Origin of the sequence: Pacificoceanicola onchidii (assembly GCF_004804335.1) — a bacterium.
GTDB lineage: Bacteria > Pseudomonadota > Alphaproteobacteria > Rhodobacterales > Rhodobacteraceae > Pacificoceanicola > Pacificoceanicola onchidii.
Genome location: NZ_SRXY01000001.1, coordinates 561,995 through 673,757, shown reverse-complemented (window position 1 = coordinate 673,757; position 111,763 = coordinate 561,995). Strand labels below are relative to the sequence as shown.

Sequence of the window (111,763 nt, the reverse complement as noted above, 5' to 3'; positions counted from 1 at the left end):
GCGGCGTTTGCATTCAAAAGAGAGTCCCGCATGGTATCCGCAGTAGAGCAGATGGCCGCCAACACCAGTTGGTCGGCACTAGGCAAAGCCACAGACCTGCGCAACCGCATCCTCTTCACCCTTGGTCTTCTGGTCGTTTATCGCCTTGGCACGTTCATTCCGGTCCCCGGAATCGACGGCGCGGCGCTGCGCGAATTCATGGAGCAGGCCGGGCAGGGGATCGGCGGCATGGTGTCGATGTTCACCGGCGGGGCGCTCGGCCGTATGGGCATCTTTGCCCTCGGTATTATGCCCTACATCTCGGCCTCGATTATCGTTCAGCTTCTGACCAGCATGGTTCCGGCTCTGGAACAGCTGAAGAAAGAAGGCGAACAGGGCCGCAAGAAGATCAACCAATACACCCGCTACGGCACCGTCGCTCTGGCGCTGTTCCAGGCCTATGGCCTCGCAGCAAGCCTTGAGGCGGGTGATCTGGCCCACGATCCGGGCTGGTACTTCCGCGCCAGCGTGATCATCACGCTTGTGGGCGGCACCATGTTCCTGATGTGGCTCGGTGAGCAGATCACCGCACGTGGCATCGGCAACGGCATCTCGCTGATCATCTTTGTCGGTATCATCGCAGAAGTGCCCGCGGCTCTGGCGCAGTTCTTCGAAAGCGGTCGCTCCGGCGCCATCAGCCCGGCAGTTATCGTGGGTGTGATTGTGATGGTTATCGCCGTGATCGCCTTCGTGGTGTTCATGGAGCGCGCTTTGCGCAAGATCACCATTCAGTACCCGCGCCGTCAGGTCGGCATGAAGATGACCGAGGCGCAGAACAGCCACCTGCCGGTCAAGGTGAACCCGGCGGGTGTGATCCCGGCAATCTTTGCCTCTTCGCTGCTGCTTCTGCCTGTGACGATCAGCACCTTCTCGGGCTCCGACGCAGGGCCGATCATGTCGACGATCCTCGCCTACTTTGGCCCGGGTCAGCCGCTCTACCTGCTGTTCTTCGCCTTCATGATCGTCTTTTTCGCGTATTTCTACACGTTCAACGTGTCGTTCAAGCCGGATGATGTGGCGGACAATCTGAAGAACCAGAACGGCTTTGTGCCGGGCATTCGTCCGGGCAAGCGGACCTCCGAGTACCTGGAATGGGTTGTGAACCGCGTGTTGGTTCTCGGCTCCGGGTATCTGGCTGCTGTCTGCCTTCTGCCGGAAATCCTGCGCGGTCAGTTTGCCATTCCGTTCTACTTCGGCGGCACCTCCGTGCTGATTGTAGTAAGCGTGACCATGGACACGATCCAGCAGGCTCAAAGCCACCTTCTGGCGCATCAATACGAAAGTCTTATTCAGAAATCGCAGCTTCGCGGTAAGGGTAAGGCCCGCAAGAAAAAGGGACCCGCACGCCGATGAACATTATTCTTCTTGGACCGCCGGGGGCGGGCAAAGGCACTCAGGCTCAATTCCTCGTCGAGGATCGTGGCATGGTGCAACTTTCCACTGGCGACATGCTGCGCGAAGCGCGCACCAGCGGCACCGAGATGGGCAATCGCGTTGCGGAAGTCATGGACCGCGGAGACCTTGTCACCGACGAGATCGTGATCGGCCTGATCCGGGAAAAGCTCGAAACGGTCGATGCGCCGGGTTTCATCTTCGATGGGTTCCCGCGCACGCTGAAGCAGGCGGACGCTCTGGGTGAGCTACTGGAAGAAATGGGCAAGTCGCTCGATTTCGTGATCGAACTGCGTGTCGAGGATGAAGCTCTCGTCAAGCGCATCGTTGGCCGCGCGGAAGAAGCGGCAGCCGCCGGCAAGCCGGTGCGCGCGGATGACAACGAAGAGAGCCTGCGCACCCGTCTGACGGCGTACTACAAGATGACGTCGCCGCTGGTTGGCTACTACTACGCCAAGGGCCTCTACAGCCGTGTCGACGGTATGGCGGCGATGGAAGATGTGCGTGCCGAACTGGGTGCGCGCCTCGACGGCTAACCTAAACCAGGACGGTTGATTTGCGAAAGCCCGCGCCGATGCGCGGGCTTTTCAGTTTCCCAGTCCGTCACAACCCCAGCGCATCAGGCCTCAGCTGTCTTTGCTCTACCCGGGCAAGTCATAAAACTGCCCCCAATTCGCAGCGATGGGACGGCGTTGATCCGGGCTGATGTAGGGACGCGTCAATCGGATGAAGTGCGCGCGCTTGTCCTCAAGGCTGAAGTTGTCCTGCTCAGGGCCGAGGATCGGCGAGAAAGCTTTAGGGTTCACAGCGTCGGCATATCCCATGAGCCAGGACGAAAAACTGCGCTGCTTTGTCAGCATGACAGGTAAAACCACCATGTCCGTATGCCGAACGTCGCGTCTTATCCGGCCCATGGTTTCCACGGCGACATCGTGATGGCCTTCGAGCAGCTGGACGAAATGGTCTTCGGTTCGGAACAGGAAGCCGGTGATCTGGTTGTGGATGTTGTGGCGTCGCGCCGAGGCGAGTACGTCAAGATTGCCGCTGCTTTTGTATGCAATGCACGCGGTGCTGTAGTACAAAAACTGAGCCAGCATCGTGGACCTCCCCCGATTTTCGTTGAGTGTAATTGAATGTGGTGGCAAGTCCAGAAAGAGGCCTGATTTCGCGCGATTGGGCGCCCCACGCATGTGGTCGCTAGCGTTTGCAGGCTCGCTTCGGGCAAATGGTTCATGGGTCCCGTGAAGCCGTTGGTTTGACCGGGGTTGACGCGGCGCTCGAATTCTCCTACGCACCCGCATCTCTATACGAGAATCGTCTTTGCTTTCCGGACTTTTCGGATGGCAGATCACCTGATCAGCTTTGGCCCGGTGGCAGTATACGCCTCGGGCCTCATGTTGTGAAAAAAGGGCCTGGCATGACGGGCTCGCAACGAAAAGGAATATGACCCTTGGCACGTATTGCCGGCGTTAACATCCCGACCCACAAGCGGGTGCCGATCGCACTCACCTACATCACCGGTATCGGTCACACTTCCGCGAAAGCGATCTGTGACGCCGTGAACATCGACGCTGCGCGTCGTGTGAACGAGCTTTCCGACGCCGAAGTTCTCGCCATCCGTGAGCACATCGACGCCAACTACACTGTCGAAGGCGACCTGCGCCGCGACGTGCAGATGAACGTCAAGCGCCTGATGGATCTCGGCTGCTACCGCGGCCTGCGTCACCGCCGGAACCTGCCGGTTCGCGGTCAGCGTACCCACACCAACGCACGCACACGCAAAGGCCCGGCAAAGGCCATTGCAGGCAAGAAGAAGTAAGGGAGGTCTCCACCAATGGCACGTGATACCCGCCGTGGCGGCAAGAAAAAGGTCTCCAAGAACATCGCAGCTGGCGTTGCGCATGTGAACTCGACCTTCAACAACACCAAAATCCTGATCTCCGATGTTCAGGGCAACGCAATCTCCTGGTCCTCCGCTGGCACCATGGGCTTCAAAGGTTCGCGCAAGTCGACGCCTTACGCTGCTCAGCTCGCCGCAGAAGATGCAGGCAAGAAAGCACAGGAACACGGCGTCAAGACGCTGGAAGTCGAAGTGCAGGGGCCGGGTTCGGGCCGCGAGTCCGCGCTGCGTGCGCTGGCTGCTGCGGGCTTCAACATCACCTCGATCCGTGATGTGACCCCGATCGCGCACAACGGCTGCCGCCCGCCGAAGCGCCGCCGCGTCTAATAATTGCTACGATTATGCGAGGCCTGGTCCATTTGCGGACCCGGCCTCGCGTTTGTCTTTGATGAAACCTCGGGAGTCTGGGCCTATTGGACATGGGGCCCCGGCAGGAATGGAGGGACGCATGATCCACAAGAACTGGGCCGAACTGATCAAGCCGACACAGCTTGACATCAAGCCGGGCAACGATCCCGCGCGCAAGGCAACCGTGGTTGCTGAGCCGCTCGAGCGTGGCTTTGGTCTGACCATGGGCAACGCGCTGCGCCGCGTGCTCCTGTCCTCGCTGCAAGGCGCGGCCATCACATCCGTTCAGATCGACAACGTGCTGCACGAGTTCTCGAGCGTGGCCGGTGTTCGTGAAGATGTCACCGACATCGTTCTGAACCTCAAAGGCGTGAGCCTGCGCATGGAAGTCGAAGGGCCGAAGCGTCTGTCGATCTCCGCCAAGGGCCCGGGTGTTGTCACCGCCGGTGACATCTCCGAAAGCGCCGGCATCGAAGTGCTGAACCGCGATCACGTGATCTGTCACGTGGACGAAGGCGCCGAAGTGTACATGGAACTGACGGTGAACACCGGCAAAGGCTATGTCTCCGCTGACAAGAACAAGCCGGAAGATGCGCCCATCGGTCTGATCCCGATCGACGCGATCTACTCCCCGGTCAAGAAGGTCGCTTACGACGTTCAGCCGACCCGTGAGGGCCAGGTGCTGGACTATGACAAGCTGACCATGAAGATCGAAACCGACGGCTCCGTGACCCCGGAAGATGCCATCGCATTCGCGGCCCGCATCCTTCAGGATCAGCTGTCGATCTTCGTCAACTTCGACGAGCCGGAAAGCGCTTCGCGTCAGGACGACGACGATGGTCTCGAGTTCAACCCGCTCCTTCTCAAGAAGGTCGACGAGCTGGAACTGTCCGTGCGCTCCGCGAACTGCCTCAAGAACGACAACATCGTCTACATCGGCGATCTCATCCAGAAGACCGAAGCAGAAATGCTGCGCACGCCGAACTTCGGCCGCAAGTCTCTCAACGAGATCAAAGAAGTGCTGTCGGGCATGGGTCTGCACCTTGGCATGGATGTCGAGGACTGGCCGCCGGACAACATCGAAGACCTGGCCAAGAAGCTCGAAGACAACTTCTAAGGCCGGTCGTCGGATCGAACAGGCGGGGCGGCGCGAGAGCGTGGCCCCGTTTTTCTTTGGCCCCGAGGAACTGTGATGACGCAGGACATCCCCAACGCGCAGCTGGACATGGAGCAGTTGCACCAGCCAGATCGCGAAACGCTTTCGGCACCGCTCCGCTCAGAGCATAAGCCGCGCATTCTGTTGCTGCATGGATCGCTGCGCGCGCGCTCTTTTTCCCGGTTGGCCAACGAAGAGGCTGCGCGGATTCTGCATGCTTTGGGCTGCGAGACGCGGGTGTTCAATCCCTCCGGGCTGCCCTTGCCGGACGATGCCGAGGCCGATCATCCCAAGGTGCAGGAACTGCGCGATCTGGTGACTTGGTCCGAAGGCATGGTTTGGTGCTCGCCGGAACGGCATGGCTCCATGACCGGCATCATGAAGACCCAGATTGACTGGATCCCCCTATCGCTCGGCGCGGTGCGTCCGACGCAGGGAAAGACGCTGGCCTTGATGCAGGTTGCGGGTGGTTCTCAGAGTTTCAACGCAGTCAACCAGATGCGGGTTTTGGGGCGCTGGATGCGCTGTTTGACCATCCCGAACCAAAGCTCGATCGCCAAGGCCTGGCAGGAATTTGACGATGAGGGCGGCATGAAACCCTCTGCCTATTACCGGCGAATCGTTGATGTGATGGAAGAGTTGGTGAAGTTCACGCTGCTGACCCGTGACCTCAAGGATCACCTGACAGATCGCTACAGCGAACGCGTTGAAACGGCAGAGAAATTGATGGCGCGGGTCAATCAGCGTTCGATCTGATCGGGTCTTGCTCTTATCCGGAGATTCGGCTAACCACGCGCATCCGCGAAAGGGACCCCTTTTTTCGGTTGGGCCAACCGGCCCCAAGGAGAGCGGCCGACACGCAGCGGTTGCCAGACAAAGCAAAACCGCCCGTAGAGGGCACATTGGAGTAAGACACATGCGTCACGCAAAAGGCTACCGTCGCCTGAACCGTACCCACGAGCACCGTAAGGCGCTCTTCTCTAACATGGCTGGCTCGCTGATCGAGCACGAGCAGATCAAAACGACCCTGCCCAAAGCCAAAGAACTCAAGCGCGTCATCGACAAGCTGATCACCCTCGGCAAGCGCGGCGACATGCACGCCCGCCGTCAGGCCGCTGCACAGCTGAAAGAAGACAAGGACGTTGCCAAGCTGTTCGAAGTCCTCGGCCCGCGTTACGCCGAGCGTCAGGGCGGCTACTGCCGCGTTCTGAAGGCTGGCTTCCGCTACGGTGACATGGCCCCGATGGCCATCATCGAGCTGGTTGACCGCGACGTCGACGCCAAAGGCGCAGCCGACAAGGCGCGCGTTGCTGCCGAAGACGCGGCCGACGCGGAGTAATCCGACCTCTCGGATGACAGTTTCAGGCCCTGCCGATCCCGGCGGGGCCTTTTCTTTTGCGGGCCAAGCCGCGTGTCTGCTGAGTTTTGCATCACACGGGTCTTCTTAACGGATTTGCCGCAGCCTGCGGGGTCAATCTCACTTGCTCATTGACGGATTCAGGCCTACCGCGAAGACATCCAATCCGGGAGCCAGAGCATGTCCCTGCGCCTATCCATTTTCGACATTCAGGGCCTCGTCTTCGGCATTGTTGCGACCAGCCTGGGCGTTGTTTTCCTCAAGGCTGCGGGACTTGTGACCGGGCAAACTGCCGGGATCGCCCTGCTCTTGTCGTACGTGATGCCGCTGGAGTTCGGGCCGCTCTTCTTTGCAATCGGCGTGCCGTTCCTGATCCTTGGGTTTCTCAAACGCGGTGCTGATTTCGCCTTCCGGACCACCTTGGTCGTGGTGGGGATATCGGTTCTGTCGCAGTATCTTGGGCAGGTTGTTCTGTTTGAGCGGCTCGACACGTGGGTTGCCGCGTTGCTGGGGGGCATGTGTTCGGGAATGGGGCTGATCGCGATTTTTCGTCATAACGCCAGCGCTGGCGGCATGACGATTGTCGGGATCATTCTGGAGCAGAAAACAGGGTTCAAGGCTGGATGGTTCCAACTGGCCGTAGACGCATGCGTCTTCGCCGCTGCGGCGTTTGTCCTGTCGGGAGAGCAATTGCTCTACAGTTTGCTCGGCGCCCTGATCACCAACTTCGCGATTGTCTGGAACTTCGACGTGGCGCAAAGCCAGACCGGGCGGCCGGGGTACGGACGTGCGCAGCCCAAGGGTTAGACCAGTTGCCGGGCACGGCGGCGCAGGTGGCGCGCATAGATAATCCGGGCGAGAACGTGGGTATAGAACCCTGAAGCAATGGGCCGGATGATTGGCAAACGGCCAATCCGGGCCATCCACCGATAGCGCGGCATTTGTTCCCAAAGGATCAGGAACGCGTCAAAGCCGGCGTAGAGCTTTCCATCGTGGATCACGTGCAAAAGCCGCGCGGCCTGATCCTCGGTCACGCCCCACAGCGACAGGTCAACTGTGTTGAGATCATCGAAGGCCAGGGGAAGATCCTGATCCTGAGAATACTCCGCATAGTGACAAATCTCCGCGTTACAGACGGGGCAGTCCGCATTGTAGAGGGTGCGCGTTTGCATTTGATCAGATGGTTTGGTCATAACAAAGAGATAGGCGCGCCGGGGCCGCTTTCCAGCGGACAAGGCGTCGCAGAAAACGTGCAAGCCCTCGTGGCTGCGTGAGTTGCTCTGCGCACTTGCGTTCTCGCGCCCAGCGGCACATATCGAAAGGCACACCGTTCGGGAGCTTTGTCATGCGCCGCGCTATTTTCGCCCTCATTTGCCTGTGTCTGCCGCTGACCGCCGCCGCGCAAGAAGTCCCTCAATCGCAAACTCAAATCCAGCTCAGCTTTGCTCCTCTGGTCAAGGAAGCGGCGCCTGCGGTGGTCAACATCTACGCACGCCGCGTTGTCCAATCGCGCAGCCCTTTTGCGGAAGATCCGTTTTTCCGGAACTTCTTCGGGGATTTGCAACGTCGTCCGCGGGTGCAGAACTCGCTGGGGTCCGGTGTCATCCTGTCACAGGACGGCATCGTTGTGTCCAACTATCACGTTGTGGGGCAAGCAACCGACATCCGGGTTGTTCTGAACGATCGGCGGGAGTTTGACGCCAAGGTGCTGCTTGCTGACGAGCAAACCGACCTTGCCATTCTGCAATTGCAGGATGCGGCGGATGACATGCCGTTCCTGACCCTGCGCGACAGCGAGAGTGTCGAAGTGGGTGAATTGGTGCTGGCGATTGGCAACCCCTTTGGCGTGGGCCAGACGGTGAGCAGCGGGATCGTCAGCGGGCTGGCGCGGACCGGGACAGCCACCGGCAATGGCAGAGGCTATTTCATTCAAACGGACGCGCCGATCAATCCGGGCAACTCGGGCGGGGCGCTGATCGATGTTGCGGGCCGCCTGATCGGTGTGAACACCTCCATCCTGACCCGCTCCGGCGGCTCCAACGGGATCGGCTTTGCCATTCCTTCGGCGATGGTGCGGCAGTTCGTGATGCAGGCGCGGGCGGGCGAGACGCGGTTCCAGCGCCCCTGGGCCGGTATGACGGGGCAACCGGTGGATGCCGATATCTCGGACAGCCTTGGCCTGTCTTTGCCCGGCGGCGTTGTGGTTGTGCAGATGCATGAGGCCAGCCCCTTTGCCGCTTCCGGACTTGAGGTCGGGGATGTGATCCTGTCCGTGGATGACGCGCCGGTGAACACGCCGCCGGAGATGATCTACCGCATGTCAGTACGGGGGATCGGGGAAGAGGCCACCGTTTCGTACTTTCGGGACGGGTCCGAACAAACAACAACCGTGGTGATGATGCCGCCGCCGGACACGCCCCCGGCGGAGCGCACCACGCTGGATGACAGGTCAGTGCTGCCCGGGCTCAGCCTTGCGCGGGTGAACCCGGCTGTGAGCGCGGAGCTTGGTCTTGGGCCGCAGGCGGCGGGGGTGGTTGTGCTGGACCCCGGCCCGTTTGGCGCGCGCGCGGGGCTGCAAGCGGGAGACATCCTGCTCGCGATTGACGGCTTTGAGATCACCAGCCCCGGTGAAGTGAACCGGGCTCTGCGCCGCGCCGCGCCGCGCATTCAGATTGATGCGCAACGGGGCAACCGGCGATTGCTGCTGCGGTTCCGGGTGTAACGATTTGGCGGATCTGTTTGACACACCGGGCGCAGACGCCTCTGACAAAGCGCCTCGTCCGCTGGCGGACCGTTTGCGGCCGCAATCGCTTGGCGATGTGATCGGACAGGAGCAGGTGCTTGGCCCCGAGGCCCCGCTTGGCGTGATGCTGGAGGCAGGCACGCTTGGCTCGATCATTTTCTGGGGGCCGCCGGGCGTGGGAAAGACCACCATCGCTCGGCTTCTGGCCGACGCGACGGACCTGCATTTTGTCCAGATCAGCGCAATTTTCACCGGCGTGCCGGATCTGCGCAAAGTCTTCGAGGCGGCCAAGCTGCGGCGCAAGACGGGGCAGGGGACATTGCTCTTCGTCGACGAAATTCATCGCTTCAACAAGGCGCAGCAAGACGGGTTCCTGCCACATATGGAGGATGGGACGATTCTGCTTGTTGGCGCGACAACAGAGAACCCATCGTTTGAGCTGAACGCGGCGCTTTTGTCCCGGTCGCAGGTTCTGGTTCTGGAACGGCTCAGCCTCGCTGACCTGGAGCGTCTGGCACAGCGCGCGGAGAAAGACCTCGGGCGCGCCTTGCCGCTGGATGGCGCTGCGCGCGAAGCCCTGCTGGAGATGGCAGACGGTGATGGGCGCGCTTTGCTAAACCTCGTCGAACAGGTCATGAGCTGGACGGTGAAGGACAAGCTCAACACCGATGGCCTCACCAGCCGCCTGATGAAGCGCGCAGCCCAGTATGACAAGTCCGGGGATGGGCACTACAACCTGATTTCCGCCCTGCACAAATCGGTGCGCGGCTCTGATCCGGACGCGGCGCTCTACTGGTTTTCGCGGATGCTTGAAGCCGGTGAGGACCCGCGCTTTCTCGCTCGGCGCATGACGCGTATGGCGGTTGAAGACATCGGCCTTGCGGACCCGCAGGCGCAGGCGGTTTGCCTCGACAGCTGGAACACCTATGAGCGGCTCGGCAGCCCCGAAGGCGAATTGGCCCTGAGCCAAGCGCTTGTCTACCTCGCGCTCGCCCCGAAATCGAACGCCAACTATGTAGCCTATAAGGCCGCGCGAAAGGCGGCGAAGAAAACCGGCTCCCTGATGCCGCCCAAGCATATTCTCAACGCGCCGACCAAACTGATGGAAGAGCAGGGATACGGCGCGGGCTATGCCTATGATCATGATGCCGAGGACGGCTTCTCTGGTCAGAACTATTTCCCGGACGAGATGAAGCGCGAGCAGTTCTATGACCCCATAGAGCGGGGTTTCGAGCGCGATCTGAAAAAACGCGTCGACTACTTTGCCAAACTGCGCCGCGAGCGGAACAAGTCCTGACTGTCCGCGTCTTCTTGGCCCAAACGCCAGCATTCCAGCGGTGCGGCGCGCGCGATCCTTGACAATAGGGGCGTCACACGCGAAGGCACGCGCATGACACCGCTCCTGCAAGTTGCTCTCGGCGGCGCCCTAGGCGCCAGTGGCCGCTATCTGACCGGCCTTTGGGCCGCGCGTCTCCTTGGGAAGGATTTCCCATGGGGTACGTTGATCGTGAACGTGGCGGGTTCCTTTGCCATGGGCGTGATTGTTGTGGTGCTTTTGCACCTGACAGACAATCGGTATGCGCCGCTGTTGATGACCGGCGTGCTGGGAGGGTTCACCACCTTTTCGGCGTTCTCGCTGGACGCGGTCACGCTTTATGAGCGCGGTGCCGTTGCGGTTGCTGCGGGCTACGTGCTGGCCTCTGTCGTTCTATCCATCGGCGCATTGTTCGCCGGTCTTCTGTTTGCCCGGAGTATCGTCACATGAGCCGCGTTCAAACCGTCACTGTTGGCCCCGGCGATGGGGATCAGCGCCTTGATCGTTGGTTCAAGCGGCATTTCCCGCATGTCGGTCAGGGGCGCATCGAGAAGATGTGCCGCAAAGGTGAAGTCCGCGTAGATGGCGCCCGTGCCAAAGCTTCGACGCGTGTTGAGGTTGGCCAACAAATCCGCGTGCCGCCCTTGCCGGAACCCGCACAGGTGGCCGCCGAGCAGGCAGAGCGCGCCGCGGAGGCCAAGGCGACGGTGAGCAAGGCAGATGCCGCGATGATCCAATCATGCGTCATCTATCGCGACGATCATGTCATCGCGCTGAACAAGCCGCCGGGCTTGCCGACGCAGGGTGGCAGCAAGCAGACCAAACACGTGGACGGCCTCGCCGAGGCGCTGAAGTTCGGGTATGAGGAAAAGCCCAAGCTGGTCCACCGTCTGGACAAGGACACCTCGGGTGTTCTGCTGCTGGCGCGCACGCGTGAGGCGGCCCGTGGGCTGACAGCGGCGTTGCGGCACAAGGAAACGCGTAAGATTTACTGGGCGCTCGTCGCCGGCGTGCCCACGCCTTACCTTGGTGAAATCCGCTTTGGCCTTGTCAAAGCGCCCGGCCACGGGCGCTACGGCGAGGGCGAAAAGATGATTGCCGTGCATCCGCGCGACATGGACCATACGCCGGGGGCAAAACGGGCGCATACGCTTTATGCCACGCTGTATCGCGTCGCCAGCCGTGCCGCCTGGGTCGCGCTTGAGCCATTGACCGGGCGCACACATCAGCTTCGCGCGCATATGGCCGAGATTGGCCACCCAATCATCGGCGATGGTAAATATGGTGGCTCCGGTCAGGAAAACCTTGGCGACGGCTGGGGCGCGCAGCTTGGGGGCGTGATTTCCAAGAAGCTTCACCTACACGCACGCACAATGGGTTTCCAGCATCCGGTGACCAAGAAACCGATCGTGATCGACGCGCCGCTTCCGGAGCATATGAAACAGAGCTGGGACACGCTTGGCTGGGAAGAGAGTTTCGCCAACGAAGACCCCTTCGAGGCGCTGCATTGACCGATTTGAAGCTGGTGATATTCGATGTCGACGGCACGCTCGTCGACAGTCAGGCGGATATTCTGGCCTCAATGGAGGCGGCTTTTTCCGCCGAAGGATTGGAGACGCCCGGCCGGGACGCTGTTCTGGGGATTGTTGGTCTCTCGTTGGATCAAGCAATGGCCAAACTGGCTCCCGAGCAGGACGCGGAGACACTTGGTCGACTGGTCGAGGCCTACAAGGACCGCTATGCGGCGCTGCGTATGTCGGGCGGCGCTCAAAGCTCGCCGCTCTACCCGGGGCTGTTGGACCTGCTGCGGTCTCTCAATGCCAGAGATGACATCCTGCTCGGCGTCGCGACTGGCAAATCGCGTCGCGGGCTGAATGCCCTGATCGACAGCCTGGACTTGCGCGGGTTTTTCGTCACGACGCAGGTCGCGGATGATCACCCGTCGAAGCCGAACCCTTCGATGGTGCTGCAAGCTCTTACGGAAGCGGGCGTCGAGGCGACGAATGCCGTGATGATCGGCGATACCAGTTTTGACATGGACATGGCGCGCGCCGCGGGCGTGCGCGGAATCGCGGTTGGCTGGGGGTATCACCCGGACGAGGCGCTTGCGGGTGCGGACGTGCTGGTGCATGACGCCGCCGCGCTCGAACGCGCGATCCTGACTTTGCTTGGAGAATAAACGCATGGCGGAATGGGCCCCGAAACGCTTTTGGCAGAACGCGGGTGTCGCCACGACAGAGGGCGGCTGGACCATCACGTTGGATGGCCGCGGGGTGAAGACCCCTGCGAAAACAGCACTTGTCGTGCCGACGCAAGCTCTGGCCGAGGCGATTGCGGCGGAGTGGCAGGCTCAGGAAGACAAGGTTGATCCGGCAACGATGCCCTTTACCCGGACCGCCAACAGCGCGCTCGACAAGGTGGCGGTCCAACACGGCGAAGTGGCCGATATGCTCGCAGCGTATGGGGACAGCGATCTGCTGTGTTACCGCGCTGATGGTCCCGAAGGGCTGGTTCAGCGTCAGATTGAGGCATGGAATCCGCTGCTCGATTGGGCCGAAACGGCGCTGGGCGCGCGGCTTGAACCGCGTGTCGGGGTGATTCACGCGCCGCAGGATTCGACCGCTTTGGCCCGTCTTTCAGCTCAGGTTCACGCGCTTGATCCGTTTGGACTGGCGGCGTTCCACGATCTTGTGTCTTTGTCGGGTTCTCTCGTGCTTGGATTTGCCGTAGCGGAAGCTCACCTCAGGGCTGAAGACGCTTGGTTGCGTTCGCGCATCGACGAGACGTGGCAGGAAGAGCAATGGGGCGAAGATGAAGAGGCCAGTGCCCTTGCAGCCTATAAAAAAGGCGAGTTTCTTCACGCCGCCCGCTTCTTTGCCCTGACGCGTTGACTCGGCAACCAATTTGAAAAACGCTCTGCTTGCTTGACCGGCATCTGCTCACTTCTTTGGCGGTTTCCCCGGCAAGATGGCTTGACGTTCTGGCGGAAATTCGCCCACACTCACGCTCATAGGGCGCACACTCGCGCTCTAGACCGATAACTGTCCGACTTGTGGGCAGAAAGAAAACCGCCCAACGTGGCGGACAAAACAGGAAGAGGTAACTATGAAAAAAACCGTAATCCTTGGCGCACTGACCGTTGCCGGCCTGACCGCCACAGCAGCAGCCGCCGCGACGCTCGACGATGTCAAAGCGCGTGGCAAGCTGAACTGCGGTGTCACCACCGGCCTTGTAGGGTTTGCCGCGCCGGATGCGAATGGTGAATGGGATGGCTTCGACGTCGGCGTATGCCGCGCGGTTGCAGCCGCCGTTCTGGGTGATGCGTCGGCTGTTGAATTCGTTCCGACAACCGGCAAAACCCGCTTCACCGCGCTCGCATCGGGCGAGATCGACATGCTGGCCCGGAACACCACCTGGACCTTCAGCCGTGACGTCGACCTGAAGTTCGAATTCGTCGGCATCAACTACTACGATGGTCAGGGCTTCATGGTTCCGAAGGAACTGGGTGTGTCCTCCGCGAAGGAACTGGACGGCGCGACCGTCTGCATCCAGACCGGCACCACCACCGAGCTGAACCTCGCGGACTTCTTCCGCGCCAACAACATCAGCTACGAGCCGGTTCCGATCGAAACCAACGCCGAAGCGCAGCCGCTGTACCTCGAAGGTGCCTGCGACGTCTACACCACGGACGCCTCCGGCCTTGCAGCCACCCGTGCCGCCTTTGAAGATCCGTCGGCCCACGTGGTTCTGCCGGAAATCATCTCCAAAGAGCCGCTCGGCCCGCTGGTGCGCCATGGCGACCACGAGTGGGGCGACATCGTGCGCTGGACCCTCAACGCACTGATCGCGGCCGAGGAACTGGGTGTGACCGCTGCCAACATCGGCGAAATGTCCGGTGGCACCGACAACCCGGAAATCAACCGTCTGCTCGGCTCCGAGGGTAACCTCGGCGAGATGCTCGGCCTCGACGCTGACTGGGCGATGAAGGCGATTTCCGCTGGCGGCAACTATGCAGAGCTCTTTGAAGCCAACATCGGCGAGAGCACCGCAATTGGCCTGTCGCGCGGTCTGAACGCGCAATGGACCGACGGTGGCCTGCTTTACAGCCCGCCGTTCCGTTAAACGAACTGAGGGAGAGGGCGCGGACACACCGCGCCCTCTTTCCCTTTCGGCGTTGCAACGCACGCTTCCAAAATAAAGAGAAATCCCGCCGATCCCGAAGAGTGCGAAAAGCACCGAAAATGGGACGAGCGGTGAAAACAGGGATACCCTTATGTCGACGCTCTCCGACCCTCCGGTCGAGTCGTTTCGGCCTTCACAGCTGATCAACGACACGCGCTATCGGTCCTACACGTTTCAAGTTATCGCACTCATCTGCCTTGTTGGGCTCTTCGGCTATCTGTTGAGCAATCTGTTCCAGAACCTGGCCGATGCTGGTTTGAACATTTCCTACGAATTCCTCGCCGAACCTGCCGGGTATGACATCAACCAGCGCTTGATCGAATACCAAAGCCAATCCACGCATTTGCGCGCTTCCATTGTCGGGGTGCTCAACACGCTGTTGGTGGCGGTTGTCGGCTGTGTGCTGGCAACGATCATCGGCGTTGTCGTCGGCGTTCTGCGCCTGTCGAAGAACTGGCTGATCTCCAAGGTCATGTCGATCTACGTCGAGATCTTCCGCAACGTGCCGGTTCTGATCTGGATCCTGATCGTTATGGCGGTCTTCGTCGCGGTGCTGCCGCAGCCGAGAGACTTCCGGGGCGAGAACGCCGAAGCGTCCATGTTCCTTGATCTTTTCGCCTTTACAGGGCGCGGGTTTAACCTGCCGATGCCGTATTTCACGGCGGAATGGGCTTCGGGTGGCACCGGTTGGCTTGTGGTGATCGCGCTGATCGTCGCAGCGATTTTTGGCACACGCATGATTGGCACCCGCGCAACCGCGCAGCAGGAAGCCACCGGTGTACGCCCAAAGACCTGGCAGTTCACGCTGGGGATCTGGGTTGTTCCGATGCTGATCGCATTTGTGGTCATGGGCCTTGCCTGGGAAATCCCTGAACTCAAGGGGTTCAACTTCAAAGGCGGCATCTTTGCCCGGAACAGCTTCATCGCACTGACTTTGGCCTTGTCGATCTATACGGCGGCCTTCATCGCGGAGAACGTCCGTGCCGGTATCCTTGCCATCAGCAAAGGCCAGACCGAAGCGGCGGCCAGCCTCGGCCTTCGTCCGCGCCGGATCATGAACCTTGTGATCCTGCCGCAGGCCCTGCGCGTCATCATCCCGCCGCTGATCTCGCAGTATCTGAACCTGACCAAGAACTCCTCGCTCGCCATCGCGGTGGGCTACATGGACCTGACCGGCACGCTGGGCGGTATCACGCTGAACCAGACCGGTCGCGCCATCGAATGCGTGCTCTTGCTCATGCTGTTCTATCTGACGATCAGCCTCGCCATTTCGGGGATCATGAACGTCTACAACAATTCCGTGAAGCTGAAGGAGCGCTGATCCATGTCTGACCAACAGGCTCAATCCGTCGCTTTTGTCCGCGACACAATGCTCCCGCAGGAAGCGCCGCCGGCCTCTCAGACCGGTCCGGTGAAGTGGGTGCGGGACAACCTTTTCCCTGACGTCTTCAACGCGGTTCTGACTTTGATCGCGCTGTTCTTCATCTACAAAATCCTCGCCGGTTTCCTGCCGTGGCTCATGGGCGGTCTATGGACTACCGCGAGCCTCGCCGAATGCCGCGAGATCCTTGATGGCGCGACGGGCGGCTGTTTCTCGGTTCTGACCGAACGCTGGAACCAACTCCTCTTCGGCTTCAAGTACCCGCCGGATCAATACTGGCGTCCGACACTGGCCTTTGTGATGCTCTTCGTCGCTGCTGCGCCTCTACTCTTTGCCATGTATGTCCCGAGCAAGGTGCTCTACTTCACCGCGCTCTACCCGTTCATTGCCTTCTGGCTGATCTGGGGCGGGACCATCGTAGTACCGCTGGTGGCGTTGCTTGGCTTCATCGTTGGCTACATGGCCTTCAAGAAAGTGGAAGCCGCAAGCTTTGCCGGGGCGCTTGGCGCGGCCATCGTGTCTGCCGCCGTCGTCTGGTTTGTTGGCGGTTTCCTGAGTGATGCGATGTCCGGTGTTCTGGCTCTGCCAGAGGTGCCTTCGCGCGACATGGGCGGCTTCATGCTGAACTTCATCCTCGGGGTTGTCTGCGTGTCGCTCAGCCTGCCTATCGGCATTCTGTTGGCGCTGGGTCGTCAGTCGGACATGCCGATCATCAAGTGGATATGTGTTGTCTTCATCGAGTTCATCCGCGGCGTGCCGCTGATCACCTTGCTCTTCGTGGCAAACGTGGTTCTGGCCTACTTCCTGCCGCCAGGCACCACCTTCGATTTGATCCTGCGCGTGATCATCATGATCACCATGTTCTCCTCGGCCTATATCGCCGAAGTGATCCGGGGCGGCCTCGCTGCCCTGCCAAAGGGTCAGTACGAAGCGGCGGACAGCCTTGGGCTCGACTATGCGCAATCCATGCGGCTGATCATCATGCCGCAGGCGCTGAAGATCTCGATCCCCGGCATCGTCAACGTGGCGGTGGGCCTGTTCAAGGACACCACGCTGGTTTCGGTTATTTCGATGTTCGACCTTGTGGGCATGATCCGCGGGCCGATCCTCGCCTCGACTGAATGGAACGGCGTGTACTGGGAGCTTTGGGGTTTCGCGATCCTGATGTTCTTCCCCGTCTGCTACGGCATTTCGCAATATTCACAGTGGCTCGAGCGCAAGCTTGCCACCGATCATCGATAACGCGCTCAAGCAGCGAAAGCGGTAGCGCAAGAAAAGGAGTGGAAGATATGAGTGACGTTCTTCCCGAAACGCACAATGTTGAAATGACGGTCTCGGATGAGATCGCAATCACCATCGAAAACATGAACAAGTGGTATGGCACATTCCATGTGCTGCGCGACATCAATCTGACCGTTAATCGCGGTGAGCGGATTGTTATCGCGGGGCCGTCCGGCTCCGGTAAGTCCACGTTGATCCGCTGCATCAACGCGCTTGAAGAGCACCAAAAGGGCGCGATCACCGTTGATGGCACACTGCTGTCTTCGGACATCAAGAACATCGACAAGATCCGCTCCGAGGTCGGCATGTGCTTCCAGCACTTCAACCTCTTCCCGCATCTGACGATCCTTGAGAACTGCACTCTGGCGCCGATCTGGGTGCGCAAGATCCCGAAGAAGGAAGCTGAAGCCACGGCAATGCACTTCCTTGAGAAGGTGAAAATCCCGGATCAGGCGCTGAAGTACCCCGGTCAGCTGTCCGGTGGTCAGCAGCAGCGTGTGGCCATCGCCCGCTCGCTGTGCATGAAGCCGCGTATCATGCTCTTTGACGAGCCGACCTCGGCGCTTGACCCGGAGATGATCAAAGAGGTGCTCGACACCATGGTTGAACTCGCCGAGGAGGGCATGACGATGCTCTGCGTGACCCACGAGATGGGCTTTGCCCGTCAGGTGGCGAACCGCGTGATCTTCATGGACCAGGGCCAGATCGTTGAACAGAACGAGCCTGAGGAGTTCTTCAACAACCCTCAGAACGAGCGGACAAAGCTCTTCCTGAGCCAAATCCTCGGACACTGAAACAGAGAAAGCCCCCGAAGAACTTCGGGGGCTTTTATTATGGGCTGGCGTTATTCAACGAGATCGCGCGGCACGATGTAATCGGCCACCTTTCCGGACCCAAGTTGCAATTCCGTCCAGTGATCGATGTCAAAATCCACCACCAGTGTCGCGCCGGTTGGGCAGAAGTCGAACTTCGGATGGTTCGGCGGTGATTTGACGATGCTGCTCATCAGGATCCCGATCCCGGGGTTGTGCGCTAGCACCAGGACCGTGTCGCCCTTGGTCGTATCAAACAACAGATCGAGAATCGTTGCCGGAGCTGCGTTGTAGAGCGCGCTGAGGTAGTTCACGGGCGCGTCGAGCGCGCTTCGTTTGAGTGTTTCTTTTGTGCGTGCCGCATCCGAGCAAAGTACACGGTCCGGCGCGTAGCCTTTCTCGTGGAGCCAGTCTCCCAGAGCCTTGGCAGACCGTTGCCCACGGGCATTCAATGGGCGGGCGTGGTCCTCGAGATCGAAGGACCAGTCGGATTTGGCGTGGCGCATCAGGATCAGGCGTTTCATGGCGCTACTCTTCCAGAAAGGCCGCCATGTGAAAAGCCGATTGCGCAGGGTCCCGGCGGAAATTACGGGAGACGGGGCACGCGCGCCGCACCAGGCATCCCGAAACACATCCCGCCCCTTCCGCAGAGCGCATATGCGCCTTGCAGGCCGGGATGTCGTAGTCCTGATCCTGCCCCAGAGCGCCGGCAGGGCAGGCGGTGGTGCAGGGCGCCGGACAGTCTGTGCAAGGGGATTCCGAGAGTGTCCGCGGCTTCAGTTTGAAGGGCAATGCGACGGCCCCGCGATAGCTGACAAACAGCCCTGCCTCAGCCTGTACCAACAGTTGCACGGGCGACGACCACGCCTGTCCGCTGTCCAGCGCCCAGCGGAAAAAGGGTGGGTAGGGCGGACCATCAGAGGGGAAAAGCCCGACTCCACCCCATTCCGAGGCGAACTCTGTGATGATGCGTTTAGACCAGCGATCCAGCGGATCGGGTGCGTTGTCGGAGTACTCTGCAGACGTCGCAAAACGACGCCAGAACGCCGGCTCATCCGGTCCCAGAAGCACCACGGTCTCGGTGCCTTCTGGCACGCTGTCTCCGGATTTTGGAGCGGTCAGGCCCCGCACGCACAGGCCGAAGGCATGCGCGGCATTTTCGATCTGCTCCAGCGTGGTCAAGAGGCCCGCGGCGGCAAGTCTGGTTTGCGGATCAGCGAGCCGGAGCCATGCTCTGTAAAGAGTTCCAGCAAGCAGGCGTTCGATACGCGCCCGTCAATGATGACAACGCCGCGCACGCCTTCCTCGATGGCCTTGAGCGCAGTTTCCGTCTTTGGGATCATGCCGCCAGCGATTGTGCCTTCTTCCGTCATGCGGCGCACTTCGTCCGGGGTCAGTTCCGTAACAACTTCGCCGCCCGCGTTCTTGACGCCTTTGACGTCCGTCAAAAGCAGCAGGCGATCGGCCTTAAGCGCCCCCGCCAGCGCGCCCGCGGCTGTGTCGCCATTCACGTTGAAGGTCTCGTTTTCGTTGGTGCCAGTCGCGACCGGTGCGACGACCGGAATGATCCCGGCATCAAACAGATCGCGCAGAACTTGCACGTTCATCTCGACCGGCTTGCCGACAAAGCCCAGTTCCGGATCGTCCGCCTCGCAAACGATCAGATCATCATCCTTGCCGGACAGGCCAACCGCGCGTCCGCCCTGATCCATGATCGCCTGAACAATGCGTTTGTTCACAAGGCCGGTCAGAACCATCTCGACCACCTCCACCGTGGCCTGATCCGTCACGCGTTTGCCGCGCACAAACCGCGATTCGATGTTCAGACGCTTCAGCAGATCGTTGATCATCGGCCCGCCACCATGCACCACAACCGGGTTCACGCCAACCTGTCGCATCAGGACGATATCACGGGCGAACTCCGCCATCGCATCCGCATCGCCCATGGCATTGCCGCCAAATTTCACGACGACAATCGCGCCGGTGTAGCGTTGCAGGTAAGGAAGCGCCTCGGACAGCGTCCGGGCGGTGGCAATCCAGTCGTGGTTCATGTTCTGCTTTCTCATGGAGTATCCCTGCGAGGATCGGATCTGACTTTGCCCCGGTGAACGGCTCAGGGCAACCCGGCGATAATGCTACGCAAGGTCGGCAGGCCCCAACCTTTCTCACTGCTGGTCACGATCAGTTCCGGGAATGCTGCAGGGTGTTTTGAGAGCTTCTCGCGGATCTGGTCCAACACCTTACCGCGATCCTTCTCCTTCACCTTGTCTGCCTTGGTCACCACCACCTGAAACGTCACAGCGGCGCGATCGAGCAGGGTCATGATTTCATCGTCCACGGCTTTGACGCCATGGCGATGGTCAATCAGGACAAAGGCACGGCGCAGGTTGGCGCGCCCGGACAGGTATTGCTTGAGCAGGCGCTGCCATTTTTCGACAACCGCCACAGGCGCATTGGCGTAGCCATACCCGGGCAGGTCAACCAGGTAGCGTTCTTCCCCCAGAGTGAAGAAGTTGATTTCCTGGGTGCGGCCCGGTGTGTTGGACGCCCTAGCGAGCCCCTTGCGGCCGGCCAGCGCGTTGATCAAACTGGATTTTCCAACGTTGGACCGCCCGGCAAAACAAACCTCGATGCGATCATCGGGGGGCAGGTGCTGCATCCCGACGACACCTTTGAGGAAGTCGACTTCACCGGCAAAAAGCTTGCGCGCGGCCTCGACCTGTTGCGGCTCCGGCTCTTCGGCCAGTGGAAATGGAAGAGAGATCATAGCGGCGTTACCTTATCTCCGGGGCAGACACACCCGCCCTTGATCACTTCGGCCCGCACCGAGAAGTCCCGGTGTCCAAAACGATCCAGCGTGCCAAGAACATGCGCATCGCGCTGCCCCGTCTCAGGATTGTTGTGGGTGGCAAGACAGCGGTCCGTGCGTTCACGGACACGTAGAACAGCCTCACCGATTTGAACGTCGCGGTCGAGCCAATCGAATTCTTCCCAGGCTGTTTCGCCTTCGAACCAGATGTTTCCACGCCAGCGCTGGCGGGACAGCGTATGGCCTAATTTGTCTTCGACGGCCCGGTGTGAAGCAAGGTTGCACAGGGTTACGCTCTGAAAGTCGCTGTCCGAGAAAGCATCAGTCCGCGCCCGCACGACGCGTGCTGGTTGTGCGCGGTGTTCCGGAACCAGTCCCATGGTCCAGGCAATCAACTTGTCGCCTTCGGTGTCCGGGCTGAAGGTCAGGTCGTCCCGTTTGGGGTGCGAAAGCGTCACTTGGCTCGTGTTTTCGTCGAGCCGAGAGGATATCGCGCCGAGCTCCGCGGTTTTGGAACCGATCGAGAAATTCTGGCACGGCACCCAGGTTGCCCCATCGGCTTCGGACTTCTCATGCGCCACGGCCCATATCCGGTCCCATGGAAGCATTTTGCCTGCCTCAAGAAGTACCTGAGCCACGGATTCGCATCCGTGGCTCTTGATTGGGTACCGATACAGGTCGGTGACGGTGCGGGTCATTTCTTCTCGGGATCCTTCGGTTTGCCGGTGATATTCCCCAGAAGATCAGGTTTGTAGCCTTGGCTGCGCATGATCAGGTACTGCTGCGTGAAGGTGATCGTGTTGTTCGCGATCCAGTACACCACGAGGCCGGAGGCAAACCCGCCAAGCATGAACATGAAGACCCATGGCATCCAGGCAAAGATCATCTTCTGCGTCGGATCCGTCGGGGCGGGGTTCAGTTTTTGCTGTAGATACATGGAGATACCGAGCAGAAGCGGCAGAATACCGATGAAGATCAGCGCCATGATGGAGGTCGGCTCAGGTGCCGCCCAAGGCAACAGGCCGTAGAAGTTAAAGATACTTGTCGGGTCCGGAGCGCTCAGGTCCTGGAACGGGCCGAAGAACGGCGCATGGCGCAGCTCAAGCGTGACGAAGATCACCTTGTAGAGGCTGAAGAAAATCGGGATCTGCAGCAGGATCGGCAGACAGCCTGCGGCAGGGTTGACCTTCTCCTTTTTGTAGAGCGCCATCATCTCCTGTTGCAGTTTTTGCCGGTCTTCACCGGTGCGCTCCTTGATCTTTTCCATCTCCGGCTGCAGTTCCTTCATCTTCGCCATGGAGACGTAGGATTTGTAAGCCAGCGGGAAGAGCAGCGCCTTGATGAAGAGAGTCAGGCCGATGATCGCCCATCCCATGTTGCCGATAAACGCGTTCAGCCAGTGCAGGACGGCGAAGATCGGCTTGGTCAGGAAGAAGAACCAGCCCCAGTCGATGGAATCGATGAAGCCTTCAACGCCTGCGGTTTGGTATTCGCGAATGGTCTCCCATTCCTTTGCACCGGCGAATAGCTGCGTTGTAACCGATGTCGTTTCACCGGCACCGAGTTGTACGGTCGGGAGCACGGTTTCGGTCTGGTAGATGTCCCGGCGGTCGTCGTATTTCGCAACCTGTTTGAACGCCTGACCGGGGGCCGGGACAAGGATGGACATCCAGTAATGGTCGGTGAAGCCGATCCAGCCGTTTTCGGCAACCTGGGTCACCTCGGCTCGCGCGCCTTCGCTCGCAACAACCGAGAAATCCGTCATATCGCCGTAGTCGATTTCGGCAAGAGTGCCGTCGGCCATGCCAACCACGCCTTCATGGAGAATGAAGAAATTCTTGAGTTCGGCCGGTTCGCCGTGTCGAGCCAGGATCCCATAGGGCGCGAGCGAAACTGCATCACCACCCGCGTTTTCAACGGACTGCGTCACCGTGAACATGAAGTTCTCGTCGATGGCGATCGTTCTACGGAAAGTTAGGCCTGCAGGGCTTTCCCAAACAAGCGTGACCGGTGCATCAACCGAAAGGGTATCGCCGGATTCAACGCGCCATTCGGTGTTGGCTCCGGGCACATCGCCGAGGCCGAGGCCGGATCCGGGTGCCCACCCATAAAGCGCGTAGTAGGGCGCTTCGCTACCAACGGGGTCGAGCACCTGAACAATCGGTGCGCCGTCTTCGAGCGAAACGTGGTAGTCTTTAAGGCGCAGATCGTCGATGCGGCCGCCCGTGAGTGAAATAGAGCCCTCAAGACGTGTTGTGTCGAGCGGCAGACGCGGCGCATCCGGAGTTTCGGAAGCGGCAGCCTCGCTGCTGGCCGGCGGCGTTCCATCGGCAACTGTCGGCGCGCTGGCCACGTCGGAGGCAACGCTCTGCTCGGCAACTTCCGAAGCGACCGGAGCGTTGGGGTCTTCCAATGCCTGCTCAGGTGGCGGGAAGAGAAGAAACCAGACCAAAATCACCGCGAAGCTGAGCGCCGTGGCAAGGATGAGGTTCTTGTTCTGATCGTCCATGGAGCGGGCCGCCTTTGACTTTCCGAAATACTGGCGGGGTTCAACCGTTCCCGGGGCAAAAGGTCAAGCGGAATCGCGGGAAATGGCCTGATTCAAGCGTTTTCCCGCGTTCTTTGGAGCAAGGATTTCGTGATTAGCCGGACCGACGCCCGAGGCTTTGCGCTTCTGCGATTTTTTCGGAATACTCGCGGGCCCAAGAGACGATCTGGTCAGTGGGCATTGGCCGGGCTATGCCAAAACCTTGAACGTGGTCACAGCCTAGTTGTGACAAAAGCGCGTGCTCGCCGACGCTTTCCACGCCTTCAGCCAGGGTTTCCAAGCCCAGCCTGTCCGCCATGCCGAGAATGGCTGCGAGCATCCGGTGCTGATCCTCGTCTCGGTCAATGCGGCTCACGAAGCTGCGGTCGATTTTCAGCCTGTGCACCTTGAACCGGCGGAGCGCAGCAATCGAGGCATGACCCGTTCCAAAGTCGTCGAGATCGATGTGACACCCCAGATTGCCGAGCTCGACAATGTTCCGGGCGACGATTCCTTCTGGCGAACTGGCGATGACGGTTTCCAGAACCTCGATGCCGAGCCTGTGTGGGGTCAGCCCAAACCGGTCCATTTCCCACTGGATACGTTCCGCCAAACGCGGATCACGCAGTTCTGTTTCGGAAAAGTTCACGCTGACCCGGGGAATGTCCAACCCGGCCTGATCCCAGCTCCGCAAAGCCGTCATGCTGTGTTGCAGAATGACCTCGTTCAGGCGGTCCATCTTACCGGAATCTTCGAGGCATCGCAGAAACTGAGCAGGAGGGACGATTCCACGATCGGGATGAATCCAGCGAGCGAGCGCTTCGACTCCGCTGATCGCGCCGGTAGATGTGCACACCTGCGGCTGAAACCACGGTTGAATCTGACCATTGTCCAAAGCTTTGTCGACTTCGCTTTGAAGAGATTTTTGCGCGGTATGCGCTGCGCGCATGCTGTCGGACCAAGCCCTGATCGCGGATGGACCGTTCGCCAATGCCTCGGACAGGGCGATTTGGGCCGCCTCGATAAGCTCTTCGCCCTTGGCGCCGGGTTTGAGTCTGGGACTGCCGCAAAACCCGATGGAGGCGGAAAGGTAGCGCATGGCGTTGTCCACTGTGGCGGGTTCTTCGAGCGACGATTGAATCCGTGTTGCCAGTTGCAGCAAAGCTTCGAGATCAAGGCGAACGGACGGGGACAGAAGGGCCATGAAGCGGTTGTCGCTGATCCGAACCGCTCGGTCGTCGCGGCGCAACGTGTTCCGCAGTCTAGTAAGCGTCAGATCCCTTACGGTATCGATAGTATTCTTGCCGGACCGATCTGCAATTTCTTCCAAACCGTCAATTTCCACGAGAATACAAGCGGTTGCGAGGCGGGCTGTTTGTGCTGTCTGCAGTCCTTCGTTTGCCATAGCAACCGCGTCGGCACCGCTGACAAGGTCACGTTGTCCTTCGCTGGGGTTCGCAATACCGGGTGTCACGGGGAAACCGCCAGACAGAAAATAGAGGAGCGGAAGACCGAGTGCTGTGATCAACAACAACGGCTCCCCACCCAGCCAGAACGATGCCAAGGCAGCGGCGGGCAGAAAGGCGAGTGCCTGCGGGCCATAGAGGCTCCTGCGCAGGGCAATGCGCATATTGCTGACGTGTGCTTTCCACGCGGCCTTCATACGGTTTCCTTTCCAGTGCATTGGAACGGAAACTAGGTGAAATGAGTAACCCGGTTCTTAACGCCGCAGAAGGATTTACGGCAAATTCTTGTCTTTGCCGGATCGCATGAGGCCGGCAAAATCGAAAAGCTTGGGGTCAAGCATGTGAGACGGACGGATATTCATTAGCGAGCGGAACATCACCTGTCGCCGCCCTGGGCTATTTTTCTCCCATAAATCAAGGATTTGCTTGACCTGTTGCCTTTGCAATCCGTCCTGACTTCCGCACAGGTCACAAGGTATGATCGGGTAATTCATACCTGTGGCAAACCGCTCACAATCGGCTTCGGCCACATGCGCCAGCGGGCGATATACAAAGAGATCGCCCTCTTCATTGACCAGTTTCGGGGGCATCGTTGCCAGCCGCCCGCCATGAAAAAGGTTCATGAAAAAGGTCTCAAGAATATCGTCGCGATGATGGCCCAATACGACCGCACTACACCCTTCTTCCCGGGCGATTCGATACAGGTTGCCGCGGCGCAAGCGGGAGCAAAGCGCGCAAAACGTGCGCCCCTCCGGGACCTTATCCATGACAATGGAATAGGTGTCCTGATACTCGATCCGGTTGGGCACACCCATTTTTTCAAGAAACTCTGGCAGCACCGTCGCGGGAAAACCCGGCTGTCCCTGATCCAGGTTGCAGGCGAGCAGGTCAACCGGCAGCAATCCACGCCACTTCAACTCGTGGAGGATCGCCAGAAGCGTGTAGCTGTCCTTGCCGCCGGACAGGCACACAAGCCATTTGGGCGTGCTGCCGTCGCTGCGCGGCTCGACCATGCCGTATTGCTCGACCGCCTCGCGCACGTTCTGAACAAGCCGCTTGCGCAGTTTCTTGAACTCCGTGCTCTTGGGGGCTCCGTGGAACAGCGGGTGAATGTCGTCGGCGTCATCAAGCATGGGGCCGGGCATACAGTCAGGCTGTTTGTACGACAAGCGGCTTTGAGGTGGATCATGGGCAAGGCGGTCGCTTCACTGCAGGGTAAGGTGGAAAAAGAGGGAGCGGAAATGACCAGAAATGACAGTCCAAAAGACGAATCCCGGTTTCGGTTCATTTTGGAGACCCCGAAAGGTGAGGCGGGCGTTTACGTCGCTATTCCCTGGTTCGAAGGCCCGGCGGTCTGGGCGGCGGAACCGGCGTCTGTGCTGGGGCGGGACGTGGGCATGACGTTCTGGAAGGGCAAGGAACTGGGGCTGTTCGGGGATGTGTTGCCGCAGCAGGGCGGGAAGCCGCTCGCGGTTCTCTTCGTCCCGGAGGTTGGTTTCGACGAGGCGTCTCTGGGCAGCACCGGAAAGGTCAGGATGGCAAACGGCGCTTCCGGGACCTGGAAACTGGTCGGCAAGGAACGGTTCATCGAATCCTATTGGAAGCTGGAAAAGCGGGATTAGTCCGGTACGTTGTCGACGCCCGATCCGCCGAGAGGATGACACCGCAGAATGCGCCGAATGGCGAGGTAGCTGCCTTTGATCCCGCCGTGTTTTTCCAGCGCTTCCAAAGCATAGGCCGAACAGGTCGGCTGATATCGGCATCCGTGGCCGACCCAAGGCGAGAAAAACAGGCGGTACAGCCTGACCGGTACGGCGGCGATATGGGCGAGCGGACTCACTTGCGCGCTGCGTGGACACGGGCCAGGGCGTGGCGCAGGTCTTCTTGCATGGAATGGAAATCTCGCGTTGCTGTATGATCGGCGCGTCCGATCAGGACATAATCCCAACCCGGTTTGCCAAGGGTTGGCAGGACAAGACGGGCGATTTCGCGCAGGCGGCGCTTGGCGCGGTTGCGGGCGACGGCGTTGCCAACTTTCTTGGAGCAGGTGAAGCCGACACGTACACCATCCGCCTCGCCGGCGCGTCGTTGACGGGCCTGAAGCAGAAAAGCCGGGCAGGGGGCGCGGCCGGCGCGGGCCGCCTTGAGAAAATCACTGCGTTTCTGCAAGACTTGCAAAGGCAAAAGGGCCGCCTCGGATTTAACCGGGGCGGCCTTTTCATTGGTCGATCCACGCCCCGCCATCAGCGAAGCGGCCAAGCCTTAAGCGCTCAGCGACTTGCGGCCGCGAGCACGGCGCGCGTTCAGGATTTTGCGGCCGGCCTTGGTGGCCATACGCGCACGGAACCCGTGGCGGCGCTTGCGAACGAGGTTCGACGGCTGGAAGGTGCGTTTCATCGCGGCTACTCCGTATCGGTGGCCAAGACGATGGATTCGCAGGCCAGTGCATTCGAAGCCCGTGCTATAGGGGGCACTTGCTGACATGTCAAACGCAGATCGGGCGTGAAATGCAACATTTCCCGTTCCGAAGACCATGCAATTGTTACAGTCCTGTCGATTACCCCCTCTTTTCATCACGGGAGCGGGCAAACGGATCAAGCGGGCGTGAGAATCCTCACAACCGGCTGCGCTTAACCGCATGTTTAGGCCATGTTCGACAAAACAAGGCCCCAAACCCATGAGTGATATGACACAACCCACACCCGCCGCCGGATTAAAGCGCCACCTGCCTTTGCTGACCATTCTATCGGTGGCCGTTATCGGTTTTTTCACCTTGGGTGACTACCTGACCTTCGACACGTTGCGCGACAACCGCGAGGCGCTGCTGAACCTGCGCGACAGCCATTTTGCTCTGATGGCGCTTGGTTTTGTTGCCGTCTATATCGTGATCGTGGCCTTCTCGCTGCCCGGAGCGGCGGTGGCGTCTGTCACGGGCGGGTTCCTGTTTGGTCTTTGGGCCGGCACGCTCTTCAACGTTGTGGCGGCGACGATTGGTGCAGTGGCGATCTTCCTTGCGGCGCGGGCAGGGCTGGGACAGGCTCTGTCTGCCAAACTGGAAACCTCCGAAGGCACCGTCAAGAAGCTCAAGAATGGCCTCCAAGAGAATGAAGTCAGTGTTCTGTTTCTGCTGCGCCTTGTTCCCGTGGTGCCGTTCTTCGTGGCCAACCTGCTTCCGGCCCTTGTTGGCGTGAAGTTCCGCAACTTCCTGATGACCACGGCCCTTGGCATCATCCCTGGTGCGTTTGTCTTCACCTCTATCGGGGTTGGCCTTGGCGAAGTGTTTGACCGGGGCGAGACGCCGGACCTGTCGCTGCTTTGGGCGCCGCATGTGATCGGTCCCATCCTTGGCCTCGCGGCACTGGCGGCTCTGCCGATTGTAATCAAGGCCATTCGCGGCAAGAAGGAGATCTGAGCCATGGGTATGAAAACTCTCAAAACCGATCTTCTGGTGATTGGCGCAGGTTCCGGCGGGCTGTCCGTCGCGGCGGGGGCGTCCCAGATGGGCGCGAATGTGACCTTGCTTGAAGGGCACAAGATGGGCGGCGATTGCCTGAACTATGGCTGTGTCCCGTCAAAAGCCCTGATCGCCAGCGCCAAAACCGCCTATGCCATGGGCCACGCTGCACCCTACGGCGTTGCAGATACTCTGCCACAAGTCGACTATGCCGCCGCCAAGGATCATGTGGCTGATGTGATCGCGACCATCGAACCGGTCGACAGCCAGGAACGCTTTGAAGGGCTGGGCGTGCGGGTGATCCGCGAGTTCGGTGAGTTCATCTCTGAGACAGAAGTGCAGGCGGGCGACACGCGCATCACCGCGCGGCGCATTGTGATTGCGACGGGGTCCTCGCCCTTTGTGCCGCCGATCCAGGGTTTGGCCGATGTGCCTTACCTGACAAATGAATCGCTCTGGGAACTGCGCGAGCGGCCCGAACACCTGCTGGTTATCGGGGGCGGCCCCATCGGCATGGAAATGGCGCAGGCGCACCGGCGTTTGGGAAGCAAGGTGACCGTCATCGAGGGCGCGAAAGCGTTGGGCAAGGATGACCCGGAGATGGCTGCCGTTGTTCTGGATGCCCTGCGCGAAGAAGGCGTGGAGATCGTCGAAGAGGCACAGGCCACATCGATTTCTGGCACAGAAGGCGCGATTACAGTTGAGACCGGAAAAGGCAGTTTCACCGGTTCACATGTTCTGGTGGCTGTTGGCCGCCGTGCCAACATGGACCGGCTGAACCTCAAGGCAGCCGGGATCGAAACCACCCGCACGGGGATCAAGGTCGATGACAGCCTGAAGACCACGAACAAGCGCGTCTATGCCATTGGCGACGTGGCGGGCGGTCTGCAGTTCACCCATGTGGCCGGGTACCACGCGGGCATTGTCATCCGTTCCGCCCTGTTTGGTCTGCCCGCCAAGGCGCAAACCAAACACGTTCCCTGGGCGACCTACACCCAGCCCGAACTGGCACAGGTCGGTCTGACCGAGGCGCAGGCGCGCGAAACACATGGTGACAAGCTGGAGATCGCGCGCTTTGAGTTCTCGCACAACGACCGCGCCATAGCCGAGCGCAAAACACGTGGTCTGATCAAGGTGATGGTTGTCAAAGGTCGCCCCGTGGGCGTCTCGATTGCAGGCCATCAGGCCGGGGAGCTCATTAACCTGTGGTCGCTCGCGATTGCCAATAATCTCAAGATGAGCCAGGTTTCGGCGATGGTTTCTCCATATCCGACCATCGGAGAGGTTAACAAACGCGCTGCAGGCGCCTATTTCACTCCAAGGCTGTTCGAGAATGATACGGTCAAAAAAGTGGTGCGTCTGGTCCAGCGTTGGCTACCCTGATACGACAGAAACATGTTGAATTCGCTTTCCGGTAGATTCCTGATACTGACGACGATCTTCGTCATGCTGGCCGAGGTTTTGATCTTCGTCCCGTCGATTGCCCGCTTTCGTGAGGATTACCTGCTGGCCCGCCTTGAGCGGGCGCAGATTGCCTCTCTCGCGCTGCTGGCGGATGACATGATCAGCCCGGAGCTCGAAGAGGAACTTCTGGAGAATGCCGGTGTGTTCAATGTCGTGCTGCGTCGGGACGAGATGCGACAACTGGTCCTCTCATCGCCGGTACCCGGTGAAATCCACGACAGTTTTGACCTGCGGGATCCGCCAGCGACCGAGTTGATCATGGACGCGATGGGCCGGTTGACGGATCGTGAAAACCGCATGATCCGCGTTCTTGGCAACCCGTTCCGCGATGCCGGGCAGCAGATCGAAGTGACGATGGAAACTGTCGGTCTGCGGATGGCGATGATTGATTACGGCTTGCGGATCTTGCTGCTCTCCGCGGTCATTTCGATCTTTACCGCGGTTCTTCTCTTCCTTGCGGTCCGCAGTTTCCTTGTGAAGCCGATCAAGGGGGTTGTGGGGCATATGCAGACCTATGCCGCCGCACCGGAGGATGCCCGCCGGATCATCAAGCCGTCCGCCGGGGTCAAGGAACTGCGCGAGGCGGAAACTGCGCTTCAATCGCTGCAAACGCAACTGACTCAGGCTTTGAAGCAAAAGGAGCGGCTTGCTCAGCTTGGCGGCGCGGTGGCGCGAGTCAGCCACGACCTGCGCAATATCCTGACCTCCGCGCAGTTGTTCACGGATCGCATCGAGATGTCCGAGGACCCAACGGTCAAACGTATGGCGCCGAAGCTGGTGAACTCCATCACACGCGCGGTAAGCCTGTGCGAAGGCACGTTGGCCTTTGGCCGCGCCGAGGAACCCGCGCCGCGTTTGACTCTATTCAACCTTGCGGAACTGACCGGCGAAGTGCTTGAAGCCGAGCGGCTGGCCATTGGAGAGGCAGAAATCAGCCTGTCAGAAGATGTCCCTGCGGGGATGGTTGTGCGCGGCGATGCGGAACAGATCTACCGGGTTCTGTCCAATCTGGTCCGCAATGCACGACAAGCACTGGCGGCTACCGGAACCCCGGGAGAGATCAGCGTGGCTGCCCGTGCAGATGACAGCGATTGGCACATCACCGTGACCGACACCGGCCCCGGTTTGCCTGCCAAGGCGCGTGAACATCTGTTCCAGCCCTTCCAGGGTGGCGCGCGCAAGGGAGGCTCCGGTCTTGGCCTTGCGATTGCGGTCGAGCTCATCCGCGGCCACGGCGGTGATCTCGTCCTGAAATCCAGTGACGAAACCGGCACGTGCTTTGAAATCAGTTTGCCCATGGGGGATGTAGGGTAACACCCGCAGGGGTATTTCCACGCAATTGACGGCGGCATTGTCGGGGATGGTCGAACAGGAACCATTCCCCGATCCGCGTTTTGACGTGACGTTAATCTTTGGACGTTTGACGCAGTCTCTTATGGTTTTGAGATTGAACGGCCCATTCGACCCATTCCGTCCAAGGATTCCCATGAAACAATTCGCTTCGTTTATTGTTTTTTGCCTCCTTTATTTTTTGGAAGGCTCACCCGTGGCAGCGCTGATTCCTCAAACAAGCTGAACGACATACGCAGATGCACAATTGCCAAGTCGCGCTCAGCGAAAAGGTCACAGGATCAGAGCGTGAACTGGCACAAACCAAATCAAGTATTGGAGACATTTGACCTTGGCTACGAATTCCAAACTTTCCGCCATTCTTGCATGCACCGTTACGGCCGGGGTTTTCGCAACCAGTGCGCAGGCCGACTATGTATTTAACGACAGCCTTCTCGCCCGGGATGGGCTTTGCGCGGGGAGTGGGTGCACTGATCCGGAAACATATGGCGACGACGACCTCATCATCAAGGAAACCAACAACCGGCTTTTGTTTCTGGATACGTCCACGGCAAGCAATTACCCAAGCGCCGATTGGCGGTTGGTCGCCAACGATTCAGAAGACAACGGCGCCAACTATTTCGCGCTCGAAGATGTTGAAGAGAACAGGAAGGTTTTTGTGGTCGAAGACGACGCGCCCTCCAACGCTCTTTATGTTTCTTCCAGCGGCAGAATTGGGCTTGGTACCTCGCTGCCGACGAAACACATGCACTTTCTGAGCGGCAATGAACCGACAATCAGGTTGGAGCAGGATGCAACCGCAGGGTTTTCGCCTCAGACATGGGAACTGGCAGGGAATGAGGCCAGTTTTGTCATTCGGGACGCCACCAACGGTATCAGAAATATCCTGAAAGTTCGCCCCGGAGCCGATGCGGATTCGCTTGTCGTCAACGGGAACAGTAATGTTGGCGTCGGTCTCGCCAGCGCCAGCGCATCTTTGCACGTTTATCGCGACGACGGCACGGCGCAGGTGCGTGTTCAGGAGACCTCCAACATACGCACCGCGCGTGAGATGCTGCGTTTCGAGAACAATGGCGGCTCATGGATTACATTCCGGGACCAATCGAATGGGCGCGAATGGTACTTCACCCATGAGAACAACGCGCAGGGCCGCTTCTTCATCAATCACTCGGACGGTGGTTTGCAGATGGCCGTGACACGTGGTGGGGACCTGTCCGTGCTCGGAACGATCACCGCGGGCGGCACGGCGCTCAACGTTCCCGACTATGTCTTTGCCGACGACTACGATTTGCGCCCGCTCACCGAGGTTCAAGCCTTCATCGATGCCAACAGCCATCTGCCCGACGTGCCCTCTGCCGCCGAGATCAAGGCGGGGGGACTGGACATGACGAACATGCAAATGGCGCTCCTGAAGAAGGTCGAGGAACTGACATTGTATACGCTGGAACAGGACGCGCTTTTGGCCACGCAGCGCGCAGAAACGGAAACGTTGCATGCGCAGGTTCAGCAATTGACCGCGTTGGTCTCGCAAATGTCTGCAGAGCAACCTGTCGCAGAACGTCTCACAGAGTGAGACTGGGGCGTTAACGTTCTCAAACGTCCTTGTATTGACAAATAGGGGGAGCGACGGAACGTTTGCGCCATTCGCTATTTCTTAGGCGCAAACGTCTAGCATCCGTTTTTGAACACAAGAAATTCTATTGGAGATCCTTCATGTCTCTTACCAATCCTTTCAAACTGCAATCGTTGCTCACCTGCGCGGCAGCTCTCGGCGTGCTCTCTTTCGAGGCTCGCGCGGATCAGGTTGTACTGGACGATTTGCTGGCCAGAAGTCGGCTTTGCGTGGGCAATAACTGCGCGGACGGCATGAACTTCGGTCATGATACGCTTGTGCTTCAGACAAGCAATATCGGGTTGCTGTTCTCCGACACGTCGGTGAATACCTTTCCCACGGCGGATTGGCGGCTTGTCGCGAATGATCGAATGGACGGAGGGGAAGGCTACTTCGCTCTCGAAGATGTTGAACTCAGCCATCATGTGTTCGTCGTCGAGGATAGCATCCCCGAGAACTCCCTTTACGTGGCTGCAGGTGGTCGTGTCGGCCTCAAAACATCCAACCCGGACACGGAACTGCACCTTGTTGATGGTGACACGGCGACCATACGTCTTGAACAGGATGGATCGAGCGGGTTTTCGCCCTACGCATGGGATGTTGCCGCGAATGAGGTCAACTTCTTTGTCAGAGATGTGTCGAACAGCGCTTCAAAGCCTTTTCGTATTCGCGCGGGGGCGACTGATGACTCGTTGGTCATAGGGAGTGAAGGCGACATCGGCATTGGAGAATCCAGACCGGATGCTTCTCTGCATATCCGCCGCGTGGACGGCACTTCCCAACTTCTGATCCAGGAGGAATCAGGAACCCGGGCTGCCCGAGAGCTTATCCGCTTCGAGAACAATGGCGGGTCGTGGATCACCTTCGTTGACACGTCCAACGACCGCGAATGGTACTTCACCCATGAGAACAACCCGCAGGGCCGCTTCTTCATCAATCACTCGGACGGTGGATTGCAGATGGCTCTGACGCGCGGTGGTGATCTTTCGGTTCTCGGGACGATCACAGCGGGCGGGACGCAACTCAATGTGCCGGACTATGTTTTTGACGACGACTACGCCTTGCGACCACTCTCCGAGGTGCAGGCCTTCATTGATGCGAACAGTCATCTGCCGGAAGTGCCTTCCGCCGCCGAGATAACGGCGGGCGGGCTTGATATGACGAACATGCAGATGACCTTGCTCAAAAAAGTGGAGGAGCTGACGCTGTATACGCTGGGGCAGGAAGCTCGGTTGATCGAGCAGCAGACCCTGATCGAAGCGGAACGCTCGGAGAATCTCGCCTTGCAAGACAGCCTCGCGGCGCAACGTGGAGAAACCGAAGCGCTGCGGGAGCAGGTTCAGCAATTGACCGTGCTGGTGTCCCGTCTTTCTGACGCGGTTTCCCCGACGAAAAATGCGAGCGAAAATTGATTATTTACAGACTCTTAGGGATGGTGCTCCAAATAATTGATGGATCAAATGGAAGAAATCTCAAATACCCCCTTGCGCTCTTCTCGCAGCACAGCTAAATCCCGCCTCCACGGACCGATAGCTCAGCTGGATAGAGTACTTGACTACGAATCAAGGGGTCGGGGGTTCGAATCCTCCTCGGTCCGCCAGCATTCAAAAAGACCGCAGTGCTCCGCGCTGCGGTCTTTTTCATTCCAGACGACAGCACTGATGATTTATTCAGCAGCGTCCTGTAAACTACGCTGAGAGGCAAGAGAAAGAGACCGAGCAAAATGCCGGAAACCGCAGAGCAGATCGCAGCGCTTCCCATGCGCTGGGACAAAGATGGTGAACTCAAGATTCTCATGGTCACCTCGCGCGAGACGAAGCGTTGGGTGATGCCGAAGGGCTGGGAAATGGACGGCAAGAAGCCGTGGCGCGCCGCCGAGATCGAAGCGCTCGAAGAGGCCGGTGCACGCGGTTATATCGGCAAGGAGACGATCGGCACCTACAGCTATCTCAAGAAGCTGGGCGATGGCACGGCGTTGCCGTGCGAGGTGCGGGTGTATCCGATGATCGTGGAAAAACTGGAAAAGCGATGGAAAGAGCGCAAAGAGCGCAAACGCCATTGGTTCACCCCGCGTAGTGCAGCCCGCAAGGTGCATGAGCCGGAGTTGTCCGCTCTGTTGATGAGCCTCGTCAAGAAGCCGAAGAAAGACCCGACGATCAAGGCGCTTCTGAAGAAGGCCTCCTAAGGTCAGTCAACAGGAAGCCCGCTTGGTACCGCAGCTGGTACACCGAAGGGCAGGTCATTGACGCTGGTGCCTGTCAGCGCATTCAAAAACGCTTCCAGATCGGCGATTTCAGCATCGGTCAGGGAAACGGACGGCATATCGACAGCGGCAGTCTGACGGGCGATTTCGAGCCTGTCACTGGCAAGAATGAAGTCGATGTCGGCAAGCCAGGGGGCGTTCGGTAGCTGCGCCATTTCCGGCCGCCACAGCGCCCGTTCCGCCTTGGCGTTGGCCATATGCCGGATCATCGCCTTCAGCGTCGGGTAAGCCCCGTTGTGGCCGTAGGGCGCGGTCAGAGCGATGTTACGCAGCGAGGGTGTGCGGAACTTGTACGCATCGTCGACGAGATCAGTCGTACCCATCCGTCCCAGATCCCTGGGCAGCTTGTCATGCATTCGTGTCCGGCCCGGGCCGAACTGCGGCGTGCCCGTTGCGTGGAACCCCTGATCGGAAAACAGCGGCCCGTTGTGGCAGGCCGCACATTGCGCCTTGCCAAAGAACAACTGCCGCCCGCGTTCCGCATCGTCCGGGAGGGGTGCCCCGGTTTGAACATAGGCATCATAGGGGCTGTCGAAACTCTGAAACTCCGTCCCGATAAAGGCCGCCAGCGCATTGGCGATGTCGACAATCGTCACGTCCTCTGCCGTTTCGATGTGGGGCAGGGCGGATTGGAACATCTCGGCGTAGTCGGGAATACCGCGCACCCGTTTGGCAATGATGGGCCAGGCTTCGCTCACAAGCGGGCGGATCGCGCCGCTGATTTCATTTTCGCCGGCCTGCCCGGCCATCTCCGCATCGGATGTCATCGGAAACAGGGCCTGGGCGGCGAGGATGGAGTTCAATCCTTTCGGAAGGCGCTCGCCCGCGGGCGTATCGAATGTCCACATTCGGTAATCAACTTGCTGAACGCGGCCATCGTGGAACAGCACGCGCACATCCCGGTGACCGAGATTCCACAGGGCAGGGGCGTTGCGCGGGATGCGTTTCTTGATCCTGTCACCGCCTGAACCGGCGGTCCGTTCCGGTCCGAGCCCAACACCGCCTTCGCCGATTCCAAGGCTCAATCCATCCGCGGACCCGAGGCTGGGATGATGGCAGGTGGCGCAGCTGATATTCCTGTTGCCGGAGAGAATCTTGTCATAGAAAAGAAGTTGTCCGATCTTGGCCTGCGCTGGATCAAACGGCAGGAAATCGTCTTGTGACATGGTTTCCGAAGCCGCCGGACCGGCCAGCCAAACCAGCCCAAGGAGCGCCACAACATGCCTCTGTCCAAAACCTTCGCTGCGGCGCTTGTTGCGCTCGTGCTTGCTACGCCGCTTGGCGCTGGCATCAATATCGAAAAAGCGCGCGATCTGATGGAAGACGGCAAGTTTACCGAAGCCCGAGAAGCGATGCTGCCGCTCGCCAAGTCCGGCAACGCCGATGCCGAAGAGCTGATCGGCGTGATGTATGCGCTGGGGCTGGGTGTCGAGCAGGATCATATCCGCGCCTTTGACTGGTACCTGCGCAGCGCGATGAAGGGTCATGCGGGTGCGCAATCGGGTGTTGGCTGGTACTACGAACTTGGGCTCGGCATGCCCGCGCCTGATCTGGTCCGCGCCTATCTCTGGTATCGGCTTAGCACCATCGGAGGTGATCCCGACGCGGCACTTTCGGTCGAGGAAGTGGTCAAGAAGATGAGCAAAGCCGAGATTGAAAAGGCGCATGAGCTTGTCGATGACTACGAAGGGTGGATGTTTCCGTTTCAGTGAGTGTGCGGTCTGGGCGCGAGTCTGGCAAGGTCGGGCTTGTTTGACGCAGCCGTGGATCTCCTCATGAAAACGGCAGGTTAGAAAAAGGCCGCCGGATTGCTCGGGCGGCCTTTGCTGTTCTTGTCAGCGGGATCAGTTCAGGTCCGCTTCATAGGCCTTTGCGAGGTCTGCTTCTGCAGAAGAGACCGCGTCGGTCAAGGCGTTGAAGATCTTCTCGCCGCCGGTCACGTTCTGCTTGAACCAGTCGTAGACGGGCGCTGCAGCGTCACGGAAGGCTTCCTTTTCGGCCGGGGTCGGCACGTAGAGATCGCCGCCACCGGCAATGAAGTCGCTGTAGGCCTGGATCGACTTGCGCTTCGGCGAGGCAAAGGTGGCCTGCTGGAGTGCGGAGAAGCCATCAACCACAACGCGGCGCATGTCTTCGGGCATGCCAAGGAACTTCTCGTTGTTCATGACCCAGATTGCGCCCATGTAGGCGTGTCCGTCGAGGGTGACGTACTTCAGACCGGCTTCGGGGAACTTCATGTTCATGATGTCGGTGATGCCGTTCTTGGAGCCTTCAACCACACCGGTCTGGAACGAGGTAAACAGTTCCGGCCAGCTGATTGGGGTCGGGGAAGCGCCCAGCGATTTCACCAGTTCCTGCGGCAGATCGGCAACCACGGTGCGAATCTTCAGGCCAGCAAGGTCGCTCGGCATCTGCACGCGGCGCTGTGTGTTGGCGAAGTTGCGCCAGCCGCCGGTGTTGCCGATGGTCATGATGCGGATCGTGTCGCCGCTGTCCGCCAGAGCCATCTCGCGCATGGTGCGGGTAAAGTCACCGGCCAGAACGGTTTCGGCCACACGGTCGTCGGACATCAGGTAGGGCAGGTCCAGAACCTGCACATAGGGGAAGATGCCCGCCGCGCCGCCGGAGGTGGTCACGAAGACGTCAATCGTGCCGTCCGCGATGCCTTGCAGGCATTCCGCGCCGCCGGAGCAGAGCTGGGTGCCGATGAACAGCTCAACCGCGATGGCCCCGTTGGAGGCTTTTTCGACATAGTCCTTGAAGACCACCAGGCCGTCATAGTCTTCATCGTTCTCGTTGGAGTTCGCCGTCGCGCGAATGGTGATGTCCTGCGCCGCAACGCTCATGGCGCTTCCGGCCAGAAGCGCCGCTGTCATGGCGGCTTTGGTCAGATGTTTAATCATTGGTCTTCTCCCTGTTGTAGTCTCTTGTGAACGGCTTTAGCCGCGTCGTGTAACGGTCTTGTAGGCCGGGGCTCTGCCCCGGCCCCTAGTCGGCAAACCCCGTCAATCGGGGAACGGTCATGGATATTTCCGGAACAAAGGTGATCAGGAAGATCACCAACACCTCCACCAAAAGGAAGGGCAGGATCGCCTTGGCAATGGTTTCAACCTTCTCGCCAGACACCGAAGAGGCCACGAACAGAACAAGACCCATGGGTGGTGTTGCAAGGCCGACGGTCAGGTTGACACTCATGATGATGGCGAAGTGGATCGGATCAATCCCGAGATCGGTGAAGATCGGCGCAAGGATCGGCCCCAGAATGATGATCGCAGGTCCTGCATCAAGGAACATGCCGACGATGAACAGCAGCAGGTTGATCAGGAACAGCAGGATCAGCGGGTTCTCCGAAAGCGACAGGATAAAGGCCGCGAGGGTCTCCGGCGCATGGCTGAGCGAGACAACCGTTTTGAAGGCCATCGCCGCACCCACGAGCAGCAGCACCGTGGCGCTGGTCATGGCGGCGCGCATGAAAACATCGGGCAGGTCCGCGGGGCGCAGGGTGCGCAGGACGAACATGCCGATCACGATGGCATAGGCGACGGCGATCGCGGCCGCTTCGGTCGGTGTAAACACCCCGCCAAGGATACCGCCGAGAATGATCACCGGGGTCAGCAGCGGAAAGAACGCCTTGAGCGAGGCCTGCCCGCGTTCGCCCCAAGTGGCTTTCGAGCGGGAGGCCGGGAAGTTATAGCGGTCCGCCATGAGCTTGACGGCCAGCATCAGGCCCACGCCCACGAGAATGCCCGGCACAATGCCGGCTAGGAACAGCGCAGCCACGCTTTCCCCCATGACATAGGCGTAAATGATCATGATACCGGATGGCGGGATGATCGGGCCGATGACGGAGCTGGCCGCCGTGATCGCGGCTGCGAAACGCCGGGTGTACCCTTCTTTTTCCATCGCCGGGATCAACATGGAGCCAAGCGCGGACGTGTCTGCCACGGCAGAGCCGGACAGGCCCGCAAAAAGCATGGAAGACAGAATGTTCACATGGGCCAGCCCACCGCGCAGGTGCCCCATCAAAGCTTGAGAAAACTCAACAAGTCGGGTGGTGATCCCGCCCCGGTTCATCAGCTCGCCCGCGAGCATAAAAAAGGGGATCGCCATCAGCGGAAAGCTGTCCATGCCGTTGTAGACATTGCGGTAAAGCAGCGACAGGTCGCGCTCCTGTCCATTGAGCCAGAGCAATAAGCCGGGGGCCGCAAGCATGCCGAAGAAGACCGGCAGGCCGATCATCAGGAAGAGCAGAAAGAGGGGAAGAAACCAGACCAGCATTATTCCACCACCAAGTCTTCATCAATGAGAGGGCGCAGGCGGTCTTTGCCGCCGAACAGTTCGATGAGTGCGCGCAGCACCAGCTCGATATTGACCATGAGCAGCAGCCAGAGGCCCACGTAGAGGCTCATGTACATCCATGCGAGCTTGATCTTGAAACCCTTCTGGCCAATCAGTTCGAGCGGCAGGTAGAGCGTCGACGAGGCAAAGAGCCAACCGGAGTTGATGTGTTTGACCCCCAGTTGCAGGCCCATCACGAGAACCAGCCCGGAGAGCAGCAGCAGCAAAAGGCTCAACAGGGCCCCAACCGTCCGCGGCAACATCATCAAGAGCATGTCGATGGCCACAAATCCGCCGCGGCGGTAAGCGCTGGGCGCGATCAGGCCCGTCATCCAGAGCATGAGGAAACGCGCCGCTTCTTCCGGCCAGGGCAGCGCGTTGTTCAGCACGTAGCGGAAAAACACCTGCACAAGGATGCAGACAACCATCAGCCCGATGGCGATGGTCGCAATGGAGCGGCCGATCTTGAGCACAAGATCGTTCACCCATTGAAGCGGGCGCAAGAGCGCCAGCAATACGGCCATTGGCCTTTCCCTCCCATTGAGCCCCGCGCACGTTTGCCGCGTCTATAGGGGCGGTTTATGACGTCTTTTCAAAGCCTCCGTAGTCTCCCCCGAAGAAGAGCAGCGGCGCGCCGTCCCCGGTGGTGACACGCTCGACCCGTCCTACAACGATCGAATGATCGCCGCCGTCGTGGGTGGCGTGGGTCACGCATTCAAAGCGGGACAGGCAATTGTTCAGAATTGGCACCCCGTAGTCGTTGCGCTCCCAATCAAACTGGTCAAACGCATCGCCATCACGGGCAAAGGCAGAGCAGATCTCTGCGGTGTCCTGCGCGATCACGTGAATGGCAAAGCGCTGCGTTGCCATGAAAAACGGATAGCGCGATGAATTCTTGGCCGGGGCCCACATCACCAAAGGCGGATCAAGCGACAGGCTTGAGAAACTGTTGGCCGTGATCCCGAGCGGCCCGGTGCCAGTCTCACAGGTGATCACGGTGACACCGGTGCCGAAGCGACCGAGCGCTTCGCGAAACGCGCGGTTGTCGACCTGTGCAGGGTCAAAGGTTTTGGTCAATGCGTTCATGGCCTCACCGAAGCTGTGGCGTTACGGGACTTCATGGCCAAGCGCCTCGGTATACAGTTCATACCATGTTTCCCGGTCGATTTTCACCTTTGCAGCATCGCCAATCCGGGCGATCCTGTCGAGGTTGTTCGTTCCGAGAACAGGTAGGATGCGCGCCGGGTGTGCCAAGAGCCAAGCAACAGCCACTGCCGCATCATCTACGCCAAAACTATTGCCAATTTCCGAAAGCCTGGCGCGAAGTCCAGCGTTTGTGTCTTCGAACAATGCGCCGCCGCCCAGCGGGGACCATGCCATGATGGCGTTGTCCTGCATTTGATGGAATGCGACGTCGCCGTTGGTGAGCGGCGCGTGGTTCAGCAAACTGATTTCGATCTGGTTGGTGACCAGTTGCGTTTTCATTGCCGATTGCAGCAGTTTCCAGTCCCAGGGTCGGAAGTTGGACACGCCTACCGCACGCACCTTGCCGGAACTGACGAGATCATCCAACGCCGCACCGGTTTCGAGGTGATCCATCATCGGATCCGGACGGTGGATGAGCAGAAGGTCAATCCGGTCCGTCTTCATCAGGCGCAACGAATGCTCGACAGAGGCTTCGATATGGGCGCGAGACGTGTCGTAGTACTTCACCCGCTTGTCCGCGTAGCGGCCTGCGGGCGCAATGATATCGCACTTCGTGACTATCTCGATCTTGTCCCGCAAGGCTGGGGTCAGCGCGTTGCCGAGGATCTCCTCGGCTTCATAGCCGCCATAGATGTCGGCCTGATCCATGGTGGTGATGCCCTGATCAAGGCAGGCGTCGATCTTTGCCCGGACATGCTCTGGGGCGGTGTTTTCATCGTCGCCAATGCGCCACATGCCGTAGACAAGGCGGCTCATTTCAAGGGAATCGTTCAGGCGGATGCGCTGCATTACTTGCGGTCTCCTGCGCCAAGCGGCGTCATAGGTGTTTGAGCTGGCACGCGGCCGTAGGCTTCGGGCAGCGAGCAGGTTTTCATCTGGGGCAGAACGCGGCTGCCGAAATGCTTGCACTCGTCGATGTGCGGATAGCCGGACAGGATGAAGGCACGGATGCCCATCTTCTGATACTCCTCGAGCTTGGACAGCACCTGATCGGTGGAGCCAACAAGCGCCGCGCCGCAGCCAGAGCGCGCGCGTCCCACACCAGTCCAGAGGTTCGGCTCGATAAAGCCATCCATGTCCGCAAGTTCGCGGTTCTTGGCCTGATGGGACACGCCAAGCGAACCGGAATCGAGCGCACGCTCTCGGATCGCCTTGCCTTGTTCGTCATCGAGCTTCGAGACAATGTGCTGCGCCCATTCGCGGGCTTCGGCTTCTGTATCGCGCACGATGACATGAACGCGCAGGCCGTAATCGAGCGTCCGGTTATATCTTTCGGCCACGGCGTTTACGGCGGTCATGCGCTGGGCGAGCATGTCCTTGGTCTCGGGCCACATCAGGTAAACATCACAGTGTTGGCCGCAAAGCTCGAGAGCATCCGGAGAATAGCCGCCAAAATACAGCAAAGGCCCGCCTGTCTGATAAGGCACAGCCGGATCGGTGGTCAGCCCTTCGAAGTTGTAAACCTCACCCTGATGATTGATCTCGCCTTGGGTCCAGGCCTTTTTGAGAATCTCCACAACCTCGCGCGAGCGTTGATAGCGGAACGCGCTTTCGGCTTTTTCGCCGGGGAAGTCCGACGAAATGATGTTCACCGTCAGCCGCCCTTCGAGCATATGATCAAGCGTTGCGATGGTCCGGGCAAGCATGATCGGCTGCATCTCGCCGCAACGAACAGCGGCCAGCATGTTGATCTTGTCCGTAATGGGCGCGCAACCTGCGACAAAGCTCAGCGTGTCTTGCCCCACCTGGTAGGAAGACGGGCAGAGAATGTTGCGAAAACCCTGCGCTTCAGCCTCTTTCACGATGCCCGAGCAATGGGCAAAGGAAGAGCGCAGGCGGCCTTCCGGAACCCCGAGAAATTCATAGTCGTCCGAGCACAGCGAGGCGAACCAGGAAACCTCAGCTGCGTCGAGATCCGGGGAGGTGATGGGGACGACTGTCATAACATGCCTCTGCAATGCATTTTCTCTTGCGTAGCATCTGATTTGATGTAGATCAATGGTGTATCAATTTTTTGTTGAGCCCCCATGACCAACCGCCACGCCCTGCCGCTCTATGTCCAGATCAGCGAAATGCTGATCCGGGACATTCATGCCGGACGATTGGTGGACGGTGAACGTCTGCCGCCGGAACGCGAGATGGCCGAGCAATTGTCCACCAGTGTCGGCACTTTGCGTAAGGCCCTGAAAGATTTGACCGAAAAGGGAATGCTTGAGCGCGTTCAAGGGTCCGGGAACTATGTCCGCGCCCGGCGTGACGCGCCCGCAGTCTATGCGTTTTTTCGCGTGGAGCTGGTAGAGGGTGGCGGTCTTCCCACGGCAGAGCTCCTGTCAGTGGACCGGTTGCAAAAACCTGACGGACTGCCGTCCTTTGGAACATCAAGTGTAGGACACCGTATTCGGCGGCTGCGGCGGCTGAACGGCATTCCCGCGGTTCTTGAAGAGATCTGGCTCGACGGAAGTCATGCGGACTCTATTGCTGCAGAAGACCTTCGCGAGTCGCTTTATCTCTTCTATCGAGAAGCGCTCAACCTTTGGATCACGCGCGCAGAAGATGCGCTTGGGATGGCGCCCGTGCCGGAATGGGCGCCGACGGAATTCGGGGTTCAGCCCGGCACCAACACCTTGCAGGCCCAGCGGATCAGCTGGGGGCAGGATGGTGCGCGGGCGGAAGTCTCGCTCAACTGGATCAATACGGACGTCGCTCGGTACGTCTCGCGCCTCGCCTGAGGTGCAGGGCCTTGGGAGGGCCTTTTTATGGACATCATAAACTACGGTGTGATCGGGTGCGGCATGATGGGGCAGGAGCACCTGCGCAACATTGCCCTGCTGCCCGGTGCGCGAGTCTCGGCGATCTTTGAGCCGAACGAGCTGATGGCGAACGCGGCCAAGGCGATTGCGCCAAACGCGCGACTGTGCCGTTCCATCGCCGATTTGCTTTCCGATACGGATTTGCATTGTCTGCTGGTGGCAAGTCCGAACCATCTGCATGTCGCACAGCTGGCGGAAATTGCAGCTGTTCGGCCAATGCCCATTCTCATGGAAAAGCCGCTTTATACCAGTCCGGAGCAGGGTGAGGAGTTGGAGGCCCTCAAGGCGGAATACCCCGCGCCGATCTGGGTGGCGATGGAATACCGCTACATGCCCCCCGTCGCGACGTTCCTGGAGCAAATGGAGCGCGCGACCGGCGGTGTAACCATGTTCTCGATCCGCGAGCACCGGTTTCCGTTCCTGCCAAAGGTTGGCGACTGGAACCGTTTCAACCGCAACACCGGCGGGACGCTGGTTGAAAAGTGCTGTCACTTCTTTGATTTGATGCGGTTGGTGCTGCGCTCCGATCCGGTGCGGATCATGGCGAGCGCCGGGCAGGTGGTGAACCATCTGGACGAAACCTACGAAGGTGAGACCCCGGATATCTGGGACAGCGGTTACGTGATCGTCGATTTCGCCTCTGGCGCGCGCGCCATGCTGGAACTGTGCATGTACGCCGAAGGCGCGCGTTACCAGGAGGAGCTTTCGGCCGTGGGGCCTGCGGGCAAGATCGAAGCTTTTGTGCCGGGTCCGGGCCGGTTCTGGCCAACGCATCTCGGCGCGCCGCCGACCTCTCAGGTGATTGTCAGCCCGCGCCATCCCAAGGGGCCACAGGCAGTGGATATCCCCGTGGAAGCAGCGCTTCTGGAGGCGGGCGATCACAATGGATCGACGTTTTATCAGCATATGCGCTTTTTGGAGGTGGTCCGCGGAAACGGCAATCCAGAGGTGAGCCTTGATGATGGCGCCTGGGCGGTTCGAATGGGTTTGGCGGCGCAATTGTCCGCAATTTCCGGGCAGGCCGTAACCCTCTGATTGTGGACAGATTGTGGCAATTTTGCCCCAAAGTTGCCACATTCCAGCGCTCATCTAGTGGTAAATGCGGGAAAACACACCCGATTTTCCCAGGTCGTCAAATTCCTGCTAGCGAAATTGGCGGAAATGGGATAATCCGAGAAAAGAAAAATAAATGACGGCGATAAAAACCAGCCGTCGATAGGTAGAGCGGTGTAACAATGAACGCGATTGATTTCGTGATCCGTACGCGTACGGGTTCCTTGGAGCGTGGGTCTGTAGCAGGAGAAAATCAGGACTTCCTGATTGACGCAGGTTCAGGCAACGATATTTCCATCAACCTTCATCAGAGAGACCTGCGCGGGTATGACCGCGCGGCGGACGATCTGCTGATCACCCTGGCCGATGGCCGGGTTCTGGTGATCGAAGGGTACTTTGCCGACGGGGCGGACAACCGTCTTTTCCTGAGCTCACAAAGCACGCTCAACCAGGTGAGCTTTGTCGAAGCCGAAGGCGGCGCGCTCTATGCGCAGTACGGCCCGACCGAAACATGGGGCAAGTGGAGTCCGGCGGACGAGTTGATCTTTGTCGAAGAGCCGACGGTTGTCGCGGAGGCTGGTGCCTATGGCGATGAGCAGGTGTCCATGCTGGGTGCTGGCCTTCTTGGCGGTGCCGCTGGTCTGGGCACGCTTGGCGCAGCCGGGGCGGGCCTTGCCGGTCTTGGCCTGATTGGTCTTGCGGGAGATGGCGACGGAGACGGCGGTGGCGATGGTGGGGAAACCACACAGCCAGCAGCGCCCACGGTCGACGATCCGCAAGCCTCGCATCCGATTGGCGGCGGCGATGATCCGAAAGTCACCATAACCGGCACTGGCGAGCCGGGCGACAATGTCGAAGCCACGATCGACGGCACCACACTGACCACGGTCATTGATCCGACGGGCACCTGGGAACTGGTCTTCGAAGGCGATGATTTCCCCGCCGATGGGCTTTACGAGGACGTCTCCGTCACCGTCACGCACCCGGATGGAACCACGACGGTGCTGGACGGTCCGACCTTCGAGATCGACACCACACCGCCAATGATCGACGTCACCGACGGTACGGTTTCCATTGGTGATCTGATCAATGAAGAGACCTACAACAGCGAAGGCGTTGTGATCTCCGGTACAGGCGAGCCCGGCGCAACCCTCGTTGTGACCGCAGGCAGCTTCACCGAAACCGTTGTGATCGACGCCGGCGGCAGCTGGTCCTTCACCTTCGATGCGACAACCTTCCCCGCGGGCGAGTACACGACCGAGATCACGCTGACGGCCACTGACAGTTTTGGCAACACCACGGTTATCACCGATAATATTCAGGTGGATACGGTTGGTCTTGTCAGCCTCGACAACGCGCCGCTGACCGGCGACGATCTGATCAGCCAGGCGGAATATGCCGCTGGCGTTACACTGACCGGCACTTCGCAGGCCGGGTCGGTTGTCGAAGTGACCATTGAGGGTGTGACGCAGACGATCACCGCAAGCGCGGATGGGTCTTGGAGCGTGACCTTCGACAGCAGCAGTCTGCCTGGCGGTACCTACACCACCAGCGCAACGATTGTTGCAACCGATGCCGCTGGCAACGTGGCAACAACGACGCACAGCTTCGCGGTCGACACGGAAGTGTCGCTGACGATCAACACCGCCACTGTTGGCGGCGACGGCACAGTGAACGCCGGTGAACGTACGGTTGGTGTAGAACTGACCGGCACGGCGGAGGCAGGATCGACCGTTGAGGTCATGGTGTCCGGCACGTCCCTGACGGCAACGGTTGCCATTGACGGCAGCTGGACCGTGACCATCCCGGCTTCGCTGATCCCGGAAGGCGAGACAAGCCTTGCGGTCTCGGCCACCGCAACCGACGGCGCGGGCAACAGCACCACAACCTCCGGCAGCATTGCAATCGACACGGAAACCAGCGTGACGGTTCAAACCGCCGGTGTCGAAGGCGACGGCGTGGTCAACGCGGCCGAGCACAGCGATGGTGTGACCCTGACAGGCACCGCAGAACCGGGCGCATCCGTGATGGTCACGCTTGGCGCGGTCAGCAAAGCGGCCACAGTGGCTGCAGATGGCAGCTGGACGGTCAACTATTCGGCTTCTGAAATCCCGACGGGTGAGACAAACCTGCCAGTGACAGCGGTTTCGACCGATGCGGCGGGCAACAGCGCTACGGCCACAGGCGATCTCGATGTTGACACCTTGGTGCGTAACTTTGCGATGACCTCCACGCCGGGCGGCGCGGACGGCATTCTGAACGCCGAAGAGGCGGCTCAGGGGCTGACCCTCAGCGGCACGACCGAACCGGGCGCAAGCGTCATGGTAACACTCGACGGCGTGACGCTCCCGGCCACGGTGGCGGCTGATGGCTCCTGGACTGTGACCTACTCCGCGGGCCAGCTTCCTTCCGGTGAAGGCACCTATACGCTGACGGCGACGTCCACGGATGCTGCAGGCAACACGGACACGCTGACCCAAAGCGTGCAGGTCGACACAGAAGCCGGCATCCTGACAATCAGCCCGGCACCGGTCGAAGGCGACGATGTGGTCAACTTTGCCGAAGCCTCGGATGGTGTGGTGCTGACCGGAACCTCCAACCCGGGCGAGATGGTCACGGTTACGATGAACGGGGTGAGCCACACGGTGCAGACCGACGGCGCCGGTATCTGGACTGCACCCTTTGCGGCCCATGAAATCACCCCCGGCACCTACACCGCCGAGATCACAGCAACGATTACCGATAGCGCGGGCAACACGCTGACGCGGACAGATTCGGTGCGCGTGGATACGCAGGTGGACAACTTCGCCACGTCGACCGATCCGGTCGAAAGCGATGGTGTGATCAACGCCGCAGAAGCGGCGAACGGCGTGACCCTGACCGGCACGACAGAGCCGGGCGGGTCTGTGCAGCTTGTTTTTGAAGGCATGACCTACGCTGCCACGGTGGACGCGTCGGGCAGCTGGACCGTGGACCTTCCGGCGAGCGCGATGCTGTCAGGCGAGACCTCTGCTCCGGCGCAGGTGCTGACCACGGATCAGGCGGGCAATACCGACGAGACGCAGATCACCCTGACTTTCGACACCGAGGTGAACCTGCTGACGACCTCTGACGCGCCGATCACCCCCGATGGTGTGGTCAACGCGGCTGAGGCGGCTGAAGGAATTACCCTTGGCGGGCAGGTCGAAGCGGGCTCGACGGTCAATGTTACCTTTGGCGGTGTTGTGCATGTCGCTGTTGTCGACGCGGTCGGGAACTGGTCGGTTGATATTCCGCCGGACTCGATCCCGACCGGCACGCTCAATGCAACCGCGCTGATCGAGGCGACGGACCCGGCAGGCAACGTGGACAGCACGACGCAGACCATTGTCATCGATACCGAGGCACCGGACACGCTGGGCTGGGAAGGCTATGGCCGGAACCACGCAGGCGTGGACCAGATCCGAACCGAAATCACCGAGGATACGGTGGAAATCGGGATGGTCATCAATCCGGAAACTGCGCCCGAAGTGGTCGCTGTGCCGCTCGATGGCTCTTACGATGTTGATGGTCTGGGCGTTGCCTTCCACGACTTCACCGGTGAAGTGCCGGATGGGTCGCACCTCGTGGTGACAACAACCGATGATGCGGGCAACACCTCTGGCAACTACCTCGTGACGGACGATCCGTTGACCAACGAGGTCACCATGACCGATGCCCTGGCCAATGTCCTGTCGGAGTTCGAGATCGAAAGCATCGACCTCGACTTTGCAGAAGACAGCCATCTGACCATCACCGAAGCGCAGATCGTTGCTCTGTCGAGCAACTCCGACACGCTCATCGTGCATGGCGGCAGTGATGACAGCGTCACGATTGTTGGCGCAACGGCAACAGGCACCACGCAAGTAGAGGGCGAGACCTTCAACACCTTCACGCTGGGCGATGCGACGATCCTGATCGACGATGACATCACCAACGTGAACGGCCTTGTCTAAGTAAGTACCAGTAACGTCCGGAGGCCCGGCTGAACCGGGCCCCGGATCCCGAAAAACATAACGCGCCGATACGGGGGCACGACAATGAGAATGAGCAGGCGGAGCCTGGGCTGGATCATCGCGGTTGCGATGCTGCCCGGATGCACGAAAGATATGGGGGAAGGGACGGTCAGCCGATTCATCGGCGGGGCGCCCAAAGTCGCAACCCCTGAGGCCGTGGCTGAACCGGCTGCGCAGCCGCGAGAGGTCAAGGGCGCGGAAGGCTCGGCCATCATCGGCGCGCTGCAAGCCCGTCCGTCCGTCTTGTTGTCTGGCACACCCTACAGCCGCGTCGCCGACGCCGTGATTGCGTCGGACGCACGTGTCGCCGAAGCTGAGCTTCGCGTGGCGCAGATGCGGGCGCAGGCGGCCAAGTACAACTGGATGCCGCGCATCGGCCCGCGCGTCTCGCTCACCTCCCTTAGCGATTTCGTTGCCGATCTGGTCATCAACCAGGTGATTTTCGACAACGGCCGCAAGATTGCCGAACGGGATCTGGCCAAGGCGAATGTCGAGCTTGCCGCGGTGACGCTGGTCGAAGATGGCAATGAGCGGGTCTTCGATGCGCTTTCGCTCTATGTCAAAGCCGAGGAAAACAGGGCGCTTTCGGTCCATCTGGATAAGGCTCTGAAAGATATGGCTCATTTCGAGTGGGTCATGCAGGAACGCGTCAACGGTGGCGTGTCCGACATGTCGGACCTGAATGTCCTTCAGCAAAAACTGGCCTCCATGCGGGCGCGCTCTGGCGAAGCGTCGGAAGCCACCGCAACGGCCATGGCGGAGCTGAATGCCATGTCTGCGCGTCCCTTGACCGAGCTGCGCGGCATTGGCGGTTTGAAAGAAAGCGGTGCTGCCGAAGCGCTGGGCGTCATTCGCGCGCGGGCCGAGCGGGAGCGGACTTTGGCAGAGGCGCGGATCGCGCGGGCCTCGCACCTGCCGGGTCTGGCGGCCAACGCGGATTCAAATGGCAGCTACGGGTTGGAAGTCACAACAGACTCGCTCTTCTCTCTTGGAACCATGGCAGAATTCAAAGCCATTGAAGCGGTGCGCGAAACGGCAGACCGCAAAGTAGCGGAGGCGCGAGAGGTTGCAGACCGCCGCGTGCAGGCACAGAGCCGTCAGTCTGAGGCCTTCCGTCGGCAAGCTGCCGAGGCAAGCACGCTGACGACGCGGGCCAAGCAGAACCTCGATCTGTTCCGCGCCCAATACGAGGGCGGGCAGCGGCAGGTCATGGACGTGGTTGGCACCTACGAGACCTATGCGAAAGCGCTTGAGACGGAAATCGAGCTGAAGTTCAAAGCCGCCCGGGCGGAGCTTGAGCTCGCGCGCCTCAAAGGCGCCTTGGCAGAAGGCGGAAGCATTTGACAAGCTCGCCCGCAGACACACTCGCGGGCCGCGCCCGCGCCATGCTTCGCGCCGTGCCGTCCACGGCGAAGGCGGCCAACGTTGCGCGCCGCGCGCCGCGCCATTCGGACCGTGCGAAATCCCGTGCTGACCTGATTGCCGTTTATGCCGCACGTGTCGGGGTTGAGGCCAAAACGCCGGATATTCTGGAGGCTCTGGCGCAGAATGCGGGCTGTGATGACAGCTTTGACGCCTTTGCTCTGGCAGCTGGTGCGCAGGCCGCAGGGCTCATAGCCGAAACAAAACCCGTCAGCAGCCTGTCAGACGATCTCTGGCCGGCATTGGCGCTCATGCAGAACGGGCAGGCGGTTCTGGTTCTGTCACAGGAAGACGGGGCTCTGTCGATCTACGACCCCGAAGCGCCGGATCGCCGCAGCGAAGTCGCGCTCAGCGAGTTCCAACCCTATTTCACCGGTGACCTCATCTGCGCCGAGGCTCCGGTCAAAACCCTTTCAGAGACCCACGCAGACGCAAGCGACGGGAAACACTGGTTCTGGGGCGAATTCACCCGGTTCAAAAGGCATTTCCTCGAAGTGGCCTTGGGTTCCTTTGTGGCCAACCTTCTCGCCGTGTCCGTCGCGCTTTTCTCCTTGCAGGTCTATGACCGCGTGATCCCACACCAATCCGAAGCCACGCTTTGGGTGTTGGCAGCGGGCGCGGTGCTGGCACTTTTGCTCGAAGCCTTCCTCAAGGTCGCGCGCTCGCATCTGCTGGATGGCGCGGGGCGGCAGATCGAGATTGGCGTGCAGAAAACTCTGATGAGCCGCCTTCTGGGCATGCGCTCCGACACACCGGGCCGTTCGCCCTCGCAGCTTTTCTCTTCGATGCGCGAGTTCGGGTCGGTCCGGGAGTTCTTCACAGCCTCCACCGTTGGTGCGCTTGCCGACATCCCCTTCATCTTCGTCTTCCTGCTTTTGGTCTGGTCCATTGCGGGCAGCGTAGTCTGGGTGCTGATCGCGGGCGGCATTCTGATGGTTGTGCCAGGCTTCTTCCTGCAAAAGCGTATGATGCGTCTGACCCGCGAAATGCAGGGGGCGACGGCCAAACAATCGCGGCTCCTGCAGGAAACCGTGGTTGAACTCGACACCATCAAAACCCAACGCGCCGAGGATCGCTTTGTGCGTCTTTGGGACGAGTTGACCGCGGTGCAATCGCTGAAATCTTCGGAACAGAGGCGGTTGGCCTCGGTTCTGACCTTCTGGAGCCAAGGCGTTCAGCAAGGCACCTACATTTGCGCGGTGATCATGGGGGCCTATCTGGTCTTTGCCGGGGAGTTTACCGTTGGCTCGATCATCGCCACTGGCATCCTCACCTCCCGCACGCTTGCGCCGCTCACACAGTTGGCGGGCATTCTGGCCCGCTGGGGCAACGTCAAATCCGCTTTGGACGGGCTCGAAGGGCTGGCGCATACAGAGCAGGACCGCGACAACAACCGGCACTACCTGCGCCGTGAAAAGCTGGAAGGGCGGTTCGAGTTGCGTGATGCGGCCTATCACTACGATCCCGAGGCTTCGGCGCAGCTTGACCTCAAACAACTGGCGATCCAGCCGGGGCAGGTGGTGGCGGTTCTTGGGGCCAATGGCTCTGGCAAGTCGACCCTGCTCAAAATGCTTACCGGGCTTTATGCGCCGACCAAAGGCAAAGTGCTTATAGATGGCACTGAGATGAGCCAGATAGACCCGCGCGATCTGCGGCGCTCGATCGGCTATCTGGGGCAGGACGTGCGTCTGTTTCAGGGCACGCTCCGGGACAATTTGAACTTGTCGATGCTGGAACGCTCTGATGACCGTCTGTTCGAAGCCTTGGATTTTGCCGGGCTCGGCCAATACGTCAAGAGTCACCCCAAAGGGCTCGATCTCGACATCCGCGATGGCGGCGAAGGTCTTTCTGTCGGACAACGTCAGAGCATCGGCTGGGCGCGGCTTTGGTTGCAGGATCCGGATGTGTGCCTTCTGGATGAACCGACGGCGGCGCTGGATCAGACACTTGAAAAGACACTGATTTCCCGGCTTGAAAGCTGGCTTGAAGGGCGCACCGCCGTGATTGCCACACATCGTGTGCCGATCCTGTCGCTTGCCTCGCGGACGCTGATCCTTGCCAATGGGCGCATGGCGATTGACGGGCCAAAGGATCAGGTGCTCGACCATCTGCGCACAGCCGGGCAGGGGGCCGCCTGATATGTCCACAAACTCCACAAACCTCTCGGCGCAACTCGCCCAAGACCTCAAAGGGCCGTCGCTGACCATCTGGCTCTGCGCGGCCTCGGTCTGGGTGTTCATCATCTGGGCGAGCTACGCATGGGTCGATGAGATTGTGCGCGGCGAGGGAGAGATCATTTCCTCGTCCCGCCCGCAGATCATCCAAAACCTCGAAGGCGGCATTCTGGCCGAACTTCTGGTTAAGGAAGGTGACGAGGTGCTGCGCGGCGACGTGCTCGCCCGTCTGCATGGAACACAGTTCAAATCCTCGGTTGAGGATCTGCGCGATCAGATCACCGCTCTCGAGATCCGCCGCCTGCGGCTCGAGGCTGAACTGGCGGGGGCGTCGGGGTTCGATGTTCCCGCCTCTTTGGCGCGGCGGTCTCCCGATCTTGTGCAATCGGAGAAAGCGCTGCTCATGGCGCGCCAGTCCGATTATCTGAGCCGAAAAGACGGTGCGGAGCGTGTTCTCGCGCAGGCTCAGAGTGAGCTTGATCTGATGGAGAACCTGCTCGACAAAAAGGTTGTTGCGCTCATCGAAGTGACCCGCGCGCGCAAGGCCCATGCGGATGCCAAGAAAGCATTTGACGAGATCGTCACCCAGACGGAACTGGTCCGGGCAGAGGAATATTCGGAAACCTTGAAGGAACTGGCGACGCTCGAGCAAAACCTCAAAGCCTCTCAGGACCAGTTGAACCGGACCGTTCTGACGTCCCCGATGCACGGGATTGTCAACGCATTGTCTGTGACCACCATTGGCGGCGTCGTGCGGCCTGGCGAAGAGATTCTTCAGATCATCCCGGCGGACGAAGAGCTTTTTGTCGAAGCGCGGATCAAACCGCAGGACATCGCCAACATTCGGCGTGGGCAGGAAGCGACGATCAAGCTGACGGCATACGACTACACGATTTATGGCACGCTGAAAGGGCGCGTGGATGTGATCTCGGCGGATACCTTCAAGGACGAACGCCGACCAGAGACAGAACCGCACTACAAGGTGACCATCCGCGTGGACATGAATTCACTGACGGATCGTCAGGCGTCTATTGAGATCCGTCCGGGGATGCAGGCGCAGGCAGAATTGCACACCGGCGAGAAGACGGTCCTGCAGTACCTGCTGAAACCGCTCTACAAGAGCCGGGAGGCGCTGCGGGAGCGGTAATCCAACCGAGGTGTTAAGGATCGAAGATGCTTTGGCGCAGTGCAGTGGTGTTGACTTGTCTGGTTATGATGTCTTGTACGCCGTCCGGAGAGCCTGACCAGAGGTACCAGTCCCGGACCGCAAGCGCTGTATTGCAATCAACGTCGTGCAAGAGCGGTTCCTTGCCCGGTTCCCTAACTGGGTTCAAAATCCCCCGGTTCTTTAAAAAAGAAACAGAAGATAGAATAACGATAAACAAGCCGTATCAGCGTGCCGACAACGGCGGAGGATTCGAAGTCATCGTCCGCAGTGCGGGCGGTGGGCCGCGTTCGAGAGTGTGTCAGATCAAGATCTCAGCACGAGATGATCAGAAAATTGACGGCCTGTTTCGTTTGGATGGGGCAAGTCCCCTGATGACACGCGTTGAGGCTCTACGTGCGAAACTCGTTTCTGATGAAATCACAAGGTGCAGAGCGCTTTCAAAAAGCGAGGCGAAGAAACGCTACGCGTATTCCACGACCACGATGTTCGAGTTGTCCATGCTGAATGGGCACTCTGCCGGGGCCTTTGTCGGTTGCGAAAAAGTTGCTGCGCGACTGAGTACGAGTTTTCTAATTCGCGCGGCAGGCAAGGATGTCGGTGTTCTTGCCTATGGTGCGAAGGTGTACTTCGTCGATGGAGGAGCCCGCTAGGACGCAGCTTGGTGGCTTAAGCGGTATCCATCCAGATCGTCACCGGGCCATCGTTTGTCAGACTCACGGCCATGTCCGCGCCAAAACGGCCGTTGGCTGTGGTGATTCCCTGTGCTGCAACCTGCGACGTGAAGTACTCGTAGAGCCTTTCACCGTCAGCGGGGGATGCGGCGGTGGAAAAACCGGGGCGGTTGCCGCGGCTGGTGTCGGCGGCGAGTGTAAACTGGCTGACGATTAGCGCGGAGCCGCCCGTGTCCAGCAAGGAGCGGTTCATGCGTCCTTCGTCGTCTTTGAAGATGCGCAGCTTGGCGATCTTGGCGGCGAGTTTGTCTGCTTCGGCCTCGGTATCGCCCTGCATGGCGCAGATGAGGATTAGGACGCCCGGGCCGATTTCACTCACGGTCTGGTCATTGATATCGACCTTGGCCGCGCTGACGCGTTGGATCAGGGCTCTCACAACTCATGCTCCCAGGGCGGGTTGGCCCCGGCACGGCTGACGGTCACTGCGGCGGCACGCGCACCGAGGGACGCGGCTTGGCAGAGGGCGTCGAGGCTTGCCGTTTCAAGGGCGCTGCGGCTGAGCAGGCCAGCCTTGCGGACGCCTTCGAGGAACCCTGCGTTGAACGTATCGCCTGCGCCAACGGTGTCGACGACAGAGACCTTCTGGGCCGCCACGCGAGCGGTGCCGTTGCGGCAAAAGACCTCCACGCCTTCGGCGCCGCGGGTCATGAGGATGACTTTTGAATGCGCCAGCAGCGCCTCGGGAGAGGTGCCCAGCCATTCCATGTCTTCGTCGGAAATTTTCACCACATCCGCCCGGACGAGCATCTTGTCCAACCGCGCCCGGTAGCGCGCCTCATCGGTGATGAACCCCGGACGAATGTTCGGATCGATCATCACCGGCAGGTCGCCCGCGTTCATGCAGAGTGCGCAGTAGCTGTCTGCCTGTGGTTCGGATACGAGGCTGATCCCTCCGAAAAACAGCGCATCGGCTTCGCTTGAAACATCCGGTAGGTCGGCCTCGGAGAGCATGCGGCCCGCTGTGTTCTCATCGTAGAACGCATATTGCGCCTGTCCATTGGTCAGGGTGACAAAAGCCAGTGTTGTCGGTCTTGCGCTGCGCGGGCAAAGGCTGTGGCTCACATGCGACGCCTCCAGCGTCTCTTCGAGCAACGTGCCAAACAGGTCCGTGGACAGGCCACCGAAGTAGCCCGCCGGTGCCCCGAGACGCCCCAAGGCTATCGCCGTATTCATCACAGCGCCACCCGGGTATGGCGCGAAGCTCGGCTCGCCTTCCGCGCTTTCGCGCGGCAGCATATCGATCAGGGATTCCCCGCAACACAGGATCATCGGGAGCGCTCCTCCTGGAAAATGTTTGCGCTAACTATCCTCTGGAAGGGCATGCTGACAAGTCCTGTTTATTGGTTCATCGCGACGAAGTATCCGATTGTTCCAGCGACGATCAGTCCGACCAGCACTGCAAAGGCGATCTTCCATGCGGAGTAAGGACGCTCCCCTTGTACGCGCCCGGTGCGCCCGTTCACCACAAAACGATAGCTTTTGCCCTGGTATTTGTAGGCGGCGAGCCAGACCGGGAGCAGGACATGTTTGAAGGTGATGGCACTCACCTCCGTGTCCACGTGATGAATGCGTTGGCGATCGCCGCCAATGTCGAATTTCACGTCGCGGCGGATGACCTGATCCATATGGGCACGGGCCTCCTGAAAGCCTTCGTCCAGATCAACTTGATACCCCTCGGCCCGGAAACCGGCGAGGTATTCGGGCTGATAGGGCTCCATGGCTGCCAGATCCCAGGGCTCCAGCGCATCTGTGAACCGTTTCGGCAATGATTGGGAGGCGAGGACCAGAATGTCGTCAAAGAACCGGCTGACATGCCCGGATTTTGGTGACCACCGGATTTTCTGCACGCGCTGGGTTTCCATCTTGCCGTCGCGCATGACCTGACGGGTCTCGTAGTAGACGGTGCCGCGCTCCCCCCGGTAATCGCTCTCCGTCTGCGCATCGAACGTCCAATAGGGCACATAGATGCCCGTCATCTTGCGCCCCTTGCGGGCGTATTCCTGCAAGCCATTTGGTGCAAACCACAACCCGCCCAGCCATTCCGTCATGGCGTCACGGGCATTTCCCTCTTCCAATGCAAAAGGCAACAGGCCGCGCGGTTTGATATGCCGGTGTGCGCCGGTGTCGGTGACAAGAGGGGTTGCGCAAAAGGGGCATTCCACCGCGTGAACATCGGGATCAAACTCGATCTGGGCGGCGCAGTTCGGGCATTTGGAAACACGGGTTTCTTCAATGTCCTGCAAAGGCAGGAGATTGTTCATCGCAGCCTTGAAATCCAGTTCCTTGATGCTGCCTTTCCAGGGGCCGGTTTCCGCAACTTCCTGCGTATTGCCGCAGTGATCACAGACCAACATGCCGGCATCCGGGTCAAAACGAAAATCCGCGCCACATTGGTCGCAGGGGAAACGATGCTCTTCGGTCATACTGGGCCTCTTTGGCGTTCAGGAGCACCCTACCGCTTGGTTGGGCCATGCAAAAGAGGGGCGTTTTCGACTTGCGAAAAATACCCTACCCTGCGCGCATGAATCGCTTTTTTGCATGTCTTTTTGCGCTTTTGTCTGGCGCGCCGCTGGTGGCTGAACCCGTGACCTATCGCTTTCAATGGCAGGGAGCGGATGGGTACTCGATGACAGGAGCGATGTCGTTTGATCGCAGCCTGATAGCGGAACGCGTGATCCGTGAAGGCGATGTAGCCTGTTTTCACATCGACGGTTTTTTCGAAGGGCAACAGATCGGGCGCTGGGCGCTGACCATGCTGCATGAGCGCACATCCTGGCGGCTTCATTTTGTGCCGCGCGAAGAGGCGTTTGTTGTTGAGGGACGGGGCATTCCGATGCCTCAGGCCTGGAACATGAACGGGGCCGGGGATGACTGCGGCGAGGGCGGTTTCGGGTTCAATCTTGGTAATCTCGGCCAGGACTTCTGCCGCAACGATGAGCCGCTGTTTGCGTCCCGGATTGATCCGTTCACGCCGTTTCCGGCGATTCGCGATGATCAGTATGAGATGCCAGCCGACGCCTGTCCGGGGCCACCGGTGATTGGGCTTTTGGATTTGCCGCAAACGCATTCATGAAAAAGGGCGGGGTCAAACCCCGCCCTCCAGGCTGCCTCGCCTATTGATGTCTTAGTTGAGCAGACCCGCATGGCGCAGGCCCGCGTCGAGCAGGGCGCGCGTCGGCTCTGTGACCGGCATCAGCGGCAGCCGCGTTTCTTCCGCGCACAGGCCCAGCTTCGACATGGCGTATTTCGCGCCATTGAGACCCGGCTCGGTGAAGATCGCGCGGTGCAGCGGCATCAGGCGATCCTGAATGGTCAGGGCCTTGGCAAAATCGCCGTCGAGACAGGCCGTCTGCAGCTCCGAGCACAGGCGCGGTGCGACATTGGCCGTCACGGAAATGCAGCCGACTCCGCCCTGCGCGTTGAACCCGTGGGCGGTTGCATCCTCGCCAGAGACCTGGATGAAGTCCGTTCCGCAGGTGATCCGCTGGGCGCAGACGCGGGCGAGATCACCCGTGGCGTCCTTGACCCCGACAATGCGCGGCAGCTTCGCCAGCTCACCCATCGTTTCCGGTGTCATGTCCACCACGGACCGGCCCGGGATGTTGTAGATGACAATCGGAATCTCGGCGCAGTCATGCACAGCCTTGAAATGCGCATAAAGACCGGCCTGAGTCGGCTTGTTGTAATACGGCGTCACCACAAGAGCCCCATCAGCCCCGACTTTCGCGGCATATTGGGTAAAGCGCACGGCTTCTTCGGTGTTGTTGGACCCGGCCCCGGCAATCACCGGAATACGCCCGGCCACGGCCTTTACCACGCAGGCGATGACTTCTTCATGCTCCGCATGGGTCAGCGTGGGGCTCTCGCCTGTGGTGCCGACCGGGACAAGCCCGTGCGAGCCTTCGGCAATGTGCCATTCGACCAGCCGTTTGAGCGTGTCGAAATCCACTGCGCCGTCTTTCAACGGCGTGACCAGTGCAGGCATAGACCCTTTGAACATGACACGCTCTCCTATCTTGGTTTGTTGTTCAGTCGTCTTTCAGAGGATTTCCGCCGACCCAAAGCGATTGTGAGTTGAAGGGTCCTCCATGAAGGATATCCTTCACAAAAGCGGTACTCCCTGAGGGCCGTCTATCTCTGTTTGACAAGGAAATTGCAACCTCATGTCGCGCCTTCTGGCTATTCTGATTGTTCTGTTTATCCCTTTCTCCGCGATGGCTGACCGCAGCGGGCAGGCGCTTGCCCGTGCGATGGAGGCGATGCGTGACGGCAACTGGGCCAAGGCCCGAATCGAAGCACGCGGAGACGGGCAGGCGGCGGTGGATGTTGTGCTCTGGCATGCGCTGCGCGCCGGGCGCGGTGATCCGGTAGAAGTTCAGGACTTCATCGCGCGAAATCCGGATTGGCCGGGCATGGCTTATCTCAAGGAAAAAAGCGAAGTGGTGATGTCCGAGGCATCACTGAGTGAGATTCGCGCTTTCTTTGCCGATCATGTGCCGCAGACGGGAGCCGGGGCGCTGGCACTGGCCCGGGCGCATCAGGCAGAGGGCGAGGACGGCATCGCGGCGGCAGACATTGTTCTGGCTTGGCGTACTCTTTCCCTATCCGGAGACGAACGCCGCGCCTTTCTGAGCAACTGGAAGACGGTGTTGAAGGATCACCACACGGCGCGGCTCGACATGGCGCTTTGGAAGGGGTGGAGTTCCAATGCGGGGGCCATGGTGCCTCTCGTGGAAGACGGTTGGCGCAAGTTGGCCGAAGCGCGCTTGGCGCTGCGCAACAATGATGGCGGCGTGGATGGCAAGATCACGGCGGTGCCGACGGCTTTGGCCGATCATCCCGGCCTCGCCTTCGAGCGCTTCCTTTGGCGGGTGCGCAAGAACCGGGACAAGGATGCAATTGCGCTGCTTCTTGAGCGGTCGATCAGCGCCGAGGCCTTGGGCGAGCCCTGGGCCTGGGCCCGCGCGCGGCGAGATCTGGCGCGCGAGCGCATGCGCGATGGCGCGGTGCTCGAAGCCTACAGAATTGCGTCGACCCATTACCTTGTGGAAGGCTCCGACTTTGCCGATCTGGAATGGTTGTCCGGCTATCTGGCGTTGCGGTTCCTGGACCGGGCGGATCTGGCGGAGGTGCATTTCAAACGCTTCCGCGAAGCCATCTGGACGCCGATTTCCGTGGGCCGTGCAGGCTATTGGCAAGGGCGAGCGTTTGAGGCGCAGGGCAAGATGGCAGAAGCGGCAGCGGCCTATGCCGAAGGGGCGGAGTTTCAAACCTCGTTTTATGGCCTGCTTGCCGCTGAACGCGCCGGGATCGCCCCGAACCCAGCCTTGGCCGGAACCGAGGAATTTCCCGATTGGCGCCAGGCCGATTTTACCAAAACCGCAGTCTTTGATGCCGCCATTTTGTTGCTGGCGGCGGGTGAAACCTCGCTGGGGGAACGGTTTCTGACCCACATTGCCGAAGGTCTTGACCGGACGGGCATGGGGCAGATGGGCAAGATGCTCGAAGATCTCAACCGCCCGCACATCCAGGTTATGCTTGGCAAACGCGCCGCGAAGTTCGGGATCGAATTGCCGGGGCCTTATTACGCGCTGCATCCGAAAATTACCGGCCCGGAGTTTCCTGTCCCCAAAGAGCTTGTCCTGTCCATCGCGCGGCGCGAGTCTGAATTTGACCCGGTGGTGATCTCCGGTGCCGGTGCGCGCGGCTTCATGCAGTTGATGCCGGGCACGGCGCGTGATGTGTCGGGTTGGCTCGGCCTCGAATACAGTCTCGACAGGCTGCTGACTGATCCGTCTTACAACGCAACCCTTGGGGCGGCCTATCTTGCCAATCTTGCGGAGCGATTTGACGGCAATGCAGTGATGATGGCGGCAGGTTACAACGCGGGGCCGGGGCGCCCGATCAGGTGGATGGAGCGGTTCGGCGATCCGCGCAAAGGCGAAGTCGATGTGATCGACTGGATCGAGTTTATCCCTTTCGATGAGACGCGGAACTATGTGATGCGCGTCACCGAAAGCCTGCCGGTCTATCGGGCACGTCTGGGAAAATCCCCGCATCCCGTGCCGTTCAGCGAAGAACTCACCGGCAAGACCCTGCAGGCGAACTAACCTTCGGCCTGCCGTGCGCGCCACAAAGTGAATAGCCCTGCGGCGATGATCAGGGACACGCCAAAAGCCACATTCGTGCGTATCGTCTCGCCAAACACGAGGATTCCAAGGATGCTGGCAAAGACGAGTTGCAGGTAGGCGAAGGGCTGAACCGAACTGGCTTCGGCCACTTCGTAGGCTTTGATCAGCGTGAAATGCCCGGCAACTCCGGTGATGCACAGGCACAGCATCCAGCCCCAATCCGTCGTGCTCATGGGCACCCAGAACCAGATGCCGATCAGGCTAGACACCACCATGCCCACGGTGCCGGTATAGAAAAACGACGTCTCCGCGCTGTCGGTGCGAGCGACAAAGCGCGTGAGCAGTCCGTAGAGCGCAAACATCAATGCCGAGCCGAGCGGGATCACAGCGTAGGGCGAGAAAACTCCGCCCGATGGTTGCAGGATGATCACCACCCCGACAAAGCCCACGGCAATCGCCGTCCACCGCCGCCAACCAACGTTTTCGCCCAGCACAGGCCCGGAAAGGGCCGCCACCAGCAGCGGATAGCAGGCGAAAACAGCGTGGCTTTCAACAAGGCCCAGGAAGACAAAGCCGATCACCATCGTGTTGATTTCGACCACCAGCAAGGCTGCGCGAAAGATCTGGACCCAAGGCACGCCAGAGCGCGCCGCTTTTCGCAATCCGCCCGTTTGCCGCTTGGCAAGTGCAAGGACAAAGGCGGCAAAGAACCAATAGCGGATCATCACCACCATCATCGTGTTGTATTCGGCGGCCAAGTGTCGGGAGAGACCATCCTGCACGGCAAAAATGAAGGTGGTCAGCACCATCAGCCAGATGCCCAAAGTCTGGTTTTGCTGCGCCATGTTAGAGTTTCCGGGCTTGGGTCATATGCCGCTTGCGGCCGTAGCCAGGTGTGCGTGTCACGGTGAAACCGGCATCGGCCAATCCTCTACGCACATGGCCTGCTGCGGTGTATGTCGCCGCCGTGCCGCTTGGCGCCGTGTGATCAAACACCGCCTGCATAAGTTCGGGCGACCACAGTTCCGGGTTTTTGGCGGGGGAAAAACCATCGAGAAACCAGGCGTCTGCCGCGCCCTGCCAAAGCGGCAGCATCTCGCGCGCGTCCCCTTCGATCATCTCAAAGTGCAGGTCTGGCAGTGTGATCTGCCGTATATCCTCCATCCAGAAGGGAGCCAGATCTTTGGCAACTGCCGCGACTTCCGGGAACGCCGCCTGCGCGCGGATCATCTCTTCGCCGTACAGGGGGAAGGCTTCAAAGGTTGTGAACCGCAGCACGCCCTCCTGCCCTGTTTCCCGCCACAGGCTCAAGGCGGCCAGCAGGTTCATCCCTGTCCCGAACCCCAGTTCGGCGATATGAAAACCTCCCGAAAACCGCGCAGGCAGGTCGTTTCCGTCCAGAAACACATGCCGCGTTTCCGCCAGTCCGTTTTCCAGCGAATAATAGGGATCGTCAAAACGGGTCGAGACCGGAACCTCGCCACGCCAATCCAAAGCGCACTGGTCTGTCATGGGAAATCCTTTTAGGAGTTGCCCCGAGTTGTGCAGGCAGGGGACGGCAATGGCAAGCGTCGATGTAACGGTGCGCGGAGCGGGTGCTTTCGGTTTGTCCATCGCCTGGGCCTGCGTTTTGCGCGGCGCGCGGGTGCGCGTGGTGGATCCAAATGGGCCGGGTGCGGGGTCTTCGGGCGGCGTGGTTGGCGCTCTGGCCCCGCATGTGCCGGAGAACTGGAACCCCAAGAAAGCCTTTCAGCTCGAAAGCCTGCTCATGGCAGAGACCTTCTGGGCCGGTGTCGAATCTGCTGGCGGGGTGTCATCCGGTTATGGACGCCTTGGGCGGCTGCAATCTGTCATGGACGACAACGGCCTGACGCTGGCGCGGAGGCGCGGTGAGAACGCCAAAGACCTTTGGCAAGGCAAGGCGCACTGGAGTGTGATCAAGACCGAGGATGCTGGCCCGTTCGCGCCCTCAAGCCCGACCGGCCTGCTGATCCATGACACGCTTAGCGCCCGTCTGCATCCACGCCGGGCCTGTGATGCGCTGGTTGCCGCTTTGCGAACCAAGGGGGCACAGATCGTAACCGAAGCGCCTGATGAAGGGGCCGTTGTCTGGGCAACGGGCTGGCAGGGGCTGCTCGATCTGAATGCCGAATTTGGCCGCAAGATCGGCGATGGGGTCAAGGGGCAGGCTTTGCTGCTCGCGTTTGACACCAAAGACGCGCCGCAACTGTTCCCGGGCGGTTTGCATATTATTCCTCATGCGGATGGCACCGTGGCCATCGGCTCCACCTCCGAGCGGGAGTTCGATGACCCGCAGGCCACGGATGCCGCCTGCGATGATCTGCACGCACGCGCGATCGAAGCGCTGCCCATACTGGAAAAGGCACAGGTGCTGAGGCGCTGGGCAGGCGTGCGTCCGCGCGCGCGCAGCCGAGCACCGTTGCTTGGCCCTTGGATTGGACGAGAGGGACATTTCATCGCCAATGGCGGATTCAAGATCGGCTTCGGCATGGCCCCCAAAGCGGCTGAAGTTATGGCTGATCTTGTCCTTGAGGGGCGTGACGGCATCCCACAAGGCTTCCACACTGATGAACTCTTGAAAAAGCCTGATCAGCCTCTTTCGTGAAAGAAGGCATAGATCCGCTCCGCCAGCGACTCCGACACACCGTCCACGGCCTTGAGATCCGCAAGGTTGGCGCGGCTGACGGCTTTGGCGGAGCCGAAATGCGCCAGAAGTGAGCGTTTGCGGGCACCGCCGACCCCTGAGATTTCATCCAGCGGATTCTTCATGTTGGACTTGGCACGCTTCGCCCGATGCGTGCCGATGGCAAACCGGTGCGCTTCATCGCGCAAGCGCTGGACAAAGTAGAGCACCGGATCGTTGTGGCGCAATGCAAAGGGACGTTCACCGGTGCGGTAGAATTCTTCCTTCCCGGCGTCACGGTCGATCCCTTTTGCTACGCCGACAAACGGCAGATCGGCCACGCCGTGTTCGGCCATGATCTCTGCCACCGCTGAAACCTGCCCTGCGCCCCCATCAATCAGCATCAGGTCGGGCCACAGCCCTTTCGTACGATCCGGGTCTTCCTTCAACAGACGTTTCAACCGGCGGTTCAGCACCTCTTTCATCATGCCGAAGTCGTCCCCCGGAGTCAGGTCTTCACCGCGGATGTTGAACTTGCGGTATTGGTTCTTCATGAACCCATCCGGCCCCGCCACGATCATGCCGCCCACCGCGTTGGTGCCCTGAATGTGGCTGTTGTCGTAGACCTCGATCCGCTCCGGCGGCCCATCCAGACCAAAGGCTTCGGCCAATCCCCGCAGCAGTTTGGCCTGTGTCGCGCTTTCGGACATGCGCCGGGCGAGGCTTTCGCGGGCGTTCCGCAATGCCCCGTCCACAAGCTCGGATTTCTCGCCCCGTTGCGGAACCGTGATCTCGACCTTGCGCCCCAGCTTGCCGCTAAGCGCCTCACACATGAGGTCCGCGTCTTCGATCCCATGTGACAGAAGAAGCAAGCGCGGCGGCTCTTTTTGATCGTAGAACTGCCCGATAAAAGCTTCCATGACTTCGGCTGCATTTACGTCCGCGCCCACACGGGGGTAAAAATCCTGATTGCCCCAGTTCTGGTTCGCCCGGATAAAGAAAACCTGCACACAGGCCTGTCCATTCTCCATATGGAGCGCAATGATGTCCGCCTCGGCAACGGTCTGCGGATTGATGCCTTGCGCGGTCTGAACCTGCGTCAGCGCGCGGATGCGGTCACGCAGCGCGGCGGCGCGTTCGAACTCCATTGCCTCGGAGGCTTCAGCCATTTGCGTTGCGAGCGCCTCCTGAATCTCCGTCGACTTGCCAGAGAGGAAACGCTGGGAGTCTTTCACGGCCTTCGCATACTCGGCCTCGCTGATCTTGCCCACACAGGGGCCGGAGCAGCGCTTGATCTGGAACTGCAGGCAAGGCCGTGTGCGGGTCTCGAACATGGAGTCCGTGCAGTTGCGCAGTTGGAACCCTTTTTGAAGCTGGTTCAGCACCCGATTGACCGCGCCAGCGCTGGCAAAGGGGCCATAGTAGCTGCCGCCTTCCTTCTTCGCGCCGCGATGTTTCTTGATCATCGGAAAGGGGTGATCTGTAACAAGGATATTAGGGAAGCTCTTGTCGTCGCGCAGCAGCACGTTGAACTTCGGTTTGAGCTGTTTGATCAGGTTCTGTTCAAGCAGCAACGCCTCGGTTTCCGTCCGCGTCGTCAGAAACATCATCGACGCAGTCTCGGAAATCATGCGCTCGATTCGTCGGGAGTGCTGCGCCGAAGGGCGCGAATAGCTGCTCACCCGGTTGCGCAGATTGCGCGCCTTGCCGACGTATAGAATACGGGATTGCTCATCGAGCATCCGGTACACGCCGGGACTGCTGTCCAGCGTCTTGAGATAGTCCTGAATGACGGCATAGCCCTTTCGGACCGGGGGCGCGGAGTCTGCCATGGCTTCCTTTGCGTCAGCGTCTGATTCTTCGTCCCGTCTGCAATGACCGGGGGTTCTTATCAAGACTTATAACATCCACTGAAACTGTGGATAACTCTGTAGGTGAATTGTCGGCAGTGATGAATTTCCCTTGTTTTTAACGGGTTTCAAGCAATTGCCTAAAAAATGAGCAAACATTTAGGCGTTTGAAAATAAAGGAAAAAAAGTTAACGTTCTGCCAAGTCATTGAGAAAATTAATGTTTTTGTAACGCTTTTGTTAAGAATTCGTGACCGGTGCAAAACTTGCGCGAGCAATACCTATTCAACACCCAGCACGTCCGGCGTCTCCCAGGCCAGATGCTGCCCGCCATCCACGCACAACAGCTGCCCTGTGATCGCCGAAGCGTCGAGAAAATACCCCAGCGCTGCCGTGATATCCGCCGGATTGGCTCCCCGTTTGAGAACGGTTGCCGCGCGTTGGCGGGAAAACTGTTCGGCGGACTGGTTCTCGCCTTGCAAGGTCGGGCCGGGACCGATCGCGTTGACACGAACGCGCGGTGCGAACCCCTGCGCGGCGGTCTGAGTCAGCGCCCAGAGGCCCATCTTGGCAATTGTGTAACTGGCGAAGTGCGGGGTCAGTTTGCGGACCCTCTGGTCAATCATGTTCAGGATCAATCCCTGCGCCACCGGTTCCCCCAGATCATCCTGAACGGGATCCGGTACCTGTGCCTCGAATGCCTGCGACAGGACAAACGGAGCGCGCAGGTTGCTTTCCATATGCCGGTCCCAGCTTTCGCGGGTGCCATTGCGGTGTGTGTCATGTTCGAAAATTGATGCGTTGTTTATCAGCAGGGTGAGAGGCCCACCGAGCGCCTCGGCTGCGCGCTGGACAAGCGTTTGTGTTTCGCTTTCATTCAGCAGGTCCGCTTGCACAGTGATGGCTTGGCGGCCTTTGCGCCGGATGGCGTCAGCCGTGTCCTCCGCGTCGGAGGCCGATCCTACATAGTGAACAGCGACATCATACCCGCGATCTGCAGCATAGAGCGCCATGGCGCGACCCAGACGCTTGGCCCCGCCGGTGATCAGGGCACGTTTCGACTCTGGCATGTTTTCTCCTTACGCGATCAGCACAACTGACACGTAAAGGACATAGACCGCCGTGAGGCCAAGTCCCCACATTCTGTTCAAATCTTTGCCCAGATAGACGAAGGGGATCAGAACCAGCGACGCGGCCAGCATCACCCAAAGGTCAAAGCGCAGAAACGCCGGGTCAACTGGCATGGGTTTGATCATGGCAGCAACGCCGATGATCGCCAGGAGATTGAACAGGTTGGAGCCGATCACGTTGCCGATGGCCACGTCAGCCTGCCGCCGGATCGCGGCCATGACGGTTGTGGCCAGTTCCGGCAGAGAGGTCCCGATGGCCACCAGTGTCAGGCCGATCACGGTGTCGGAAACGCCGTACATCAGCGCGATCTCCCGCGCGCTATCGACCAGCAGGTTGGCCCCGAACGGCAGGCCGATCATGCCAAGCAGCAGGAAAACCGCGATTTTCCAGCCTGGCATGTCCGGATCAGCCCCCTCCGGCTCTTCCAGATCGTCAGGCTCACCGTTCTTGCGGTGTCGCAATCCGTCGCGGACAGCCATTGTCAGGAAGGCTGCGAGAACGACCAGGAGGATGAACGCGGCAAAGCGGTCAAAGACGCCTCGGCTGGCCAAAGCGATGAACAACGCGGTTGCGCCCATCATCTGGATATAGCTGCGGCGGCTGTCGCATTCGGATGTGTGCATCACGGCGATCAAGGCTGGAACACCCAGAACCAGCAGCACGTTAGCCGTGTTGGAGCCAACAACGTTGCCTAAGGCAATCCCGGGCACGCCCTCCAGTGCGGCATCAATCGAGATCAGCAACTCCGGAGCGGAGGTGCCGAAGGCAACAATGGTCAAACTGACGATCAAGGCCGGTATGCCGATGCGAAGGCTCAGGTTCACCGCGCCCTTGACCAAAGCGTCTCCTGCCAGGAGCAAGATCACCAACCCCAGTATCGCGTATGCAAAGACCATCTCAGCCCTTTTTTCCGGTTTTTCCTGCACCGCAGGAGCAGGGGCCTTTGCCAATGCGGAAGCGACCACATTTCTTGCAACGGGCATCTTGCAGCCTCTGCTGCCCCGGCACCCGCAGCTTGCCAAACATGGCAAGCACGGCGATGAACACCAGGAAGAGAGAGACCGCCTTGATCAGCATGTCAGAGGCCGAACCGCGCGAATTCGGCGCGCTCCTCGATCTCGTTCAGGGCGCCCTGCGCCATGGACAGGCCAATGCGCGGGAAAAGCGGTTTCTTCTGTGCCAGACGGCGGAACTTCACCTTGTCGCCAAACTGCTCTTTCATCTTGGGAACAAGATGGCCAACACCGTCAGCAAGCCCTTGCTCGACAGCGTGGCGCCCAATCCAGATTTCGCCGGTGAACAGGTCGGGGTTATCGACCAGTTTGTCACCGCGCGCCGATTTCACGTGTCCGATGAAGTTGTCATGCAATTGGCCGAGCAAACGGTTGAGCCGTGCAACGTCTTCTTCGGTTTCCGGCTTGAACGGGTCCATCATCGATTTGGATTTGCCGGCCGTGTGCACGCGGCGCTCAATGCCTTGGCGTTGCAGGAACACATGCGCGCCAAAACCCGACGAGATCACGCCAATCGAGCCGAGAATGGAGCTTTCGTCTGCCCAGATCTCATCCGCGGCAGACGCCAGCCAATACCCGCCAGACGCGGCCACGTCTTCGACGAAGGCATAAACCGGGACTTCGTTTTCCTTTGCCAGCCGCCGTATGCGCGCACCGATCAGCGAGCTTTGCACCGGCGAGCCGCCCGGAGAGTTGATCTCCAGCGCGACGGCCTTCGGCTTGCCTTTGGTAAAGGCTTTCTCCAGCAGGGAGGCCGTGTTGCGGTCGTTGAGAGAGCCACGCCCGCCCATGCCGATGGCACCCTGCAGGCGCACGACATTGACGACAGGCTTGGATGACAGGAAGGGGATCCAGCGTTTCATAGGCGGTGATGTAGAATGCCGAAGGCGTCGCTACAAGGCCACGGGCAAAAGAAGCTGCCGACGTGGCGCAGCGGCATGTGCGTGATTGCGTGAAAAGGCCCGCACAATCCTGGGCGGATCGACGGGCCTCAAAAGGGTTGGGCTGCGCTGAGGGCGCCTTGGGTTGGATCAGTCGAACTTGCGCGACGGCGCGAGAACCTTTGCTTCGCCGATCAGCACCTTCTTGCCATCAACGGCGCAATGGCAGTCCAGCGTCACCCGGCGCTTGGCGTGGTCGATGTCGACCACCTTGACCTCGGCATAGACCATGTCGCCGGGGCGCACGGGTGCGAGGAACTTCAGTGTTTGCCCCATGTAGACGGTGCCGTGGCCCGGAAGCTGTTCGCCGATGACGGCAGAGATCAGCCCGGCGGTCAGCATGCCGTGCGCGATGCGCCCCTCAAAGATCGTGTCCTGCGCATAGTCGTCATCAAGGTGCACCGGGTTGCGGTCGGTCGACACCTGCGCGAACATTTCAATGTCCTCATCCGTGACGATTTTGCGAAGATGACGAGACATGCCCATCTCGATATCTTCGATACAGATTGTTCCGCGTGGCAGGTTGTCCAACATACCGCCCTCCATGAGACTTCCGCAGGGTAATAAACGCGCGCATTGCAGCGCCTTTGGGAAATTTTATTACTTTGCGGCCGCAGCAAAATCAAGAGCTTTGTGTCTAGGACAGTGTCCCCATGGCAAAGCTCGGATTGATCATTTCCTTTGCAATGTAGTCCTTTAGCGCGTCTGCATCCGGACCCTGCGACGTTTTGGTCTCCGCCCGCGCAAGACCGCCGGTGATGAACAGAGAATCGATGTCCTCGCCCATGGCGCCCCGAATATCCGTTGCCGGACCATCCCCGATCGCCAAAATACCCGCATCAGGCACGCCTTTGCGGTGTTCTGACAGGCGGCGGCGGGCCAGATCGTAGATCGGCGGATGGGGTTTGCCGAAGTACAGGCTCTCCCCGCCCATTTCCGTGTAAAGCTGAGCAACCGCCCCGGCGCAGAACTCCCGCGTCTCGCCCCGGTCAACGACGATATCGGGGTTGGCGCAGAGCAGTTTCATGCCTTTTTGCTTGGCGAAGAGCAGTTGCGGTCGATACACATCCGGCTCTGCATGGGGATCTTCCGGTCCGCAACAGACGATGCCTTCGGCCTCTTCAAATGGCACGCGGGTAATCTCAGTCGGATTTTCGAGTATGTTCAGCGGTTCAAAAAACGGCAGATCGTGCTCTTGGCCCATGAACCAGACCTTTTCTCCAACAACGCCCCGGAACATCGCCGAGCGGGCGCTGTCGCCAGAAGAGGCGATGTCGTCGTATGCGTCCTTGGGGATTTCAAAGAACTCCAACTGTTTCGCAACACCATGCCGGGAGCGGGGAGAGTTGGTGACGAGGATCACGGCACCACCACGCTGTCGGTAGCTGACAAGGGCTTCGACAGCGGATGGAATGGCCTTCTTGCCGTTGTGCACACATCCCCAAAGATCGACAAACAACGCTTCATAGCGGTCCGAAATTTCGGAAAGTGCGGTGATGATCTGCGTCATGGTCCTGTCCTTACATATTTGGCGACGTTTGGAGCATATGGTGTGCAGAAAAGCCACCCGTGTTCCTTTCTGGACGGGCTGTGGGTGGTTGACGGGACGATACGTACCGGGAATGTTGCCAAACAACCGTGTGGGCTGTTATCAAATGCTGCACCTGCGAAAGATCTTTTAGATGACACACATCGCTCATATCGAACTGGATGACGGTGGCTTGCCTCCGCCGACCCCTGAAATCGAACAGGAACGCCGCGTGGCGATGTTCGATCTCATGGAGGAAAACTCGTTCTCGCTGCCTGTGCGGGACGATCGGGTGGTGCCCAAGGGGCCCTATAATCTCGGCCTGTCGATTCGCGAAAAACGTCTGGTCTTTGATGTCACGACAGAGAATAGTGAGAAGGCGGCAGAGTTTCACCTCTCGCTTTCGCCGTTCCGGCAAGTGGTCAAAGACTATTTCCAGATCTGCAAAAGCTACTTTGACGCCGTCAAGACATTGCCGCCGAGCCAGATCGAAACGATCGACATGGCGCGGCGTGGCATCCATAACGAAGGAGCGCGCATTTTGCAGGAACGTCTGGAGGGCAAGGCTGACATCGACGATGCAACCGCCCGCCGTCTGTTCACCCTGATTTGCGTGTTGCATTTCGGGGGCTGAGTTTGGCTGAGCTTCCTCAGTCGGTCCTGTTCTGCTGCGATCACAACGCGGTGCGCTCGCCGATGGCCGAGGGCATCATGAAAAAGCTTTTCGGAACGGACGCCTATGTGCAATCCGTGGGTGTGGTCAACGATCTGGAAATCGACGGTTTTGCCATCGCGGTTTGCGAAGAGATGGGCGTGGCCCTGTCGCGGCACCGCTCACGCAGCTTTGAAGAGCTTGAAGAGATGGGCGAGGCGCTCTCCGGGTTTGACCTGATCGTGACCCTGTCGCCGGCGTCGCAACGCCGCGCGTTGGAACTCACGCGGTATTATCATCTGAGCGTGGAATACTGGCCAATCATGGATCCGACCGGGATTGGCGAGACGCGTGAGCAGAAACTGTCGTCCTACCGACAGACCCGTGATCAGATCAAAACCAAGCTTGAATCCAAATGGGGCAGGGCATGAGCCGCAAAACGATCGAAACCTATTTCTCCGCATTCAATGGCGGCGACACGGACACCATGCTGGATTGCCTGACGGACGACGTGGCCCATCACGTCAACGAAGGTAACATCCGCGAGGGAAAGGCGCTCTTTGCCGATTTCTGTGCGCATATGAGCCGTTGCTACCGCGAAGAGCTGACCGACATGGTGATCTTTATCAGCGAAGACGGTTCGCGCGCCGCCGCCGAGTTCATCGTCAACGGCACTTATCTTGAGACCGATGAAGGGTTGCCGGAGGCAAAAGGGCAGACGTATCGCCTCGCCGCTGGCTCGTTCTTTTCGCTGAAGGGCGGCAAGATCAGCCGGGTCGTGACCTATTACAACCTCGCAGACTGGACACGTCAGGTTTCCTGATGCGGGTTGAGGTGCTGACGGGGGCATCTCTGGATGCGGCCCTTGATGACGTGGCGCAGCTGAGGATCTCGGTGTTTCGTGCCTTTCCGTATCTCTATGACGGCTCGCTCGCATACGAGCGGGACTACCTGCAGACCTATCGAGACAGCGAAACGGCGGTTCTGGTGGGGGCCTTTGATGGCGCACGTCTTGTTGGCGCGGCGACGGGCACGCCGATGGAAGACCATGCCGACGACTTCGCGGCCGCGTTTTCAATAACCGATCTGGACTTGAGCCAGATTTTCTACTGCGCTGAATCCGTGCTTTTGCCGGAGTATCGGGGGCTGGGGATCGGCCATCGGTTCTTTGATCTGCGAGAGGCGCATGGTCGCGCGCTTGGCCGCGCCTTTAGCGCGTTCTGCGTGGTTGTCCGCCCTGAGGATCATCCGCTTCGCCCCGCGGACTACGCCCCGCTCGATCCGTTCTGGCGCAAGCGCGGGTATCGCCCATTGGAGGGCGTGCAAGCCTCTTTCAACTGGAAAGACGTCGATCAGCCCGAGCCGACCGATCACACACTGCAGTTCTGGATCCGGTCCTTGACGGCTTAGCCGTTCTGGGTTCGCTCGACGTAGAGACGCATTTCTTCGGCTTCCTGACGGGCCTCGCGCAGACCATCCATCGCGGCGGTCAGCTCTGCCTCAGTCTGGGCCAGCTGGTTGGTCAGCTCCGCCTCACGTTGCTGCAGGTAGGTGATCGCCTGATCGCGGGTTTCTTCGGCCTCGTGCAGCTCCTGGCTCATGCGTTCAAGCTGATCCATGTCCGATTGGCTGACACGGCTGAACCGGTGGACCAGCCAGTTGGCAAACCAGCCGAGACAGAATGCCACGAACAGGATGATCGCGGTGGCAATGATGAATTCGGTTCTATTCATCCCCGGTTCCTTCTGCGGGCGCATCGGCCTGTGCCTCTGCGCCTTGTTCTTCTTCCACCTGCTCAAGGGTGGTTTGCACCTCTTCGATCGGCTCTGGCTTGAGCAGCTTGAACTCGATCCTGCGGTTGGCTTCGCGGCCGTCCTCGGTGCCATTATCTGCAATCGGCTGCGCCTCGCCATAGCCCTTTACGGTATAAGAGGCCACAGGAACAAGGCGACCTCGCAGCGCATCGAGCACCGATTGCGCACGCTTCTGGCTGAGTTCCTGGTTCATCGACTCCCGGCCTTGGCTGTCCGTATGTCCGCCGACCTCAATCGGAATGTCGCCGCATTTCTTCAGAAGGTCTGCCAGTTCATCGAGAATGTCCTTGGCGGAAGAATCAAGCGTCGCGCTGCTCGGCTCGAAGGTGATCTTGCGGTCACCAATGATTTCCACGATCTCCAGTTCGCACTCTTCGGGTGTGGGCAGGCCGAGTGAGGCGTCCAGTTTCTTGACGTATTCCACGTCGATGTCGAACGTCGCATCCTCGCCCAGTTTGTCGGTCAACAGGCGCGAGATTTCCGCGCTGGCCTCCGTGTTGCCGGTGTTGCCGACGACGATCAGCATATCCGGGGTTACGGTCACCGCTCCGTTCACCAGCTTCGACAGTGCCTCGATTCCGGCGAGCGTGCGAACCGGCCAGTCATTTGGCAGGTTCTCTGCGATTCGGGCCGCCGTGTAGACCTGATCAGAGCCAAACCTTGCGCGGGCAAAACTGTCCGCGGTTTGCCGGGCGATCTCGCTCGACAGGCGGCCTCGCAGTTGGACCGCGCCTTCTGGGCTCAGGGTGGCGACAAACTCAGGCGCTCCCTCTTCGCTCTGCTCTGGTGCCTTGGGAAGCGTGGCGCTCAGGGCGAAAACCTCCGGCAGGGCGGTTTCAAGCTCACCGACAATCCGATCAAACAGAACTTCGCTGGTGCCTTCGGCGGCGATCAGGCTGATGTCCGCGTTGGTGAAGGTGACAGAGCCATCCCCAAGCTCGGCCAGTTTGGAAATTGTCAGTTCAGCGGCGTCTGCCCAACGGCGCGACGGAACGCCGAGCCCCAGTGTGCAGTTGGCTTTGCCCTCGAGGCCAGCACGGGTCGCTGCCCTGAGGATCCGATCGCGGGCCTCGGCACTGTCGGCGGAGCAGGCGTCAAAATGCGCCTTTCCGCCCTCGATCACAAAACGCAGGCTGAATGGTGTGATCACCGGGCGCGGCGCGGTCAGATCCAGCGCGAGTTGCAGATCGTCCGGCTTGCGGCGCGACAGCGTGGTTTCAAGACGGCTCTTGGCCTCGCCGCTCTCTGTCATGGCCTTGATCGACACGCGATCCGCATCCACGGAAATCTGCGAGCGCGGCAAATCGCGCAGCGCGCCGACGGCAAAGCGCAGCGCTTCGTCCCAGCCCTCCGGGGATGGGTAGTCGGCCACATCCAGAAGGTCGGACACCTCGGCGTCTCCGGCGATGTCGCCAAACTGGCTCAACAGATCCTCGCGATCCGTGGCCTCCGGGATCAGGCCGATCACCGAAATGCCGGCATCATTGCGCAGAATTTCAGCCGAGAAATGCGGCGGCGCGAAGTCTTCGGGTTCCTCGACCAGCATCTGGTCGATCACCCGCGCCGCATCCACCACGCGGCCTGCCGTGCTCAGCGCCTGAAAGCGCTTGGCTTCATCCGGGGCGGTGCCGATCAGGTAGACTTGAAGGCCATTGGTGTCGACCTCGGCCCAGGTCAGCCCTGCGCGGTCCAACTCGCTCAGCACTTCGGATTTCGAAGCGGTTTCGATCATGCCCACGGAGAAGTAGGCAGAGACGAGGCTGACTGCTGCGGCGGCCGCGAAGGTCCCGGAGATCGTGAACAGCGAAGATAGGCGCATTGGCGCAGCTAATCCTTTGTTTTAGTGGCAACGTGATACGCAAGCCGTGCGGGTTACGCAATCACAGCAGGGCGGCAATGGCGAAAAACAGCACAGGGATCAAACCGGCATCCCGGTTTGCCCGGAACAATTCTAGCAGGCGGTCCGCATCATCCATCTTCAGACGGCGCAATTGCCAAAGCATGTGCCAGCCCATGGCCCAGGGTCCGATCAGCAAAATGACGAGTTTCAGGATGGCACCATCGGGCACCGCAAAGACAATCGCCATGCCCATCAGCGCGACGCTGATGACCATGAAACGGGCGAGCCATTTCGGCGTGTCCTGCCCGAACAGGCGCGCGGTGGATTTCACCCCGATCAGGGCATCATCTTCGGTGTCCTGATGCGCATAGATCGTGTCATAAAACAGTGTCCAGGAGATGCCGGACAGGTAGAGCAGAACCGCAGGCCAGCCCAGCGTTCCGCTGTGCGCGGTCCAGGCAAGCAGGGCCCCCCAGTTGAAGGCGATGCCGAGGAAAACCTGAGGCCACCACGTGAATCGCTTGGCGAACGGATAGACCACAACAGGAAGCAACGACAAAACGCCGAGCGCGATGGCCATTTGGGGAAAGGTTACGAGTATCCCGAATGCAATCAGGCATTGGATCACCGCCCAGGCTACCGCCTGTTTGGTTGTCACTTGCCCTGATGGGATCGGACGCGAGGCTGTGCGATCCACCGAGCCGTCGATATGACGATCCGTGATGTCGTTCCATGTGCAGCCCGCGCCGCGCATCAGGAACGCGCCTATGCCGCAGCCGATGAAAATCCACAGATCAAAGAGGCGCGCCTCGCCGTCTGCGACCATCGCCAACAAAAGCCCCCACCAGCACGGCAGCAACAAGAGCCATGTCCCAATCGGCCGATCCGCGCGGGACAGGCGCAGGTAGGGACGCGACCACGCCGGGGCCCGGTGGTCGACCCAATTGCCACGCACGGCGTCGCGAACCTGCCCTTCGGGCTCTGGCGTCTCCGGGGTGCCGGTCATATGTTGGCCTCATGACTGCAAAAATCCGCCTCTACGTACAGCAGCCCTTGGGGGAGGGACAACCTGTGTCGCTGCCGCAGGCACAGGCGCATTATCTTTTTGGCGTTATGCGGCTTAGGGCTGGGGATACCGTGGCCCTATTCAATGGTACCGACGGTGAATGGCAGGCCGAAGTGACAGAGGTCGGCAAAAAGGGAGGCACGCTGGTGTGCCGCCTGCAATCAGCGCCTTTGCAGATGCCACCAGACCTTTGGTTGCTTTTCGCGCCGATCAAGAAGGCCCGGACGGACTTCATCGTCGAAAAGGCCACCGAGATGGGCGCGCGCCGGATCATGCCCGTGGGAACCGATCACACCAATTCGGAGCGTATTCGGCAGGACCGTCTGCAGGCCCACGCCGTTGAGGCCGCTGAGCAATGTGGCGGAACCTACGTGCCCGAGGTGACGGACTTGCAGCGCTTGGACCGGCTGCTGTCCGATTGGCCTGAAGAGCGGCGATTGATGTTTTGTGACGAGGCAAAAGTCGGTGAGACGCTTGGCTTGCCGACCGAAACCAAGCCCGGCCCATGGGCTGTTCTCATTGGCCCGGAAGGGGGCTTCAGCCGCGCGGAACGGGAGCGCCTGCACGGGCTGGCGTTCACCCATCCCATTTCCCTTGGTCCGCGTATCCTGCGCGCAGACACCGCCGCGGTGGCGGCGTTGACACTTTGGCAGGAACACTTGGGAGACTGGACATGATCCGACAGGCCACCCCGGATGACGCAGGCGCCATCGCGGTTTTTCTTGAGCCGCATATCGAAACGTCGATGTTCCTGCTCGGCAATCTCGAGTTGCACGGCATCGGCAACACCACGCACCCGCACGGCACGACCTATTTCCTCCGCGAAACCGGGGATGGCATCACCGGTGTCTTTGGCTGCGCAAACGCCGGTTTCCTGATGTGCCAGCTTCCGGGGCTGACGACGACGGAGGCGCAGACATATGCACATCTGCTGCAGGGCTACACCTTGCGCGGGATGACCGGTGCCGCAGAGCAGGTTGACCTGATTCTGGAAGCCCTGCCGGTGGACCGGGAGGCGTTTTCCATCTTTCGCTCTGATCCGCTTTACTCGCTTGATCTGGCCGCCTTGCCAAAAACGGAGGCAGAGATTCGCCCGCCCCTTGAGAGTGACGCGGCGATGCTACGCGCGTGGATGGCGGATTACATGCGCGCCACTGGCATTGCTTTGGATCCAAAGGCCGACGCAATTGAAGAGCAGGTTCAAGCGGCTTTGACGACAGGACGTCACCGCCTTCTGATTGAAGACGGCGCGCCAACCGCGCTAACCGGCATCAATGCGCGCGCAGGCGGCGCCGTTCAGGTCGGCGGCGTTTTTGTTCCGGAAGAAAACCGGGGAAAAGGGCGTGCCGGGCGCGCGGTGTTGGCCCATCTGCAGGAGCTGAAACCCGGCGGCGTGACCCGGGCCATTCTTTTTGCCGCCGCTCCCGAAGCTGCCAAAGCCTATGAGCGCATCGGTTTCGAGCGCTGCGGGGATTACCGCGTTGCGCTTCTTGCGGAGCCAACACAGCTTGGCACGCCGCGATGATCCGACCCGAAGCCGCGCAAGCCCTGTCACGATTTCGCGAGATACTGATCGGTCTCGCGGTGCTTTTACTCGGGCTGTATTGGGCGTTTTTCACCGGCGGCGGACTCCTGCATTGGATCGGCTATGCGGTCGCGGTTCTGGGGATTGTTCTGATCGCAACCGGTCTGCAACGCCTGCGGTTTCCGTCAGGCAAGGGCGGACCCGGTGTTGTCGAGGTCACAGAACGGCAGATCACCTACCTTGCAGCGCAGGACGGTGGCACGGTGTCCATTGATGAATTGTCCCGCATAGACATGCTGAACACCGATGATGGCCCTTTGGCCTCGGACGTGTTCTGGGTCTTTACCGAGACAAGCGGCGCACGATTGGTAATCCCGACCGATGCTGAAAACAGCCGGGCCCTGTTTGACGCGGTCAACGTTCTGGAAGGGGTCGATTGGGCGGCGGTGACGGCTTCTGCGGCTGATACGACACCACAGGTTCGGACGATCTGGCGCAAGTCCACTGTGCAAAACCTCAGCCCGCGCGTGCATTGACACCCGCTGTTTTTGGGACCAAGGCTTGAAGCCCGAAACGATGGCCCAAACGCGGAGAATTTCATGTCCATTCCTCAATCCGGCGGCGGGCCGATCGAGCGTCACGAGCAGATGGTCGGCTATCTCTCGTCCGGTTGCAAACCCAAGGAAGATTGGCGCATCGGGACGGAGCATGAGAAATTCGGCTACTGCAAGGACAGCCTGAAACCGCTGCCCTACGACGGTGAGCGCTCCATTCGCGCGGTGCTTGAAGGGCTGCGTGACCGCCATGGTTGGTCCGAGGTGCGTGAAGGCGGGCATCTGATCGGGCTGGAAAAGGACGGGGCCAACGTCAGCCTTGAACCGGGCGGCGCGTTGGAGCTTTCCGGTGCTCCTTTGGAGACCATTCACCAAACCTGCGACGAGGTGAACGAACACCTGACCGAGGTGAAGGGTATCGCGGACGAGATTGGCGTTGGATTCATCGGCCTCGGCGCCGCGCCGATCTGGACCCATGAGCAAATGCCGCTCATGCCGAAAGGCCGCTACAAGCTGATGAACGATTACATGCAGACCGTCGGCACCATGGGCACCGCCATGATGCGCCGCACCTGCACCGTTCAGGTAAACCTCGATTTCGGCTCGGAAGCGGACATGGTGCAAAAAATGCGCGTGGCGCTGGCGCTTCAGCCCGTAGCCACTGCGCTCTTTGCCAACTCGCCTTTCTTCGAAGGCAAGGTCAACGATCACAAAAGCTGGCGTTCGCTGATCTGGCGCAATCTGGATGATGCGCGCACCGGCATGTTGCCCTTTGTCTTTGACGAAGGGTTCGGGTTCGAAGCGTGGACGGACTATGTGCTCGATGTGCCGATGTATTTTGTCTACCGCGACGGCAAATACATCAATGCGCTGGGTCAGTCCTTCCGAGATTTTCTCAAGGGCGAGTTGCCGGCTCTGCCCGGCGAGACCCCCACGCTCTCTGACTGGGCTGATCACTTGACCACGGTCTTCCCCGAGGCCCGCCTCAAGAAGTTCATTGAAATGCGCGGCGCTGATGGCGGCCCGTGGCGGCGGCTGTGTGCTCTGCCCGCGTTCTGGGTCGGCCTGACCTACGATCAAACGGCGCTGGATGCGGCATGGGATCTGGTGAAAGGCTGGGATGCGGAAACCCGCGAAGGGCTGCGTGTGGCAGCCTCTGTCGATGGGCTGCAAGCTGAGGTGAATGGCGTGAACATGCACGAGCTTGCGCGCCAGACGCTGGACATTGCGGAGGCCGGGCTGAAAGCGCGCGCCAAACCTGGCGCGGGCGGGTTGGTCCCCGACGAGACGCACTTCCTCAACGCTCTGAAAGAAAGCGTTGAGACGGGGATGGTCCCCTCGGACGAGTTGCTCGAGCGTTACAACGGCGACTGGAACGGTGATCTGACCCGGATTTACGGCGATTTCAGCTATTGACGTCAGGCACCCTGACCGAGCACGCGAGCGCGGTAGTAGTCTTTGATTTCGTTCCGACGCTGTTCGATCATGTCCGGCGTCGGCTCCGCTTCGCCGTTCACCAGATAGGCATAGCTCTGGAAGGCGTTGTGCGGCTTCTCCTGCTGACACTGGGCGGCAGCTTCGGCTGCGAATTCGCCCTGAGCCGGGCTGCGGGGCTTTGATCCGGCGAACGTATGCCGAGGCGGCTGTCCCCAAGGATTTTCTTCGGGATCAGACGGCATCGCCAGCATCACATGGGTCATGATGGGGCCGACGATCGGAACGAGATCCATAAACAACCACATCCCGGATCGGCGAACATCATGCAGCCTGCGCACACGCAGTGACAGGTAGGGTACGAAGGACAGCAAAAAGAGCCATGGTGTCAGGAAAGACGTGAACCCCAGGTCCGCGATGTCACGCGACATCACGGTGTAGGCGTCCATGATTATCGAAATGACCGCCGCGACCCCAAGTGCGAGGAATGCCCACCAGAATTCTGCGCGCGTGGCGCGGCCGCTAAAGTCCAGCGCCTTGAAGATAAACGATTCGAGTGCTGCGATGGGTCCAACCATGTCCCGGCTCTCCTGTTTGCCTTTTGTGAGGGTGTCAGGATTCCGGGGCCAAATTTTGGCGAGGCATGGGCAATGGCGGGGCGCGGGGTCGTCAGTATTTTGGCTTTCGCCGCGCTCCGAGTGGATACTTGGCGCTACAAACCCAGCGCACAGCCATCTTTACGCGGGTCAGACGCGCCTTCCAAAACGCCATTGTCATGTATCACAATCGATTGTGCCCCGCCCAAAGGCGTATCCGGCACTTCGAGGCGGTGGCCTTTTTCTTCCAGGGCGGCAGCCACCTCGGGCGCGTATCCGCGCTCCAGTTTCAAAACGCCGCCTTCGGCGAAGCTCCGAGGCGCGTCCAAGGCCTCCTGAGCATGCATTCCGAAATCTGTCATGTTGGTCACGACCCTTGCGTGACCGTTTGGCTGGTACTGGCCACCCATGACCCCAAACGGCATAGTGACCCGTCCGCCATCGCGCATCAACGCAGGAATGATGGTATGCATTGGACGCTTGCCGCCCTGCATCTCGTTGGGATGGCCTGCGGCCAAGGAGAACCCGGCGCCGCGGTTCTGGAACAGGACGCCGAATTTTTCCGACGCGATCCCGGAGCCAAAGCCGTGGAAAATCGAGTAGATCAGCGAAACAGCCATGTGGTCTCGGTCCACAACCGTGATGTAGATCGTGTCCTTGTGCACCGCCTCGGACACCTGCGTGGCCGAGGCCATGGCGCGGTTCGGATCGATCAGGGCCGCCAGATCAACGGCGGTCTGCATGCTGGTCAGATGATCGACATGCTGCATGGCATCGGCATCCGCCAGGAAACGGTTGCGGGCATCGTAGGCCAGTTTCGACGCTTCGGCCTCAATATGTGTGCGCTCCGTGCCAAACGGATCCATGCTGGCCAAATCGAATTGGGACAGGATGTTGAGCAAGAGTTGCGCGATGATGCCCTGTCCGTTTGGCGGGTGTTCCAACAACTCGCGGCCACGATAATCGCTGCCGACGGGCGCACCTATGGTGCATTGAACGGCCGCAAAGTCTTCCATCGTGTGCACACCGCCCAAGGTGTTCAACGCCGAGACCATATCCTCGGCGACTTCGCCTTCGTAGAAGGCCTTGCGCCCGTCTTTGGCAATGCGTCGAAGGGCTTCCGCCTGCGCGGGCAGGGCGATCTGGTCACCCGGATTCGGAATGCGACCGGGTTGGAAATGGTGAAGGGCGTTTGCCTGCAGAATGCCCGCATCCTTTGCCCAGTCGAAGGCAACGCGCGGGGCAATGGGCACGCCTGTTTCCATATAGTGGATGGCGGGAGCGAGAGTGTCCGCCAAACCCAACTTGCCCCACTTTTCCGACATGGTGCAGAATGCATCAACCGCGCCGGGGATCGTGACCGCATCTGGAGTGTTGAGCGGAACTGTTTTCAGGCCCTTGTCGCGCAGCGCCGCGGCAGAGGCCGCAGCGGGTGCCCGGCCGGACCCATTGACGGCTATGACCTCATCGTTGCCAGCAGGGGAGACCAGGGCAAAACAGTCCCCGCCGATGCCCGTCATTTGCGGCTCCGCCAAACCCAGAAGTACAGCGCCGGCAATCGCCGCGTCCATGGCGTTCCCGCCCCTGCGAAGAATATCAACGGCGACGCCAGCGGCCAGGGGGTGCGACGTGGCGCACATTCCGCCCGTTGCATAAACGGCCGAACGTCCGGGCATATGAAAATCGCGCATGAGACGGTGTCCTTCGAGAAGCTGTCGCAATGCACAATAGGCCCGGCTTGACGGAGGTCAACGTTGGCTATGCTTTCGGAGGAAGTGCCTCGACGCCGCGCACTGGGTGGGGGCTGATAACGCACAGCGCCGAGGGAAGCTATATGCAGCTACAGGATTTCTTATGATGCAAGATGCGGGCGGAATTGTGGTGCTCCAAGGGCAATAGAGAGACCTCACTGCGGGCAGGTTTCAAGCCTATTTGAAGGGGATCGGCACAACCCGTTTTGACCGAGCAACGGTATATGGTGCACGAGCAGGACAATTTGGAAATTTGGGAGAGTGCCTCGGCGCCACGCACTGGGTGGGGGCTGTTAATACGTGACGCCGAGGGAAGCTATATGCAGCTACAAGAGTGTTTTGACCCGGATTCCTGACATCAATGAGGCGTCAAAAGGACCTTTTGGAGATGGACTCTTTTATCCTTGTTCCGGGCCTGTTGGAGCTGCCGATGGGTCGCGACCAGGAGCAGAATCTGTGAATGGCGCCAGTTTGACACGGTCTCGATTCAGCACTTCGGGAAGAATTGGCTCGCTGGACGCTATCCCAGTTCAGATAGAGGAATGGTAAAGTCGAGAAAGTTCACGCCGTCTTTCCGGCGGTAGGTCAGTTCTTGTGTGATGCTGCGGATCATGAACCATCCAAAGCCGCCTTCCGGCAGATCCTCGACAGGGACATCAAGCGAAGCCAAGGCGCCTGTGGGCAGTTGTTCGTCAGGCATGGCGGTGCCGGAGTCTTCAATGCGGGCGGCGAGTTCTTGATCATTCAGTGTCAATTCAACCTTGATATGGCCTTCTCCGCTGTCGTTATAGGCATGTTCAACGATGTTGTTCAGCACTTCGGCCAGCACCAACTCACAAGTGCCAAAAGCACTTTCGTTAACCCCGCGTCCGATTAGAACCGTGCGGGCCTCAGCAAGCGTCTCCCGCACGGCCGACGGATTGCTTGGCAGCACAAATCGGAGAGCGTGATCGTCCTGACCTTGAGCAGAATGCATACCTGTCACTCCCATGACTCCCTTGGTCAGGCGGCATTCTGGACGGCGCTGTCCACATCACTGTGGATGGCGAAAATGGAATCCATCCGGGTCATGCGGAAAACCTTGTCCACGGTGGTCGTCAAACCGGCCAGTTCGAGCTTCTTGCCATCGGGCATCAGTTTCATGGCTGCGACAATGGCGCCCAATCCGCTGGAATCAATGAAGGCGACGTTTTCCAGGTTGAGAATGACGCGATCTCCGGTCTCGGCGACAGCTTCGCGCATCTGATCCTTGAACTGGATGGCCACGGCGGCATCGATGCGATCGGCGTCCACCGTGATGACTTCGATCGAGCCGTGGGTTTGCGTTAAAAAGTTCATGACAGCCTCAAAGATAATCATTCAACTGCACCCTAGACGCCAATCCTTACCATTCGGTATTCATGGTTCGAAATCTGGGAGAGACTGAATGAACGACGTTGTAATCACCGGTGCATCGCGCACGCCAATGGGGGGATTCCAGGGCGCATTGGAGCCAGTGCAAGCTGCAGATCTTGGCGGGGCTGCAATCGCGGCGGCGCTGGAACAGGCAGGACGGCCAGCGGTTGATGAACTGTTGATGGGCTGTGTTCTGCCCGCCGGTCAGGGACAAGCGCCCGCGCGGCAAGCCGGCTTTGCGGCGGGTCTGGGCGAGGCCGTTCCTGCGACAACGCTCAACAAGATGTGCGGCTCGGGCATGAAAGCGGCGATGATGGCCTATGACAGGCTCGCGCTTGGGGATGCGCAAACCATGGTCGCAGGCGGCATGGAGTCCATGACCAACGCGCCCTACCTTCTGCCGAAAATGCGCGGCGGCGCGCGGATCGGCCATGGGCAAGTGGTGGATCACATGTTCATGGACGGTTTGGAAGACGCCTATGACAAGGGCCGTCTCATGGGGACATTCGCGGAAGACTGTGCCGAGGCTTTTCAGTTCACGCGCGAGGCACAGGATCAATACGCGCTGGCGTCCTTGTCAAACGCGTTGGATGCGGAACGATCCGGGGCGTTTGACAATGAAATCGCCCCAGTAGCCGTGCATACCCGGCGCGGGGAAGAGGTCATAACCCGCGACGAGCAGCCGGGAAAAGCGCGCCCGGAGAAGATCCCGATGCTCAAGCCCGCCTTCCGCAAGGAGGGGACGGTGACTGCCGCTAACTCGTCCTCTATCTCCGACGGCGCGGCTGCTCTCGTGATGACCACGCTCGAGGCGGCAACTGCCAGCGGCGCCACGCCGAGAGCCCGCGTTCTGGGGCATGCAAGCCACGCTCATGCTCCAAAGGATTTCCCGACAGCGCCAGTGCCTGCGGCCAAGAAACTGCTGGAGCGGATCGGTTGGAAGACATCGGACGTTGATCTCTGGGAGGTCAACGAGGCATTCGCCGTTGTTCCGATGGCCTTCATGACGGAAATGGGACTGTCGCGTGACGTTGTGAACGTCAACGGCGGGGCCTGTGCTTTGGGTCATCCCATTGGCGCATCTGGTGCCCGGATCATCGTGACCTTGCTCAACGCGCTGGAAACGCGCGGGCTCAAGCGCGGTGTCGCGGCGATCTGTATCGGCGGCGGCGAAGGTACGGCCATCGCAATCGAGCGCCTCTGAAACCCGGCAGGATCCTCAACATGCGTGTGAACTATGAAACCCTCGCCCAGACCATTGCGGCGCTGAGCGAGGGTGAGACGGACAGCGTGGCGCTCATGGCCACGCTGGCCTGTGAAATCCACCACGCGGACGACCGCTTTGACTGGACCGGGTTCTATCGGGTCACGGAACCAGACGTGCTGAAGATCGGACCGTATCAAGGCGGGCATGGCTGCCTTGTCATTCCGTTTTCGCGTGGGGTCTGTGGGGCCTGCGCACGGACGGGAGATGCTCAGATTGTCGATGATGTAGAGGCTTTTCCGGGGCACATCGCCTGTTCCACCTCCACCCGCTCCGAACTGGTTCTGCCGGTTCGCAACGGGCGCGGTGACTTGCTGGGTGTGCTGGACATCGACAGCGACGCCCCCGGCGCGTTTGGTCAGGAAGACGCTGGCGCGCTACAGGCTATTCTCGACAAGACCTTCGCAGATAGCGATTAGACCCACTTGGCCATCGGGGGCAGGCTCATGAGCACAGCGTTTGCATCATGGCCGGTGGCCAATCCAAACTTTGTGCCGCGATCATAGACGAGATTGTACTCTGCATAGAGGCCACGGTGCACCAGTTGGGCGTCTTTCTCGGCGTCGCCAAACGCCATGCTGCGCCGCTTTTCCACCAGCGGGACAAAGGCGGGCAGGAAGGCCCGGCCAATATCCTGCGTCAGCGCAAAATCCGCCGCCCAGTCGCCGGAATTCTGGTCATCCATGAAGATCCCGCCGACCCCGCGCGCACGATTGCGGTGCGGGATGTAGAAATACTCGTCCGCCCATTCTTTGAGGCGTGGGTATTGCTCTGGACCATGCGGATCGAGATGCGTCTTCTGCACCGCGTGGAAATGCGCGGTGTCGTCGTCATACTCCAGGCAGGGGTTCAGGTCAGAGCCACCTCCGAACCACCACGCGCCCGGAGTCCAGAACATGCGGGTGTTCATGTGAACCGCCGGGCAATGCGGGTTCTGCATATGCGCAACGAGCGAAATGCCAGACGCCCAGAAACGCGGATCCGCTTCGATGCCGGGAACGCCGCGCGCAGCCATGGCTTTCTGTGCGGCGGTGCCGAGGGTGCCATAGACCGTCGAGACGTTCACGCCGACCTTCTCGAACACACGTCCACCGCGCATCACGCTCATCAGGCCGCCACCTGCGTCGCTGCCGTCGTCTGATTGGCGTTTGGTTTCGGTCACTTCGAACCGACCGGGCGCAGCCTGTGCGAAAGGCCCCTCCGAGTGACTGTCTTCCAACCCTTCAAATGCGGCGACGATGTCGTCCCGGAGCTGGCGGAACCATGCGCTGGCCTCGGCTTTCTGATCCAACATGGCGTCGGTCATGGTGTCCTCCCAATTGTTCTGAAGTCTTAGTGCGCCGGTGCGGCCACCGGGTCGAGCAAGGTGCGACCACCGTCCACGGTCATGATCTGGCCGGTGATGAAACCCGCGGCCTCGGACGCAAGGTATTGCACCGTCTCCGCCAGTTCGCTGGGCGCGGCGATGCGGCCAAGCGGCGTGTGGTCCTCGATGTCCTTGCGGTATTCGGAGTGCTCTTTGAGCGTATGTTTGAGGCTGTTCGACATGACAGAGCCGAAGGCCACGCCGTTGACCCGGATGCGTTGCGGCGCAAGGGCTACCGCAAGGCTGCGGGTCATCTGGTCCAGCGCTGCGCAGGCCACGGAATACCCCAAAAGCTCAGGGTGCGAATGGCGGGCGGCGATGGAGGAGAGGTTGATGATCGTGCCGACCGGCCCGTCTTCGTGCCCTTCCGCTTGCTTGATCATGCGTTTGGCGACCACCTGGCTGAGACGAAGCGAGGTAAAGAGGTTCTGGTTGATCATTTTCTCAACCGAGCCGTCGTCCAGATCCAGCGGGTTCGACACTTCCATCTGTCGCGATCCGTTGATCAGGATGTCAACGCGATCGAAGGAGTCGAGCGTCGCGGACAGCAGGTTCGCCATGGTTAAACGTTCGCGCAGATCGCCCACGAAGTACTGCATGCTGCCGTCGTCCGACGTCTTGCCGCATTCCTTGACCAGCCGGGTTTCATCCATGTCCGCAAACATCACGTTTGCGCCCTTGTCCACGAAATGGCGGGCGATTGCGAGGCCAACACCATTGGCGGCGCCTGTCACAATCGCGGTCTTTCCTTCGATGCTGAAACTCATGGAAAGGTCCTTATCTCAGGGCTTTCATCGCGGCTTTCGAACAGGCCGCGCGGCGTGCAGGATCTTGAATTTCGAGTTGCCGGCAATCTCGGCATGCTCACGGAACAGATTTTCTAGGGCCGTTTCATAGGGCAAATGACGGTTGGCGACCATCCACAATTGACCGTGCGGCGCAAGCGCGCGGGCTGCGGACTGAATGAAGGCTTGCCCCAGCTTGGGATCTGCTTTCCGGCCAACGTGAAACGGCGGGTTCATGACCACAGCGTCAAGCGCCTTGGCCGGTTTCCAGAGTGTTGCGTCGGCCCAATGGAACTCTGCGCGGGGATCGGCGGCGTTCACCCTCGCGCAATCGAGGGCCGCGCGTTCTGCTTCGACAAGGTGCAACGTTCGCACGCCTTCCCGCTTCAGGATCTCGCGCGACAGCCATCCCCAGCCCGCACCCAGATCAGCGACATGGCCTTTCAGCGTGGCGGGCAAAACCTCCGCCAAAGCGACAGAAGCCGGATCCGCGCCGTCAGCGGAGAAAATGCCCGGCGCGGTCATGTCACCTTCGGCGTTTTCGGACATGGCAGGGCGGGTCCAATCGGACAGCGCCTCACCCGCTTCGAACCAAAGGCATTTGCCGTGCGCTTTGGAGACCTGTCCCAGCAAGGTAACCTTGGACTTCAAGGCTTTTGCAATGGACTCGATGCCATCCGTCTTGGCCCCGTTCACCACGACAAGCCCGCCGTTTGCAGCCGCTTCTGCCTTGGCCAGCATGGCCTCGGCCAGATCCCGCGCGCGAGGCAGGGTGACGATCACTGATGCATAGGTCCCATCCGGCGTGGTGCGCACAGACACGCCTTGCCGCTCCCAGGCCGTGACTTCCGGCGCAAAGCTTTGAATGACTTCGCAGCGGGCTATGTCAATTGGCAAACCATCCTCGGCCCGCGCCCCGAACAACGCAATGACCCCGTCATCCGGCAAGGACAGGCTGCCTTTTTCAATGGCAAATCTAAGACGTTCAGCGCTCATGGCAGGCAGGGCAGGGCCCTATTCCTTTTCCATGGTGCATTGCAGCGGGTGTTGGTGGCGGCGAGCAAAGTCCATCACCTGACCAACCTTGGTTTCGGCGATTTCATGGCTAAAGACACCAACCACGGCCACGCCTTTCTTGTGAACCGTCAGCATCACTTCAAAGGCCTGCGCGTGGGTCATGCCAAAGAACCGCTCCAGTACGTGCACCACGAATTCCATTGGTGTGAAATCGTCGTTCAGAAGCAGCACCTTGTAGAGCGGCGGCTTTTTCGTCTTGGGGCGCGTATCAAGCGCAACGCCGACATCGCCACCCTCATCGCCGGGGCGGTCCGCGTTCCCCGCCATGGCGCGGGGTTGCATGTTCAAGGCCTGCTTCATTCGTCCGCCAAGCTTTTGCGTTTCCGTATCAGAGGTCTCTATATAACGTCTCGGCCCGCCGCGAAAAGGGGCCGCATACACGAGGGGACAGAATGGTGAAGAATTTGCAAACAATTGCCTTCGATGCGGATGATACCCTTTGGCACAACGAGCGCTTCTTCCATCTCACGCAGCAGCGATTCGCGGAACTGCTCGCGGATCACGCGGAGCGGGACACGCTGGATGCGCGCCTTCTGGAGGCCGAGCGGCGCAACATCGGGCACTATGGGTTCGGTGTAAAAGGCTTCACCCTGTCGATGATCGAAACAGCCATCGAAGTCACGGACGGGCGCGTGCCAGCCTCGGTGATCTCTGAACTGCTGCACGCGGGTCGGGACATGCTGGATCATCCGATGGAGTTGCTACCTCACGCGCGCGAGGCGGTTGAGGCGGTTGCGGGCACGCATCATGTGATGCTGATCACGAAGGGCGATCTGCTGCACCAGGAGCGCAAACTGGCGCAATCAGGTTTGGGCGAGTTGTTCGATGGAGTGGAAATTGTCTCCGACAAGGTTCCGCAAACCTACCAGCGGATTTTCTCGGAAACGCCCGGCGGAATCTGCGGTGCAATGATGGTGGGCAACTCGATGAAATCGGACGTTGTACCGCCGATCACGATTGGAGCCTGGGGGGTTTATGTTCCGCATGATCTGGCCTGGGGGCTCGAACATGCCGAAGCGCCGGAAGGGGCACGTTTTCGGGAGATATCGGATCTTTCCGGCCTGTCGGACCTGATTGGAAGTATCGGGTAGAGCGCCACATTCGTGCCACAATTCGCCCCATTCCCGTCACATTCGCCTCTCTTGGGGCGCAAAGAGGGGAAACCCCAAGATATGCTAACAGTTGGTTAACTAAAATCATGGTTAATCAACGGATTGAAGGGTTCTCTTGAAGTGCCTCTCATGCTATTGTCAGGTCAATCAATAAAACGTCCACCGGAAAAATCCGGGGACATGAGGCAGTAGATAGGCGAAACATGCAGACGGGACGTCGCAGGCAGTCAGGCCGTTTTGGCCTGTACTTGATCACATTGGTTTGGCTTGTTTTCCTTGTGCCGTTGAGCGCAATGGCGGCTCCTTATGCCGCAATGGTTATGGACGCGCGGTCGGGCAAGGTTTTGCATGCCCGCAACGCCGATACCCGCCTTCACCCCGCTTCGCTGACCAAGATGATGACGCTCTACATCGTCTTTGAAGCGGTGCAGAACGGCGAGATCAGCATGGACACCAAGGTGCGCGTGTCCCGCAATGCGGCGGCCGAACCGCCTTCGAAACTGGGGCTGCGCGAAGGGCAACGGATCAAGCTGCGCTATCTGGTGCGCGCGGCGGCTGTGAAGTCCGCCAATGATGCTTCTACCGCGATTGCCGAAGCGATTGCCGGATCCGAAGCGGGTTTTGCTCGTCGCATGAACCGCACGGCCAAGGCGCTTGGCATGACCCGGACCACGTTCAAAAACGCGCATGGATTGACGGAAAGCGGACACCAATCGACCGCGCGGGACATGACCATCCTCGGGCGGCACGTGATCTACGATTATCCGCAATACTACAACCTGTTCTCCCGCATCACGGCCGATGCCGGGGTGCGCACCGTTAGCCACACCAACCGCCGCCTGCTGCAGAGCTACAAAGGGGCGGATGGGATCAAGACCGGATATACCCGCGCGGCGGGGTTCAACCTTGTCGCCTCTGCGGAGCGGGGCAAGGAACGCGTCATCGCGACGGTTTTTGGGGGACGCTCGACCGCGTCGCGCAATGCGAAGGTGGCTGAGCTTCTGGACCTGGGTTTCCGCCGCACGTCGCCACACGCGCCGTTCCGCCGCCCCGGGAAGCCTCCGTATCTGGGTAAAACCAAAGATACCGTTGTTGCACAAAGCACGAATCCGGCGCCGGGAACCCGCGCCAAGACAATCCGCGTTGCGCGCGCTGCGGTGACGCGCAGTCTGCGTCCGCAGGCGCGGCCATTGCGTGTCTCTCCCGATGCCGTCGCGCCGCTGGTGGCGGGGGTTGAGGATGATATCGAAACCATGCTCAAGCAGGTCCAGACAGCGGAGGCCGCCGAGCAGGCCCCCGAAGCCCCAAAACCGGTGGTGACCGCCGGAATTGCACCGCGTGCTTCGGTCAAGCCAACGCCGCGCCCGACGGGTGTGCAACTTGCCGCCGCTGCGCCACGCGAAGTGGCCTCGCCTGCGCGCAAGGCTGAGGTCGTTACACGGCTAAGCACGTCTGGCGGGCGTCATTGGGGTGTGAACGTGGGCCGCTATACAAGCCGTTTTGCCGCTGAGAAGATGCTGCTGAAGACGGCGCTGACCGAAACGGCGGCGCTTGATGGCGCGCTGCGCAAGGTGAACAAGGGCAAACGCGGGTTTGACGCGAACTTTATGGGTTTGACACGGGATCAGGCGGATCTTGCTTGTCGCCGCCTGCAGGCCCGTCAGATTACCTGTTTCATGATTGGTCCAAGCTGATCGGGATCGCCTCGCTGGCGCGAGGCGACCGATGCTCGCTGCGCTCGCGGATTGGGGCGTTGCCCCGTCCCTTCGGGACTCCCCGGGATATTTGATGCACAAAGAAACCTTGGGACGGGCTTGTCAGCAATCGGGTGTCTGAAAATGACAAACCCCCGAAAGGCATCTGCCCCGGGGGTCGTCTGAGGAACCTTGTGGCCCCTGACTTCCGTTCATGAAGTCGATTTTAGCGGGCCTTAAAGGAGACCCTCGCGCTGAGCCTTCTTGCGTGCGAGTTTACGGGCGCGGCGGATTGCCTCGGCCTTCTCGCGTGCTTTCTTTTCCGACGGCTTTTCGAAGTGCTGACGCAGCTTCATCTCGCGGAAAACGCCTTCGCGCTGGAGCTTCTTCTTCAGGGCGCGGAGCGCCTGATCGACGTTGTTGTCACGAACACTGACCTGCATGTGGTTGTCACCACCTTTCTAGGTTTGAGTTGCAAAAGTTGCAGGAAGTGGCCGTATAGTCGGCTTCCCCTTATATGTCAAAGGGGGCGGGGCGAATTGTCTGCTTTTGCCGGTTTCGCGCCCCAGGTACTGTTTTGATAGCCACAGCTGCGAGGAATGCGCCATGTCCGATACGATGCAAGACACTCTGCTGGATGCAATCTTGATGCATGTGCCGTTTGACGGCTGGACCGAAACCAGTTTTCGCGCGGCGCTGGATGACACAGGCATCGATCCGGTTGTGGCGCGCAGCTTTCTGCCGCGGGGCGCTGCGGATCTCGCGGTGGCCTATCATCGGCGTGGGGACGCGTTGATGCTGGAACGTATTGCCAATGGGGAACTGTCCGAGATGCGGTTCCGCGACAAGGTTGCCTATGCGGTGCGGGCGCGGCTCGACGTGATCGAGGACAAGGAAGTTGTGCGCCGCGGCGCAACACTGTCCTCGCTGCCGATGCATGCGGCCGATGGGGCCAAGCTGATCTGGGGCACAGCGGATGCGATCTGGACAGCGCTTGGTGACACGTCCGAGGACGTAAATTGGTACACAAAGCGGGCGACCCTGTCCGGGGTCTACTCTTCGACCGTGCTCTATTGGCTCGGGGACGACTCACCGGATCATCAGGCAACCTGGGCTTTCCTGGATCGGCGAATCGAAGATGTCATGCGGTTTGAGAAGGCCAAGGCGCAGGTTCGAGGCAATCCGCTCTTGTCCAAACTCCTTGCCGGGCCGACGGCGCTGTTCAGTCACGTTCGCGCGCCGCAAGCGGCGCGGGACGTTCCGGGAACCACGCAGCCCCGGACGTGATCCTGGACCTCTTGCTCCCGACGCGGAGTTGGGTCACGGTCGCGGCAAAACGTTGAGGAAGACCCATGACCGAGATGATGCGTGCCGTTGAAATCACCGAAGCCGGCGGGCCGGAGGTGCTGCAAGTGTGTGAGCGCGCCGTGCCCGACGCAAAGCCCGGGCAGGTTGTCCTGAAGCTTGCATATTCAGGTGTGAACCGGCCTGACGCATTGCAGCGTGCCGGTCTTTACGCGCCGCCGCCGACGGCCTCGGATCTGCCGGGTCTTGAAGGCGCAGGAGAGGTTGTGGCGGTTGGTGCCGGTGTTGATGGCCTTGAGATCGGGGATCAGGTCTGCGCGTTGCTGCCCGGTGGTGGTTATGCCGAATACGTGGCGACACCGGCGGCGCACTGCCTGCCGGTTCCGAAAGGATTGGACCTCAAACAGGCGGCCTGTCTGCCGGAGACTTTCTTTACCGTTTGGTCGAACGTGTTCATGCGCGGCGGGTTGCAAGCCGGTGAGCGGTTCCTGGTGCACGGAGGCTCGTCCGGCATTGGAACAACGGCCATTCAATTGGCGGCGACTTTCGGAGCACGGGTGTTCGTCACCGCTGGCTCCGATGACAAATGCGAAGCGTGTCTCGCGCTCGGGGCTGAAAGGGCTATCAACTACCGAGAAGAGGATTTTGTTGACGAGCTCAAAGCCGAAGGCGGAGCCAATCTCATTCTCGATATGGTCGGTGGTCCTTACCTGCCACGCAATGTCAGGGCTTTGGCCAATGACGGGCGGCTTGTGCAAATCGCCTTCCTGCAAGGGCCAAAGGTGGAGTTGAACTTTGCGCAAGTCATGGCGCGCCGGTTGACCATCACGGGCAGCACACTGCGTCCGCAAAGTGATTTGGCCAAGGCGCGAATTGCGGATCAGTTGCGTGAGAAGGTTTGGCCGTTGCTGGATGCGGGGACCGTTAAACCTGTCATGGATTCGGAGTTTCCTTTGGAAGAGGCGCACATGGCGCATGCGCGTATGGAAAGCTCTGGCCATATCGGCAAAATCGTACTGAAGATTTCCTGACCGGGCGGCGGGGCAAAGCCCCGCCCTACGGACCGTCTCGCTGACGTCCAGTTTGTTTGAGTAGTGTTATCTCCGCCCCCAACGGGAGCGACGGCCCGGCGATGGCGCGTCCCGCGTTTGCTCGCGCAGGAAGACGAACAGGCCCGCCCCTACGATCAGGGCGCAGCCCGCCCAAGTCGCCGTCGTCGGCCGTTCGTCGAACATCAGCCACCCCCAGAACATGGCCATGGGCAGGCCAATGTACTCAAACGGCGCAATCGTCGCCGCGCTGGCCATGCGATAGGCGGCGCTCAGACAATAGCCGACGATGCCCGCACAAAAACCCAGACCAATAAACACGATCCAATCCCCGGGCTCGGGCCAGACCCATGGCCGCAGCAGAAAGATGAGGCTTTCGTTCTCGACCCCTTCGGCAAAGCGTCCGTCCCCGGCCACGACAAAGAATCCCATGGAGACAATCAGAAATGTCCCTTGAATATAGACAGCCATGGCGGAGGCACGCGTTGTCATGCCCAGGCGCCGGGTGAGCACCTGCATCAGGGCATAAAACAAGGCGGCCACGACGGGGAGCATCAGGACCCATCGCGCGGTCTCCTGTTCATCGGCCCAGGGCCGCTGCATGATGATGACGCCCAGAAGGCCTATCACAACAGCGCCAAGCCGCCATGGGCCGACCCGTTCGCCCAGTAGCGGAACGGATAACAAGGTGATGAACAGCGGGGCGACGAAGAACAGCGCCGTGGCTTGGCCAAGGGGCATAACCGCGACCGCTGCATAGAATGTCAGATTGGCGAAAACGACCAAACCTCCGCGCAAGGCATGCAGCCAGGGCCGCTCCGTGCGCAGAATGCGCGGCCCGCCTTCGGCCATGACAAATCCGAAGGTGAAGACGAGACCGATGGCAGAGCGCACAAACACCATTTGATGCAGCGGGTAGCCGCCGGACAACACCTTGATCAACAAGTCGTTTACAGAGATGGCGAGCACGCCCAGGCAAATAAGAAGGATGCCCAAAGTGGGTTTGTCAGTGTCAGTCATGCCATCTCCCTACGCCCCCAATTGCACGCTGTGCCATCCCGAAAACGACATGCCTGCAGATTGTGCATTCCTGCACATTTCCAAAGTGAACTGATTAGTCTATTTCACCGGAGGCGAACAGAAGGAAAACTCCATGGCCATGGTGGATATCCGCGATGCGCGGAAGACATATGACGGCGGATTCGAGGCATTGCGGGGTGTCGATCTGCAAATTCAGGAAGGCGAAATCCTTGCCTTGCTCGGACCCAACGGTGCCGGGAAAACAACCCTGATTTCGGCGATTTGTGGCATTACGCAGCCGACCGCCGGCCAGATCGAAGTGGGCGGCCATGATGTGGTTCGTGACTATCGTGAGGCACGCAAGTTGATTGGCCTCGTTCCGCAGGAAATCAACCTCGAACCGTTTGAGAAGGTCGCAAGCACGGTTGCCTTCTCGCGCGGGTTGTTTGGGTTGCCCAAAAACGATGCCTTGATCGAACAGATTCTGCGCAAACTGTCCCTTTGGGAAAAGCGGAACGACCGGGTCATGGCCCTTTCCGGGGGCATGAAGCGGCGCGTTCTCATCGCCAAGGCGCTCAGCCACGAACCCCGTGTTCTGTTCCTTGATGAACCAACGGCTGGCGTGGACGTCGAGTTGCGCCGCGATATGTGGCAGATCGTTGAAGAGCTGCGCCAGGATGGCGTGACGATCATTCTCACCACGCACTACATCGAAGAGGCCGAAGCCATCGCGGATCGTGTCGGGGTGATTAACAAGGGGCAGATCCTGCTGGTCGAAGACAAGGATAGCCTGATGACGCGTATGGGCAAAAAGGAGCTCACCGTCGAGCTCGACGCGCCCATTTCGGACATCCCGCAAAGCTTGTCTGATTTTGATCTGACGCTTGGCTCTGACGGCAAAACGCTTGTCTATGCCTATGACACTGCGGCGGAGCGAACCGGCATCGCGAGGCTTATGGCGGCTTTGTCGGAGGCGGGACTGGTGGTGCGGGACGTGTCCACCGCGCAGAACTCTCTTGAAGATATTTTTGTCGGGCTGGTGTCCGACGAGCAGGAGGCGGCACAATGAACTTTGGGGCCATAAAAGCCATCTACAGAAATGAAATGGCACGCTTTTTTAGAACTCTGGCGCAGAGCTTCATCTCGCCGGTGATCTCCACCTCTCTCTATTTCGTCGTGTTCGGCGCGGCCATCGGCAGCCGGATCGACGAGGTCGAAGGTGTCTCTTACGGCGCTTTCATCGTGCCGGGGCTGATCATGTTGAGCGTGATTACCCAAGCCATCTCAAATGCGTCCTTCGGCATCTATTTCCCGAAGTTCATCGGCACGATTTATGAACTGCTCTCTGCCCCGGTGAACTTCTTCGAGATCGTTATCGGCTATGTCGGGGCGGCGGCGACTAAAGCTTTGTTCATCGGTGTTGTGATCCTTGGCACGGCGTCGCTGTTCGTTGATCTGACGATCATGCATCCTTTTGCAATGCTCGCATTTCTTGTGCTCACCTGTATCAGTTTCGCCTTGCTTGGGTTCATCATCGGGATCTGGGCTGGCAACTTTGAGCAGTTGCAGTTGGTGCCGCTGCTGATCATTACACCCCTGATTTTCCTGGGTGGGTCGTTTTACTCTATCTCGATGCTTCCGCCGGTTTGGCAGACAATCACGCTCTTCAACCCGGTTGTGTATCTCATCTCGGGTTTCCGATGGGCGTTCTTCGGAATGGCGGATGTTCCGATCGGGCTTTCACTTCTGGCAATTGCCGTATTCACCGGTCTTTGCCTTGCCGTTGTCTGGTGGATATTCAAAACGGGCTGGCGCATCCGCACTTGAGCCCGCTATCGCCTATTGAGACTAACGCAGCCCACCGGTTCCCAGCGCAATCGGTGCGGCTCGTCGCTCAATGGCGGCTTGCATCAACGTCGTCAGGTCAAGCGGTAGAAGTAGATGCGCCTCATGCTTTCTGAGGCAGGGTCTGGCGGCGCTCATACTATTCAGCTTGTTCTGCTCAATCGCGGCATTCAGTCCAGCATCCGCCATCGGGCCAAAGCCATTCCGGCTTTCGTCTCCCGGCTGAAAACTCTCGCTGGCCAGGCCGTTTGCAAAGACGATTTCATGGCGTGCAAAGAGGAGATGCACATAGGACACTGATCCAGGCTGTTCGGCGCGTGTCACCAATGTTTCATCCACGAGGTGCTGTGCGCGGGCAAAGACCTCGGAGGTTCCGAAGTGCATTTCTATTTGCGGGCCTCGGAGCAGAATGCGGTGCTGCGGCGACACATGTGTATCCGCATAAGGGCCAAACCGGCTGGTGTTGAAGGTAATTGGTGTCGATGCACCATGCGCTTCACGGATGGATTGGCCCACCCAAACCACGGGCTGCGGTCCGTGGTCGAGCGTTTCAACAAGATCGCCCGGAGCGAGCGCTTCCACACTCTTTGGGCCGCGTGGCGTTTCGATCAAGGTTCCAGCCACAAAACAGGGGGTTGTGGTGAGTTTCACATTGGCCACGTCCGTATTGCCGAACTCGTCGGCAACGGTGTAGGTGAAGAAATCTTCCCCGACTTCGTCGCCAGCGCTGACAACGACAAAACCATTGGCCGTCAGTTCGATCTCCTGCCCGGTGGGCAAAGTGACCATGTCGCCGATGCTAACAGGATTGCCGTTGATCTCTGTAATGGTCAGCGCGCCGCCTTCTGAACTGGCATCATTCTCCAGAAGATCGAAGGATTGTTCGTTGCCAACCCGGATCTCGAGTTCATCATCCCCGGCCACGAGGGCGGTTTGCACGGAGTCGCCGGCGATCAGCAAATTGCTGTCGTAAGCGCCATCTCCGCCGTCAGCGATGCCGATCTTGATGGTGTTGACCTCGCCCGGATTGACAGGCGCTTTCAACGTCAACGTGACGGTGAAGCCATCCATCTCCGTATTATACAGGTCGTCCGTTTGGGCGTTGTCGACATAGAGGTTTTCATTGCTGGTGTCGTTGATGTTGTCGATCGAGATTTCGCCGTCGCCTACTGTCAGCTGGGCCTGAACACCGTTGACCCAGATCCCCACGGCGTCATTGAAGCCGGAATTGGCGTATTCGAGATATTCTTCGGAAGAGAAGACAATCTGCATTGTAAGCGTGCTGCCTTCGGGCACGAACTCTGCCTCGAGGATCGCCGCATCAAATGTGGTCTGTCCGGAGACGGCATTGAGTTCGGCATCGCCTGCCGTGCCATGGTTCGTGGACGTCCCGGCGGAAGTGTTGACGTCACCCGCGCTGTTGGTGATCGAGGTGGCCTGCCCGGTAGAGAGAATGACGCCGGTGTCTGATGGCGTAACCCCAGGGGCGACCGCGTCGCCATCGGAATAGGTCCCGGATGCACTCGCAGCGCCGGTATAGCTTGATGAGACGACGGTGATACCGTCACCAAACATTTCGTTGGCCATGTCCAGCGCTGTCGCGCCAGTGTTGACGGGGAGCTCGCTTGCTGTGGGCATGGTGATCTGCAAAAGCCTTTTGGGTAGGCCACTTGTTTTGCAGGCAAGCGTTTACAAAATCTGAATTGTACAGTGCTCTTTAGACCGGATTTTATCGGTATCCATCAGGTCAGACAGTTGCCGGTTGGCCGCGGCCTCCCAAGAGCCAATCCATGCTCATCCCGCCGATCCACATGCAAAACAGGGCAAGCCAGGCGGTTCCGGCAAAAATGCTGCCCCCGGTCACGCCCGCGCCGATGGCACATCCGCCGGCAAGCATGCCGCCAAAGCCCATCATCGCCGCACCGATCATCGCGTTGCGCATCGGTGTGGAGCCTTCGAAACCCTGGAATTTCAACTCCTTGTTGACCGCCGCCGCAAGGAAAGAGCCGATAACAACACCGGGCACCAGACCAATGTCAAACTCGAGGATGGAGTTGCGATCGAGAAAGAACATCAATGTGTTGGCCGACGGGCCGGTGAAGGTCAGGCTCTCGATCTGCACCGGTTCAAAGGCAACCTGCGCCAGTGCGTAAGTCAGCGCCCAGCCAAGCGCCGCTGCAAAGCCGACACCCGAAGCAAAGACCAGACGAGACCAGCCGATATTGTTGCGCCGCGACAGCTCTAGCGCGATCAGGGCTGTGACAAGGCCAATGACCAACCCGGACTGTTCGGGCAGATGGGCGGCGCTGAGCAGATCCATGTTTCGACCGCCAGATGTGATCCATTGCGCTGCGAGCCAATCGCGGATTGGCGCCAGCCAGCCGGTCAGGGACATCTGTGCGACCACGGCGAAAATGAGCCCGGAGACAACGCTGCGCAGGTTGCCTGTTGCCGCCAGAACCAGAAGCCGGCCTGAACATCCGCGCGCGAGGACCATGCCAGCGCCAAAGAGCAAACCACCGACGATCGCGCCGGACCAGCTGCCCGGGACGGCCATCATGCGGGCTTCGGAGGTGTCGATCAGGCCCAACAGCTGTGCCGCCTGTACCCAGACAACCGCGGTCGAGAAGGTCAAAAGCCAGACCGCAACCTTGTCTTTCATCATGCCCCTGGCGAACTCAACGGTTGCCGCGCGCAGGCAAAACCGGGAGCGTTGCGCGGCAATGCCAAAGGTTATCCCGGCGATGAGCCCGAACAGCGCCGCCGTCGGGGCTTCTCCGATCCGTTCGATCAGGGGAATAATGTCCATGTCGCGCTCCTTTTCCCAAGGTTGCGCTTGTATGAACCGCAGAAAACGCGTCCGCTTTGATTCAGATCAGCATATTTGAATGCGAACAGGGGGTGGAGTTGACCTGTGTGCGACGCAGGTGTTTGCCGCTTTTGCGTTCGGTTCCCTGAGTGCGGGACAACTGTGCGCAAATGCGGCGTAGATTCCCTCGCCAAGCGCTGAAAATGGGCGTAAGGGCGACGTCATGACCCAAGTGCCTCTTCATGAAGCGCAGACCTTGCCGGTCTGGCGCCGTCCGATCACCTTGCTGTTCCTGATGGCCGTGGCGATGCCGCTCAGCTTTGCGACATGGTCGGCGCTGCTCAACAACTTCGTGATCGAAGCGGCACAGTTTGACGGCTCCGACATCGGCTGGCTTCACACGGTTCGCGAGATCCCCGGTTTCTTCGCGATCGGTGTCATCCTCGTGCTGTGGGTGATGCGCGAGCAAACCCTTGCGTTGGTCTCGCTGGCGCTGCTCGGTGTCGCCACAGCGGTGACCGCATGGTTCCCGACCATCGGCGGGCTGATGATGGTCACGCTGATTTCTTCGATCGGGTTTCACTACTATGAGACAGTCAACCAGTCCCTGCAATTGCAATGGCTGCCCAAGGACCGCGCGCCTCAGATTCTGGGCTGGCTTCTGGCTGCGGGCTCCGCGGCAACGCTGGTCGCCTATGTCCTGATTGTCATGACTTGGCAGGCCTTCGATTTGTCTTACAACTTCGTCTATCTCGCCTCCGGTGGCGTGACGGTACTGATTGTCCTCTATTGCGCCCTGGCTTTCCCGCAGTTCGAAAGCCCGAACCCGCAGGTCAAGAAGTTCATTCTGCGCCGTCGCTACTGGCTCTATTATGCCCTGCAGTTCATGGCTGGCGCGCGGCGGCAGATATTTGTCGTGTTTGCAGGGTTCATGATGGTCGAGCGTTTTGGCTTTGACGTGCACCATGTGACTGGCCTCTACCTGATCAACCTTGTGGCCAACATGGCCATTGCGCCGGTCTTTGGCAAAGTGGTTGCCCGGTTTGGAGAGCGCAATGCGCTGGTGTTCGAATACGTCGGCCTCGTGACCGTCTTCCTGCTCTACGGCGGTATCTACTGGTTCGGCTGGGGCGTGCTGCTGGCCTCGGTGCTCTATGTTCTGGATCACATGTTCTTTGCGCTGGCGCTCGCGTTGAAGACCTACTTCCAGAAGATCGCCGATCCCGGCGACATCGCGCCAACAGCCGCTGTCGCCTTTACGATCAACCATATCGCGGCGGTCTTTCTGCCTGCACTGCTTGGGTATCTCTGGCTCATCTCGCCCGGAGCGGTCTTTGGTCTCGCGGCGGCCATGGCGGCGGGAAGCCTGGCGCTTGCTCTGATGATCCCGCGCAATCCGGAACCGGGCAACGAGACGGTGTTTTCTGCCTACTCACCGGCGCCTGCCGAATAAGCTGTTTCACACCGGGCGGAAACAGGCTATCGGAGCGGCAACAGCTTTTTCGGAGCCACAGCCATGCCGACAACCTACACCGCCTTTACCAAACTGCCGTCCAAGGATCAGGCCGAGGCGCTTGGGCTTGCTCTGGAGGATATGGACCCGGAACCCACGGGCATTGGCGTGTTCGAGATCGAGGACGGCTCCGGCACATGGGAAGTGGGCGGCTATTTCATCGATACGCCCAACGATGTGGAACTGGCGATCCTGGCGGCCGCCTACGGCGCGCAACCCTTCGTGGTGTCTGAAGTGCCCGATACCGATTGGGTCGACAAGGTACGCCGCGAGTTGACGCCCGTCGAAGCCGGACGGTTCTTTGTCTATGGCAGCCACGACGCAGACAAAGTGCCTGAGGGCAGCGTGCCGCTTTTGATCGAAGCGGCCATGGCCTTTGGAACCGGCCACCACGGGACCACGCAAGGGTGTCTGGAAGCGCTTGACCGTCTGGCAGAACAAGGTTTCGTCGGCGAAAGCGTTGCGGACATCGGTTGCGGCACGGCTGTGCTTGCCATGGGGGCGGCCAGCATCTGGCCAAATCCCGTCATGGCGTCCGATATCGACGAAGTTGCTGTCGAAGTCGCCGAAGCCAACGTTTCGGCCAACAATCTGTCCGGGAAAGTGACCTGCGTCGAGGCTGCGGGCTTTGGCAATGCAGCTCTGACCGAGGCGGCGCCTTATGATCTGATCTTTGCCAACATCCTCAAACAGCCGCTGATCGACCTCTCTCCGGATATGGCGGCGAACCTGCAATCCGGCGGTTATGCGATTCTGTCCGGGATTCTGACGCGTCAGGCTGATGAGGTTGTGGAGGTTTATGCACGCAATGGCATCAATCAGCTGCGCCGCGATGTGATTGGTGACTGGGTGACGCTGACCTTGCAAAAATCAGCCTGATTCCGGGTCGAATTTAGGGAAAACTTGCGGCGTCCGCCCAAGTTTTGCCGCATTTCGTGACTAATTATGGCAGACATCCGGTGGGGGCCGGACATATCTGAGGCTGCCATGGATAGCACGCTCCAAAGTTTCGAAAAGCGCCAGAAAGCGCTGCGCCGCAAACACAAACGCATGGCGCAGGGTTACGTTAACAAGCTCGATCGCGAAAGCGGCCTGATCGTGCAACGCCCCGACAACAAGGTTGGCGGTTATCTGACCCGCCTAATACTGCTCGTCGCCGCAGTCTTCATGGGTTTCAAGGTCTTCCTTCTCGCCGGGCTTGGCGAGGCAACCTACCTTTCGCATGTTGATGCGCTGCGGTCCGGCTCGGTGGTCGAGCAGGGGGCTGCCCTTGTCATGCAAATCGATCCGGTTAGCGCTTACCTTGCCCCGCTGCTGCAGCCCTTGCTGCAATAAGCGACTTACACGGTTTTACTCTCGCCCGAATTACGAGTTTCCAGGTTACGCTCACGAAAAAGGCCGCGTCCCGATACCGGGGCGCGGCCTTCTTTTTTCGGTGCGGAGCTTTTTCTCAGCCGCGACGGGCAACTTCGTCAATGTCGGCGCGGGTCAGGCCGATATCGTCCAGCTCGCGGTCCGACAGGCTGGCGAGGCTGTTGCGGGTCTGCCGGGCGTCATTCCATGCAGCAAACATGGAGATCGCACCAACAAGAAAATAGCCCAGACGGTTTGCAGAGTGGGCGGTGGAGTAGTGGCGGTTCACGTCATAGGTCGACATTTTGACACCTCAAAACAGGGAGGGGGGTTGGATTTTGATCTTTCTGCTTGCCAAATAGGCAGAAAGAAAACATCCAACAAGAGCGGAAATTGCATGGGTCCAATGCAATTTCTGCATAGCAGAAAGTGTGGTTAAGGTATTGTAAAGGCAACGTAAAAATACGTCACGCCGATGTCGCAAACAGACCTATTTCAGTCCGCGACCCCTGCGAAATGTCGCCTATTGACCAGTTGTGTCGCAATTCCTTCATGGCGGCTTTTTGCTTGGCCAATGTTCGCGTTTCGTGCTAACCGTGGCAGCAAAACAACAATGGCGAGCAGCATGCGGATAATTGGAATCGATCCGGGTCTTCGGAACCTCGGATGGGGCGTTATCGAGGGGGAGCGGGGCCGATTTCGGCATGTCGCGAACGGAACGATTCGCTCGGCCAGTGGTGAACTCGCCCCTCGGCTTCTGTCTCTCCACGAAAAACTGACAGAGGTGTTCGCCCGCTTTGCCCCGGACACGGCAGCTGTTGAGCAGACCTTTGTCAACAAGGACGCGGTGGCGACGCTGAAACTGGGTCAGGCACGGGCGATCGCGCTTCTGGTTCCGGCGCAGTTCGGCATCGAGATTGGCGAATACGCCCCAAACAAGGTCAAGAAGACGGTTGTGGGCGCAGGGCACGCGGACAAGGCGCAGATTCAGTACATGATCAAGCTGCAGCTCCCCTCCGCCACGCTCGACAGTCCGGATGCGGCGGACGCCCTCGCCATTGCGCTGTGCCACGGGCATTATCATGGGGCGCAGGAACTGAAGGTGCGGGCATGATCGGACGGATCGCAGGACGAATTGAGTACAAGAGCACCGACAGCGTGCTGATCGATGTGCGCGGTGTTGGGTATGTCGTCCACTGCTCGGACCGGACCCTCGCCAGCCTGCCGGGTGTTGGCGAGGCGGTGGCGCTGTGGACGGACCTGTTGGTGCGCGAAGATCTGCTGCAACTCTTCGGCTTCCCGACACTGGTCGAAAAGGAATGGCACCGGTTGCTGATGAGTGTTCAGGGCGTCGGGGCTAAGGCGTCTCTCGCGATCCTCGGAACACTTGGGGCGGATGGTGTCAGCCGGGCGATAGCCTTGGGCGACTGGAACGCGGTCAAGGCGGCGAAGGGCATTGGTCCAAAAACCGCGCAGCGCGTGGTGAACGAACTGAAGGACAAGGCGCCGGCGGTCATGGCCATGGGGGCTGTGGGCGAGGCGGCGCCAACCCCGGACGACGCTGTGATTGAAACTGCCGCCCCAGCCCCAAAACCTGCCGCCAAACCTGCGCCCAAAGCCAATGCCTCCGCCCAAGCCGAAGCGCTCTCAGCGCTTGGGAACCTCGGATATGCGCCGGGTGAGGCTGCCGGGGCCGTGGCGCAAGCTGCGGGTGAAGAGCCGGAGGCTGACACCTCGTCGCTGATCCGCGCCGCGCTCAAGCTGCTGGCTCCGAAAGGCTAAGCGATGCAGGAACCGGACCCGACACTGCGCCCCGAGGCCCAGCCGGAAGACTATGACCGCGCCCTGCGTCCGCAACTCCTTGAGGATTTTGTTGGGCAGGCCGAAGCACGGGCCAACCTGAGCGTCTTTATCCGATCGGCCAAGACGCGGGGCGAGGCGATGGATCATACGCTGTTCCATGGCCCGCCGGGACTCGGCAAGACGACATTGGCGCAGATCATGTCGCGCGAGCTTGGCGTCGGGTTTCGCATGACCTCCGGGCCGGTTCTGGCCAAGGCCGGGGATCTGGCGGCGATCCTGACCAATCTTGAGCGCAATGACGTGCTCTTCATCGACGAAATCCACCGCCTCAACCCGGCGGTTGAAGAGGTCCTTTATCCCGCAATGGAGGACTTCGAGCTTGATCTTGTGATTGGGGAAGGGCCGGCGGCGCGGACCGTGCGGATTGAGCTGCAGCCCTTTACGCTTGTGGGGGCCACGACGCGTCTGGGGCTTCTGACAACGCCGCTACGCGACCGGTTCGGCATTCCGACCCGGTTGAACTTCTACACGATCGAAGAGCTGGAGATCATCGTCTCCGGCAACGCCCGCAAGCTGGGCGTGACTGTGCAGGGCGATGGGGCACTGGAAATCGCGCGCCGCTCGCGCGGGACGCCGCGTATCGCAGGCCGCCTGCTGCGGCGGGTGGTGGACTTCGCGGTTGTCGAAGGCGGAGGCGTGGTGACGCAAGCGCTCGCCGATGGCGCATTGACGCGGCTGGGCGTGGACAGTCTCGGGCTCGATGGTGCGGACCGTCGGTATCTCAAACTGATTGCAGAGAACTACGCAGGCGGGCCTGTCGGGATCGAAACCCTCTCCGCCGCACTATCGGAAAGTCGGGATGCGCTGGAGGAAGTTGTGGAACCCTACCTGTTGCAGCAGGGGTTGATCCAAAGAACACCGCGCGGCCGCATGCTGGCGCAAAAGGCTTGGACACATCTGGGCATGGCAGCCCCCAAAGCGCCGGGGCAGGGCAGTCTGTTTGCAGACTGACACTGGTCTTTGGCCGGGGCGCTTGGCATAAGCAGCGCATCGTCTTGGGCAGACATGTTTGGGACCGGATCAAGACACGTCGACCAAGAAAAAAGGGAGCCCGCGCCATGAGCGAGAGCTTGTCCCCCGACCAGATCGAAGCGCTTTTCACCCGCAGCAATGGCGCGTTTACCTTCGCACGCTGGGGGCGCCCCATTGTGCCAATTGTCTTCGGCGTGGAGGACGACACGCTTTCGGTTCTCAAAGGTGCGTTCGAAGCTCTATGCGCACTCACAGGTCACAAGATGGCCGAAACGGATCCCGAGCTTGGTGCCAATGTCATGGTGTTCTTCTTTCGCGAGTGGGACGAGCTTTTGGGCGTGCCCGATCTGGACCGCATGGTTGATGGTCTGGACACCTTGGTGAAACGCCTGCAAGCGCAACAGGCCAATCAATACCGCGTTTTCCGTTTTGATGAGCAGGGCGCGATCAAGGCGAGCTTTGTCTTCCTGCGCATGGATGACGCGTTGATGCAGGTTCCCGCCACAACCCTGTGTCTCGGGCAGGTCGCGCAAACCATGGTTCTGTGGTCCGATACAGCCTTTTCAGATGCCTCCCCCCTTGGGCAGGTGGCCGATGGGCCTGTCATCCTGCGCCCGGATATTTCTGCTTTGCTTCGGGCCTCTTATGACCCAACTCTGCCCGCAACGTCACAAGACCCGAGCCTCGCGTATCGCCTGTTTGCGAGGATGCAGGGGCCGGTCCAATAGAGAAATATCGGGATTGTTGGGACCATCAGCGCAATGGGTCAAATTTGCCGTGGCTTTGACTCACCCTAGTTGAACACATATCGCGGAGCATCAGGGAGACCTGAAAAGCCATGCCATTAACTGTCGAGTCAAAGCCGGATCAAGGGACAATTGAGCTGACGATCCGGGGTGCGTTGGAGCTGCAGGACTATGTCGGTGCACTGCCATCCATGAGTGCGCTCGTCGCTCAATGCGGACAGATTGGTGTGCTGGAAATCGTCGAAAGCTTTTCCGGGCTGGTCGGGGATTTTCCCGAGGAAAACGACGAAGCGACGATGGCTTTGCTGTCCCGGATTTCGCGCGTTGCGCTGGTGTCCGATATCGGATGGTTTTGCCCTATTCTAAGCAACGCGCCACACGCCGCTGGCATGACGCTCAGGTCCTTCCCACTGTCAGAACTGGAAGCGGCCCGAAAATGGGTTGCAGAAGAGGCTGAGTGACGGAGGGGCCAAGGACAGGCCCCTCCAATTGGGTTACCGCACCATGCCGACAATTTCGTAGGTGCGTTTCACGACCGGCTCCGCGATGCTCCGCGCCCGTTCTGCTCCGCGCGCGAGGATCGCGTCAATCTCGTCCGGCGCTTCCATCAGGCGGGCCATTTCCGACGAAATCGGCGCGAGTTTTTCGACCGCGAGTTCCGACAGCATCGGCTTGAACTCCGAAAACTGCTTGCCACCCACATCCTTCAGGACAGCATCAACCGGCGTGTCGGACAGGGCCGCGAAGATGTTCACGAGGTTGCGCGCCTCTGGCCGATCTTCGAGCCCCTTGGCTTCGGACGGCAGCGCGTCCGGGTCCGTGCGGGCCTTGCGGATTTTCGAAGCAATCGCATCGGCGTTGTCGGTCATGTTGATCCGGCTCATGTCGGATGGGTCGGATTTCGACATCTTTTTGGAGCCATCGCGCAACGACATGACGCGGGTGGCCGTGCCTTCGATCACCGGTTCGGTCATCGGGAAGAAATCCACACCGAAGTCATGGTTGAACTTGGCCGCGATGTCGCGGGTCAGTTCGACGTGCTGCTTCTGATCCTCACCCACGGGGACATGTGTGGCGTGATAGACCAGAATGTCTGCCGCCATGAGCGCCGGATAGGCAAACAGACCCAGCGAAGCGTTTTGCTGGTTCTTGCCTGCCTTGTCCTTCCATTGGGTCATCCGCTGCATCCAGCCCATGCGGGCGACGCAGTTGAAAATCCAGGCCAGCTGCGTGTGTTCAGGCACCTGGCTTTGGTTGAAAAGGATGGAGTCCTCGGGGTTCAGGCCGGAGGCGATATACCCGGCGCACAATTCGCGCGTGGCGCGGCGCAGGTTTTCAGGGTCTTGCCAGACGGTGATCGCGTGCAAATCCACCATACAGTAGATGGTTTCGAACCCTTGCCCCTGCATCCCGGCAAAGCGCTTCATCGCACCGAGATAGTTGCCAAGGGTCAACCCGCCGGATGGCTGGATGCCCGAAAAGACGCGTTTGGTGAAGGCAGTTTGGACCTGTCCCTCTGACATGATGTTTCTCCGTCTGGAATTTTTGCTCCAGACCGCTTACCGAGGGGCCGTGACCTCGTCAAGGAACCAGCGATGACCCATCCCCATAACGAAAGCCCGGTCAATCCTCTGCCGCCTGTTGTCGTGGCGCTGGCGCTGGTGATCGTCGGCATCGAAGTGGTTTTCAACCTCGGTGCGCGTGGGTTGGCCGGTGGTCCTGCCGCCATTGGGTGGCGCGCCGATTGGATGGAGCGCTTTGCCTTCTCCGATCGTGTGTTTGAATGGATGTGGGAGACGGGTGCATGGCCGATCGAACATGTCATCCGCTTCCTGTCGTACCCGTTCCTGCACTGGACTTTCACGCAGGCGCTGTTTGCGGGCGTCATCCTGCTGGCCATGGGCAAGATCGTTGCCGAAGTCATGGGCAGCGTCCGTATGCTGACACTTTTCTTTGCGAGCAGCGTCGGCGGGGCATTGGCCTTTGCGTTGCTTTTGAACGATCCTACGCCGCTTGTCGGCGCGTTTCCGGGGGACTACGGGCTCATTGGCGGGTTCACCTATCTGCTCTGGCTGAGACTGGGTCAGGCGGGGGCCAATCAGGTGCGCGCCTTTTCGCTGATCGGTGTTCTGATGGCGCTTCAGCTTGTCTTTGGTCTGCTGTTCGGCGCGAGCAATTTCTGGGTCGCGGACCTTTTTGGATTTCTGACCGGGTTTACGTTATCGGTTCTGCTGATCCCGGGCGGGTTTCGGCGGCTGCTGGAACGACTGCGCCGTCAGTGAGCGCAGAAGTGGCGGCCTCGGTTCAGAACATCTCGTCCGGCAGGAAGGGCACCAGGCGGCTGAAGTCGCGACCGCCCTCCAAAGGGAATGGCAGGAGATAGCCCTCTCGCCCTTCTGGCGCGGTGTGCTGGGCCTTCTCCGCGCTTGCCCACCACGTTGCGGCCCGTTCCACAGAGCCGTCTTCGGCATCTTCTCCCATCCAATAAGTCCCCAGCCGCTGCAAAAGATCTCCAGTGAAATCGTGGTCGCGGATCAGGACCGAGGCTTCGCTGTCCCACCGCATGGAGCGGCCATTGAGGTTTGCCGAGCCGATGAGCGCGCAGGCGCTATCTACGATCGTGACTTTGGAATGCACATAAATCGGCCCGGCTCCGTCCAGTTTTGGGCCGTTGGCAGGAGCGCGTTGGGTTTGTGCTGGCGACAAGAGTGCGGTTCGGTCTCCAAAGGCTGCACGCAGCCTGTCCAGACTGCGGATCTGTAATGCATGCGCATGGCGCGCGTCCCAACCTTCGTCGCCTTCGAAAAGCACGGTATCCGGGGCGGCGGGCAGGATCATGATCAGTTGAAGATCCAGCGATGCGGTGCCTGCCGCAACCAACGCATCAACCAGGGCCGCGTGCCGCAGGTATTGCGTTTCGATGTAGATGCAGCGCTCGGCCTCGGCAAAGAGCTTGATCAGAGTGGTTTCATGATCGATTGCGACCGGTTCGGGGGCGAGGCGGAAAGCGCCGGAACAGGGTTTTGACATCGTGCGGATCAGTTTCAGATCGGCCCGGCTTTGTGGGCGCGACGTGGTGTCAATCGGTTCGGGTGTTTCTGCAAGAGAAGCTGCGCCACAATCGATGGCTGCGTTCCAGCAATCGGCAAAATGCCCGCGCAGTGCGCCGCAGAAATCGCGGTCTTCGAGGGCCACAGAGATGTCGTGCCATGTCTGTTCGGGGGCGCGGTCGTGCTCTGCATCGTCATAGGAGCGCTCATTGATATCCATCCCGCCGATCACGCATCGCGCGCCATCGGCTATGGCGAATTTCTGGTGGAGCGTGACCGGCCTCAGCACCGGTTTTGATGTCAGAACCGCCCGTTGAACCGGGGTCAGGCGTGTGCTGTCTTCGGACCGCAATGTCCGAACCGCATCGCGCAGCCGCTTGCGCATGAGAAACCGCCAGAACATCCCGGCCTGTTGACCATGAGGGGCGCAGAGGATTTGAGTTTTGCCGCCCACAACATCTGCGAAACCTGACGCAGAGGCCCAGGCTGTGCGGTGCAGGTTCGACGCAAAGACTGGATCAAAATCGGCCAGCAGGAGTCTCAGGCGCACGTTGCGCCGACTGACCCATGCAATCAAATCTCCCCAGGAGCGGAGCCCGCGTTCCTGCAACTCGGGTGCACGCAGACGGGTTTGCGGATCGATGTTTCGAAAAGACAGGCAAAGGTCCCGTTCGGCCCCAGCCACCAACCGCTCAAGTTCGGGAAACCCTTCGGCGGCGGTAATAAGGGCTGTGGCGCTCATGGGGCAGTCAATCCTTGCTCTTGCGGCGGCGCAAAAGAGCGCGCAATTCGGACAGGCTGAAAGCTCCCAGAGCCTGTCCCGCGAGCCCGTAAGCGACGATGCCAAGAGCGATCAAAAGCGTCAACGCCAGTCCTCTGATCCATGGCAGAGCAAGATAGGGCATGAGCACCGATTGCGCTGCCCACAGCACCGCGCCCATGACAACAGACGCGGCCACGATACGCCAAATCCGCCTGAAGAAGCGGGTGTCGAAGCGGGCGACATCGCCCATTTTGCGCGAGCCGAGGTAGAGCTGAAGCGCCATGCTCCAGCCTGCGACGGTGGTTGCAATCGCCGGGGCGATCCAGCCGAGGTACGGCGCGGCGCCGATGGCGATAACCGCATTCACGATCATGGACACAACCGCGTAGTTGAACGGTGTTTTTGTGTCTTCGCGGGCGAAGTAGAGCGGTTGCAGCACTTTTTGCAGAACGAATGACGGCAGACCAAGCCCGTAAATTGCCACGGCGATGGCAATGGCCGCGCTGTCCGATGCGCCGGTGGCCCCACGTTCGAAGAGGACCGAAACGAGGGGTAGCGGGATGACGACCAACGCGACAGAGGCCGGGATGGTCAGGGCAAGGGAAAGCTCGCCCGAGCGGGAAAACGCTTCGCGTCCGCCTTGATGATCCTGCGCTTTGAGCTTGCGCGACAAGTCCGGGAGCAACACAACCGTGACCGCAATGCCGACTACGCCCAAAGGCAGTTGGTAGAGCCGGTCCGCTGCGTAGAGCCAGCCCACGGCGTTGTCGAAGCCGCTGGCTACAAATTGACCCACGAGCAGGTTGATCTGCATAACGCCGCCTGCCAGCGCGGCGGGAATGGCCGTGCGGATCAGCCGCCGCATGTCCGGCGTGAGACGCGGGCGGGCCGGGCGAACGCGAATACCCGTGCGCTCTGCGGCAATCCAGACAACAGCGAGCTGTGCCGCTCCGGCAAACGGGATCGCCCAGATCAGCCATTGAATGGCTTCGCCCCCAACCACGCTGCCCAACAGCATGAACCCGATGACAAAGACGTTCAGCAAAACGGGCGCAGCAGCGGCGGCGGCGAAGTGACCGGTGGCATTGAGCGCGCCGGAGAAGAGCGCCGCCAATGAAATCAGCAGGATGTAGGGAAAGACGATACGCCCGTAGCCAACCGTCAGATCAAAGCGTTCGTCCCCTGCAAACCCGCCCGCAGTGGCGTAGACCATGGCAGGCATGAAGATCAGCGCCAGAGCGGTCAGGATCAGCAGGACAAAGGCCAGCCCGGCCAAGGCGTCGCGGGCGAAGATCAGCGGATCTTCCTCCCCTTCGTATTTCTTGGAGAACATCGGCACGAAGGCCGCGTTGAATGCGCCTTCGGCAAAAAAACGGCGGAACATGTTGGGCAGTCGGAAGGCCGCAACGAAGGCGTCCATCAAGGGGCCGGGGCCGATGAAGGCGAGGATCATCACCTCGCGCATCACTCCCAGCACCCGGCTCATGAGCGTCCAGAAACCGACGGTCATCACGCCGGAGATCAGTTTGATCGGTCTCATGCCTGCATCGTGCCCTTGTTTTTCTCTTGCTTAAAGCAAAGCAGGGCGGGACGGAATGCAGGTTTTCAGCACGATTGGCGCAGAGCTTACCCCTGCGCCCGTTCGGATCCCAAGGCTATGGCGTCGCGCAGTCTCTTTTCGATCTGGTCACGCTTTACCTTGGAATGCAGTTTCAGCCCGAACATGTCCTTGACGTAGAAAGTGTCTACCACCTGCTCGCCGTAGGTCGCGATCACGGCGGACGCGATATAGATGTTCTGGTGCGCAAGTGTTCTTGTCAGATCGAACAGCAGGCTGGGGCGGTCGCGCGTATCGACCTCGATGATGGTGAAAATCTCCGAGCCTTCGTTGTCGAAGGTGATATGCGTCGGGACTTTGAACGCTTTCTCGCGCTTCTTGAGCTTGTCTTTCGGTTTGATCGCTTCGACCGCCACCACCTCGCCCATCAGGGTTTTGCGGATCATGTCCCGAAGGCGCGGAATGCGGTTGTCCTCGTAAGGGTGGCCATCGGAATCCTGTATCCAGAAGGCCGCCGTGGCGTAGCCATCTTTTGTTGTGAAAGTCCGGGCATCCACAACGTTCGCTCCAACCAAGGCCAGCGCGCCGGAGAGCCGGGAGAAGATCCCCGGGTGGTCCTGCAGCGCAAAACAGGCGCGGGTTGCATCGCGATCCGGATCGGGATGAATGTCGATGCGAATCTCGCCCTCGGCAATGTCTTTCAGCAGATTGGCAAAGACGACATGGGCCGTGAAGTGCAGGCCTTGCCAATAGGGCGGATAATGGCGCCCGGTTTCCTGGCGAAGGTCCGTCGAGGACCAGGTCGAAAGCTTCTCTCGCAAAACTTTTTTGGCTTCTGTTCCGCGCAATTCGCGGTTCAGATCCTCCATGCCGCCTTCCAGCGCACGCCGGGTTTGGCGGTAGAGCGCACGCAGCAGAGCGGCCTTCCAGTTGTTCCACGTATCCGGGCCCACGCCGCGAATGTCGCAGACCGTCAACACGCACAGCAGATCAAGCCGCTCCTTGGTTTTCACTGCCTTGGCAAAGTCCCGCACCGTGCGCGGATCAGCGATATCCCGTTTCTGCGCCATGTCGGACATCAACAGATGATGGCGAACCAGCCACTCGACCGTTTCGGATTCTTTCTTCGACAGGCCCAGACGCGGGGCCACCTTGCGTGCGATTTTTGCCCCGAGGATCGAATGGTCTTCGTCCCGCCCCTTGCCGATGTCGTGCAGGAGAAGGGCCACGTAGATAACCCGCCGGTTCAGGCCTTCTTCGAGGATCGTAGAGGCAACGGGCAGTTCTTCTTCCAGTTTGCCGTTTTCGATCTCGGACAGGTGCCAGATGCACTGAATCGTATGCTCGTCGACGGTGTAGTGGTGATACATGTTGAACTGCATCATTGCGACGATCGGAGCGAACTCCGGGATGAACGCGGACAAAACGCCAAGCTCGTTCATTCGGCGCAGCGCGCGTTCCGGATTGCCATGCTTGAGCATCAGCCCCAAGAACAGCTTTTGCGCCTCCTTGCTGTCGCGCATCCCGTTATCGATGAGTTGCAGGTTGTCCTTCACAAGCCGCATGGCATCGGGGTGGATCAACAGACCTGTGCGCAGGGCTTCTTCAAAGAGACGCAGCAGATTGAGTGGTTCGTTCAGAAACTCGGTGTCGTCAGCGATAGCAAGACGGTTTCGAACCACCTTGTAGCCCGCCTTGACCCGGGGGCCGCGTTTGAAAATGCGTTCCAGAAGCGGCGCGCCCTTGGTATGCGTGGCCTCAAGCGAGGTCAGCAGGATACGGGTCAGATCGCCCACTTCCGTCGCATGACGGAAGTAGTCCTGCATGAACCATTCCACCGCGCGGCGTCCGCCCCGGTCGTTGTAGCCCATGCGGGAAGCCACCTCGACCTGCATGTCAAAACTCAGCAATTCGTTGGCGCGCCTCGCCGCAAGATGCAAGTGACTGCGGACAGCCCAAAGGAACCGCTCGGCCTTGCAGAAGCTTTCGTATTCGTGCTGCAGGAATATGCCTTGCTCCACCAGTTTGGACAGATCGTCCGTGTGGTGGACGTATTTCACGATCCAATAGAGTGATTGCAGATCCCGCAGGCCGCCTTTGCCTTCCTTGACATTGGGCTCCACCATGTAGCGCTGACCTTGCTTGAGGTGACGCGCTTCGCGTTCTTCAAGCTTGGCTTCCACGAATTCCCGCGCGGTTCCGTTGAACAAATCGGACCAGAGCTTGTCATCCAGTTCCTTGGCGAGTGGCGCGTGCCCGGCCAAATAGCGGTGCTCCAGCATGGCTGTGCGGATCGTGTAATCCTCGGCCCCGAGACGAAGGCAGTCCTTCACCGTTCGCGAGGAATGGCCAACCTTCAGCTTGAGATCCCAAAGGATGTACAGCATCGATTCAATGACGCTTTCCGCCCAAGGGGTGATTTTATATGGGGTCAGGAAGAGCAGATCGACGTCGGAAAACGGGGCCATCTCGCCGCGCCCGTAACCGCCCACGGCCATCACTGTCAGCCGCTCGCCCTCTGTCGGGTTGGGCAGCTGGTGTAGCACCTGCGAGGCCACTTCGAAGGTCAGACGGACCATGCCATCGGTCAGCCACGTGTAACTGCGGGTCGTGCGGCGCGCGCCGAAAGGTTCTGCTTCGAATGCGGCGGCAATGGCAGCGCGTCCGGCTTTTTGCGCGTCGGACAGCAGGCCAACCGTGATCTTGCGAACCTCGGGTTCTCCGGCGCCCTCTGGCAGCGCTGCGAAAAGCGCCTCGCGCATGGCCGGCAGATCAAAAATATCAGACGCCGGAGCGATCAGATCGTCCGGCATCTTGTCATTCGGGTGCTGGGGCTTGGGCTCAGAAGCCAGCGCCGCCGAAGCTGTTTGGGGCAGGGTCAAGGATTACCACCTGTTTGTCTTTGATCGTGGCAACCGCCAGCCCGCGCTGGTTCGTGCCGTCTTTCATCAGGCGGAATACACCACTT

Annotated in this window: 115 protein-coding genes and 1 tRNA gene (1 of these 116 only partly in view); 62 read left to right on the top strand and 54 right to left on the bottom strand. The window is 59.9% G+C overall.

The window, feature by feature from the left end; translation table 11 throughout:
• Positions 1-30 precede the first annotated feature (30 nt).
• Together secY and E4662_RS03230 are read left to right on the top strand one after the other, a co-directional pair.
• Positions 31-1,392 carry a preprotein translocase subunit SecY gene (secY, locus tag E4662_RS03235; RefSeq protein ID WP_136439814.1) on the top strand — a complete coding sequence of 454 codons (1,362 nt, stop codon included), beginning with the start codon at positions 31-33 and terminating at the stop codon, positions 1,390-1,392.
• Positions 1,389-1,967 (top strand): adenylate kinase, encoded by a 579-nt coding sequence (locus E4662_RS03230; RefSeq protein WP_136439813.1) that lies wholly within the window; start codon positions 1,389-1,391, stop codon positions 1,965-1,967. Before secY ends, E4662_RS03230 begins: the two co-directional genes overlap by 4 nt.
• Positions 1,968-2,072: 105 nt before the next feature.
• Here the strand turns inward: E4662_RS03230 and E4662_RS23990 are convergent, their stop codons facing one another.
• A complete protein-coding gene (locus E4662_RS23990; protein WP_168797877.1) occupies positions 2,073-2,528 on the bottom strand; it encodes a BLUF domain-containing protein in 456 nt (151 codons plus the stop codon).
• A gap of 353 nt (positions 2,529-2,881) precedes the next feature.
• On the opposite strand from E4662_RS23990, the gene rpsM reads away from it, so the two are divergent.
• The 6 genes from rpsM to E4662_RS03195 all read left to right on the top strand — a co-directional run bounded on the left by rpsM (position 2,882) and on the right by E4662_RS03195 (position 6,999).
• Positions 2,882-3,250, top strand: coding sequence for a 30S ribosomal protein S13 (gene rpsM / locus E4662_RS03220; RefSeq protein WP_136439811.1), 369 nt, complete (start codon positions 2,882-2,884; stop codon positions 3,248-3,250).
• Positions 3,251-3,265: 15 nt separating this feature from the next.
• On the top strand, positions 3,266-3,658 hold the full coding sequence (rpsK, locus tag E4662_RS03215; protein WP_136439810.1) for a 30S ribosomal protein S11: 393 nt from the start codon (positions 3,266-3,268) through the stop codon (positions 3,656-3,658).
• Positions 3,659-3,779: 121 nt separating this feature from the next.
• A complete protein-coding gene (locus E4662_RS03210) occupies positions 3,780-4,796 on the top strand; it encodes a DNA-directed RNA polymerase subunit alpha (RefSeq protein ID WP_136439809.1) in 1,017 nt (338 codons plus the stop codon).
• Positions 4,797-4,871: 75 nt separating this feature from the next.
• Complete coding sequence (gene arsH / locus E4662_RS03205) at positions 4,872-5,591, top strand: arsenical resistance protein ArsH (protein ID WP_136439808.1); 720 nt, start codon at positions 4,872-4,874, stop codon at positions 5,589-5,591.
• A 160-nt stretch (positions 5,592-5,751) separates the two neighbouring features.
• On the top strand, positions 5,752-6,174 hold the full coding sequence (gene rplQ, locus E4662_RS03200) for a 50S ribosomal protein L17 (protein ID WP_136439807.1): 423 nt from the start codon (positions 5,752-5,754) through the stop codon (positions 6,172-6,174).
• Positions 6,175-6,372: 198 nt separating this feature from the next.
• A complete protein-coding gene (locus tag E4662_RS03195; protein ID WP_136439806.1) occupies positions 6,373-6,999 on the top strand; it encodes a YitT family protein in 627 nt (208 codons plus the stop codon).
• Here E4662_RS03195 and E4662_RS03190 read toward each other — a convergent pair.
• Complete coding sequence (locus E4662_RS03190; RefSeq protein ID WP_240705103.1) at positions 6,996-7,364, bottom strand: thiol-disulfide oxidoreductase DCC family protein; 369 nt, start codon at positions 7,362-7,364, stop codon at positions 6,996-6,998. The two genes, E4662_RS03195 and E4662_RS03190, sit on opposite strands and share 4 nt — an antisense overlap.
• 173 nt (positions 7,365-7,537) lie before the next feature.
• Between E4662_RS03190 and E4662_RS03185 the strand changes: the two genes are divergently transcribed.
• The 10 genes from E4662_RS03185 to E4662_RS03140 all read left to right on the top strand — a co-directional run bounded on the left by E4662_RS03185 (position 7,538) and on the right by E4662_RS03140 (position 17,888).
• A complete protein-coding gene (locus E4662_RS03185) occupies positions 7,538-8,914 on the top strand; it encodes a trypsin-like peptidase domain-containing protein (RefSeq protein ID WP_136439804.1) in 1,377 nt (458 codons plus the stop codon).
• A gap of 4 nt (positions 8,915-8,918) precedes the next feature.
• Positions 8,919-10,232, top strand: coding sequence for a replication-associated recombination protein A (locus E4662_RS03180; RefSeq protein ID WP_136439803.1), 1,314 nt, complete (start codon positions 8,919-8,921; stop codon positions 10,230-10,232).
• 93 nt (positions 10,233-10,325) lie between these two features.
• On the top strand, positions 10,326-10,700 hold the full coding sequence (gene crcB, locus E4662_RS03175; protein WP_136439802.1) for a fluoride efflux transporter CrcB: 375 nt from the start codon (positions 10,326-10,328) through the stop codon (positions 10,698-10,700).
• The gene (locus E4662_RS03170) at positions 10,697-11,761 is read left to right on the top strand and encodes an RluA family pseudouridine synthase (RefSeq protein WP_136439801.1); all 1,065 of its coding nucleotides are present in this window, start codon (positions 10,697-10,699) and stop codon (positions 11,759-11,761) included. The genes crcB and E4662_RS03170 overlap by 4 nt, the downstream gene beginning before the upstream one ends.
• Entirely contained in the window at positions 11,758-12,429 is a 672-nt protein-coding gene (locus E4662_RS03165; RefSeq protein ID WP_136439800.1) for an HAD-IA family hydrolase, read from the top strand. The genes E4662_RS03170 and E4662_RS03165 overlap by 4 nt, the downstream gene beginning before the upstream one ends.
• A gap of 4 nt (positions 12,430-12,433) precedes the next feature.
• Positions 12,434-13,141, top strand: coding sequence for an ATP12 family chaperone protein (locus E4662_RS03160; protein ID WP_136439799.1), 708 nt, complete (start codon positions 12,434-12,436; stop codon positions 13,139-13,141).
• Positions 13,142-13,355: 214 nt separating this feature from the next.
• Positions 13,356-14,372, top strand: a complete 1,017-nt coding sequence (locus E4662_RS03155) for an amino acid ABC transporter substrate-binding protein (protein WP_136439798.1) — start codon at positions 13,356-13,358, stop codon at positions 14,370-14,372.
• A gap of 151 nt (positions 14,373-14,523) precedes the next feature.
• Positions 14,524-15,753 (top strand): amino acid ABC transporter permease, encoded by a 1,230-nt coding sequence (locus E4662_RS03150; RefSeq protein WP_136439797.1) that lies wholly within the window; start codon positions 14,524-14,526, stop codon positions 15,751-15,753.
• A 3-nt stretch (positions 15,754-15,756) separates the two neighbouring features.
• Positions 15,757-17,055 (top strand): amino acid ABC transporter permease, encoded by a 1,299-nt coding sequence (locus E4662_RS03145; RefSeq protein WP_136439796.1) that lies wholly within the window; start codon positions 15,757-15,759, stop codon positions 17,053-17,055.
• A gap of 83 nt (positions 17,056-17,138) precedes the next feature.
• The gene (locus E4662_RS03140) at positions 17,139-17,888 is read left to right on the top strand and encodes an amino acid ABC transporter ATP-binding protein (RefSeq protein ID WP_136440237.1); all 750 of its coding nucleotides are present in this window, start codon (positions 17,139-17,141) and stop codon (positions 17,886-17,888) included.
• A 50-nt stretch (positions 17,889-17,938) separates the two neighbouring features.
• Here the strand turns inward: E4662_RS03140 and E4662_RS03135 are convergent, their stop codons facing one another.
• The 8 genes from E4662_RS03135 to ttcA all read right to left on the bottom strand — a co-directional run bounded on the left by E4662_RS03135 (position 17,939) and on the right by ttcA (position 25,841).
• Complete coding sequence (locus E4662_RS03135; RefSeq protein ID WP_136439795.1) at positions 17,939-18,430, bottom strand: SixA phosphatase family protein; 492 nt, start codon at positions 18,428-18,430, stop codon at positions 17,939-17,941.
• A gap of 4 nt (positions 18,431-18,434) precedes the next feature.
• On the bottom strand, positions 18,435-19,088 hold the full coding sequence (locus tag E4662_RS03130; protein WP_240705102.1) for a ferredoxin: 654 nt from the start codon (positions 19,086-19,088) through the stop codon (positions 18,435-18,437).
• Positions 19,085-19,972, bottom strand: a complete 888-nt coding sequence (gene argB, locus E4662_RS03125; RefSeq protein ID WP_136439794.1) for an acetylglutamate kinase — start codon at positions 19,970-19,972, stop codon at positions 19,085-19,087. Before argB ends, E4662_RS03130 begins: the two co-directional genes overlap by 4 nt.
• A gap of 47 nt (positions 19,973-20,019) precedes the next feature.
• Positions 20,020-20,670, bottom strand: coding sequence for a ribosome biogenesis GTP-binding protein YihA/YsxC (gene yihA / locus E4662_RS03120; protein WP_136440233.1), 651 nt, complete (start codon positions 20,668-20,670; stop codon positions 20,020-20,022).
• Complete coding sequence (locus tag E4662_RS03115) at positions 20,670-21,413, bottom strand: MOSC domain-containing protein (protein WP_136439793.1); 744 nt, start codon at positions 21,411-21,413, stop codon at positions 20,670-20,672. The genes yihA and E4662_RS03115 overlap by 1 nt, the downstream gene beginning before the upstream one ends.
• A complete protein-coding gene (gene yidC / locus E4662_RS03110) occupies positions 21,410-23,224 on the bottom strand; it encodes a membrane protein insertase YidC (RefSeq protein WP_136439792.1) in 1,815 nt (604 codons plus the stop codon). Before yidC ends, E4662_RS03115 begins: the two co-directional genes overlap by 4 nt.
• Before the next feature lie 133 nt (positions 23,225-23,357).
• Positions 23,358-24,905 (bottom strand): putative bifunctional diguanylate cyclase/phosphodiesterase, encoded by a 1,548-nt coding sequence (locus tag E4662_RS03105; RefSeq protein ID WP_136439791.1) that lies wholly within the window; start codon positions 24,903-24,905, stop codon positions 23,358-23,360.
• A gap of 75 nt (positions 24,906-24,980) precedes the next feature.
• Positions 24,981-25,841, bottom strand: coding sequence for a tRNA 2-thiocytidine(32) synthetase TtcA (ttcA, locus tag E4662_RS03100; RefSeq protein WP_136439790.1), 861 nt, complete (start codon positions 25,839-25,841; stop codon positions 24,981-24,983).
• A gap of 108 nt (positions 25,842-25,949) precedes the next feature.
• Here ttcA and E4662_RS03095 point away from each other — a divergent pair, with 108 nt between their 5' ends.
• Positions 25,950-26,330 (top strand): hypothetical protein, encoded by a 381-nt coding sequence (locus E4662_RS03095; RefSeq protein ID WP_136439789.1) that lies wholly within the window; start codon positions 25,950-25,952, stop codon positions 26,328-26,330.
• On the opposite strand, the gene yidD is transcribed toward E4662_RS03095, so the two are convergent.
• From yidD to rpmH, 3 genes are read right to left on the bottom strand one after another with little or no spacing between them, the layout of a single operon-like run.
• Complete coding sequence (gene yidD / locus E4662_RS03090; protein ID WP_136439788.1) at positions 26,327-26,548, bottom strand: membrane protein insertion efficiency factor YidD; 222 nt, start codon at positions 26,546-26,548, stop codon at positions 26,327-26,329. The genes E4662_RS03095 and yidD overlap by 4 nt on opposite strands.
• On the bottom strand, positions 26,545-26,952 hold the full coding sequence (rnpA, locus tag E4662_RS03085; RefSeq protein ID WP_136439787.1) for a ribonuclease P protein component: 408 nt from the start codon (positions 26,950-26,952) through the stop codon (positions 26,545-26,547). Before rnpA ends, yidD begins: the two co-directional genes overlap by 4 nt.
• An 18-nt stretch (positions 26,953-26,970) precedes the next feature.
• Entirely contained in the window at positions 26,971-27,105 is a 135-nt protein-coding gene (gene rpmH / locus E4662_RS03080; RefSeq protein ID WP_012177012.1) for a 50S ribosomal protein L34, read from the bottom strand.
• A 280-nt stretch (positions 27,106-27,385) separates the two neighbouring features.
• Between rpmH and E4662_RS03075 the strand changes: the two genes are divergently transcribed.
• From E4662_RS03075 to E4662_RS03045, 7 genes are all read left to right on the top strand, one after another.
• On the top strand, positions 27,386-28,120 hold the full coding sequence (locus E4662_RS03075; RefSeq protein WP_136439786.1) for a TVP38/TMEM64 family protein: 735 nt from the start codon (positions 27,386-27,388) through the stop codon (positions 28,118-28,120).
• Between the two features lie 9 nt (positions 28,121-28,129).
• Positions 28,130-29,545 (top strand): dihydrolipoyl dehydrogenase family protein, encoded by a 1,416-nt coding sequence (locus E4662_RS03070; protein WP_136440231.1) that lies wholly within the window; start codon positions 28,130-28,132, stop codon positions 29,543-29,545.
• Positions 29,546-29,557: 12 nt separating this feature from the next.
• Positions 29,558-30,940: a sensor histidine kinase gene (locus E4662_RS03065; RefSeq protein ID WP_136439785.1), complete on the top strand. Its 1,383-nt coding sequence runs from the start codon at positions 29,558-29,560 to the stop codon at positions 30,938-30,940.
• Positions 30,941-31,307: 367 nt separating this feature from the next.
• The gene (locus E4662_RS03060) at positions 31,308-32,549 is read left to right on the top strand and encodes a hypothetical protein (RefSeq protein WP_136439784.1); all 1,242 of its coding nucleotides are present in this window, start codon (positions 31,308-31,310) and stop codon (positions 32,547-32,549) included.
• Positions 32,550-32,611: 62 nt separating this feature from the next.
• Positions 32,612-34,000, top strand: a complete 1,389-nt coding sequence (locus E4662_RS03055; RefSeq protein WP_136439783.1) for a hypothetical protein — start codon at positions 32,612-32,614, stop codon at positions 33,998-34,000.
• A gap of 111 nt (positions 34,001-34,111) precedes the next feature.
• A tRNA-Arg gene (locus tag E4662_RS03050) sits at positions 34,112-34,188 on the top strand.
• A gap of 123 nt (positions 34,189-34,311) precedes the next feature.
• Positions 34,312-34,773, top strand: a complete 462-nt coding sequence (locus E4662_RS03045; protein WP_136439782.1) for an NUDIX hydrolase — start codon at positions 34,312-34,314, stop codon at positions 34,771-34,773.
• Between the two features lie 2 nt (positions 34,774-34,775).
• Here E4662_RS03045 and E4662_RS03040 read toward each other — a convergent pair whose 3' ends face one another.
• Positions 34,776-36,068, bottom strand: coding sequence for a cytochrome-c peroxidase (locus E4662_RS03040; RefSeq protein ID WP_240705101.1), 1,293 nt, complete (start codon positions 36,066-36,068; stop codon positions 34,776-34,778).
• A gap of 3 nt (positions 36,069-36,071) precedes the next feature.
• Here E4662_RS03040 and E4662_RS03035 point away from each other — a divergent pair, with 3 nt between their 5' ends.
• A complete protein-coding gene (locus tag E4662_RS03035; protein WP_136439781.1) occupies positions 36,072-36,563 on the top strand; it encodes a tetratricopeptide repeat protein in 492 nt (163 codons plus the stop codon).
• Positions 36,564-36,695: 132 nt separating this feature from the next.
• On the opposite strand, the gene E4662_RS03030 is transcribed toward E4662_RS03035, so the two are convergent.
• The 6 genes from E4662_RS03030 to E4662_RS03005 form a co-directional block, all read right to left on the bottom strand.
• Positions 36,696-37,754 (bottom strand): TRAP transporter substrate-binding protein, encoded by a 1,059-nt coding sequence (locus E4662_RS03030; RefSeq protein ID WP_136439780.1) that lies wholly within the window; start codon positions 37,752-37,754, stop codon positions 36,696-36,698.
• A gap of 85 nt (positions 37,755-37,839) precedes the next feature.
• Entirely contained in the window at positions 37,840-39,129 is a 1,290-nt protein-coding gene (locus tag E4662_RS03025; protein WP_136439779.1) for a TRAP transporter large permease, read from the bottom strand.
• On the bottom strand, positions 39,129-39,713 hold the full coding sequence (locus tag E4662_RS03020) for a TRAP transporter small permease (protein WP_136439778.1): 585 nt from the start codon (positions 39,711-39,713) through the stop codon (positions 39,129-39,131). The genes E4662_RS03025 and E4662_RS03020 overlap by 1 nt, the downstream gene beginning before the upstream one ends.
• A 55-nt stretch (positions 39,714-39,768) precedes the next feature.
• Positions 39,769-40,275 carry a flavin reductase family protein gene (locus E4662_RS03015; protein ID WP_136439777.1) on the bottom strand — a complete coding sequence of 169 codons (507 nt, stop codon included), beginning with the start codon at positions 40,273-40,275 and terminating at the stop codon, positions 39,769-39,771.
• Between the two features lie 21 nt (positions 40,276-40,296).
• Positions 40,297-41,184: an aldo/keto reductase gene (locus tag E4662_RS03010; protein WP_136439776.1), complete on the bottom strand. Its 888-nt coding sequence runs from the start codon at positions 41,182-41,184 to the stop codon at positions 40,297-40,299.
• Positions 41,184-42,338, bottom strand: a complete 1,155-nt coding sequence (locus tag E4662_RS03005) for an LLM class flavin-dependent oxidoreductase (protein WP_136439775.1) — start codon at positions 42,336-42,338, stop codon at positions 41,184-41,186. The genes E4662_RS03010 and E4662_RS03005 overlap by 1 nt, the downstream gene beginning before the upstream one ends.
• Before the next feature lie 84 nt (positions 42,339-42,422).
• Between E4662_RS03005 and E4662_RS03000 the strand changes: the two genes are divergently transcribed.
• From E4662_RS03000 to E4662_RS02970, 7 genes are all read left to right on the top strand, one after another.
• The gene (locus E4662_RS03000) at positions 42,423-43,124 is read left to right on the top strand and encodes a GntR family transcriptional regulator (RefSeq protein WP_136439774.1); all 702 of its coding nucleotides are present in this window, start codon (positions 42,423-42,425) and stop codon (positions 43,122-43,124) included.
• 27 nt (positions 43,125-43,151) lie between these two features.
• Entirely contained in the window at positions 43,152-44,240 is a 1,089-nt protein-coding gene (locus E4662_RS02995; RefSeq protein WP_136439773.1) for a Gfo/Idh/MocA family protein, read from the top strand.
• Between the two features lie 200 nt (positions 44,241-44,440).
• On the top strand, positions 44,441-48,232 hold the full coding sequence (locus E4662_RS02990; RefSeq protein WP_136439772.1) for an Ig-like domain-containing protein: 3,792 nt from the start codon (positions 44,441-44,443) through the stop codon (positions 48,230-48,232).
• Between the two features lie 90 nt (positions 48,233-48,322).
• Positions 48,323-49,636 carry a TolC family protein gene (locus E4662_RS02985; protein ID WP_136439771.1) on the top strand — a complete coding sequence of 438 codons (1,314 nt, stop codon included), beginning with the start codon at positions 48,323-48,325 and terminating at the stop codon, positions 49,634-49,636.
• A gap of 41 nt (positions 49,637-49,677) precedes the next feature.
• Positions 49,678-51,852, top strand: a complete 2,175-nt coding sequence (locus E4662_RS02980; RefSeq protein ID WP_136440227.1) for a type I secretion system permease/ATPase — start codon at positions 49,678-49,680, stop codon at positions 51,850-51,852.
• A gap of 1 nt (position 51,853) precedes the next feature.
• Positions 51,854-53,035: an HlyD family type I secretion periplasmic adaptor subunit gene (locus E4662_RS02975; RefSeq protein ID WP_136439770.1), complete on the top strand. Its 1,182-nt coding sequence runs from the start codon at positions 51,854-51,856 to the stop codon at positions 53,033-53,035.
• A gap of 161 nt (positions 53,036-53,196) precedes the next feature.
• Positions 53,197-53,706 carry a hypothetical protein gene (locus tag E4662_RS02970; protein WP_136439769.1) on the top strand — a complete coding sequence of 170 codons (510 nt, stop codon included), beginning with the start codon at positions 53,197-53,199 and terminating at the stop codon, positions 53,704-53,706.
• 16 nt (positions 53,707-53,722) lie between these two features.
• Here E4662_RS02970 and dtd read toward each other — a convergent pair whose 3' ends face one another.
• The 3 genes from dtd to E4662_RS02955 all read right to left on the bottom strand — a co-directional run bounded on the left by dtd (position 53,723) and on the right by E4662_RS02955 (position 56,210).
• On the bottom strand, positions 53,723-54,163 hold the full coding sequence (dtd, locus tag E4662_RS02965; RefSeq protein ID WP_136439768.1) for a D-aminoacyl-tRNA deacylase: 441 nt from the start codon (positions 54,161-54,163) through the stop codon (positions 53,723-53,725).
• On the bottom strand, positions 54,160-55,056 hold the full coding sequence (locus E4662_RS02960; protein WP_136439767.1) for a carbohydrate kinase family protein: 897 nt from the start codon (positions 55,054-55,056) through the stop codon (positions 54,160-54,162). The genes dtd and E4662_RS02960 overlap by 4 nt, the downstream gene beginning before the upstream one ends.
• A 68-nt stretch (positions 55,057-55,124) precedes the next feature.
• Positions 55,125-56,210: a TFIIB-type zinc finger domain-containing protein gene (locus E4662_RS02955; RefSeq protein ID WP_136439766.1), complete on the bottom strand. Its 1,086-nt coding sequence runs from the start codon at positions 56,208-56,210 to the stop codon at positions 55,125-55,127.
• A gap of 149 nt (positions 56,211-56,359) precedes the next feature.
• On the opposite strand from E4662_RS02955, the gene E4662_RS02950 reads away from it, so the two are divergent.
• Positions 56,360-56,860 carry a hypothetical protein gene (locus E4662_RS02950; protein ID WP_240705100.1) on the top strand — a complete coding sequence of 167 codons (501 nt, stop codon included), beginning with the start codon at positions 56,360-56,362 and terminating at the stop codon, positions 56,858-56,860.
• A gap of 51 nt (positions 56,861-56,911) precedes the next feature.
• Here the strand turns inward: E4662_RS02950 and dapA are convergent, their stop codons facing one another.
• Positions 56,912-57,787 carry a 4-hydroxy-tetrahydrodipicolinate synthase gene (gene dapA / locus E4662_RS02945; RefSeq protein WP_136439764.1) on the bottom strand — a complete coding sequence of 292 codons (876 nt, stop codon included), beginning with the start codon at positions 57,785-57,787 and terminating at the stop codon, positions 56,912-56,914.
• A 163-nt stretch (positions 57,788-57,950) separates the two neighbouring features.
• Here dapA and E4662_RS02940 point away from each other — a divergent pair, with 163 nt between their 5' ends.
• Entirely contained in the window at positions 57,951-59,897 is a 1,947-nt protein-coding gene (locus tag E4662_RS02940) for a lytic transglycosylase domain-containing protein (protein WP_136439763.1), read from the top strand.
• Here E4662_RS02940 and E4662_RS02935 read toward each other — a convergent pair.
• Both E4662_RS02935 and mnmC2 read right to left on the bottom strand, forming a co-directional pair.
• Positions 59,894-60,763 (bottom strand): DMT family transporter, encoded by an 870-nt coding sequence (locus tag E4662_RS02935; RefSeq protein WP_136439762.1) that lies wholly within the window; start codon positions 60,761-60,763, stop codon positions 59,894-59,896. The two genes, E4662_RS02940 and E4662_RS02935, sit on opposite strands and share 4 nt — an antisense overlap.
• Position 60,764: 1 nt before the next feature.
• Entirely contained in the window at positions 60,765-61,430 is a 666-nt protein-coding gene (mnmC2, locus tag E4662_RS02930; protein ID WP_136439761.1) for a tRNA (5-methylaminomethyl-2-thiouridine)(34)-methyltransferase MnmC2, read from the bottom strand.
• A gap of 49 nt (positions 61,431-61,479) precedes the next feature.
• Between mnmC2 and E4662_RS02925 the strand changes: the two genes are divergently transcribed.
• Positions 61,480-62,544 (top strand): NAD(P)/FAD-dependent oxidoreductase, encoded by a 1,065-nt coding sequence (locus E4662_RS02925; protein ID WP_136439760.1) that lies wholly within the window; start codon positions 61,480-61,482, stop codon positions 62,542-62,544.
• Here the strand turns inward: E4662_RS02925 and uvrC are convergent.
• From uvrC to E4662_RS02890, 7 genes are all read right to left on the bottom strand, one after another.
• Positions 62,529-64,394: an excinuclease ABC subunit UvrC gene (gene uvrC, locus E4662_RS02920; RefSeq protein WP_136439759.1), complete on the bottom strand. Its 1,866-nt coding sequence runs from the start codon at positions 64,392-64,394 to the stop codon at positions 62,529-62,531. The genes E4662_RS02925 and uvrC overlap by 16 nt on opposite strands.
• 298 nt (positions 64,395-64,692) lie before the next feature.
• Complete coding sequence (locus tag E4662_RS02915; protein WP_136439758.1) at positions 64,693-65,481, bottom strand: SDR family oxidoreductase; 789 nt, start codon at positions 65,479-65,481, stop codon at positions 64,693-64,695.
• A 9-nt stretch (positions 65,482-65,490) separates the two neighbouring features.
• The gene (locus E4662_RS02910) at positions 65,491-66,438 is read right to left on the bottom strand and encodes a calcium/sodium antiporter (RefSeq protein ID WP_136439757.1); all 948 of its coding nucleotides are present in this window, start codon (positions 66,436-66,438) and stop codon (positions 65,491-65,493) included.
• A gap of 1 nt (position 66,439) precedes the next feature.
• A complete protein-coding gene (locus E4662_RS24280; protein ID WP_136439756.1) occupies positions 66,440-66,619 on the bottom strand; it encodes a hypothetical protein in 180 nt (59 codons plus the stop codon).
• A 1-nt stretch (position 66,620) separates the two neighbouring features.
• Positions 66,621-67,418: a S49 family peptidase gene (locus E4662_RS02900; protein ID WP_136439755.1), complete on the bottom strand. Its 798-nt coding sequence runs from the start codon at positions 67,416-67,418 to the stop codon at positions 66,621-66,623.
• A 168-nt stretch (positions 67,419-67,586) separates the two neighbouring features.
• Complete coding sequence (locus E4662_RS02895) at positions 67,587-68,030, bottom strand: MaoC family dehydratase (RefSeq protein WP_136439754.1); 444 nt, start codon at positions 68,028-68,030, stop codon at positions 67,587-67,589.
• Positions 68,031-68,133: 103 nt separating this feature from the next.
• Positions 68,134-69,006: a TIGR01459 family HAD-type hydrolase gene (locus tag E4662_RS02890; RefSeq protein ID WP_136439753.1), complete on the bottom strand. Its 873-nt coding sequence runs from the start codon at positions 69,004-69,006 to the stop codon at positions 68,134-68,136.
• A gap of 172 nt (positions 69,007-69,178) precedes the next feature.
• Here E4662_RS02890 and E4662_RS02885 point away from each other — a divergent pair, with 172 nt between their 5' ends.
• From E4662_RS02885 to E4662_RS02870, 4 genes are read left to right on the top strand one after another with little or no spacing between them, the layout of a single operon-like run.
• A complete protein-coding gene (locus tag E4662_RS02885) occupies positions 69,179-69,658 on the top strand; it encodes a UPF0262 family protein (protein ID WP_136439752.1) in 480 nt (159 codons plus the stop codon).
• 2 nt (positions 69,659-69,660) lie between these two features.
• Positions 69,661-70,107 carry an arsenate-mycothiol transferase ArsC gene (locus E4662_RS02880; RefSeq protein WP_136439751.1) on the top strand — a complete coding sequence of 149 codons (447 nt, stop codon included), beginning with the start codon at positions 69,661-69,663 and terminating at the stop codon, positions 70,105-70,107.
• A complete protein-coding gene (locus E4662_RS02875) occupies positions 70,104-70,499 on the top strand; it encodes a ketosteroid isomerase-related protein (protein WP_136439750.1) in 396 nt (131 codons plus the stop codon). The genes E4662_RS02880 and E4662_RS02875 overlap by 4 nt, the downstream gene beginning before the upstream one ends.
• On the top strand, positions 70,499-71,086 hold the full coding sequence (locus tag E4662_RS02870) for a GNAT family N-acetyltransferase (protein WP_136439749.1): 588 nt from the start codon (positions 70,499-70,501) through the stop codon (positions 71,084-71,086). The genes E4662_RS02875 and E4662_RS02870 overlap by 1 nt, the downstream gene beginning before the upstream one ends.
• Here the strand turns inward: E4662_RS02870 and E4662_RS02865 are convergent.
• The 3 genes from E4662_RS02865 to ubiA all read right to left on the bottom strand — a co-directional run bounded on the left by E4662_RS02865 (position 71,083) and on the right by ubiA (position 74,336).
• Positions 71,083-71,409: a hypothetical protein gene (locus E4662_RS02865; protein WP_136439748.1), complete on the bottom strand. Its 327-nt coding sequence runs from the start codon at positions 71,407-71,409 to the stop codon at positions 71,083-71,085. The two genes, E4662_RS02870 and E4662_RS02865, sit on opposite strands and share 4 nt — an antisense overlap.
• On the bottom strand, positions 71,402-73,309 hold the full coding sequence (locus E4662_RS02860; protein ID WP_136439747.1) for an OmpA family protein: 1,908 nt from the start codon (positions 73,307-73,309) through the stop codon (positions 71,402-71,404). Before E4662_RS02860 ends, E4662_RS02865 begins: the two co-directional genes overlap by 8 nt.
• A gap of 61 nt (positions 73,310-73,370) precedes the next feature.
• Positions 73,371-74,336, bottom strand: coding sequence for a 4-hydroxybenzoate octaprenyltransferase (ubiA, locus tag E4662_RS02855; protein WP_136439746.1), 966 nt, complete (start codon positions 74,334-74,336; stop codon positions 73,371-73,373).
• Positions 74,337-74,347: 11 nt separating this feature from the next.
• Between ubiA and E4662_RS02850 the strand changes: the two genes are divergently transcribed.
• The 4 genes from E4662_RS02850 (at position 74,348) to E4662_RS02835 (ending at position 77,891) form a co-directional block, all read left to right on the top strand.
• Positions 74,348-75,073, top strand: a complete 726-nt coding sequence (locus E4662_RS02850) for a 16S rRNA (uracil(1498)-N(3))-methyltransferase (RefSeq protein ID WP_136439745.1) — start codon at positions 74,348-74,350, stop codon at positions 75,071-75,073.
• Positions 75,070-75,921 carry a GNAT family N-acetyltransferase gene (locus E4662_RS02845; protein WP_136439744.1) on the top strand — a complete coding sequence of 284 codons (852 nt, stop codon included), beginning with the start codon at positions 75,070-75,072 and terminating at the stop codon, positions 75,919-75,921. The genes E4662_RS02850 and E4662_RS02845 overlap by 4 nt, the downstream gene beginning before the upstream one ends.
• Positions 75,918-76,457: a hypothetical protein gene (locus tag E4662_RS02840; protein WP_136439743.1), complete on the top strand. Its 540-nt coding sequence runs from the start codon at positions 75,918-75,920 to the stop codon at positions 76,455-76,457. The genes E4662_RS02845 and E4662_RS02840 overlap by 4 nt, the downstream gene beginning before the upstream one ends.
• A gap of 63 nt (positions 76,458-76,520) precedes the next feature.
• Positions 76,521-77,891, top strand: coding sequence for a glutamate--cysteine ligase (locus tag E4662_RS02835; protein ID WP_136439742.1), 1,371 nt, complete (start codon positions 76,521-76,523; stop codon positions 77,889-77,891).
• A 2-nt stretch (positions 77,892-77,893) separates the two neighbouring features.
• Here E4662_RS02835 and E4662_RS02830 read toward each other — a convergent pair whose 3' ends face one another.
• From E4662_RS02830 to E4662_RS02815, 4 genes are all read right to left on the bottom strand, one after another.
• Positions 77,894-78,487, bottom strand: a complete 594-nt coding sequence (locus E4662_RS02830) for a DUF805 domain-containing protein (protein WP_136439741.1) — start codon at positions 78,485-78,487, stop codon at positions 77,894-77,896.
• 134 nt (positions 78,488-78,621) lie between these two features.
• Positions 78,622-80,196 (bottom strand): gamma-glutamyltransferase family protein, encoded by a 1,575-nt coding sequence (locus E4662_RS02825; protein ID WP_136439740.1) that lies wholly within the window; start codon positions 80,194-80,196, stop codon positions 78,622-78,624.
• Positions 80,197-80,776: 580 nt separating this feature from the next.
• A complete protein-coding gene (locus E4662_RS02820; RefSeq protein WP_168797876.1) occupies positions 80,777-81,232 on the bottom strand; it encodes an ATP-binding protein in 456 nt (151 codons plus the stop codon).
• Positions 81,233-81,258: 26 nt separating this feature from the next.
• A complete protein-coding gene (locus tag E4662_RS02815) occupies positions 81,259-81,594 on the bottom strand; it encodes an STAS domain-containing protein (protein WP_136439738.1) in 336 nt (111 codons plus the stop codon).
• Positions 81,595-81,682: 88 nt separating this feature from the next.
• Between E4662_RS02815 and E4662_RS02810 the strand changes: the two genes are divergently transcribed.
• Together E4662_RS02810 and E4662_RS02805 are read left to right on the top strand one after the other, a co-directional pair.
• Positions 81,683-82,855: an acetyl-CoA C-acyltransferase gene (locus E4662_RS02810; RefSeq protein ID WP_136439737.1), complete on the top strand. Its 1,173-nt coding sequence runs from the start codon at positions 81,683-81,685 to the stop codon at positions 82,853-82,855.
• A gap of 20 nt (positions 82,856-82,875) precedes the next feature.
• A complete protein-coding gene (locus tag E4662_RS02805; RefSeq protein WP_136439736.1) occupies positions 82,876-83,334 on the top strand; it encodes a GAF domain-containing protein in 459 nt (152 codons plus the stop codon).
• Here the strand turns inward: E4662_RS02805 and hemF are convergent.
• Genes hemF through clpS form a run of 4 tightly spaced genes read right to left on the bottom strand, consistent with a single transcriptional unit; the run spans position 83,331 to position 86,410 of the window.
• Positions 83,331-84,221, bottom strand: coding sequence for an oxygen-dependent coproporphyrinogen oxidase (gene hemF, locus E4662_RS02800; protein WP_136439735.1), 891 nt, complete (start codon positions 84,219-84,221; stop codon positions 83,331-83,333). The two genes, E4662_RS02805 and hemF, sit on opposite strands and share 4 nt — an antisense overlap.
• A 26-nt stretch (positions 84,222-84,247) precedes the next feature.
• Positions 84,248-85,048, bottom strand: a complete 801-nt coding sequence (locus tag E4662_RS02795) for an SDR family NAD(P)-dependent oxidoreductase (RefSeq protein WP_136439734.1) — start codon at positions 85,046-85,048, stop codon at positions 84,248-84,250.
• Positions 85,049-85,072: 24 nt separating this feature from the next.
• Positions 85,073-86,062 (bottom strand): class I SAM-dependent methyltransferase, encoded by a 990-nt coding sequence (locus tag E4662_RS02790; protein WP_136439733.1) that lies wholly within the window; start codon positions 86,060-86,062, stop codon positions 85,073-85,075.
• 18 nt (positions 86,063-86,080) lie between these two features.
• Complete coding sequence (gene clpS, locus E4662_RS02785; RefSeq protein ID WP_136440225.1) at positions 86,081-86,410, bottom strand: ATP-dependent Clp protease adapter ClpS; 330 nt, start codon at positions 86,408-86,410, stop codon at positions 86,081-86,083.
• Between the two features lie 125 nt (positions 86,411-86,535).
• On the opposite strand from clpS, the gene E4662_RS02780 reads away from it, so the two are divergent.
• A complete protein-coding gene (locus E4662_RS02780) occupies positions 86,536-87,234 on the top strand; it encodes an HAD family hydrolase (protein ID WP_136439732.1) in 699 nt (232 codons plus the stop codon).
• 224 nt (positions 87,235-87,458) lie between these two features.
• The gene (locus tag E4662_RS02775) at positions 87,459-88,949 is read left to right on the top strand and encodes a D-alanyl-D-alanine carboxypeptidase family protein (protein WP_136439731.1); all 1,491 of its coding nucleotides are present in this window, start codon (positions 87,459-87,461) and stop codon (positions 88,947-88,949) included.
• Positions 88,950-89,185: 236 nt separating this feature from the next.
• Here the strand turns inward: E4662_RS02775 and rpsU are convergent, their stop codons facing one another.
• Positions 89,186-89,392: a 30S ribosomal protein S21 gene (gene rpsU / locus E4662_RS02770; RefSeq protein WP_007818122.1), complete on the bottom strand. Its 207-nt coding sequence runs from the start codon at positions 89,390-89,392 to the stop codon at positions 89,186-89,188.
• Between the two features lie 163 nt (positions 89,393-89,555).
• On the opposite strand from rpsU, the gene E4662_RS02765 reads away from it, so the two are divergent.
• Positions 89,556-90,236, top strand: coding sequence for a COQ9 family protein (locus E4662_RS02765; RefSeq protein ID WP_136439730.1), 681 nt, complete (start codon positions 89,556-89,558; stop codon positions 90,234-90,236).
• Positions 90,237-90,301: 65 nt separating this feature from the next.
• Positions 90,302-91,285 (top strand): NAD(P)H-quinone oxidoreductase, encoded by a 984-nt coding sequence (locus E4662_RS02760; protein WP_136439729.1) that lies wholly within the window; start codon positions 90,302-90,304, stop codon positions 91,283-91,285.
• 66 nt (positions 91,286-91,351) lie between these two features.
• On the opposite strand, the gene E4662_RS02755 is transcribed toward E4662_RS02760, so the two are convergent.
• The gene (locus E4662_RS02755; RefSeq protein WP_136439728.1) at positions 91,352-92,323 is read right to left on the bottom strand and encodes a DMT family transporter; all 972 of its coding nucleotides are present in this window, start codon (positions 92,321-92,323) and stop codon (positions 91,352-91,354) included.
• A 133-nt stretch (positions 92,324-92,456) separates the two neighbouring features.
• Between E4662_RS02755 and E4662_RS02750 the strand changes: the two genes are divergently transcribed.
• Positions 92,457-93,392, top strand: coding sequence for an ABC transporter ATP-binding protein (locus tag E4662_RS02750; RefSeq protein ID WP_136439727.1), 936 nt, complete (start codon positions 92,457-92,459; stop codon positions 93,390-93,392).
• Complete coding sequence (locus E4662_RS02745; protein ID WP_136439726.1) at positions 93,389-94,150, top strand: ABC transporter permease; 762 nt, start codon at positions 93,389-93,391, stop codon at positions 94,148-94,150. The genes E4662_RS02750 and E4662_RS02745 overlap by 4 nt, the downstream gene beginning before the upstream one ends.
• A 21-nt stretch (positions 94,151-94,171) precedes the next feature.
• On the opposite strand, the gene E4662_RS02740 is transcribed toward E4662_RS02745, so the two are convergent.
• Both E4662_RS02740 and E4662_RS02735 read right to left on the bottom strand, forming a co-directional pair.
• A complete protein-coding gene (locus tag E4662_RS02740) occupies positions 94,172-95,806 on the bottom strand; it encodes a choice-of-anchor L domain-containing protein (protein WP_136439725.1) in 1,635 nt (544 codons plus the stop codon).
• Positions 95,807-95,915: 109 nt separating this feature from the next.
• Entirely contained in the window at positions 95,916-96,977 is a 1,062-nt protein-coding gene (locus E4662_RS02735) for a YeeE/YedE family protein (protein WP_136439724.1), read from the bottom strand.
• A 223-nt stretch (positions 96,978-97,200) separates the two neighbouring features.
• On the opposite strand from E4662_RS02735, the gene E4662_RS02730 reads away from it, so the two are divergent.
• The 3 genes from E4662_RS02730 to E4662_RS02720 all read left to right on the top strand — a co-directional run bounded on the left by E4662_RS02730 (position 97,201) and on the right by E4662_RS02720 (position 99,825).
• On the top strand, positions 97,201-98,430 hold the full coding sequence (locus tag E4662_RS02730; protein ID WP_136439723.1) for an MFS transporter: 1,230 nt from the start codon (positions 97,201-97,203) through the stop codon (positions 98,428-98,430).
• Positions 98,431-98,493: 63 nt separating this feature from the next.
• Positions 98,494-99,369, top strand: coding sequence for a 50S ribosomal protein L11 methyltransferase (locus E4662_RS02725; protein ID WP_136439722.1), 876 nt, complete (start codon positions 98,494-98,496; stop codon positions 99,367-99,369).
• 108 nt (positions 99,370-99,477) lie between these two features.
• Positions 99,478-99,825 carry a hypothetical protein gene (locus E4662_RS02720; protein ID WP_136439721.1) on the top strand — a complete coding sequence of 116 codons (348 nt, stop codon included), beginning with the start codon at positions 99,478-99,480 and terminating at the stop codon, positions 99,823-99,825.
• Between the two features lie 115 nt (positions 99,826-99,940).
• On the opposite strand, the gene E4662_RS02715 is transcribed toward E4662_RS02720, so the two are convergent.
• The gene (locus E4662_RS02715; protein ID WP_136439720.1) at positions 99,941-100,147 is read right to left on the bottom strand and encodes a DUF1127 domain-containing protein; all 207 of its coding nucleotides are present in this window, start codon (positions 100,145-100,147) and stop codon (positions 99,941-99,943) included.
• 321 nt (positions 100,148-100,468) lie between these two features.
• Here E4662_RS02715 and ruvC point away from each other — a divergent pair, with 321 nt between their 5' ends.
• The 5 genes from ruvC to E4662_RS02690 all read left to right on the top strand — a co-directional run bounded on the left by ruvC (position 100,469) and on the right by E4662_RS02690 (position 103,885).
• Positions 100,469-100,957 (top strand): crossover junction endodeoxyribonuclease RuvC, encoded by a 489-nt coding sequence (gene ruvC, locus E4662_RS02710; protein WP_136439719.1) that lies wholly within the window; start codon positions 100,469-100,471, stop codon positions 100,955-100,957.
• Entirely contained in the window at positions 100,954-101,625 is a 672-nt protein-coding gene (ruvA, locus tag E4662_RS02705) for a Holliday junction branch migration protein RuvA (protein ID WP_136439718.1), read from the top strand. Before ruvC ends, ruvA begins: the two co-directional genes overlap by 4 nt.
• A 3-nt stretch (positions 101,626-101,628) precedes the next feature.
• Entirely contained in the window at positions 101,629-102,657 is a 1,029-nt protein-coding gene (gene ruvB, locus E4662_RS02700) for a Holliday junction branch migration DNA helicase RuvB (protein WP_136439717.1), read from the top strand.
• Positions 102,658-102,764: 107 nt separating this feature from the next.
• Positions 102,765-103,406 carry a hypothetical protein gene (locus E4662_RS02695; RefSeq protein ID WP_420819252.1) on the top strand — a complete coding sequence of 214 codons (642 nt, stop codon included), beginning with the start codon at positions 102,765-102,767 and terminating at the stop codon, positions 103,404-103,406.
• Between the two features lie 110 nt (positions 103,407-103,516).
• Positions 103,517-103,885: a SpoIIAA family protein gene (locus tag E4662_RS02690; RefSeq protein WP_136439716.1), complete on the top strand. Its 369-nt coding sequence runs from the start codon at positions 103,517-103,519 to the stop codon at positions 103,883-103,885.
• A gap of 33 nt (positions 103,886-103,918) precedes the next feature.
• On the opposite strand, the gene trpS is transcribed toward E4662_RS02690, so the two are convergent.
• The gene (gene trpS, locus E4662_RS02685; protein ID WP_136439715.1) at positions 103,919-104,947 is read right to left on the bottom strand and encodes a tryptophan--tRNA ligase; all 1,029 of its coding nucleotides are present in this window, start codon (positions 104,945-104,947) and stop codon (positions 103,919-103,921) included.
• Positions 104,948-105,019: 72 nt separating this feature from the next.
• On the opposite strand from trpS, the gene E4662_RS02680 reads away from it, so the two are divergent.
• Positions 105,020-105,706: a rhomboid family intramembrane serine protease gene (locus E4662_RS02680; protein ID WP_136439714.1), complete on the top strand. Its 687-nt coding sequence runs from the start codon at positions 105,020-105,022 to the stop codon at positions 105,704-105,706.
• Between the two features lie 22 nt (positions 105,707-105,728).
• On the opposite strand, the gene E4662_RS02675 is transcribed toward E4662_RS02680, so the two are convergent.
• The 4 genes from E4662_RS02675 to E4662_RS02660 all read right to left on the bottom strand — a co-directional run.
• On the bottom strand, positions 105,729-107,216 hold the full coding sequence (locus E4662_RS02675; RefSeq protein WP_136439713.1) for a phospholipase D-like domain-containing protein: 1,488 nt from the start codon (positions 107,214-107,216) through the stop codon (positions 105,729-105,731).
• 7 nt (positions 107,217-107,223) lie between these two features.
• The gene (gene murJ / locus E4662_RS02670) at positions 107,224-108,777 is read right to left on the bottom strand and encodes a murein biosynthesis integral membrane protein MurJ (protein ID WP_136439712.1); all 1,554 of its coding nucleotides are present in this window, start codon (positions 108,775-108,777) and stop codon (positions 107,224-107,226) included.
• A gap of 86 nt (positions 108,778-108,863) precedes the next feature.
• Positions 108,864-111,677 (bottom strand): [protein-PII] uridylyltransferase, encoded by a 2,814-nt coding sequence (locus E4662_RS02665; protein WP_136439711.1) that lies wholly within the window; start codon positions 111,675-111,677, stop codon positions 108,864-108,866.
• Positions 111,637-111,763 carry the end of a penicillin-binding protein activator gene (locus E4662_RS02660; RefSeq protein WP_136439710.1) on the bottom strand. 1,064 nt of this gene lie beyond the right edge of the window, so 127 of the gene's 1,191 nt are visible here — the last part of the coding sequence; its start codon lies off the right edge, out of view — the gene reads right to left on this strand; the stop codon is at positions 111,637-111,639. The genes E4662_RS02665 and E4662_RS02660 overlap by 41 nt, the downstream gene beginning before the upstream one ends.

Excerpts from the sequence above, each read along its gene's own strand:
- E4662_RS03065 (WP_136439785.1), top strand. The coding sequence starts at position 29,558 with ATGTTGAATTCGCTTTCCGGTAGATTCCTGATACTGACGACGATCTTC.
- E4662_RS03145 (WP_136439796.1), top strand. The coding sequence starts at position 15,757 with ATGTCTGACCAACAGGCTCAATCCGTCGCTTTTGTCCGCGACACAATG.
- E4662_RS02750 (WP_136439727.1), top strand. The coding sequence starts at position 92,457 with ATGGCCATGGTGGATATCCGCGATGCGCGGAAGACATATGACGGCGGA.
- E4662_RS02735 (WP_136439724.1), bottom strand. The coding sequence starts at position 96,977 with ATGGACATTATTCCCCTGATCGAACGGATCGGAGAAGCCCCGACGGCG.
- E4662_RS02840 (WP_136439743.1), top strand. The coding sequence starts at position 75,918 with ATGATCCGACCCGAAGCCGCGCAAGCCCTGTCACGATTTCGCGAGATA.
- ruvC (WP_136439719.1), top strand. The coding sequence starts at position 100,469 with ATGCGGATAATTGGAATCGATCCGGGTCTTCGGAACCTCGGATGGGGC.
- E4662_RS02870 (WP_136439749.1), top strand. The coding sequence starts at position 70,499 with ATGCGGGTTGAGGTGCTGACGGGGGCATCTCTGGATGCGGCCCTTGAT.
- E4662_RS02795 (WP_136439734.1), bottom strand. The coding sequence starts at position 85,048 with ATGAGTTTCAGCATCGAAGGAAAGACCGCGATTGTGACAGGCGCCGCC.
- E4662_RS02720 (WP_136439721.1), top strand. The coding sequence starts at position 99,478 with ATGGATAGCACGCTCCAAAGTTTCGAAAAGCGCCAGAAAGCGCTGCGC.
- E4662_RS02845 (WP_136439744.1), top strand. The coding sequence starts at position 75,070 with ATGATCCGACAGGCCACCCCGGATGACGCAGGCGCCATCGCGGTTTTT.
- ruvA (WP_136439718.1), top strand. The coding sequence starts at position 100,954 with ATGATCGGACGGATCGCAGGACGAATTGAGTACAAGAGCACCGACAGC.
- E4662_RS03160 (WP_136439799.1), top strand. The coding sequence starts at position 12,434 with ATGGCGGAATGGGCCCCGAAACGCTTTTGGCAGAACGCGGGTGTCGCC.
- E4662_RS02910 (WP_136439757.1), bottom strand. The coding sequence starts at position 66,438 with ATGGTCTTTGCATACGCGATACTGGGGTTGGTGATCTTGCTCCTGGCA.
- E4662_RS02990 (WP_136439772.1), top strand. The coding sequence starts at position 44,441 with ATGAACGCGATTGATTTCGTGATCCGTACGCGTACGGGTTCCTTGGAG.
- E4662_RS03170 (WP_136439801.1), top strand. The coding sequence starts at position 10,697 with ATGAGCCGCGTTCAAACCGTCACTGTTGGCCCCGGCGATGGGGATCAG.
- E4662_RS02830 (WP_136439741.1), bottom strand. The coding sequence starts at position 78,487 with ATGGTTGGACCCATCGCAGCACTCGAATCGTTTATCTTCAAGGCGCTG.
- E4662_RS24280 (WP_136439756.1), bottom strand. The coding sequence starts at position 66,619 with ATGCTGATCAAGGCGGTCTCTCTCTTCCTGGTGTTCATCGCCGTGCTT.
- E4662_RS02680 (WP_136439714.1), top strand. The coding sequence starts at position 105,020 with ATGACCCATCCCCATAACGAAAGCCCGGTCAATCCTCTGCCGCCTGTT.
- trpS (WP_136439715.1), bottom strand. The coding sequence starts at position 104,947 with ATGTCAGAGGGACAGGTCCAAACTGCCTTCACCAAACGCGTCTTTTCG.
- ruvB (WP_136439717.1), top strand. The coding sequence starts at position 101,629 with ATGCAGGAACCGGACCCGACACTGCGCCCCGAGGCCCAGCCGGAAGAC.
- E4662_RS02975 (WP_136439770.1), top strand. The coding sequence starts at position 51,854 with ATGTCCACAAACTCCACAAACCTCTCGGCGCAACTCGCCCAAGACCTC.
- E4662_RS03095 (WP_136439789.1), top strand. The coding sequence starts at position 25,950 with ATGACCAGAAATGACAGTCCAAAAGACGAATCCCGGTTTCGGTTCATT.
- rpsK (WP_136439810.1), top strand. The coding sequence starts at position 3,266 with ATGGCACGTGATACCCGCCGTGGCGGCAAGAAAAAGGTCTCCAAGAAC.
- secY (WP_136439814.1), top strand. The coding sequence starts at position 31 with ATGGTATCCGCAGTAGAGCAGATGGCCGCCAACACCAGTTGGTCGGCA.
- E4662_RS03000 (WP_136439774.1), top strand. The coding sequence starts at position 42,423 with ATGACCAACCGCCACGCCCTGCCGCTCTATGTCCAGATCAGCGAAATG.
- argB (WP_136439794.1), bottom strand. The coding sequence starts at position 19,972 with ATGAGAAAGCAGAACATGAACCACGACTGGATTGCCACCGCCCGGACG.
- E4662_RS02875 (WP_136439750.1), top strand. The coding sequence starts at position 70,104 with ATGAGCCGCAAAACGATCGAAACCTATTTCTCCGCATTCAATGGCGGC.
- hemF (WP_136439735.1), bottom strand. The coding sequence starts at position 84,221 with ATGACCGACGCCATGTTGGATCAGAAAGCCGAGGCCAGCGCATGGTTC.
- E4662_RS03210 (WP_136439809.1), top strand. The coding sequence starts at position 3,780 with ATGATCCACAAGAACTGGGCCGAACTGATCAAGCCGACACAGCTTGAC.
- uvrC (WP_136439759.1), bottom strand. The coding sequence starts at position 64,394 with ATGGCAGACTCCGCGCCCCCGGTCCGAAAGGGCTATGCCGTCATTCAG.
- E4662_RS02745 (WP_136439726.1), top strand. The coding sequence starts at position 93,389 with ATGAACTTTGGGGCCATAAAAGCCATCTACAGAAATGAAATGGCACGC.
- E4662_RS02895 (WP_136439754.1), bottom strand. The coding sequence starts at position 68,030 with ATGTTGGACAACCTGCCACGCGGAACAATCTGTATCGAAGATATCGAG.
- E4662_RS02850 (WP_136439745.1), top strand. The coding sequence starts at position 74,348 with ATGACTGCAAAAATCCGCCTCTACGTACAGCAGCCCTTGGGGGAGGGA.
- E4662_RS02900 (WP_136439755.1), bottom strand. The coding sequence starts at position 67,418 with ATGAAACGCTGGATCCCCTTCCTGTCATCCAAGCCTGTCGTCAATGTC.
- E4662_RS02780 (WP_136439732.1), top strand. The coding sequence starts at position 86,536 with ATGGTGAAGAATTTGCAAACAATTGCCTTCGATGCGGATGATACCCTT.
- arsH (WP_136439808.1), top strand. The coding sequence starts at position 4,872 with ATGACGCAGGACATCCCCAACGCGCAGCTGGACATGGAGCAGTTGCAC.
- E4662_RS03150 (WP_136439797.1), top strand. The coding sequence starts at position 14,524 with ATGTCGACGCTCTCCGACCCTCCGGTCGAGTCGTTTCGGCCTTCACAG.
- E4662_RS02985 (WP_136439771.1), top strand. The coding sequence starts at position 48,323 with ATGAGCAGGCGGAGCCTGGGCTGGATCATCGCGGTTGCGATGCTGCCC.
- E4662_RS03190 (WP_240705103.1), bottom strand. The coding sequence starts at position 7,364 with ATGCAAACGCGCACCCTCTACAATGCGGACTGCCCCGTCTGTAACGCG.
- E4662_RS03115 (WP_136439793.1), bottom strand. The coding sequence starts at position 21,413 with ATGACCCGCACCGTCACCGACCTGTATCGGTACCCAATCAAGAGCCAC.
- E4662_RS02810 (WP_136439737.1), top strand. The coding sequence starts at position 81,683 with ATGAACGACGTTGTAATCACCGGTGCATCGCGCACGCCAATGGGGGGA.
- clpS (WP_136440225.1), bottom strand. The coding sequence starts at position 86,410 with ATGGCGGGGAACGCGGACCGCCCCGGCGATGAGGGTGGCGATGTCGGC.
- crcB (WP_136439802.1), top strand. The coding sequence starts at position 10,326 with ATGACACCGCTCCTGCAAGTTGCTCTCGGCGGCGCCCTAGGCGCCAGT.
- yidC (WP_136439792.1), bottom strand. The coding sequence starts at position 23,224 with ATGGACGATCAGAACAAGAACCTCATCCTTGCCACGGCGCTCAGCTTC.
- E4662_RS03135 (WP_136439795.1), bottom strand. The coding sequence starts at position 18,430 with ATGAAACGCCTGATCCTGATGCGCCACGCCAAATCCGACTGGTCCTTC.
- E4662_RS02865 (WP_136439748.1), bottom strand. The coding sequence starts at position 71,409 with ATGAATAGAACCGAATTCATCATTGCCACCGCGATCATCCTGTTCGTG.
- dapA (WP_136439764.1), bottom strand. The coding sequence starts at position 57,787 with ATGTTCAAAGGGTCTATGCCTGCACTGGTCACGCCGTTGAAAGACGGC.
- E4662_RS03005 (WP_136439775.1), bottom strand. The coding sequence starts at position 42,338 with ATGACAGTCGTCCCCATCACCTCCCCGGATCTCGACGCAGCTGAGGTT.
- E4662_RS03230 (WP_136439813.1), top strand. The coding sequence starts at position 1,389 with ATGAACATTATTCTTCTTGGACCGCCGGGGGCGGGCAAAGGCACTCAG.
- E4662_RS03045 (WP_136439782.1), top strand. The coding sequence starts at position 34,312 with ATGCCGGAAACCGCAGAGCAGATCGCAGCGCTTCCCATGCGCTGGGAC.
- E4662_RS03140 (WP_136440237.1), top strand. The coding sequence starts at position 17,139 with ATGACGGTCTCGGATGAGATCGCAATCACCATCGAAAACATGAACAAG.
- E4662_RS03105 (WP_136439791.1), bottom strand. The coding sequence starts at position 24,905 with ATGAAGGCCGCGTGGAAAGCACACGTCAGCAATATGCGCATTGCCCTG.
- E4662_RS02940 (WP_136439763.1), top strand. The coding sequence starts at position 57,951 with ATGTCGCGCCTTCTGGCTATTCTGATTGTTCTGTTTATCCCTTTCTCC.
- E4662_RS02805 (WP_136439736.1), top strand. The coding sequence starts at position 82,876 with ATGCGTGTGAACTATGAAACCCTCGCCCAGACCATTGCGGCGCTGAGC.
- E4662_RS02730 (WP_136439723.1), top strand. The coding sequence starts at position 97,201 with ATGACCCAAGTGCCTCTTCATGAAGCGCAGACCTTGCCGGTCTGGCGC.
- E4662_RS03020 (WP_136439778.1), bottom strand. The coding sequence starts at position 39,713 with ATGGCCGTATTGCTGGCGCTCTTGCGCCCGCTTCAATGGGTGAACGAT.
- E4662_RS02765 (WP_136439730.1), top strand. The coding sequence starts at position 89,556 with ATGTCCGATACGATGCAAGACACTCTGCTGGATGCAATCTTGATGCAT.
- E4662_RS02775 (WP_136439731.1), top strand. The coding sequence starts at position 87,459 with ATGCAGACGGGACGTCGCAGGCAGTCAGGCCGTTTTGGCCTGTACTTG.
- E4662_RS03155 (WP_136439798.1), top strand. The coding sequence starts at position 13,356 with ATGAAAAAAACCGTAATCCTTGGCGCACTGACCGTTGCCGGCCTGACC.
- E4662_RS02825 (WP_136439740.1), bottom strand. The coding sequence starts at position 80,196 with ATGCGCGATTTTCATATGCCCGGACGTTCGGCCGTTTATGCAACGGGC.
- E4662_RS02860 (WP_136439747.1), bottom strand. The coding sequence starts at position 73,309 with ATGCGCCTATCTTCGCTGTTCACGATCTCCGGGACCTTCGCGGCCGCC.
- mnmC2 (WP_136439761.1), bottom strand. The coding sequence starts at position 61,430 with ATGACAGACCAGTGCGCTTTGGATTGGCGTGGCGAGGTTCCGGTCTCG.
- E4662_RS02980 (WP_136440227.1), top strand. The coding sequence starts at position 49,678 with ATGCTTCGCGCCGTGCCGTCCACGGCGAAGGCGGCCAACGTTGCGCGC.
- E4662_RS02690 (WP_136439716.1), top strand. The coding sequence starts at position 103,517 with ATGCCATTAACTGTCGAGTCAAAGCCGGATCAAGGGACAATTGAGCTG.
- E4662_RS02695 (WP_420819252.1), top strand. The coding sequence starts at position 102,765 with ATGAGCGAGAGCTTGTCCCCCGACCAGATCGAAGCGCTTTTCACCCGC.
- E4662_RS03015 (WP_136439777.1), bottom strand. The coding sequence starts at position 40,275 with ATGAACGCATTGACCAAAACCTTTGACCCTGCACAGGTCGACAACCGC.
- E4662_RS02790 (WP_136439733.1), bottom strand. The coding sequence starts at position 86,062 with ATGAGCGCTGAACGTCTTAGATTTGCCATTGAAAAAGGCAGCCTGTCC.
- E4662_RS02820 (WP_168797876.1), bottom strand. The coding sequence starts at position 81,232 with ATGCATTCTGCTCAAGGTCAGGACGATCACGCTCTCCGATTTGTGCTG.
- E4662_RS03035 (WP_136439781.1), top strand. The coding sequence starts at position 36,072 with ATGCCTCTGTCCAAAACCTTCGCTGCGGCGCTTGTTGCGCTCGTGCTT.
- E4662_RS02725 (WP_136439722.1), top strand. The coding sequence starts at position 98,494 with ATGCCGACAACCTACACCGCCTTTACCAAACTGCCGTCCAAGGATCAG.
- rplQ (WP_136439807.1), top strand. The coding sequence starts at position 5,752 with ATGCGTCACGCAAAAGGCTACCGTCGCCTGAACCGTACCCACGAGCAC.
- E4662_RS02935 (WP_136439762.1), bottom strand. The coding sequence starts at position 60,763 with ATGGCGCAGCAAAACCAGACTTTGGGCATCTGGCTGATGGTGCTGACC.
- E4662_RS02955 (WP_136439766.1), bottom strand. The coding sequence starts at position 56,210 with ATGACCGAAGAGCATCGTTTCCCCTGCGACCAATGTGGCGCGGATTTT.
- E4662_RS02960 (WP_136439767.1), bottom strand. The coding sequence starts at position 55,056 with ATGATCCTGTGTTGCGGGGAATCCCTGATCGATATGCTGCCGCGCGAA.
- E4662_RS02890 (WP_136439753.1), bottom strand. The coding sequence starts at position 69,006 with ATGACGCAGATCATCACCGCACTTTCCGAAATTTCGGACCGCTATGAA.
- E4662_RS02740 (WP_136439725.1), bottom strand. The coding sequence starts at position 95,806 with ATGCCCACAGCAAGCGAGCTCCCCGTCAACACTGGCGCGACAGCGCTG.
- murJ (WP_136439712.1), bottom strand. The coding sequence starts at position 108,777 with ATGAGACCGATCAAACTGATCTCCGGCGTGATGACCGTCGGTTTCTGG.
- E4662_RS03185 (WP_136439804.1), top strand. The coding sequence starts at position 7,538 with ATGCGCCGCGCTATTTTCGCCCTCATTTGCCTGTGTCTGCCGCTGACC.
- E4662_RS02675 (WP_136439713.1), bottom strand. The coding sequence starts at position 107,216 with ATGAGCGCCACAGCCCTTATTACCGCCGCCGAAGGGTTTCCCGAACTT.
- E4662_RS02835 (WP_136439742.1), top strand. The coding sequence starts at position 76,521 with ATGTCCATTCCTCAATCCGGCGGCGGGCCGATCGAGCGTCACGAGCAG.
- E4662_RS02715 (WP_136439720.1), bottom strand. The coding sequence starts at position 100,147 with ATGTCGACCTATGACGTGAACCGCCACTACTCCACCGCCCACTCTGCA.
- E4662_RS03010 (WP_136439776.1), bottom strand. The coding sequence starts at position 41,184 with ATGCAGCGCATCCGCCTGAACGATTCCCTTGAAATGAGCCGCCTTGTC.
- E4662_RS03070 (WP_136440231.1), top strand. The coding sequence starts at position 28,130 with ATGAAAACTCTCAAAACCGATCTTCTGGTGATTGGCGCAGGTTCCGGC.
- E4662_RS02885 (WP_136439752.1), top strand. The coding sequence starts at position 69,179 with ATGACACACATCGCTCATATCGAACTGGATGACGGTGGCTTGCCTCCG.
- E4662_RS03030 (WP_136439780.1), bottom strand. The coding sequence starts at position 37,754 with ATGATTAAACATCTGACCAAAGCCGCCATGACAGCGGCGCTTCTGGCC.
- E4662_RS03025 (WP_136439779.1), bottom strand. The coding sequence starts at position 39,129 with ATGCTGGTCTGGTTTCTTCCCCTCTTTCTGCTCTTCCTGATGATCGGC.
- E4662_RS03075 (WP_136439786.1), top strand. The coding sequence starts at position 27,386 with ATGAGTGATATGACACAACCCACACCCGCCGCCGGATTAAAGCGCCAC.
- E4662_RS23990 (WP_168797877.1), bottom strand. The coding sequence starts at position 2,528 with ATGCTGGCTCAGTTTTTGTACTACAGCACCGCGTGCATTGCATACAAA.
- E4662_RS02915 (WP_136439758.1), bottom strand. The coding sequence starts at position 65,481 with ATGCCAGAGTCGAAACGTGCCCTGATCACCGGCGGGGCCAAGCGTCTG.
- ubiA (WP_136439746.1), bottom strand. The coding sequence starts at position 74,336 with ATGACCGGCACCCCGGAGACGCCAGAGCCCGAAGGGCAGGTTCGCGAC.
- E4662_RS03195 (WP_136439806.1), top strand. The coding sequence starts at position 6,373 with ATGTCCCTGCGCCTATCCATTTTCGACATTCAGGGCCTCGTCTTCGGC.
- rpmH (WP_012177012.1), bottom strand. The coding sequence starts at position 27,105 with ATGAAACGCACCTTCCAGCCGTCGAACCTCGTTCGCAAGCGCCGCCAC.
- E4662_RS02815 (WP_136439738.1), bottom strand. The coding sequence starts at position 81,594 with ATGAACTTTTTAACGCAAACCCACGGCTCGATCGAAGTCATCACGGTG.
- E4662_RS02755 (WP_136439728.1), bottom strand. The coding sequence starts at position 92,323 with ATGACTGACACTGACAAACCCACTTTGGGCATCCTTCTTATTTGCCTG.
- rnpA (WP_136439787.1), bottom strand. The coding sequence starts at position 26,952 with ATGGCGGGGCGTGGATCGACCAATGAAAAGGCCGCCCCGGTTAAATCC.
- E4662_RS02760 (WP_136439729.1), top strand. The coding sequence starts at position 90,302 with ATGACCGAGATGATGCGTGCCGTTGAAATCACCGAAGCCGGCGGGCCG.
- E4662_RS02925 (WP_136439760.1), top strand. The coding sequence starts at position 61,480 with ATGGCAAGCGTCGATGTAACGGTGCGCGGAGCGGGTGCTTTCGGTTTG.
- E4662_RS02995 (WP_136439773.1), top strand. The coding sequence starts at position 43,152 with ATGGACATCATAAACTACGGTGTGATCGGGTGCGGCATGATGGGGCAG.
- ttcA (WP_136439790.1), bottom strand. The coding sequence starts at position 25,841 with ATGCTTGATGACGCCGACGACATTCACCCGCTGTTCCACGGAGCCCCC.
- rpsU (WP_007818122.1), bottom strand. The coding sequence starts at position 89,392 with ATGCAGGTCAGTGTTCGTGACAACAACGTCGATCAGGCGCTCCGCGCC.